General features: G+C 57.0%; 97 protein-coding genes, 2 tRNA genes and 1 pseudogene. 57 read left to right on the top strand and 43 right to left on the bottom strand.

The window, feature by feature from the left end; translation table 11 throughout:
• Positions 1–180 precede the first annotated feature (180 nt).
• Both BM316_RS15925 and BM316_RS15920 read left to right on the top strand, forming a co-directional pair.
• A tRNA-Met gene (locus tag BM316_RS15925) sits at positions 181–257 on the top strand.
• 274 nt (positions 258–531) lie between these two features.
• Positions 532–1,050 (top strand): hypothetical protein, encoded by a 519-nt coding sequence (locus BM316_RS15920; protein ID WP_090210624.1) that lies wholly within the window; start codon positions 532–534, stop codon positions 1,048–1,050.
• A gap of 126 nt (positions 1,051–1,176) precedes the next feature.
• Here the strand turns inward: BM316_RS15920 and BM316_RS15915 are convergent, their stop codons facing one another.
• From BM316_RS15915 to BM316_RS15885, 7 genes are all read right to left on the bottom strand, one after another.
• Positions 1,177–4,596, bottom strand: coding sequence for a hypothetical protein (locus BM316_RS15915; protein ID WP_090210623.1), 3,420 nt, complete (start codon positions 4,594–4,596; stop codon positions 1,177–1,179).
• A 275-nt stretch (positions 4,597–4,871) separates the two neighbouring features.
• Complete coding sequence (locus BM316_RS15910) at positions 4,872–6,023, bottom strand: hypothetical protein (RefSeq protein WP_090210621.1); 1,152 nt, start codon at positions 6,021–6,023, stop codon at positions 4,872–4,874.
• Positions 6,024–6,201: 178 nt separating this feature from the next.
• Positions 6,202–6,423, bottom strand: a complete 222-nt coding sequence (locus tag BM316_RS15905; protein ID WP_090210619.1) for a hypothetical protein — start codon at positions 6,421–6,423, stop codon at positions 6,202–6,204.
• Positions 6,424–6,544: 121 nt separating this feature from the next.
• Positions 6,545–6,790 carry a helix-turn-helix transcriptional regulator gene (locus tag BM316_RS15900; RefSeq protein WP_090210617.1) on the bottom strand — a complete coding sequence of 82 codons (246 nt, stop codon included), beginning with the start codon at positions 6,788–6,790 and terminating at the stop codon, positions 6,545–6,547.
• A gap of 90 nt (positions 6,791–6,880) precedes the next feature.
• A complete protein-coding gene (locus BM316_RS15895) occupies positions 6,881–7,612 on the bottom strand; it encodes a hypothetical protein (protein ID WP_090210615.1) in 732 nt (243 codons plus the stop codon).
• Positions 7,613–7,763: 151 nt separating this feature from the next.
• Positions 7,764–8,951: a site-specific integrase gene (locus tag BM316_RS15890; protein ID WP_090210613.1), complete on the bottom strand. Its 1,188-nt coding sequence runs from the start codon at positions 8,949–8,951 to the stop codon at positions 7,764–7,766.
• 341 nt (positions 8,952–9,292) lie between these two features.
• The gene (locus BM316_RS15885; RefSeq protein WP_090210612.1) at positions 9,293–10,666 is read right to left on the bottom strand and encodes a class I SAM-dependent methyltransferase; all 1,374 of its coding nucleotides are present in this window, start codon (positions 10,664–10,666) and stop codon (positions 9,293–9,295) included.
• A gap of 41 nt (positions 10,667–10,707) precedes the next feature.
• Here BM316_RS15885 and BM316_RS15880 point away from each other — a divergent pair, with 41 nt between their 5' ends.
• From BM316_RS15880 to BM316_RS15855, 6 genes are all read left to right on the top strand, one after another.
• Positions 10,708–13,038: a glycosyltransferase gene (locus tag BM316_RS15880; protein WP_090210610.1), complete on the top strand. Its 2,331-nt coding sequence runs from the start codon at positions 10,708–10,710 to the stop codon at positions 13,036–13,038.
• Positions 13,035–14,783 carry a glycosyltransferase gene (locus BM316_RS15875; protein WP_090210608.1) on the top strand — a complete coding sequence of 583 codons (1,749 nt, stop codon included), beginning with the start codon at positions 13,035–13,037 and terminating at the stop codon, positions 14,781–14,783. Before BM316_RS15880 ends, BM316_RS15875 begins: the two co-directional genes overlap by 4 nt.
• A 16-nt stretch (positions 14,784–14,799) precedes the next feature.
• Positions 14,800–15,378 carry a hypothetical protein gene (locus BM316_RS15870; protein WP_090210606.1) on the top strand — a complete coding sequence of 193 codons (579 nt, stop codon included), beginning with the start codon at positions 14,800–14,802 and terminating at the stop codon, positions 15,376–15,378.
• Positions 15,379–15,701: 323 nt separating this feature from the next.
• Positions 15,702–16,622, top strand: coding sequence for a hypothetical protein (locus tag BM316_RS15865; protein ID WP_131802600.1), 921 nt, complete (start codon positions 15,702–15,704; stop codon positions 16,620–16,622).
• Positions 16,623–16,630: 8 nt separating this feature from the next.
• Entirely contained in the window at positions 16,631–17,197 is a 567-nt protein-coding gene (locus BM316_RS15860; RefSeq protein ID WP_131802599.1) for a hypothetical protein, read from the top strand.
• A 104-nt stretch (positions 17,198–17,301) separates the two neighbouring features.
• Positions 17,302–17,931 carry a hypothetical protein gene (locus BM316_RS15855; RefSeq protein ID WP_090210600.1) on the top strand — a complete coding sequence of 210 codons (630 nt, stop codon included), beginning with the start codon at positions 17,302–17,304 and terminating at the stop codon, positions 17,929–17,931.
• 8 nt (positions 17,932–17,939) lie between these two features.
• Here the strand turns inward: BM316_RS15855 and BM316_RS15850 are convergent, their stop codons facing one another.
• From BM316_RS15850 to BM316_RS15840, 3 genes are all read right to left on the bottom strand, one after another.
• Positions 17,940–19,358 (bottom strand): SEL1-like repeat protein, encoded by a 1,419-nt coding sequence (locus tag BM316_RS15850; protein ID WP_090210598.1) that lies wholly within the window; start codon positions 19,356–19,358, stop codon positions 17,940–17,942.
• Between the two features lie 166 nt (positions 19,359–19,524).
• A complete protein-coding gene (locus BM316_RS15845) occupies positions 19,525–19,824 on the bottom strand; it encodes a hypothetical protein (protein ID WP_090210596.1) in 300 nt (99 codons plus the stop codon).
• Positions 19,825–20,181: 357 nt separating this feature from the next.
• Positions 20,182–21,036, bottom strand: coding sequence for a LysR family transcriptional regulator (locus BM316_RS15840; RefSeq protein WP_090210594.1), 855 nt, complete (start codon positions 21,034–21,036; stop codon positions 20,182–20,184).
• 105 nt (positions 21,037–21,141) lie between these two features.
• On the opposite strand from BM316_RS15840, the gene BM316_RS15835 reads away from it, so the two are divergent.
• Together BM316_RS15835 and BM316_RS15830 are read left to right on the top strand one after the other, a co-directional pair.
• Positions 21,142–22,680: a trimethylamine methyltransferase family protein gene (locus tag BM316_RS15835; RefSeq protein ID WP_090210592.1), complete on the top strand. Its 1,539-nt coding sequence runs from the start codon at positions 21,142–21,144 to the stop codon at positions 22,678–22,680.
• A 10-nt stretch (positions 22,681–22,690) separates the two neighbouring features.
• Entirely contained in the window at positions 22,691–23,590 is a 900-nt protein-coding gene (locus BM316_RS15830; RefSeq protein WP_090210590.1) for an NAD(P)-dependent oxidoreductase, read from the top strand.
• Here the strand turns inward: BM316_RS15830 and BM316_RS15825 are convergent.
• From BM316_RS15825 to BM316_RS15785, 9 genes are all read right to left on the bottom strand, one after another.
• Positions 23,587–24,516 (bottom strand): alpha/beta fold hydrolase, encoded by a 930-nt coding sequence (locus tag BM316_RS15825; protein WP_090210588.1) that lies wholly within the window; start codon positions 24,514–24,516, stop codon positions 23,587–23,589. The two genes, BM316_RS15830 and BM316_RS15825, sit on opposite strands and share 4 nt — an antisense overlap.
• A complete protein-coding gene (locus BM316_RS15820; RefSeq protein ID WP_090210587.1) occupies positions 24,516–25,295 on the bottom strand; it encodes a hypothetical protein in 780 nt (259 codons plus the stop codon). The genes BM316_RS15825 and BM316_RS15820 overlap by 1 nt, the downstream gene beginning before the upstream one ends.
• Before the next feature lie 30 nt (positions 25,296–25,325).
• Positions 25,326–25,685, bottom strand: a complete 360-nt coding sequence (locus BM316_RS15815) for a hypothetical protein (protein WP_090210585.1) — start codon at positions 25,683–25,685, stop codon at positions 25,326–25,328.
• Between the two features lie 73 nt (positions 25,686–25,758).
• Positions 25,759–26,622, bottom strand: coding sequence for a dynamin family protein (locus BM316_RS15810; RefSeq protein ID WP_090210583.1), 864 nt, complete (start codon positions 26,620–26,622; stop codon positions 25,759–25,761).
• Positions 26,619–28,700, bottom strand: coding sequence for a dynamin family protein (locus BM316_RS15805; protein ID WP_090210581.1), 2,082 nt, complete (start codon positions 28,698–28,700; stop codon positions 26,619–26,621). The genes BM316_RS15810 and BM316_RS15805 overlap by 4 nt, the downstream gene beginning before the upstream one ends.
• A gap of 155 nt (positions 28,701–28,855) precedes the next feature.
• On the bottom strand, positions 28,856–30,367 hold the full coding sequence (locus BM316_RS15800; RefSeq protein ID WP_090210579.1) for a putative GTPase: 1,512 nt from the start codon (positions 30,365–30,367) through the stop codon (positions 28,856–28,858).
• Positions 30,368–31,426 carry a PP2C family protein-serine/threonine phosphatase gene (locus tag BM316_RS15795; RefSeq protein ID WP_090210577.1) on the bottom strand — a complete coding sequence of 353 codons (1,059 nt, stop codon included), beginning with the start codon at positions 31,424–31,426 and terminating at the stop codon, positions 30,368–30,370.
• On the bottom strand, positions 31,410–32,243 hold the full coding sequence (locus BM316_RS15790; RefSeq protein ID WP_090210575.1) for an FHA domain-containing protein: 834 nt from the start codon (positions 32,241–32,243) through the stop codon (positions 31,410–31,412). Before BM316_RS15790 ends, BM316_RS15795 begins: the two co-directional genes overlap by 17 nt.
• 67 nt (positions 32,244–32,310) lie before the next feature.
• Entirely contained in the window at positions 32,311–34,716 is a 2,406-nt protein-coding gene (locus tag BM316_RS15785) for a serine/threonine-protein kinase (protein ID WP_090210636.1), read from the bottom strand.
• Between the two features lie 475 nt (positions 34,717–35,191).
• On the opposite strand from BM316_RS15785, the gene BM316_RS15780 reads away from it, so the two are divergent.
• The 10 genes from BM316_RS15780 to BM316_RS15740 all read left to right on the top strand — a co-directional run bounded on the left by BM316_RS15780 (position 35,192) and on the right by BM316_RS15740 (position 43,262).
• A complete protein-coding gene (locus BM316_RS15780) occupies positions 35,192–36,163 on the top strand; it encodes a type I glyceraldehyde-3-phosphate dehydrogenase (protein ID WP_090210573.1) in 972 nt (323 codons plus the stop codon).
• Positions 36,164–36,239: 76 nt separating this feature from the next.
• The gene (locus BM316_RS15775; RefSeq protein ID WP_090210572.1) at positions 36,240–37,166 is read left to right on the top strand and encodes an ABC transporter ATP-binding protein; all 927 of its coding nucleotides are present in this window, start codon (positions 36,240–36,242) and stop codon (positions 37,164–37,166) included.
• On the top strand, positions 37,163–37,924 hold the full coding sequence (locus BM316_RS15770) for an ABC transporter permease (protein WP_090210570.1): 762 nt from the start codon (positions 37,163–37,165) through the stop codon (positions 37,922–37,924). The genes BM316_RS15775 and BM316_RS15770 overlap by 4 nt, the downstream gene beginning before the upstream one ends.
• 38 nt (positions 37,925–37,962) lie before the next feature.
• The gene (locus BM316_RS15765) at positions 37,963–38,757 is read left to right on the top strand and encodes a S49 family peptidase (RefSeq protein ID WP_090210568.1); all 795 of its coding nucleotides are present in this window, start codon (positions 37,963–37,965) and stop codon (positions 38,755–38,757) included.
• A complete protein-coding gene (locus BM316_RS16765) occupies positions 38,754–38,918 on the top strand; it encodes a hypothetical protein (RefSeq protein WP_165606616.1) in 165 nt (54 codons plus the stop codon). Before BM316_RS15765 ends, BM316_RS16765 begins: the two co-directional genes overlap by 4 nt.
• A complete protein-coding gene (locus BM316_RS15760; protein WP_090210566.1) occupies positions 38,915–39,694 on the top strand; it encodes an SDR family oxidoreductase in 780 nt (259 codons plus the stop codon). The genes BM316_RS16765 and BM316_RS15760 overlap by 4 nt, the downstream gene beginning before the upstream one ends.
• Positions 39,695–39,981: 287 nt before the next feature.
• Positions 39,982–41,844 carry an excinuclease ABC subunit UvrC gene (gene uvrC, locus BM316_RS15755; RefSeq protein WP_090210565.1) on the top strand — a complete coding sequence of 621 codons (1,863 nt, stop codon included), beginning with the start codon at positions 39,982–39,984 and terminating at the stop codon, positions 41,842–41,844.
• Between the two features lie 67 nt (positions 41,845–41,911).
• Entirely contained in the window at positions 41,912–42,580 is a 669-nt protein-coding gene (pgsA, locus tag BM316_RS15750) for a CDP-diacylglycerol--glycerol-3-phosphate 3-phosphatidyltransferase (protein ID WP_090210563.1), read from the top strand.
• Positions 42,577–42,822 (top strand): molybdopterin converting factor subunit 1, encoded by a 246-nt coding sequence (gene moaD, locus BM316_RS15745; RefSeq protein ID WP_090210561.1) that lies wholly within the window; start codon positions 42,577–42,579, stop codon positions 42,820–42,822. The genes pgsA and moaD overlap by 4 nt, the downstream gene beginning before the upstream one ends.
• The gene (locus BM316_RS15740) at positions 42,822–43,262 is read left to right on the top strand and encodes a molybdenum cofactor biosynthesis protein MoaE (RefSeq protein ID WP_090210559.1); all 441 of its coding nucleotides are present in this window, start codon (positions 42,822–42,824) and stop codon (positions 43,260–43,262) included. Before moaD ends, BM316_RS15740 begins: the two co-directional genes overlap by 1 nt.
• A gap of 18 nt (positions 43,263–43,280) precedes the next feature.
• Here the strand turns inward: BM316_RS15740 and BM316_RS15735 are convergent, their stop codons facing one another.
• Both BM316_RS15735 and BM316_RS15730 read right to left on the bottom strand, forming a co-directional pair.
• On the bottom strand, positions 43,281–44,570 hold the full coding sequence (locus BM316_RS15735; RefSeq protein WP_090210557.1) for an MFS transporter: 1,290 nt from the start codon (positions 44,568–44,570) through the stop codon (positions 43,281–43,283).
• Between the two features lie 254 nt (positions 44,571–44,824).
• A complete protein-coding gene (locus BM316_RS15730) occupies positions 44,825–45,427 on the bottom strand; it encodes a DNA-3-methyladenine glycosylase I (RefSeq protein ID WP_242649936.1) in 603 nt (200 codons plus the stop codon).
• Between the two features lie 52 nt (positions 45,428–45,479).
• Between BM316_RS15730 and BM316_RS15725 the strand changes: the two genes are divergently transcribed.
• From BM316_RS15725 to BM316_RS15710, 4 genes are all read left to right on the top strand, one after another.
• Positions 45,480–46,307: an EAL domain-containing protein gene (locus BM316_RS15725; RefSeq protein WP_090210555.1), complete on the top strand. Its 828-nt coding sequence runs from the start codon at positions 45,480–45,482 to the stop codon at positions 46,305–46,307.
• A 129-nt stretch (positions 46,308–46,436) separates the two neighbouring features.
• A complete protein-coding gene (locus tag BM316_RS15720; protein WP_090210553.1) occupies positions 46,437–47,612 on the top strand; it encodes an acetyl-CoA C-acetyltransferase in 1,176 nt (391 codons plus the stop codon).
• Positions 47,613–47,682: 70 nt separating this feature from the next.
• Positions 47,683–48,408 carry an acetoacetyl-CoA reductase gene (gene phbB / locus BM316_RS15715; RefSeq protein WP_090210551.1) on the top strand — a complete coding sequence of 242 codons (726 nt, stop codon included), beginning with the start codon at positions 47,683–47,685 and terminating at the stop codon, positions 48,406–48,408.
• Between the two features lie 310 nt (positions 48,409–48,718).
• Positions 48,719–49,660, top strand: coding sequence for a transcriptional regulator GcvA (locus BM316_RS15710; protein ID WP_090210549.1), 942 nt, complete (start codon positions 48,719–48,721; stop codon positions 49,658–49,660).
• Between the two features lie 42 nt (positions 49,661–49,702).
• On the opposite strand, the gene BM316_RS15705 is transcribed toward BM316_RS15710, so the two are convergent.
• From BM316_RS15705 to BM316_RS15695, 3 genes are all read right to left on the bottom strand, one after another.
• On the bottom strand, positions 49,703–49,870 hold the full coding sequence (locus BM316_RS15705) for a DUF465 domain-containing protein (RefSeq protein ID WP_090210548.1): 168 nt from the start codon (positions 49,868–49,870) through the stop codon (positions 49,703–49,705).
• Positions 49,871–49,986: 116 nt separating this feature from the next.
• Positions 49,987–50,763, bottom strand: a complete 777-nt coding sequence (locus BM316_RS15700; protein WP_090210546.1) for a tRNA1(Val) (adenine(37)-N6)-methyltransferase — start codon at positions 50,761–50,763, stop codon at positions 49,987–49,989.
• Complete coding sequence (locus BM316_RS15695) at positions 50,735–50,953, bottom strand: putative signal transducing protein (protein ID WP_090210544.1); 219 nt, start codon at positions 50,951–50,953, stop codon at positions 50,735–50,737. Before BM316_RS15695 ends, BM316_RS15700 begins: the two co-directional genes overlap by 29 nt.
• Before the next feature lie 56 nt (positions 50,954–51,009).
• Here BM316_RS15695 and BM316_RS15690 point away from each other — a divergent pair, with 56 nt between their 5' ends.
• Positions 51,010–52,008, top strand: a complete 999-nt coding sequence (locus tag BM316_RS15690; RefSeq protein WP_090210542.1) for a polyprenyl synthetase family protein — start codon at positions 51,010–51,012, stop codon at positions 52,006–52,008.
• A gap of 100 nt (positions 52,009–52,108) precedes the next feature.
• Here BM316_RS15690 and BM316_RS15685 read toward each other — a convergent pair whose 3' ends face one another.
• The 4 genes from BM316_RS15685 to sfsA form a co-directional block, all read right to left on the bottom strand.
• Entirely contained in the window at positions 52,109–53,335 is a 1,227-nt protein-coding gene (locus BM316_RS15685; RefSeq protein ID WP_207493728.1) for an O-antigen ligase family protein, read from the bottom strand.
• Positions 53,336–53,667: 332 nt separating this feature from the next.
• Positions 53,668–54,708, bottom strand: coding sequence for a TRAP transporter substrate-binding protein (locus tag BM316_RS15680; RefSeq protein WP_375342247.1), 1,041 nt, complete (start codon positions 54,706–54,708; stop codon positions 53,668–53,670).
• 125 nt (positions 54,709–54,833) lie between these two features.
• Positions 54,834–55,646: a type I methionyl aminopeptidase gene (gene map / locus BM316_RS15675; RefSeq protein WP_375342246.1), complete on the bottom strand. Its 813-nt coding sequence runs from the start codon at positions 55,644–55,646 to the stop codon at positions 54,834–54,836.
• A 54-nt stretch (positions 55,647–55,700) separates the two neighbouring features.
• The gene (gene sfsA / locus BM316_RS15670; protein WP_090210534.1) at positions 55,701–56,402 is read right to left on the bottom strand and encodes a DNA/RNA nuclease SfsA; all 702 of its coding nucleotides are present in this window, start codon (positions 56,400–56,402) and stop codon (positions 55,701–55,703) included.
• Between the two features lie 42 nt (positions 56,403–56,444).
• Here sfsA and BM316_RS15665 point away from each other — a divergent pair, with 42 nt between their 5' ends.
• The 4 genes from BM316_RS15665 to BM316_RS15650 are packed head-to-tail and all read left to right on the top strand — an operon-like array spanning position 56,445 to position 59,392.
• Entirely contained in the window at positions 56,445–57,167 is a 723-nt protein-coding gene (locus BM316_RS15665; RefSeq protein ID WP_090210531.1) for a competence/damage-inducible protein A, read from the top strand.
• Positions 57,164–57,889, top strand: a complete 726-nt coding sequence (locus BM316_RS15660) for a GNAT family N-acetyltransferase (protein WP_090210529.1) — start codon at positions 57,164–57,166, stop codon at positions 57,887–57,889. Before BM316_RS15665 ends, BM316_RS15660 begins: the two co-directional genes overlap by 4 nt.
• Before the next feature lie 4 nt (positions 57,890–57,893).
• Positions 57,894–58,460: a peroxidase-related enzyme gene (locus tag BM316_RS15655; protein ID WP_090210527.1), complete on the top strand. Its 567-nt coding sequence runs from the start codon at positions 57,894–57,896 to the stop codon at positions 58,458–58,460.
• Positions 58,457–59,392 (top strand): OmpA family protein, encoded by a 936-nt coding sequence (locus BM316_RS15650; RefSeq protein ID WP_090210525.1) that lies wholly within the window; start codon positions 58,457–58,459, stop codon positions 59,390–59,392. The genes BM316_RS15655 and BM316_RS15650 overlap by 4 nt, the downstream gene beginning before the upstream one ends.
• A gap of 24 nt (positions 59,393–59,416) precedes the next feature.
• Here the strand turns inward: BM316_RS15650 and BM316_RS15645 are convergent, their stop codons facing one another.
• Positions 59,417–60,322, bottom strand: a complete 906-nt coding sequence (locus BM316_RS15645) for a LysR family transcriptional regulator (RefSeq protein WP_090210523.1) — start codon at positions 60,320–60,322, stop codon at positions 59,417–59,419.
• A 155-nt stretch (positions 60,323–60,477) separates the two neighbouring features.
• Complete coding sequence (locus BM316_RS15640) at positions 60,478–62,502, bottom strand: NADPH-dependent 2,4-dienoyl-CoA reductase (RefSeq protein WP_090210521.1); 2,025 nt, start codon at positions 62,500–62,502, stop codon at positions 60,478–60,480.
• 207 nt (positions 62,503–62,709) lie between these two features.
• Between BM316_RS15640 and BM316_RS15635 the strand changes: the two genes are divergently transcribed.
• The 3 genes from BM316_RS15635 to BM316_RS15625 are packed head-to-tail and all read left to right on the top strand — an operon-like array spanning position 62,710 to position 64,937.
• Entirely contained in the window at positions 62,710–63,693 is a 984-nt protein-coding gene (locus BM316_RS15635; RefSeq protein WP_090210632.1) for a fatty acid desaturase, read from the top strand.
• Positions 63,690–64,532, top strand: a complete 843-nt coding sequence (locus tag BM316_RS15630; RefSeq protein WP_242649935.1) for a sugar phosphate isomerase/epimerase family protein — start codon at positions 63,690–63,692, stop codon at positions 64,530–64,532. The genes BM316_RS15635 and BM316_RS15630 overlap by 4 nt, the downstream gene beginning before the upstream one ends.
• Positions 64,533–64,937: a VOC family protein gene (locus tag BM316_RS15625; RefSeq protein WP_090210516.1), complete on the top strand. Its 405-nt coding sequence runs from the start codon at positions 64,533–64,535 to the stop codon at positions 64,935–64,937.
• On the opposite strand, the gene BM316_RS15620 is transcribed toward BM316_RS15625, so the two are convergent.
• The 6 genes and pseudogenes from BM316_RS15620 to ilvD all read right to left on the bottom strand — a co-directional run bounded on the left by BM316_RS15620 (position 64,934) and on the right by ilvD (position 69,168).
• A complete protein-coding gene (locus tag BM316_RS15620; RefSeq protein WP_090210514.1) occupies positions 64,934–65,338 on the bottom strand; it encodes an ACT domain-containing protein in 405 nt (134 codons plus the stop codon). The genes BM316_RS15625 and BM316_RS15620 overlap by 4 nt on opposite strands.
• A gap of 114 nt (positions 65,339–65,452) precedes the next feature.
• A pseudogene (locus BM316_RS15615) lies at positions 65,453–65,548 on the bottom strand (fasciclin domain-containing protein); the annotation flags it as partial.
• Between the two features lie 95 nt (positions 65,549–65,643).
• The gene (locus tag BM316_RS15610) at positions 65,644–65,994 is read right to left on the bottom strand and encodes a hypothetical protein (protein ID WP_090210512.1); all 351 of its coding nucleotides are present in this window, start codon (positions 65,992–65,994) and stop codon (positions 65,644–65,646) included.
• A gap of 10 nt (positions 65,995–66,004) precedes the next feature.
• Positions 66,005–66,775, bottom strand: coding sequence for a DUF6478 family protein (locus tag BM316_RS15605; protein WP_090210510.1), 771 nt, complete (start codon positions 66,773–66,775; stop codon positions 66,005–66,007).
• 64 nt (positions 66,776–66,839) lie between these two features.
• On the bottom strand, positions 66,840–67,430 hold the full coding sequence (locus tag BM316_RS15600; RefSeq protein WP_090210508.1) for a hypothetical protein: 591 nt from the start codon (positions 67,428–67,430) through the stop codon (positions 66,840–66,842).
• A 4-nt stretch (positions 67,431–67,434) separates the two neighbouring features.
• Positions 67,435–69,168, bottom strand: a complete 1,734-nt coding sequence (gene ilvD, locus BM316_RS15595; RefSeq protein WP_090210506.1) for a dihydroxy-acid dehydratase — start codon at positions 69,166–69,168, stop codon at positions 67,435–67,437.
• 135 nt (positions 69,169–69,303) lie between these two features.
• Between ilvD and BM316_RS15590 the strand changes: the two genes are divergently transcribed.
• The 6 genes from BM316_RS15590 to BM316_RS15565 all read left to right on the top strand — a co-directional run bounded on the left by BM316_RS15590 (position 69,304) and on the right by BM316_RS15565 (position 75,787).
• Positions 69,304–70,212: a CPBP family intramembrane glutamic endopeptidase gene (locus BM316_RS15590; protein WP_090210504.1), complete on the top strand. Its 909-nt coding sequence runs from the start codon at positions 69,304–69,306 to the stop codon at positions 70,210–70,212.
• A gap of 58 nt (positions 70,213–70,270) precedes the next feature.
• The gene (gene accD / locus BM316_RS15585; protein WP_090210502.1) at positions 70,271–71,209 is read left to right on the top strand and encodes an acetyl-CoA carboxylase, carboxyltransferase subunit beta; all 939 of its coding nucleotides are present in this window, start codon (positions 70,271–70,273) and stop codon (positions 71,207–71,209) included.
• 29 nt (positions 71,210–71,238) lie between these two features.
• Positions 71,239–72,480 carry a bifunctional folylpolyglutamate synthase/dihydrofolate synthase gene (locus BM316_RS15580; protein WP_207493730.1) on the top strand — a complete coding sequence of 414 codons (1,242 nt, stop codon included), beginning with the start codon at positions 71,239–71,241 and terminating at the stop codon, positions 72,478–72,480.
• Positions 72,477–72,983, top strand: a complete 507-nt coding sequence (locus BM316_RS15575) for a hypothetical protein (RefSeq protein ID WP_090210498.1) — start codon at positions 72,477–72,479, stop codon at positions 72,981–72,983. Before BM316_RS15580 ends, BM316_RS15575 begins: the two co-directional genes overlap by 4 nt.
• Positions 72,984–73,245: 262 nt before the next feature.
• The gene (locus BM316_RS15570) at positions 73,246–74,943 is read left to right on the top strand and encodes a tetratricopeptide repeat protein (RefSeq protein ID WP_242649934.1); all 1,698 of its coding nucleotides are present in this window, start codon (positions 73,246–73,248) and stop codon (positions 74,941–74,943) included.
• Positions 74,930–75,787 (top strand): 4-(cytidine 5'-diphospho)-2-C-methyl-D-erythritol kinase, encoded by an 858-nt coding sequence (locus BM316_RS15565; RefSeq protein ID WP_242649933.1) that lies wholly within the window; start codon positions 74,930–74,932, stop codon positions 75,785–75,787. Before BM316_RS15570 ends, BM316_RS15565 begins: the two co-directional genes overlap by 14 nt.
• Here the strand turns inward: BM316_RS15565 and BM316_RS15560 are convergent.
• Genes BM316_RS15560 through BM316_RS15550 form a run of 3 tightly spaced genes read right to left on the bottom strand, consistent with a single transcriptional unit; the run spans position 75,784 to position 77,771 of the window.
• Complete coding sequence (locus BM316_RS15560) at positions 75,784–75,969, bottom strand: hypothetical protein (protein ID WP_090210493.1); 186 nt, start codon at positions 75,967–75,969, stop codon at positions 75,784–75,786. The two genes, BM316_RS15565 and BM316_RS15560, sit on opposite strands and share 4 nt — an antisense overlap.
• A 36-nt stretch (positions 75,970–76,005) precedes the next feature.
• Positions 76,006–76,563 carry a 16S rRNA (guanine(966)-N(2))-methyltransferase RsmD gene (gene rsmD / locus BM316_RS15555; RefSeq protein ID WP_090210491.1) on the bottom strand — a complete coding sequence of 186 codons (558 nt, stop codon included), beginning with the start codon at positions 76,561–76,563 and terminating at the stop codon, positions 76,006–76,008.
• Positions 76,560–77,771 (bottom strand): NAD(P)/FAD-dependent oxidoreductase, encoded by a 1,212-nt coding sequence (locus BM316_RS15550; protein WP_090210489.1) that lies wholly within the window; start codon positions 77,769–77,771, stop codon positions 76,560–76,562. The genes rsmD and BM316_RS15550 overlap by 4 nt, the downstream gene beginning before the upstream one ends.
• 86 nt (positions 77,772–77,857) lie before the next feature.
• On the opposite strand from BM316_RS15550, the gene BM316_RS15545 reads away from it, so the two are divergent.
• Both BM316_RS15545 and BM316_RS15540 read left to right on the top strand, forming a co-directional pair.
• Positions 77,858–78,349, top strand: a complete 492-nt coding sequence (locus tag BM316_RS15545) for a peroxiredoxin (RefSeq protein WP_090210487.1) — start codon at positions 77,858–77,860, stop codon at positions 78,347–78,349.
• A gap of 60 nt (positions 78,350–78,409) precedes the next feature.
• On the top strand, positions 78,410–78,925 hold the full coding sequence (locus BM316_RS15540; RefSeq protein ID WP_090210485.1) for a GNAT family N-acetyltransferase: 516 nt from the start codon (positions 78,410–78,412) through the stop codon (positions 78,923–78,925).
• Here BM316_RS15540 and BM316_RS15535 read toward each other — a convergent pair whose 3' ends face one another.
• Both BM316_RS15535 and BM316_RS15530 read right to left on the bottom strand, forming a co-directional pair.
• On the bottom strand, positions 78,926–79,759 hold the full coding sequence (locus tag BM316_RS15535) for a mechanosensitive ion channel family protein (protein WP_090210628.1): 834 nt from the start codon (positions 79,757–79,759) through the stop codon (positions 78,926–78,928). It lies immediately after the preceding gene.
• Between the two features lie 118 nt (positions 79,760–79,877).
• Positions 79,878–80,573: a lysophospholipid acyltransferase family protein gene (locus BM316_RS15530; protein ID WP_090210483.1), complete on the bottom strand. Its 696-nt coding sequence runs from the start codon at positions 80,571–80,573 to the stop codon at positions 79,878–79,880.
• Between the two features lie 123 nt (positions 80,574–80,696).
• Here BM316_RS15530 and BM316_RS15525 point away from each other — a divergent pair.
• The 7 genes from BM316_RS15525 to rplA all read left to right on the top strand — a co-directional run bounded on the left by BM316_RS15525 (position 80,697) and on the right by rplA (position 85,137).
• Positions 80,697–80,772, top strand: a tRNA-Trp gene (locus BM316_RS15525).
• Positions 80,773–80,813: 41 nt separating this feature from the next.
• Complete coding sequence (locus BM316_RS15520; protein ID WP_090210481.1) at positions 80,814–81,710, top strand: hypothetical protein; 897 nt, start codon at positions 80,814–80,816, stop codon at positions 81,708–81,710.
• 80 nt (positions 81,711–81,790) lie between these two features.
• The gene (gene secE / locus BM316_RS15515; RefSeq protein WP_090210479.1) at positions 81,791–81,991 is read left to right on the top strand and encodes a preprotein translocase subunit SecE; all 201 of its coding nucleotides are present in this window, start codon (positions 81,791–81,793) and stop codon (positions 81,989–81,991) included.
• 187 nt (positions 81,992–82,178) lie between these two features.
• Positions 82,179–82,709, top strand: coding sequence for a transcription termination/antitermination protein NusG (nusG, locus tag BM316_RS15510; protein WP_090210477.1), 531 nt, complete (start codon positions 82,179–82,181; stop codon positions 82,707–82,709).
• Between the two features lie 196 nt (positions 82,710–82,905).
• Positions 82,906–83,736, top strand: a complete 831-nt coding sequence (locus BM316_RS15505) for a polysaccharide lyase family 20 protein (protein WP_131802598.1) — start codon at positions 82,906–82,908, stop codon at positions 83,734–83,736.
• A 274-nt stretch (positions 83,737–84,010) separates the two neighbouring features.
• A complete protein-coding gene (gene rplK / locus BM316_RS15500) occupies positions 84,011–84,436 on the top strand; it encodes a 50S ribosomal protein L11 (RefSeq protein ID WP_090210474.1) in 426 nt (141 codons plus the stop codon).
• The gene (gene rplA, locus BM316_RS15495; protein ID WP_090210472.1) at positions 84,436–85,137 is read left to right on the top strand and encodes a 50S ribosomal protein L1; all 702 of its coding nucleotides are present in this window, start codon (positions 84,436–84,438) and stop codon (positions 85,135–85,137) included. The genes rplK and rplA overlap by 1 nt, the downstream gene beginning before the upstream one ends.
• 8 nt (positions 85,138–85,145) lie before the next feature.
• On the opposite strand, the gene BM316_RS15490 is transcribed toward rplA, so the two are convergent.
• Positions 85,146–86,942, bottom strand: coding sequence for a putative bifunctional diguanylate cyclase/phosphodiesterase (locus BM316_RS15490; RefSeq protein ID WP_090210470.1), 1,797 nt, complete (start codon positions 86,940–86,942; stop codon positions 85,146–85,148).
• 328 nt (positions 86,943–87,270) lie between these two features.
• Here BM316_RS15490 and rplJ point away from each other — a divergent pair, with 328 nt between their 5' ends.
• The 6 genes from rplJ (at position 87,271) to BM316_RS15460 (ending at position 98,538) form a co-directional block, all read left to right on the top strand.
• Positions 87,271–87,783: a 50S ribosomal protein L10 gene (rplJ, locus tag BM316_RS15485; protein WP_090210468.1), complete on the top strand. Its 513-nt coding sequence runs from the start codon at positions 87,271–87,273 to the stop codon at positions 87,781–87,783.
• Positions 87,784–87,851: 68 nt separating this feature from the next.
• Complete coding sequence (rplL, locus tag BM316_RS15480) at positions 87,852–88,229, top strand: 50S ribosomal protein L7/L12 (RefSeq protein ID WP_090210466.1); 378 nt, start codon at positions 87,852–87,854, stop codon at positions 88,227–88,229.
• 245 nt (positions 88,230–88,474) lie between these two features.
• Complete coding sequence (gene rpoB, locus BM316_RS15475) at positions 88,475–92,614, top strand: DNA-directed RNA polymerase subunit beta (RefSeq protein WP_090210464.1); 4,140 nt, start codon at positions 88,475–88,477, stop codon at positions 92,612–92,614.
• A gap of 54 nt (positions 92,615–92,668) precedes the next feature.
• Complete coding sequence (gene rpoC, locus BM316_RS15470) at positions 92,669–96,910, top strand: DNA-directed RNA polymerase subunit beta' (RefSeq protein WP_090210462.1); 4,242 nt, start codon at positions 92,669–92,671, stop codon at positions 96,908–96,910.
• Between the two features lie 188 nt (positions 96,911–97,098).
• The gene (locus BM316_RS15465) at positions 97,099–97,575 is read left to right on the top strand and encodes a universal stress protein (protein WP_311135674.1); all 477 of its coding nucleotides are present in this window, start codon (positions 97,099–97,101) and stop codon (positions 97,573–97,575) included.
• Between the two features lie 63 nt (positions 97,576–97,638).
• Positions 97,639–98,538, top strand: a complete 900-nt coding sequence (locus tag BM316_RS15460) for a DMT family transporter (protein WP_090210460.1) — start codon at positions 97,639–97,641, stop codon at positions 98,536–98,538.
• On the opposite strand, the gene BM316_RS15455 is transcribed toward BM316_RS15460, so the two are convergent.
• Positions 98,535–99,104, bottom strand: coding sequence for a hypothetical protein (locus BM316_RS15455; protein WP_090210458.1), 570 nt, complete (start codon positions 99,102–99,104; stop codon positions 98,535–98,537). The genes BM316_RS15460 and BM316_RS15455 overlap by 4 nt on opposite strands.
• Positions 99,105–99,507: 403 nt before the next feature.
• On the opposite strand from BM316_RS15455, the gene rpsL reads away from it, so the two are divergent.
• The 4 genes from rpsL to BM316_RS16575 all read left to right on the top strand — a co-directional run.
• Positions 99,508–99,879, top strand: a complete 372-nt coding sequence (gene rpsL, locus BM316_RS15450) for a 30S ribosomal protein S12 (RefSeq protein WP_090210456.1) — start codon at positions 99,508–99,510, stop codon at positions 99,877–99,879.
• Between the two features lie 87 nt (positions 99,880–99,966).
• Positions 99,967–100,437: a 30S ribosomal protein S7 gene (gene rpsG, locus BM316_RS15445; RefSeq protein ID WP_090210454.1), complete on the top strand. Its 471-nt coding sequence runs from the start codon at positions 99,967–99,969 to the stop codon at positions 100,435–100,437.
• 15 nt (positions 100,438–100,452) lie between these two features.
• Entirely contained in the window at positions 100,453–102,570 is a 2,118-nt protein-coding gene (gene fusA, locus BM316_RS15440; protein ID WP_090210452.1) for an elongation factor G, read from the top strand.
• A gap of 96 nt (positions 102,571–102,666) precedes the next feature.
• On the top strand, positions 102,667–102,761 hold a 95-nt coding region (locus BM316_RS16575), incomplete at its 3' end, for a GTP-binding protein (protein ID WP_034866829.1).

Below are 102,761 nucleotides of genomic sequence, written 5' to 3'. Positions count from 1 at the left end.
ACCTAATAAGCAGCTCAAAACATCAAATCGTATCTCTCAAACGATGCGCCTCAAATACAAATCTTGAGGCAAATGTCGCGGGATGGAGCAGCCCGCGTTTGTTACAAACTCTCCTCGAGAGTTTGCTGAACACAAACGCCTCGTCAGGCGCATAACCTGACAAGGAACTGCACACAGTGTCGCGGGATGGAGCAGCCCGGTAGCTCGTCAGGCTCATAACCTGAAGGTCGTAGGTTCAAATCCTACTCCCGCAACCAAAATTATCACATAATATCAACATACTACGCCTCGCATTCGCGGGGCTATCCGCGTTGCCGTTCCCACACTGGAAGCACTGTGGAAGCAGTTGGAGAGCAGTCACTACTGTGCTTGATCTGCAACGGTAGGCGGAAGCAAGTGTACGCAATCATTCAAAGTCCGATTGTACACTTCCCTCCTCCTCAAGAAGAGCGTCAAGGAGCTCCGAAACGTAGCTGAGCTTCGAGGCTTGCAATCTGGGGGTGTGGCTACCACGTAGGACTAGAACCAATAATGGGTTCAATTTTCGACCCGGGGGCTTCTGTGAATCTTGAGACTACTCTGAACCTTGCCGCGCAACACGCGTTCGAAATCATCTCGCTCCTGATTGCCGCTGCTGCTCTTGTATATGCGGCACTAGCGTTCAAAGCGGCCAAGCATGCTGTTCAAGCCACCAAAGACTCGGACCTGACGGCGCTTCGAGTAAAGATGCAGGACAGCATTTCTGGCGCAGAGCGAAGCTTGATTAGGTTGCAAGAGGCTTGCCAGGCAACTCGGCTACAGTGGGAAAACAAGAATGACAGGGCCTTTCCCGTTCTTGGCACCGGCTTTTTCGATCGCTCAGAGACCGATCATATACAGGAGCTTGAACACGCTGGCTTCAAATTGCTGCAAGAGTTAGCTGCAACAGCACCTAAGGCAACTTCAAGCACTACAGAGATCGAAGCGTTCATCGGGAGAGCTCGCACAGCGTCCGTTCAGATCGAGAGGCTGAAATTCAGGCTTGAATGCCCGAAGTCGGCATGGCGTTAACGGTACAAAGTGGCCGACTGCAGAACCAGCAAAATGCTGATAGTGTAGCAAGCATTGCAGGTACTCGCTGCAAGATTGGAACTCGTATTGCTTGCTTCTTGAAGGTAGTGCGTAAACAAAACCACTCTATGTCCTCTTTTTCTTGCGCTTGCCCTTTGCTTTCTCACGTCGCCGCCCAGCGCGATTTAAGCCCCCGTTCGGGTTAACTGAGCGCCTTCTCGAACGTACGCGCGCCATTGCTTTGACGACAGGCGGGTTCTGGACATCGGAAGGGATAATCGGATCATGATCAGGCTTTAGCACTACACAATCAGGATCGTGCTCGCCGATCTCCCAAGCGCTTCGAACTTTCAAGTGACGTTTCCGGAGCCCGAGCTCAGGCATGAACTTTCCATCCGAAAGATCGCTATTGGCTACAATTGGTGCAAGAATGTAGCCACCAAGTTCACCATATGCGGCGAGAAATACTGCAAGGCTCTGGGGGTTTGGATGCTCCATGAAGTTGATTCTGGAGATCATAACCGCAGACTCCTGTTCGCGCATGTCTGCATTCTCAAAGTTGCCGCCCACTGTTACTCCGTATCCATGCGGGTCACGATGGGAAAGTTGACCTACAATGGATACTCGGATGTCATCATGTACATCTTCTTTTCCAAACTTGTTTCGCCATTCTTCAAAAATGCTTAGCGCGGCCTGTTCGTTTGTGAAAATCAGTCCAAAAACTGGAGGAAAGCCTGGAGCAGACAAAAATCCACAACCGCTCCACTTTGCGCGATCCCACTTTCTAACATTGATTGGTGATACCACTCGCCTTTGTCGGTGCGCTGTATTCGTTGGTTCCAGAAGTTCTGTCGGAATCTCACCTTCACCGAATTCAATCTCTTTGCGGTCCATTTCGGCTGGAGGCATTGGCGAAACGCTTTTGGAAACAAGTTTAAACTTCGCTTTGAAGCCAGCAGACGCGGTCTTGGCGATTGGTTCGTTTGACTCAATATATGTACCGAGAGTTTCTTCGCTCTCTTCCGAAAACACATTGGTCGCCGTTGTCACCATGTCATTAAAGATCAACGCGCGCCGAAACCCTTCTTCGGAGCCGACGACACGATCCAGATAAGCTTCGGGATCGTGCGTGGTCATGTATGTTCCCACCAAGTGCGCAAAGAGCTCGACAAAGGCATCACGCATCACCGTCATATACTCACTTGAACCTTCAAATTTCTCAGGATCGACGGCAACCTCAAAGAAGTCATTGCTGTCGTCCTCTTGAAAGGAAATCATCTGGCCATTCGCGCTATGGCTCTCCTTGGCATCAACAAACTCCAATCTGATCGTGGAAGTCGTTGGCATGATGTCCGCGTTCAAACTCGTGGACAATGCCGATTCTATGAAACCCACGAAACTCTGAGCTACACGTACTACTGTTGTGCTGTTGGTGGCTTCGATTTCCCACTGAACCCCCAAACAATTGGATTTCATTGTGACCTTGGCGAGGTCCCGCAGTTCAAGAAAACCCGCCATCTCTGATCTGACGGGTTGCTTCGCCATCTGTGCGATCATTTCCCAGACATCTTCGTCAGATACGCCATCTGGCAAGAAGCCCTCTTCGCGCAAGCCCGCTTGCCCTTGATGCATAAGATAGACAATCATCGCGGAGGTTGTCAGTCCAAGTCCCTCGAAGAGCACTGGAAGATATGCAAGAGTGTCCTTTTGCTCGTCCGTGGCATCAAGCAGCAATGTGGCTAAGTATCCATCACGGTCATCTAACCTGTCCTTAGACTTCGATTCACCTTCCGAATTAGCTTCTTTTTCGATGTAGGTTTCGAATACTTTCTCAAGGTGAAAGAAGAACAAGAAGCTCGGAACATTGCCTGTCCGAAGACAGTTCAAAGTGAGTTCAACACATACCCGGTAGATGCCAGTTTTGACATCTCGATCCTTCTCAAAACGTCCCATGAGCATTGAGAGCAAAGACACGTAGGCGCAGTATGCTGCCCAATAAAGGCCTGCCTTGGAATAGGCATGTGCCAAGCCCGCCAAACATGCTTCGAGTCTGAGCTGCGATTCATGCTTGGTAAAGCGCGCCATGGCACGGCCCAGATAACGAATTGCATCATATAAATGGCCAGCTTCAATCTTCTGGACGCCGCGCCTAAAAAGTTGATCGCCAGCTGCCGTTTCACTAGATCGCTGTTCCACAATCGATAGAACAGTTTCAAAAGCAACGTCATAGGCCGGAAGTTCGCCGATGGCGTCACCCAATATCTCAAAGATTTCTCGGAACCTGTGAAACTGAAAGCCGCCTAGCCGTCTTGCGTCTTCAAACAAAGCCCTGAACTCGTTGATGTACTGCGTCAGGAGATCGTCGTCTTCTTGATCCAAAGATATTCGCATGAGCAACAACATGCCCTTCGCATTTGCTGCGTTATTGGGACGTTGTGCATCGTTCGCAACGGTTTCTAAGTGTGCAAGAAGTCTCTTAGTTCTTTCGTCAAATTCTGTATCGCGTTTAGTGCTTCCATGCCGGATTAGCGACAGCATCGTCTGCCAGATGTTAACTGCGCACTCGACATCTTCGACACGATCACTGGCGAGTGACCGTTTCTCAATCTCGTCGTAGAGCTTCGAAGATGTGTCAGGATCATCGTGCCAGTAGGCTGCTGTCCATGCGTGCTGATATATCGCAGCGAGTATTTGACGATTGTTTCCCGCTTTTGCGGCCATGCGCCTTGCTCTATCGAAACGCCCGTCTGTGAACTCTCTGGGTTCCTCTAATTCCCGACTCAAAATTGCTGCGTGCAAACAGTCATCCATCAGCTGAAAGTCGATCTCGCCTTCGCCCTTAACTGCCTGAATACGTTTCTCGAGCGCTTCAAGTTCGGTGCGCTTTTGCTGATCGCCGATACCAACCTTCTTATTCGACTGCATGGCAATGCTCAGTTGCAGCGTTTCGATGGCGAGGTCTTCATACCCTTTTTCGAACACTGCTTCGACAAGCCAGCTTCGATCTAGAACTCGAACCGAAAATCCATGTTTCTTGGTCAGCTCGTCCTCAAGTTCCGCGCGCTTGCGGTCTGGGACAAACTGATTTGATACGAAGAAAACACATTTGTAGCCTCGCTTCGTCTTAGCGATCTTCTGAACGTCGGATTTGCATTTCGGCTGCCAAGCCTTCTTTGCGCTGAAGGCGAAGCCCCAACGTTCGGACGCTGAGTCTTCGCCATAAAACCAACGCTCCGAAATATCCGAACTTACGGGAATATTCTCCGTATCGACTTTACTATCACCACCTCCGGTAGGGCCTGTTTGCGGAATAAGGTTGGGGCAAATCACTGCTTCGCAAATCTTTCGGGCAAAGTGCTCAAAGACTTTTTCTTCCCCGCGACTGGTGAGCGTTTCTAGGTGGTACTCAAAGTAGACTTGGTCCAGATATGGCTCGCTGGTTACCACGGTGTCAGAAAACTGTTCGGGACGCCGCAGGCGCATGAATTCAGACGGCTTCAAAAGCTGTTCTGTTGCCAGCTGCTTTTCTTCTTTGGTGGATGCCATTCTGCTTTCTCGCGGTGGACGTCGGCGACAAGTCGGACGTTGGGTTGATGAACTATTGTGTGGGTAGCTGCACTCTTTTCGCAAGATATAGAGGGAGCGGAGCGATGCACAGCTGCTTCCCCGGATTCGACAGAATAAACTGTCGGAAGAGTTGAAGCATTCGATGGAAATATCACCAAGCTTCTTACCGTATTTGCGCCATCCGGCATTCGAAGTGTAGCTCTACGACTGCCGGTTCGCTTCTATAGACCTGCAGCGAGCTTCTGCTTCCAGCTCTAGGTCCAGCGGTATCTTGCTACTGCTTTCGCAATTCGAGTATCCAACTCAACCGGATGTCCGTCCGATGCGCGTAGCAGAGTTAGGATGTGGTCCGCCAAGAAGTCAGGAAATCCTTCTGTCTTGATACCCGAAGCTGCTGCCCGGGATACAAATAGCCCCAAGAGCTGCCGGTCTAGCATTTCCATGTGTTCTTGCCGGTTCGCCTCTTTCACGTCCCGTGGAAGGACGCCTGCGATGCTATCTTGCAGGTTATCCGCAATCGTCTGTTCAACCGCGGTCCACAGCTCATGCGTGGGCCAGCGGGCGCGATTCTGGTCTGTGATTGGTATGCAGTAGCGAATGCTTTTGCAGAAGTGCTGGAACACGTCACCAATGGATGCTTCGAGGTCAGACCAACCGCGAATATCAAACTTGTCGCGAAGCTGCTTTCGTCCGGCCCGCAGTTCGAACCGCCAGACGCGGCTCTGATCTGGGTCTTTCATGTCGAGTGGTGGTTTGCCCATACTGGCGCGGGTCGCGTTCCAAATCTTGCCCCAAGCTCCGACTTTACCCTTCTGAATTGCTTCTGTCCGCTTGTCGTAGATCACCAGCTGGCGACTTTCCGTCTTGCCTGCCCGCAATCCTGTTACCCGGACGCCTTTCGCATGTGTTTCTGTATCTGCTGGTCCGGTGAACTCTACCGCCTTTGCCTGCGGCGGTAGGATGAGATGTGCTCGATCAGGTTCAAACCAAGGGGCAAGAAAGTCGATTGCAAAATCCACCCGTGTGGGCCTGAGTTGGTGTTCCCCCCAGCGGAGACCGAAAGCAGTCAGACAGGTGTCCAAGTGTTCTCTGGCGGCTCGCAGACCGCCAGTCGCTAATAGGAACGCCCGGAAGTCCACTGTGATGCCGGGATTATTCTTGGGCCGGTTTTCAGGGTCCAAGAAATACCACTCTGCACCAAACTCGCCAGTATGGGCAGAGAAGGCCATTCCGCCGCTGCGACGGACGCCAAGTGAGATGTCCCGGAAAGTCAGGATGACTTCTTGATTGGTTTCAATCGCTTCTGCCTTTGCTGCGAAGAGTTTCTCCCGCAGGGCAGGGGGAATGTCGGTTTCAATGGTCACGCGCAGGCCATCAAAGCCACTGTGCAGTATCTCTGCTTCCATCTGCGCTGACCTTCGCTTTTGTATTCTACGAGGGGGGTGTTACAAATCCCCCCTCTTTGCCTATCGGCTAATGATTGAGGTTCATTCTGGTGAAACCGGATAGAACTTGAGGTGATATGCGCCTCCGGCGGGGCAGCATCTGTTTTGGGGCCGGGCGCTAACGCCCGGCTTTGCTAGTTTAGCTGCGAGAGTAGAGTTGTCGGCTGATCCAGATTTCTGCGCGTTCCGCGCATTTGGCGACGTTTAGAAGGTCGCTATGGAAAAAGCCCGAAGTGTTCTTCCATTCGTTTTGGTCGTTCTTGTAGGACCGGCTCATATCGACGGAATACGACCCGTCATTGTCCCAGATGGTTGCGGTGATCAGACCAAGCTTGATCTTGTGAGCTGGTTGGTTCGACATGACTACCTCTTAGAATGTGATTGAAAGAAAGGGCGCGAGACCGCTTTGATCCCGCGCCTTTGTTGAAGCCATCCGGCCCCAAAATCCCGCGCGGCGCTGCCAACCCCTGCGCGGGCAAAACTCATGCGGCGTCATAGCTGCTAGTGCTGGCGTGGCTGCGGCTGTTGGCCCATTCCATCAGGTCGCGGCGGCGGTAGCGGACGGACCGCCCGGATTTGTAAAACCTTGGCCCGTAGCCGGTCACGCGCCACTTCTGGATGGTGCGGATGCTTTGGCAGAGAAATTCGGCTGCCTTTTCTTCATTGATGAAGCTGTCCAGATAGTCACTGGCTGGCTGGTTTGCGTTCAAATCTGTTCGCTTGTTCATTGTCTGCTCCTTGTTGTCGCTCTAGTGCGATCAACTTGGCGCAGGAGGAAAACAGCATATAGAACAGTAAATTGGCTGCGAATTTACTGTTTACTGCTGTTCCTTCAACTCATTGAAAAGGGGAGAGAAATGCGCACGAATGCCTTCGTTGCTCAACATGCGTTCTGGTGGATAAATATCCGGATACATTTTTCTGAGCTGGAGCTGCACCATTGGGAAATGTGATTTGGCAGAAGCAGAGACGTCGATTTTGTTTGCCTGATGCAATGATTTGAATGCTGCCTCTATGTGAGGTCCAATTTTGGGCCGTCCAACCGTCTTGGCTTGTTGTAAGTCCAGTTGGGAAAGTGTCGCGATTAGCTGCTCTCTTTTCAAAGACGCGATGAGCCGCACTTCAATAAACTCTAAGCCTTCCCCATTCAATGTCGCAGCAACCCAATCAATCCTCCCGTGCCAGCAATTGCGCGGTATCTCAAAAGGCTGACTATCCATCCTGCGAGGGGGCTCGAAACCATAACCGATCAATTCGCCTTGCCTTAGGCGTTGCCTGACATAGGTCCTCAAATTCTCTCGTGCCTTGGCTTTCTCGCTGGTGATCGACGAAACATTCATCAGAAGCTTTTTGAAACCCTCAGTTGGCGGAGTTCCATCCTGCCCAATTCTCTCGGCACCATCTGAGAAAGTCTCGATTGCGCTTATCTTGTCTGCTTCGTCATAGGCTTCCTTGAGTTCCTTTGGGGTGAATAACAAAGGTGCGCGAGAGAGACGCGTGGCCTGCTCCCAAATTGTCAGGGATAGTACTTTGTGGGCTTCTTTGTTCATCGCTAGTGTATGGGTACCCTGAGCTCTTTTGGTTGTCTAAAATGCTAGGTAGGAAGTACCTTCGATCTCTACCAAATATTAGCTTACCTAGCGTCCCAGGCCGCGCAACCGTTGACCGCTTGCATCAGCTGCTAGCTAGCTAGGAAGATAGCTAGGAGGCTAGCCGCCTCGAAGCACTTCTGTGTGTGGTGACGCCAACCATCAGGTTCAGCCGATCCGCATTCTCTTCTGCCGCCTTGCGGACAGGATCATCTGCTAAGTGCGCGTACCTCATTGTAGTCTGAATTTGCGAATGCCCTAACAGACGCCCGACCATCTGAATGGGCATCCCCGACGAAACCGCGTTGGACGCATATGTGTGCCGCAGGTCGTGGATACGCACGTTACGTAGGCCAGCCCGGTCGCGGATGCGTCGCCAAGGTTTCTGCAGGTCTGTCACGTACGTGGAAGGCAGCTTTCCTTCGATCACATACGGGTTGCCCCACGTACGTGGGAGAGCCGATAGAACTGCACGTGCAGCGACGGGCAGGGGGATGCGCCGAGCGCCCGTTTTGGTGTCTGGCAACTCTAGCCCCACGTCCGTGATGTGGTCCCATCTTAGCGTCTGTATCTCACGTAGGCGGCACCCGGTCAGGATCAGCAACCGGAAGGCAGCGATCACGAACGTACTTTCGGACCCGTCCCGCTCTGCGTCAGCTAATGTCTGCCCGAGACGCTGCAACTCGTCACGTGACAGGAAGCGCTCCCGCTTCTCTTCGCGATACTTCGGCACGTGGCGGCATGGGTTTGATCCATCGGGTCGCAAGCCCCAGACCTCCGCCATGTTGAACATCTTGGACAAGACTTGGAGAGTGCGGTTTGCTTGATAGGGAATGGCGCGGTGTTTGTGGTGCAATGCCGCAATGTCTTTGCGGGCGACGTCCACGACTTTGAAGCTGCCGATCTCCGGCTTGATGAAGAGGTCCAGCGCCCGCCGGTACTCGCTCTGAGTGGACGCCTTGCAGCGTTCCTGCACGTGCTCCTGAAAGAAGCGGTCACAAAGAGCCGCAACAGTCGGTGCCCGCCGTTCCTGCGCGATTTCTTCGGCAGGGTTCTCACCCATCGCCACTGACCCCATCACGTCCTTTGCCAGCCGCCGTGCTTCATCGACGGTGATCTTGCCATGCCGTCCAAGTGACACGCGCCGGGTCCGTCCACCTGCGCGGTATTGTGCCTGATAGGTCTTTGCCCCCGATGGCATGACACGGACCCCGAAACCGGCAATCTGACTGTCCCAAACGAAGAAGTCTTTGCTCTCCGCTTGCAGGCTATCGATGGTCCGCTTGGTCAGTTTGGGCATGGTCAATCCTCTCCGCTCTGCGCTTCCGTGGAAGCATTGTGGAAGCAACTGGAAGCGCTTCGTGGAGCAAGAGATAGGAATGGCGAGTCAAAGCCGTCAATGAAAAATGAGCGGAATCAATAAGATAGGGTAGATGAGCGAAAAGCGGCGAAAGCTATGCAAGTTGCCCTCAGCTATCTCATAACCTGAAGGTCGTAGGTTCAAATCCTACTCCCGCAACCAACATTGTCTTGAAATAGATGATAACCAACGATCGGTAAGGCCATCGCAGGCTCTTTGCATCGTTTTTGCTGACATCATGGTCCTCGCGATCGCGAGTAACTTCCTTGATGCGCTCTCGCTTACGTGAGCAATTGAACGATCGTTTTGCCCCGCCCCTGTTGCTTGAGGGCTTCGCGCAGAGCAACTTCAGACTCCGATGTATCCTCTGATGCCGGATGGATGATAACGACGTCAGCCGCAGCGACAGTTTCGACGGCGACGTCGTCAACATGGGCAAGCTTCACCTGTGGAAACTGTTCGAAGTTTGTGGCCTGTGCAGGGTCAATGTCACTGGTCGTGATGCCGAGATATTGCTTGGCCCCTGACAGGATCGCAGTGATCGCGCCGCCGGCCAGATCAGGACCAATTTCAAAAACAGACTTCCCAAAGAGCGACGCCTTCTGCATCTCAAGGGCCGCCGCAATGACATTGGCCCGCGGGTCTGTCAAAAGCCAAGGGTCAAGACCCGATAAAACTTCGGTGTGACCCGCATTGTTCCGCCAGAATGCCCTCAGCCGTTCAGGTGCCGTCGCGCCGAGAGGCAAGGGGAGTTTTCGGTTTTGCCGGATATCACTCCTGAGCCAAATGATCTCTGAGAGAGTTGCCAACCGTTCGTCATCAACTTCGGCATGACCGAGCAGTAATGGCTCAAGATCATCCCACGTATGGAGAGTCTCGATTGATGCGGGAAGTTCCGTCAATCGCGCGAATGCCTCGGGCCATTGTCTCGACAGGGCGAGTTGCGCCAAGCGAAACAAGGACAGTCTGTGCCCATACCACGGGTCCGTTGGTTGATCACTCATGGGTGCATTGGCAATCAATTCGTCAACATCGTCGTATTCGGCAAGGCGGCCGGCCTGATCGGTCGCCTTTATCGTCGCGATATTGCACCAAGCAGGCTGATCGACCGGGACCATGTCGAACATACTGGCGCCAATCAGCGCGTCGACCAGAGCGCCCATGCCGAAATCACGTTCATTCAGCGCATGCTTGATCAACACATGCGCCCCTGGTTTGAGAGCACCGCAAATCGCTTTCAGACACCCGTGAAGCTGCTCGGCATTTCGCGGTGCATCAATCACAACGAGGTCGAGCTTCCCACCTGACCATGTGAGATCCGGCAGGGTCGCTTCGATGCTGGCGATAGCGAGGCCCGCCCGTTCCATGTTCGCGCGGAAGAGATTATGGAAGCTTTCGTCGGCTTGCAGAAGTCCCGGATAGTTGTCCTCATTGGCCGATGTCCACACAAACCGATCAACAACCGTCACTTGACCGTATTTCGCAAGTTCAACGGTAAGACCGCCGAGGAAAGGTCCCACCTCGAGGATCTGCGCATCGGGTGGAAGTTGGGCAGCAAATTGCATGATGACGGAGACGTCAGTTTCCCCCAACATCCGCGGCGGACGCACGGTGGATGCGGCGCTGTGCTTGTCAAGTTGGGAAACGCCGCTCATACTTGCCTGAAATTTACGAATGAATTGAGCAGTAGCCTATAATGATCGAAGCGTTCGCTCAAGTACGCCGTCAAGTCGTCGAGCTTTGTGCACAAAAGCGCTTCACCACAGCGCGGCTGTTTCTTGTCGGATCGGGTTGCTCGGTCGAAACACATACATCCCTCTGGGAATACATTGCTCGCCGAAGCGATGCGCATGGCAACACAGTCGTGGCGCGTGCGCTCCGCAAGGAAATCTGGGATGCCGGCGTCGGCTCATCAGAAATTGCGCTACGCGAGGTCGATGACGCGCTGGACCGTGAAGATTTCGACGCCGCAGGTTTCCTGCTGGAATCCGTCTTTGGGTCAGAACCAGAGCATCAGGATGTGCGACGGCGCTTGGCCCAATCGTATTTCCGGCAAGCTGCCCGCGAAGCTGGAGGTGGTGGTCTGCGCCTTAGGACAGATCGGGAAAAGGCACTGCGGCTGGCAGCGGAGTTTGTTTTTCAGACACCTGATGATGCAACCGTCATTATCGACCTTTTGCGTTACGCTGGCGAACTTCACCTGGCACTGGAAAAGACCAGAGAAGCCCGCCTGCAATTTGGCGCGCTGTTGAAATTTGATACCCGTGAAGCGCGGATCAGTGAGCAGGTCAATGATCTCGATCGTGCGGCGGTCCTTTGGGAAGAGATTGCTGACAAGAGCGAAACGCAACGGGGAACGGCCCTCCTTAAACTTGCCAACCTTTATGAAAGGCTGGAGAGAGAAAGTGACCTCAAACGTGCGCAGGCGCGTCTCGCGCTGGCAGATGTGTCAGTCGCTGACCGTTTGTTGCTCGCGCTGTCATCCGGACAGGCAGGCACAGCGCATGCGCTGAGCGAATACGTTGGTCTTAGCAACGTCGGTGAAAACCAGTTGCCGACAGCTGTAAGCATCTCCTTTGCGGAACAGTTGCTTGATCATGGTGAGATCGGACTTGCCGTGTGGCTCAGGCGCCAACGTGTCCCCGTCGGTGACCGGGTTAAGCGCACCCTTGATCAGATCGGCTTCGCATCGGGTGGCGGAACACGCGATCTTCCCGATACGGTTGCCGAGGCAATCGAAATCAAAAGCCCTGACTTTATGCTTCCGTTTGAGAAAACGCTCAAACTGAAGCCAAAACCAAAAGGATGGCCAGGCGTCGGCGCGGAGCCAGAAAGCATTCTTTTGGTGAACGCGTCACTCGGGATTGGCGGGGCTGAGCGGCAGTTTGTTGCTCTTGTGGGGGCGTTGCTCGAAAACGGTTTCCCGCCAGACAAGCTGCATGTGGCACTGTTCAAACTCGAACGAGACCGCAGGCAGGACTACTTTCTTCCTGAACTGGCCAGCCACGGAGCGGTGATCCATGATCTTTCCGAGGCGCCTGCAGGACAGTTTGCACTGTCCTCGGCAGAGCTTCGGATGATAGACGCTTTGCCGCGCGCCTTGCGCAGCGACGTGCGCGTGCTGCTGCCGCTGGTGAAAGAGCTTCAGCCATCTGTTTTGCATGGCTGGCAGGATGCGTCATCGGCTGCTTGCGCCATCGCAGGAACAGCAGCAGGCGTGAAGCGCATTGTCCTGAGTATGCGGAACATGAGTCCAGCGACGCGGCGCGATAAGTCCCTTGTTCTTCACGAGGCACTTTTCAAAGACATCATGGCGCGCGAAAACGTCATGGTGACTGCCAACTCGCGGGTGGCCGCCGATGACTATGCTGACTGGTTGGACCTTCCCAAGACCAAATTCGATGTTGTGCCCAACGCGGTCGACTTTGATCGCTATCCGGCATTGCCAAAGGTCATGGAGAATGAGGTGCCCGACAGACCGATCCACATAGGTGGTGTATTCCGGCTCGCGATTAATAAGCGACCGATCCTGTGGCTGCGGACGATCCACGCACTGCGACATCAGGAAGGCATCTCGTTGAAACCGTTCTTGTTCGGGAGCGGCCCCTTGGAGAAAGATATCGTAGCAGAAGCCGAGGCGCTTGGCTTGTCTGATCTCGTCATGCAGCAGGGCATCGTGGACCCCGAGGCGATTTATGGCGAGCTTGATGTGGTGCTGCTGATGTCTCAGGTCGAAGGCTTGCCGAATGTCTTGCTTGAGGCGCAGGCGATGGGCAAACCGGTGGTGGCTTGTGAAGTGGGTGGTGTCAGAGAAGCTGTGAAGCTGGCGGGCAAGGGGGCCGGTTTGTTGCTTTCGGCCCATGTCTCGCCGCAAGAGGCAGCAAAGCAAATTGCGGCTTGGCTTCCTGAAGCGCGAAAAGCACCACCCTACCTGATCCAACGCCATATTCGGGAAACATATGCGCCCAAACGATTGGCAGAGCGGTCAATGCAGATTTATCGTGGCTACCGGTTGGATCAAGCATGACCATGATCGCGACCTCTAAACGCCGTTTGGGCTTGCTTGGTGCCAGTTTTGATCCTGTAGGGCAGTTGCTCGAAGACCTGCCCGAAGACGCGCACACCGAATACTTCACGATTACGGAACCGCTTTCTGAGCGCGCAGATGTCGACGAATTTTTGGTGCTATCTCAAAGTTATGCTCTTGCGCATCTGCCTGCGCTCATCGCAGCGGGGCATCCTTGCCGCGTTTTGTTGCGACGCGCGCAATCCAGTTCAGATCAGGCAAGCTGGGTTGAAGGGCTGAACCTGCTTTGCAATGCCCTGGCGATTGCGCAGGCTGACCATATCACCCTTCATGCGCTGACCGCAGAAGCAGCTGCAGCGCTTTCGGATGTTACGAACCAGACTGTTACAGTGTTGGCGCAGCTCAAAGCGATATCAGGCGAACGCCCGGTCGTACCCATCAACCGAAAAGAAGAGCTGATCACCTTCAGCTATACAGAAAAAGACGGAACACGCAGCACCAGACAAGCGCGGCTTGATGGTTTCAGTTGGGTTCGCCTGAGACGATTGGGGAAGCTTTTTGCGGCTGATCCGAATGATCTGGACATGGCCGATGTCGTAGCTTTTGCCGAAGGCGTTGACGATGCTCCATCACCGATTGCGCGCAAGGGGCCAGCGACAATGGTGGTCGTTGTCCCGAACGGCGTTGGTCTTGGCCATGTCACGCGGATGATGGCGATCGGAAAGGCGCTTAACAAAGCGCAGAATTTCCGTGTCGTGTTCTGGTGTTTCTCCAGAGCAGCCGCAATCGTCCAGGCTGCGGGATTTGAAGTGATTTTGCGCCAAACTGGTGTTCATCTCGACGCACACCCCCCTGACTGGCGTCGCTGGGAAACCGTCGAATTTGCCAAAGCGTTGCGCCATATCAAACCAGATGTGGTTGCCTATGACGGCGCCGCCTTTGACCGGTTTGTCATCAACGCCTTGCGCACACCGGGGTGTGGGCGCAGCGGTGTGCTGTGGGTCAGGCGTGGTATGATGCGTGCCGATACCAACCGATCCGTCCTCGATCCCGAGCAGTTCAGCGATCTGGTGCTGGAGCCGGGCGATCTTGCAGTCGCTGCCGATCAGGGCCCAACACGCACGGCAAAGGCTGAGTTTCAGGGTTTCTGCGAGGGTCATGTCGCCCCGCCTGTTACGTTGAAACCGTATCTGCCGGCCTACACGCGGCGAGAGGCACAAAAGCGATTGGGGCTGCGGCGCGGAAAATATTGTCTCGTCTCGCTCGGCGGTGCGTTTGGAAACTGGGACGAACTATTGTGGACGATCAAGGAACAGGCGCGCCTGCACCGGATCACACTGATCTGGGCGCAATCGCCTCTTTCTCCGCCGCCCGATGATTCAGGTGATACAATCATCCGTCAGTTTTATCCTCTCAGCCCTTACCTTGAGGCGTTCAATGGGGTGATCACGGCAACCGGTTATAACAGCTTTCACGAGTTGGTCATGGGGTATCAGGGTCCGGTCATCCTTGCCCCGACCAACCTCGAACGACTGGATGATCAGGAAGCGCGCGCCACCTACGCTGCGGAACAAGGATGGGCCGATGTGATTTATGCATCGCGACCAGAAGAACATCGCCAGATTATCGCCGATTTCATGAGGCGGCTGCGGAAAGGTGAACAGGTCAAGAGCCGGCCGTCGAGTTTTGCCGAACAGGATGAGATGTGCAAAGCCATCGACGGTATACGTCAGACTTACGCATAGGTGCAGGGAGCGTTTCATGGCCAGTAAGCAAGAGAACCTGAATGTCTCCCCGGGGCTGGTCCGACGCCTACTCCGCGAAAACCGCACAATGGGCACGCAACTGGCCCAATATGAATTCAGACGGATGTCGGGTGAGCTTTCGAACCCGACGCTTTTCATGCTTGAGCTCGATTTTCCGGGCGAAACGCCTGTGGCGTCACCAGTTTTGCCATCGGTCGTAGGCGATCCGGTCTCGCGCAAGCTTCCTTTGCTGAACGTCAACACGGGAAGCGTTCTGGTCGTCGAGAACCCCGAGGCTTTGCCGCCGATGGGCATTCACATCCCTGACCTGCCTCCCGAAGAGCTGCGACCAGCGTTGCGTGCTTTGATGACCGCGCATGTGAGTGATCCGTTCGCGCGCTTCGTCTTCCTTTGTGACACCTTCAAGCCAATCCCGTTCCTCGGGCGATACAAGTTTGTCTACGAGTATCTTGGCGAAACGGCCCTGGCTGCTGCGGCAGAGCGTGCAAGCGTTCGTTTTGGCATTTCCGAAGTCAGGTCACTGGTTGGAACACAGGTTTTGTGGCGGAAAAACGCCGCAGAGACCGCAGAGTAAGTCACGCATCACAATGAGATGCCGAAAGTAGGCCGATTCTCGCTCAAATGGCCGATTCTGTCGTCGTACCCAGAAAATCGACTGTCCCCACTTTGTGTCCAATTGATAGAATTTTCCTTAAATGTATGAAAAACGTGGCTAAATTTGCCTGAATTCGGCTGAATTCGGGCATTTGCCTTGACGAATCGTGGGGTAACGCGAGAACATTGAGGCAATATTTGGGCCTGTTTCTGGCAGAATTCTTTTCAAAGAAAGTAGGTAAAATGCCCAAGACGAGTAATTTGTTTAATGTATTCAGTGCTTTGACGGCTTCAGCCCTTGTCTTGAGCACATCCGCGTATGCGCAAGAAACCGCCCAGATTGATCAGGAACTTGCTCAGGGGATCGACTTCCGGTCGGTCGCTTACTCTGGGTGTCTGGATCAATTCGAATGCACCGTTGGCGATATCACCATCGTGGGCCAGCGTCGCCTGAATGAAAATTCGGCATGGGTGTCTGCGCCGCTCTACTGGGATCCGATCGACGGATTTGGTATTCAGGACGGTGCACAGAACGATGAGATCGATATCGACGAACGGCTGCTTGTCCGCTTCGCCGATCCCGTCGCGCTTGATCGTATCTGGCTCAGTGACCTCTTCGTGAGCGAAGACCGGCGTTACGGGTCCAGTCAGACTGACCTCGTCGTTGGTGAGCCTGAAGACGCTGAGATTGCTGGCCTGACGTTTTTGATCGATGGTGCTGAGTTGGCAAATATCACCGTAGCGGGCGAGTCACGTCTGCCGTGGGCCCAGTTCAACCAAGAAGTCGACACGCGCTTTCAAGAAAACGGCGACCTGCGTCGCCGCATCGTCGTGAACGATGACATTGTCACCGTCGTGATCCCTGGTGCGGATATTACCTTGCAGACGCCGGTTACGGAAAACGACCGCGCCAAACAGGGTCTGTTTGACGGGCTTGAGACTGTCGAACTGGATATTTCCGATCTTCTGGCCGAGTTCAATAATGCCGCCTTGTTCGAGGTGGGAACAAATAATTTTGAATTGATCAACGCGATTGCGGCAAACCCGGAGAGCCTGTCGACGTTGATCCGTATTGCACAAGAAAAGCGCACGACAATCCAATTATCAAATGGTGAGGTTGGGTTTGATGTCGATCCAACCATGATGTTGAACGAAATCGCATTCTTCTCACCTTTTGACGCCAGCAACGATTTCTCGATCGCCGGCGTGATCCTCGGAGAGTGAGTGGTATTATGACGAAAAAGAGTAAACTCCGTTCAGGTCTGTGGCTGGTTGTAAAATCAGTCGTCGTTGGCTCCGCCGTATTCTCGCGGACGTTCGCAGCACCTACACCGGCAACACCGGATCATATTGGTCTTGTTGATAACTGGCGGTCCTTGGGGCAGCAAATGGGTGCGACACCGTCTGCACTCCCTCCGCTGGACGAGAGCCTGAAGGACATGATCGCACTTGCTGATCTGGAAAACAATCTCACCGATGTTGTAATGGCGTCTTATGAGATGGTCTTGCGTGATCAGCGGCGCGCGCTGGATGCGCATTGGGCCGAAATCCTGACAGAGACCGGCAGTGCAGAACTTGTCGCGGAATTCCTGAACCTACGTTCTGGTATCAACTTTGACAGTGCCGAAGCCGCCGAAGCGGACGCTCTGGTCTGGCTTGCGTCACGACGTGGTGGTGCAGGCTGTGACGGGTGTAACTCCGGCAACGGTAACGGGTCTGAGCCACGCGGCGGCGGTGGCGGCGGCGGGAACGACTGTGACCCCGGTAACTCCGGCAACGTCAACAACGGCCGTGACTAGGCCCAAGACCGGCAAACATGAAGTGTCGTAAGATCGAAAACGGAATGGCAGTCACGGTGTGACTGCCATTTTGCTTTTCATGTCGCCCCGGTAAGGTCCCATCCATGCCCGTTTTTGAGGAAATCGAAAATTTGACAGACATTCCACGCAAGCTGCGTGCGAGTGAAGCTGCCTTGCTTCGCCAAAAACTGATTGGTGAGGCACCGGAGTCTGTGCTGGAGGTGTGTCAGGATATCAGTCAGTTGACGCTCTACCTCGCGGCGATCCTTGACGATCGCGGTGGTGGATCGCTGACGACGTTCCACAGTGTGAAGCAGAACACGCGGGCCACCACCGCAATCAGGGAACTCGGGCTGCAAGAGCGCATCGCCTCGATCCCTTCGGGCCGGTCCTATACCTGGGCGATGCAACGATTACTCTCAGCGCAACCACCATTGTCATTTGATGTATGTGTGCTCAACGGCCACAAGACATGGGATGCCAGCGGGTTTGGTATTGTACTCGCTGACCTTTTGCTACGTCCCGGGGGGCTGATGGTGTTTTTGGACACCCAGTGGTCAATGTCCACATCGCCATATTTTCGTGAACGCCCGCACCTCACGCAGAAGTTTGATGCTGATGAGCTGGCGTCCAAGCCGGTTGCCTTGGCCATCGAACGCATCTTGCCGCGCTTGAATTACGATGTGAGCGAGGTACCAGAGGTGCCATCAATGAGTTTTGCACGCAAAAAGTAGCAAGCCGCTTACACCCCACGGCGTTCCGTCAGCTGTTCTATGATATCCATTGAGGCGGGGTACGTCAGCGGCCCGTGAATGCAGGTGTCGCTGATCCCCGTATCGTTGCAGAACCTCAACGTTGCCCGCAGTGTATTGCGGTTGAATGTTCCTGATGCAGACCCGCGATAGTACCCCAGCTCTGCCAATTCGCGTTGAAGCATATAAACAAAAGCTGTCATTTCCGTTGCGCGTAAAGCGCGGGCGGCCTGCGCGAATGCGTCGCCAGACAGAGTCTTGGTAAAGTCGTAGGCCTCGCGCCGCGATTGTCTGTGACGAGCTGGGTCATACGTGGCGTGGAAATACTCGCGCATCTCTGATTGGCCCAACTGATCGCTGTAGTTTGCGACGATTTCGGCATGACGTGCGCGTGCATTGGGTATCCGCCACTGAAGCCGGCGATATGCGCGTGCCAATGCACGGGTGGCACGCTGATTTCCGTTGCGCATTTCGGCATCGAGGCTAGCGAGCACACCTTCGAGATCCAGTGAATTGATGCGTCGCGAACGGCGTTCCCAAAGTTGTACTGCTGCCGCAGCTGCATGCACATCGCCGGCCTCGGCCTCGGTCTCCAGGATGCGTGCGCCGAAATTACGATTGGAAAGGTTACCGAATTCTCCAAGGAAGTGCCTGCGGGCATATTCCGCCTCGGCTCCTGCGGCATCGGCGTCGATTGCTGCCTCATATGCATCAATCGCGTCTTGGGTACGGCCCAATTCCAGATTGAGCCGCGCAAGCAAAATCCAGGAATACCCGAAACCTGCTTCTGCCGCCGACCGGTAATAGTCCGCTGCGGCGACAAGGTCAGGATTATCGAAGGTCCCGTCACGTTCAAAGTCGCCGAGTTTGCGCAAGGCCAGCGAGAAACCTTCTTCTGCGACGTCTTCGTAGATTTCGCGCGCTTTCTCGATCTGAACCTCGGTTCCGATCCCGTTCTCATATGCGGTTCCCAGCACATATCGCGCAAACGGGTTGTCGGACGTTTGGGTGAAGGCCAACAACATGTTGAAACCCAACTCAGGATCGGAAAGATCGCCAAAGGTCTCTCTGACATGGCCGATGGCCAAGCGCATCTCAGCAAGCCGACTTCCCGCGTCGCGACCGGTGCGAAGAGCGGTCAGGGCCTCTTCAAGCCGATTTTGCGACAACAGTATTGCCGACATACGTTCGTACGATTGGGCGCGGCCGCCCTCTGCGAGTTGGCGATGAAGTTCCAGCGCGAGATCGGGATTGCTTTCAATACCATCGCCAAGCCGCAGATCCTCTGCATACTCGAAAAGTTCCTGCGTCGTCATATTCGCCGTGTCGGTCTGCGCAAATACCATCGGGGCCGGAACCGAGAGGCAGATCGCTGAAATGAATGAAAGACGCAGAACAGAGCGACGCATAACAATATCTCCAACAATGGTTCGACCGGGACCAGCCCAGCCTGATACTATGAATTGGAGAACGATAACATGAACTTGGCGTGAATCGCCAATAAACTTAAGAGCAGGTGAGCGTTTCACCTGCTCTTAGAAACAGTCACGACTGTCGGGAGTTACTGTCCCGTGATCAGAGCGTTTCGAGGTATGCCTGCAGCTCTGTTGTGCCGCTGCCTGAGCTGACGAGGCAGGTCAGGTTCCGCTCCGGAAGTGTCAGGAGAATTGTCCAGGTCTGCGCTTCTTCTGCCGCGAAGACTTCAAGAATGTTGTTGGAAGGGCTGATTGCGTTTGCAATTGCCGTTTCGCCAAAGCGATTTTCAAGGCGATCAACCACCGCTGTCCGGTTTGCGCATGTCGCGGCCGATGCTGAAGTGGCTGCTGCCATACCAGCGACGAGGACGCCGATTGCGAGAGATGTACCCAATTTCATCTGTCTGTTCCTATCTCGGTCTGTTCTTGCCAGCACCACGACTTGTTGTAGGTGGCTACGTGAAAAATTTTGACGGACTACTCTCCGCCTTGACCTGATGTATCGCGGCTGATTCGGACCTCAGAAGGGAGGGCCAGCGGCGATTTGCGATCAACAATGTGGCGAAAGCGTGTTGTGATGCGCGCTATAGGGTCAATGGTTTCGCTAATTTTCGCGCTATGATTGCCGAATGCACTGCTCGGCTACTGCTGCGAAGTCTTGGCCGAAGGGGCGAGAATTTCACCTAAACATCTGTTTCAGATAGGAAAAAGACTTTGCACCAGTGTCAGCATGCATTGATGCTTTGGCGTCGTTGCCTCAGGAAACGGGGGAAAACTGCGCCTTCAGGATCGAAACAAGTCGTCTAAAACTTGTTCTATGGCGATTCCGCATGTTCAGGCCGATATAGACAGGCTGCGAGATCACCGGTGCGCCGATAACACGGTGACACTGGCCTGCCTTGATCATCGGAACGGCTGAGTTCTCTAATACATAGGCCGTCCCTGACAGAGATGTCAGCAGGGCGACCATCGCTGCATTCTGTCCGATAGACAACGAAACCGCGCTAAGTTCCGGTAGCAGTGAGGCATGCGCCTGTGAGAATGCCGGTGCATAGTTTCCCAAGATGTAACGGTCCTGCTTTACGTCCTGGATTGTTGCGCACTCAGTCGAGACCATGACGTAGCTCACCTCCCCCACGGTTTCGAAATGCAGGTCAGGCTGCATCTGGGGCGTATAAAGCAATGCGATGTCCTGCACGCCAGACACGAGGTCCGCGCACATCTGGCCCGAGTAATCTGCCTCAAAAAGAAAGGCGGTCTGGGAAAAGGTTTCCCTCAATTCTTGAATCAAGGTGCGGATTTCGGGCGAGACGAGATCATGCTGCAAGCCGATCCGCATCGTAACGCCACCCAGCGTGGCATCGCGTGTCGCATTCCGCGCGACCGACCAGCTATGACGCAGCCCCCTCGCATGAGGTTCGAAACGCAGTCCCGCAGTCGTCAACTCTGTCCCGGATCGCGAGCGTTTGAAAAGCGCAGCCCCGACTGACCCTTCCAATGATTTAATGCGCGACGACACGGTTGACTGCGTGATCCCGAGCCGGTCAGCCGTCTGGTTGAAACTCTTCGTCTTGCAAAGGTCGAGGAATGTATCAATCAGATCGATCTGCATGGTGGAGCCGCTAATCGGAAATTTCGATCAAATATGACCGAAATACTAGATTGATCAAGACGGGTCGCGGGCTGATACTTTTTTCACGATTGGGGAGGATCAGCCATGACCGAGATGAGGCGCCGTTCGGCAAGAAGCGGTGGACGCGCCGCAAGGGTGGCTTTGCGGAATGCACCCTTGGCCGAGAATTTGCGGCCCGTCAGGGCTGGACTTGAGGGTGGGCAGTACAAACCTCTAACAGACGTGCAGGTTCAACGTCTGCATGGCGCGGCCTTGGACGCGTTGGAACAGATCGGCCTGTCGCAGGCACCCGCCTCGGGAATCGAGATCATGACACAGGCTGGGGCGGTCTTGGGCGACGATGGGCGTATCCGTTTTCCGCGCGCCTTGGTCGAAGATATGCTCGCCAAGGCAGCGCGTGATATCACGCTCTGTGGCCGTGATCCGAAACACGACCTGCATTTATCCGGAAATAAGGTGCATTTCGGAACGGCAGGTGCCGCCGTTCATGTCGTTGATCTTGAGACGAACACCTACCGCGACAGCACGACACAAGACCTGCACAACGCTGCAAAACTTACGCAGGCGCTCGACAATGTGCATTTCTTTCAGCGCGCGATGGTGTGCCGTGATATCGCAGACAATCTCGAGATGGACCTCAACACGATCTATGCGGCTTGCGCCGGAACGACCAAACATATCGGGACGTCATTCAGTGAACCTGCGCATGTCGCCCCTGGGATCGCATTGTTGCACAAGATCGCTGGTGGTGAAGATGCGTGGCGGGCCAGGCCGTTTGTGTCCAACAGTAACTGTTTTGTCGTCCCTCCGATGAAATTTGCAGAAGAAAGCTGCCAAGCCATGGAAGCCTGTATTCATGCAGGCATGCCGGTTCTTTTGCTGTCCGCAGGCCAGGCGGGTGCCACGGCACCGGCGCCCATTGCCTTGGCCATTGTGCAAGCGGTGGCCGAATGTCTCGCGGGTGTGGTCTACGTCAATGCGTTGGCTTCTGGCCATCCGGCTGTTTTTGGCACCTGGCCATTTGTGTCTGATCTGCGCACGGGGGCAATGTCGGGTGGCTCGGCAGAGCAAGCGTTGCTGACCTCTGGCTGCGCCCAGATGCATAAATTCTACGGGCTGCCAGGTGGCGCGGCAGCGGGCATTTCAGATAGCAAATTGCCCGATATGCAAGCCGGTTGGGAACAAGGGATCACAAACGTTCTGGCCGGACTGTCCGGTCTGAACATGGTCTACGAAGCGGCAGGCATGCACGCGTCTCTCTTGGGCTTTTGCCTGGAGTCACTCGTTCTCGGCGATGATATTCTGGGCCAGGTCCTGCGCTGTGTTCGGGGGATCGACGTCACCGAGGACAACACATCGATCGAAGCGATGAAGGCCGTCTGCCTTGGAGGTCCGGGCCACTATCTGGGCTCAGAACAAACACTGCAACTGATGCAGACGGAATACATCTACCCCGCCCTCGGCAATCGCATGAGCCCGAAGGAATGGAATGAGGCGGACCGGCCGATGCTGATTGATCAGGCGATCAAGCGAAAGAACGAGATCCTCGCCAAGGCACAGATCCAGATTTCGCCTGAACTCGATGCGGCTATTCGCAAAGACTACAACATCTACTTCCACTAAGGGGATCAGCATGCACTACGGCTACATCGGTCAGGGCAACCTTGGCGCAAATTGTGCGTGTTGCCTGTTGCGCGATGGCTTTGAGGTGACGGTGACCGACATCAGTCAGGAGGCCTGTCAAAAAGCCTTGGCGGAAGGTGCGACGTGGGCTGATGATCCGGCCTCGCTGGCCTCACAGGTTGATCATGTCATCACCTGTCTGCCGTCCCCGGCTGTATCAGAAGTGGTCGCCACCCAGATGCTGCCTGCAATGAAAGACGGTGCGCATTGGATCGAGATGTCGACACTGGGCCGCGACGAGGTTCTGACGTTTGCCCGGAAAGCGGCAGCACACAACGTCAGACTGATGGAGCTCCCTGTGACAGGTGGCGTGCATCTGGCTGCACAAGGCGAAATCACCATGCTTGCCGGTGGCGACAAGGATATGTTCGACACCCATCTCCCGGCGCTGAAGGCGATGGGCAATCAGGTCTTCCACATGGGGCCACTTGGTTCGGCTAGCATCATCAAGGTCATTACGAACATGCTGGCCTTTATCCATCTGAAGGCCTGCGGCGAAGCGCTGATGCTCGCCAAGCGCGGCGGCCTCGATCTTGCGCAGGCTTGGCATGCCATCAAGGCCTCATCTGGGACCTCTTTTGTGCACGAAACGGAAGGTGCGCTTGTTCTTAATGGATCTTATGACATTGCGTTCAACATCGACCTCGCGCTCAAGGATCTTGGCTTTGCAATGGAATTCGGTCGCGAGTTCGAGGTGCCACTCGATCTTGCGTCGATGACAGAGCAAACCTACGTTGCAGCGCGGGCCGCATATGGTGGCGAGGCACAATCCCCCATGATCGTGAAGCTCCTTGAGGATATGCTCAAGACCGATCTGCGTGCTGACGGATTTCCCGCAAAGCTCGTCTAGCCTTCGTCCTTCATGGCTTGCGCAAAGAACAGCTGCCAGGCTGCAAGAACGTCATCGGGGCTTTGCTCTGCCAGATAGTGACCGCCGGGCAATGTATGACCGTCCACCTGTTCGACACGTTCCCGCCACAGCGCGAGGCAATCAAAATGCGCCTCAATCACACCGTCAGCACCCCAAAGCGCCAATAGCGGCACAGTGACTTTGCCTGTTTCGGCGTCGTCGTGTGCAATGTCGATGGTGGCTGCCGCGCGGTAGTCCTCGCAGGCCCCGTGGATCGCTGCAGGGTCGCGGAAACAGGTTAGGTATTCCTCAAGCGCCTGGGCTGCAAAATGATCCATGCTGTTGTTGCCCATCGCACCGCATTTCTTGATCACGTAGAAATCGGAGTCAGCCCCGATCAGCGTCTCGGGAAACGGCGCGTCAAGTGTCAGCCAGAACCAATGCCAGTATGCATGTGCAAAACTGCTGTCGGCGTCGCGATACATTTCGCGGGTGGGCGCAATATCAAGCACCGACCAAGCAATGACCTTCTCGGGGTGGTCGGCAGCCAATCTATGGGCCACCCGTCCACCGCGGTCGTGCGACCCGATCAAGAAGCGCGTGTGACCCAACGAGGCCATCAGCGCCATCACATCGCCCGCCATAGCACGTTTCGAATAGGTCGCATGGTCATCGACGGTGGGCGGCTTGTGCGACCGTCCGTAACCGCGCAGATCGGGGCAAATGACCTGATATGTTTCGGCCAGCGTCGGGGCAACGCGATGCCACATCGCTGAGGTCTGCGGATAGCCGTGCAACAGCACCAATGGCGGCCCGTCGCCCTTGATCCGGTAGAAGACAGGGCCTTCGGGGCCGTCAAATATCCGTTCCTCAAAACCTTCAAAGAAGGTTTCTGCAGGTTTGGCTGCTGCCAGCGCCGGATGCATCAGGAAAAAATCGCCTGCCAGGATGCATGCATCTGGCCCAGACCCGAAGAGTCGTAGATCATCAGCAAAACATCGTCTCCCGCTAGCCCCAGCGCGATGGACTGCTTGCCATCAAGCGCGCCCTCGAGGCTGATCAACTGCGGGCCATCGGTATGCCCGGAGAGTTTCTTTTGTGTCGTCAGGAACGCGTCGATCTGGTCTTCCCAGATCTGCTGCAACGTGCCGGCATCGCCAGAAGTTGCGACAACCTCACCGTTGTTGACATGCAGATGTGCAGTGAAGAGGCCACTATTGCTGCGCAGAAAACGATCCACTTTCGGCAGGGGTTCTGCATCAAGGTCGACATCCCACAGCCGCGCCAATTCAGACGCAGCCACACCGCGATCACCTGATTTACCGAAGGGCTCAGCTGGCAGATTGCGAATGGTCAGCTTCGGGGCTGGCGAGAAGAGGTCGGAAAGCAATGTTCCTACAGATTCCAGCATCCGGCGATCGTCCCGCGACAAGGGTTCACCGACGAGCCGTGCACTTTTCCCCTTTGGCGGAATGACATTCACAATTCCGCGCAAACGGCGTCCTGCGGCCACGACTGTCACGATGTGCGAGCCTGTCATGATTTCGAGATGTCTCTCAAGCACCGTGCCATCAATCGCATCAATAAACGCCGCCATCCCATCAGGGACACCACCTTGTGAAATCACACGGGCGCCATTCTCGTAAACATCATCATCTGCGCGCAATGCTGCAATTTTTTCTGCAATCGCGGAAAGGTCGGTCATGTTGTTTGTCCGGGCTCGATCCTGTTTTTGCTAGCCATTGCTGATGCGGTCGAGGCATGCAGAGGCTTTGGCCACAAGTCTACCAACGTTCACATTTGGCGCGCAGACACAACACAATACATCGTTCGGCTCCCCAGGTGCGCGCAGAAATACGCGCAGTGATGCCTGAGTGGCCCAGACGGCGGTGTTGCTGGGTGTTTCACCAAGGGCAGGAACACCGCGCCGGCCCAGCAGGGTCGCGGCTTCGTCGCAGAGGTCATCGAGTACCTCGCGCGGGTGGCTTGTCTTGCTGTCGGTCACAAGGATCATATGTGCGGAAAGGTCGGCAAAGGCGACCATCTGGCAGCCGGATACGGAGTCGCGCAAAGTGTTTAACTCGTCAACAACCATGGGTCGCTTACCTTCTCATCACAACTCACACTACACCAGACAGGCCCATCAGTCGACCTGACACGATGCTCACCTAACTGCGCCTCATTGGACGGGCTGGCACGACGCGCTCGCTTTCGTGGTCTTGTCCCTCATCCAAGGCCGTGGGGCGCTCGGTGCGACGCTGTACCCGGCGCGGAATGACTGGCGTCACGACAGGTTCAGGAATGTCAGCAGGATCCGCATAGTTATAAAGCGGCACCTCTGATCTGGCCGTAAGTTCAGTCAGCTTTTCGATTGTATCAATCAGGTGCTCTGTAAAAGGACCGGCACCGCTGGCGTCCCACAGGTCCTGATCCTCACCAGCGCGGATCGCCATCAGCAACGAAATAGGAAAGGTTCCGCCAAACATTCCGCGTGTTTCGCGCGCAACCCGCTTGAAGACACGGACTCTGTCCCGTTCGGTCGTCAGCTTGTCATAGCGCGTGATCAGCAGCGTCGAATTCTCTTTGACAGCCTGCGGCATGGTTTCCCAGACGGCTGCCTCGGACTGACGCCAGGCCTGATTTGCATGTGTGCACCAGATGACAGCATCAACCTCTGTCAGCATCCGTTCCCAGACATCGGACGACATATTCGGGTCAGAGATCCCGGGAAAGTCGATCAGATCGCAGACCTCAAGGATATCAGCCTCGATCGACAGATGAACGTATCGCGTTTCCTCGACCGGCACCTCTTCCAGCTTGGCAATCTCGATGGGTTCACGATTGCCATGCAGATCAACGCGGTAAGGATCAGCGTCGCCAAATGTGATCCAGACCGGAGAAAGACGTGTCGCAGTCACCTTTTCGGGCAGGGGCCGCACGCCCATGAGCAGATTGGACAACGTGCTCTTTCCGGCACTGAACTCACCCATCAAGGCAATGCGTGGTTTTCGCCCGAGGCCGCCAGAGGTCATTCGTCTGCTCCTGCACCAGCGTTATGGGTCAACTCTTCAAAGATATAGTCGAAAAGCTCTTCGCGTTCCTGCTGCGCCTTGATGCCGAAGACATCTTCCAGGTCAGCAAAATCAAGCTCCGACTTACTGCAGATATCCTCAAGCAGCGCGCGCTGTTCTGCAAGAAAATCGCGCAGTTCTTTTTCAGCGTCGCTCCGGATTTCTGCGGCCTGCCGGTCTTTCAGTTCGGCAACAATTGGTGCGGTTTCCGCCTCGATCAGGTCATAAAACCCGCTTGCGAAAGCACGGTAGCCCTTGCGCCTCTGCCACCAGCCCTTCCACCAGGAGGTCTGCAGGTCCAGCGCGATTGTCTGACCCAAGGTGACCGGCGGCGGGACCTCAGGTGGGACGGGCGGCGTGATCGTAAAGTTGGTGACATCGACACCAAAAGCGGATCGGTAAGTATCTTCCAGATCGTGGGCCGCGGCCGCGTAAACCTCTTGGCAGGCCGCGCCGACATTGCGCCGCATCACCTGATAGCTTGTCCGCAAGAGCATCCGCAGACCATCAGGGCTGTATTGCCAGATTTCTTCTTCGCCCTTTGTTTCCAGATGCTGCAGCAAAGATTCCAGCGCCCGGTCAAGGAAACGTTTGTGGGATTGGTCAACGCGTGATCCGAATTGCTGGAAAACGATATCCAGCTTGTCGTTGAGGCGTTTGAGGTTGTCAGCTTCAAGTTTGTCGAGATGTGACGAAAGCGCCTCACGCGACATCACCGAAACTTCGTCGCCCTCCAGACGCATCGAGATCATCTCATTTGATGCCCTGACACCGGAAACGAGGTTGAGCGCCTTCTTTCTTGCGGCTGCCAGTGTTTCCGCACCCGGCCCTTCGGCGATCCGTTCGGACAGAGCTGCATAAAGTTGCGGCATCCCTGACAGATGCCAGACAAGTTCATGGGTGCCCATTTCGGCCGCTTCTGCGCTCAACGCGGCTTCGGCCCAATTGTAGAGCGCCTCGGCACTGTCAGAGACGATTTCATCAAGCTCGGGGCTCAGCGCGACATTCGCCCAATAGGCGCTGCCAAAAATGACCTCAGGGTTTTCCGGTCCGCTGTTGTCAGCCAGCGTTTGCATGATGCTGTCGCGGATCTCGGGCACCTGATTGGCAGGGTCGGACAGTTCGTCAATCCGGTTTACGAAGATGATGACTTCGCGCGCTTTCACGTTCGAGATCAGGCGGATCAGCCCCATGTCCATCGAACTCAGCGCTTGATGGGCAGACAAGACAACCACGCAGATCCGGCTGTCACGCAGTGCATTGATCGTGATCTGCTCACGCATCATGAAGGTATCGTTGACGCCCGGTGTATCGCGGATGCAGATCGGCATCGGAAGCGCGTCGGTATCAAGATAAAGGTCAGCCGACTTCGTGATATCGGCAAAGCGGCCCTGCTGATCTTCTTCTTCAAGATCCTCAAAGTCATCGCCCATGCAGACGTAGCGCTGCATCAGGTCGTCATTCAGCTCTGCGTAATTATGCTTCTGCCCCAAGAGCAGTTCAAATTTGCGGCCAAGGCGTGCCTTTGTTTTTTCACGCATTTCCGCAATCTGCTTGCGGACTTTCTCAAGCTCTTCGTCAGCGCCGGCGCGCGATGACAATTCCCCGATTCGACCGCCGTTTTCGACCAGATGATCCCATTCATCCTGCGAAAAGAACTGGAAGGACGCGGTCGGTGCATCCTCTGCAATTGGTGCGTTCAGGTGCAATGAGGTGACAACAGAGGTCCACGGGTTCACGTCCGCTGGCAGCAAGTCTGGGCGGCCGACCATTGCGTTGACCAACGACGTCTTACCCGCCTTGATCTGCCCGATCATCGTGATGCTGGGCTCAAACGCATTCAACTGTTTGATAAGGCGCGATGATTTCTTTTCGACATCAGGCCCGCCTAATTTCACGACATCCGCGAGCGTTGCCTCCAGGTCAGCGACCTCGTCACGGAACGCGTCAAGCTTCTCAAGGCCGAGCCGCATGAAATCCGGTTGAGCAGCGTGAGTCGTCGCCGCTTCCCCCTCATTGGCAAGCTCTTCCATCTTCATTCAGGTCCGTCCTTCGCGCGTTTCGATATGGACACTCATCGACGGTTCGCGCAGCCGCCAACTCAAATTAATAAATAGATTTTATTGGGATAATGGAAACGATGCCAGAGCGCAAATCGCCCAAAAGCTCCAGGTGCGGCGATCCGCTATGGTCGCTAGGCTGCCAAATCGGCCTCAAGCTCACGCTTGAGCTGAAGCAGCAGTGAAAGTGCCTCAACAGCAGCGCTGTCGCGTTTCTCCATCTGCATCAATTGCACCAGATCTGCGGCATCAAATGCGGCGTCTCTTGCGCGTTGCAACGCAGCGTCTCCATCATCCCCGTGGTCGTTCAAGTAATCGCAAAGCCAGTTCAGATCAGTCACAGCGTGATCAATGGCCGCAGCCGGTGCCTTTTCACCCATGTCCTCGATTTGTCCGGCAAGGTCGTTCGCCCGTTCGGCCACATGCGCGACAACCGTCTTATAGGCATCGCGTGTTGCCGGTTGCAGCTCGACCTGTGGCGCAGGTTGCATCCCTTCTTCGGCGCGGCGCGCGGCAATCCCTTTCAGCCTGGCAATCCCGACGGAGACCCGCTCTGACTCGGCTTGCTCAAGCAGGGCTTGTGACGCATTTTCGCGGCGGCGTGCCTGAGGCGGCGCGATGTCTTCCGCATCGAGGTCATCGTCGTCAGCGAGGTGGTCTTCAACCAGCGCGTCATCTTCGTCGTCCTCTGATGCAGCGAATGCCTCCAAGGCTCCGGCATTATCGGCAAGCGACAGGCTTTCATCGTTTTCGTCGCCAACCTCAGACAGGCTGGCGTCCGGCATCTGGTCGTCGCTCAGGATGAGTGTGTCCAAATCCGCGAGCGCATCTTCATTCTGGAGGAGCAGCACTTCAGCCATATCCAAGGCAGAGCGCTTGCCCTGATCAACTTGCTTCAGAACGGCAGAAATCAGCGCCATACCGCCACTTTCGCGCAGCATGTCCTTGTCGACAGAACCATCGGGGCCGCGGGCGGCAATCGCGTCTGTGGTCGCAATCGGCAGGATTTTGTTGAATTCACCCGTTGCCGCGACCTGCACCGTGGCCATCACATCGTCCACCGTGCCTTGTGCACGCAAACGGTCAAGTCGCGTCACCATCAGCAAGGCGTGATCCTTGATCGTGTCTGGCATCTGGCTCCAGACACGTTGTTCGTCAGCCAGAAATCCGCCGGTGCACCACAGGGCGATATCACACCGCTTGGCGGCCCATTGACTGGCGCGATGCAGCGCGTTCGGGTCGGCGGGTGCGACCACTTCAAGCACCGAAATCTTTTTCAGTGCAGGCAGCGGCATATAGAGTTGCACGAAAACAGGTGACAGGGCAGCAATCGCGTTCGGGCTTACACCGTTCAGCGTGGACTTGGTGCCGTCTGGCAGCGTGCAGATCGCCTGTTCTTTTTCACCGTAAAGCAGTTCAAGCGTTGGCAAACGCACCGATTGATCCAGGACCTCGCGTCCGACCAACAGGTTCAGGATTGTCGATTTTCCCGATTGCGGCATCCCCATCAAGCCAAGCCTGACAGGGGTTTCCAAACGGTTCAGAAGCCTTTCGGCCTGTTCGTGAACACGGTCAGGAAGAAGGCCGCTGATCACGGCCCTCGCAAGTTTTTCATGGACCCGAGAGTCGGGCGATTGATTCGACATTTATTTGCCTCCGGCGGCAATCTTAGCCGGCGGCTCTGCCGCATCAACCTCCTCTTGAGTTTCGCTGGTGTTGTTGTGGACCTTGACCCTGCGAACCGGCTTGACCTCTTTGATCTTTGCCGACTCCTTGATGTTGATGGGTTCAGGTGCCTTCTCAACCACTTTGGCCACCTTTTCGACCTCTTCGAGCTCGACCATGCGGGTCACCGTTGCTGTCTCGCGATCAACATGGCCGACAGGCTTGGCGCGGATGGCGCGGATGACAGGCTTGTTGTGGTTCAGCTTGATGACCGAAAACGTGCAGTTGTCCTGATCGGGGTCCGCAAGCGCTTCAATCGCTTCCAGCAGATAGCCTGCAATTTCCGCAGCTTTCTTGCGACGGTAGCGGTGCAGGATTTTTTGGATCTTTGCATCTTCAAGATATTGCAGACCGTCACTCGATACGACGACAATATCGCCGACCTGAAGCTCGAAAGGTGTCTTCGGGCAGTCGGACTTGGCCACGCGATCACCCAGGATCACCGATGTCAGGCAGTTCCGGTCAGGGTGGTTCTTGCCGGCTTCTGGGTCCAGCAAGCCAGATTGCACCATGAAGTCGATCTGAGGCGCCATCGAATGGTCCTCGTTCAACTGCTGCATCTTGCCGGCGCGATAATGATAGAGCGGGCTGTCACCAATCGACATCCAGTACATGCGGTTCTCGATCAGAACACATGAGACCAGCGTCGCCCCCATGCCGCGTGTTTCAGGGTGCGCGGTGACGTGTTCGCGCACAACCTCGTTTGCATTCACTGCAGCACGGGTCAGGTAATCAGGGATTTCGATTTCGTAATCAGAAAAGTTCGCGCTTTCGAACTTCAGCTCGCTAAAGACCTCGGTGACAACAATCTTGCTGGCGACGTCACCGGCAGCATGACCGCCCATTCCGTCTGCAAGAACGACGACACCGCTGTCAGAACCGAATGGAAAATCGGTGACGATCGCGTCTTCTTGATAGTCACGTCCGCCTTGGCAAATCGCTGATGCGACGTCAAAGCGTGGTTCAGGCGATCGCCACATCTTCGTCCTCCTCGGTCGCACCGTCGGCCCAGTTGAATGTCTTGTCGCAAAGCGCCACGAAGCGCAGGATCGTTTCCCCGATCTTGATCAGGTCGCCTGTCTTGATCGTTTCGTTGCTGATGACGGGCTTATCGTTCAGGCGGACAATGTTCGACTTGCCGCCGTGACCAAGCAGGAATTCCTTGGATTCAGGATCATAGACGATGGCCGCATGGTTGGTGCGCGAAATCGAGTTATCGCCGAAATCAAGCTGGATCGCCTGATCCTCACCGCGACCAATCTGTGACATGCCCGAGAGCAACGAGAAGCTCTCGCCACGACCGGGGCCATCGACAACGACGATCCATCCCACTGGGAACTTCACGCTTTTGGCAGCAGGTGCCGGGGTCGGCGCATCGTTGAAGAGGTCAACAACGGCACCGTCGGATTTTTCAAAACCGATCAGACGGGTTTTGGTGCGCCGCGCGCGTGCCGGTGACCGGGTTGCAGCAGCGCTTGCAGCAGCCGGGGCAGGTGGCAATTCGGACGTCTTTTCAGGTAGTTCAGCCGCAGGCGGCAATTCGCTTGCCGATGCGTTTTCTTCCAGATCCCAGATGTTAACCGGTGCGGCTGGCACCGCCTCTTGTGGGGGTTCAACCGAAGTGGTTTCGGGTTGCGTCATCGCGTCAACATCCGGTTCGGCGTTGAGTGCGTTGGCCTCTTCGACAATCGAACCGATCGTGTCACGGTAGGATTGTTCAAGCGTTTCAACGGGTTGTGGTCCGCGTTCGGCCGCTTCCTTGCGCTTCTTTCCGAGGAGATCACGAATAAACTTCATTTTTCCTACCTTCCCAATTAGTCAGCCGGGGCGTCGGTAAAACCGTGTGTTGCCCCATGTTAGCGTATTATTCCGCACCACCATAGGTGTAAGATGCCACCCAAAGGCTACCATCACGTTGCACTGCGAATGTGTATTGCTCGACACCGTTAGCGGTCTCGCGCGCGAAGATGTCATAGAGTGTTGTACGACCCTCAACTGCTTCGGACGTCGCGATATAGCTTGAGATCACGTCGCCAACGCGCAAGCCGCCGGGCTGTTCAGCCGAAAGCTCGGTGACCACTGTGCGCCAGCTCGACCCTGCGTAAGCAGCTTCAAAGCTTGTGCCGTTGCCAAGCGAGATTGTCTGCACCACTGGCAGCACCCAAGGCAGGGTCGCAATCGTTCCTGTGGACGGATCAGCTGTCCCGAACAGCACCGGCATTGTCGGCGCGAGTGCGCTTTCCGGCGTTGTTGCACGCAGAACGTCAGGAATTTCGTTGATCGTCGCAACGGAGTTGCCGTTGACCGCTGTGATCACCAGACCGGGCTGCACCCAGATTGGCGAAATTGGCGCAGCCTGAGCGACAATGTTCGAGCTGTCGCCGGCTGGCGTAAATGGCAGGCGCACAGTCCAGCTTGTTGCAAGCGCATCTGCTGCGGCCAAAGCCGTCTCGACAACTTCCGGTTCCTCAATAATCTCATTGCCCGGCGTGACGGCCAGAATATCAACCTCAGGACCATTGCCGATGGCCGCGATCTGATCGGGCGCACCTGGCAGGGCAACATCGCCAACCTCAGTGTCCTGAGAAGGCGCATTCGCAGCCAACTGCGGCAGGCTGTCAGCGACAGGCGCCTCAGATGCAAGCTCTGGTGTGATTTCGGGCTCAGGCAAAGGTGCAGGTGCCGGGACATCCAACTGGATGGTTTCCGGGCGGACTTCCGGGCGAACCGCAGGAATGGCCACGTCATTGATGACAGGGCCAGCAACCACCACCGAAGTATCGTTGCTTGTGCCCAGCAGTGCCGGATCTTCTGTAATCGCGGGGGTCGCGACAGCGGCTGGTGCCTCTGGCGCTGCAGCCTCTTGCTGTGATGCAAGGGCTTCTTCCAACGCGGCTGTAACCTCGGGCTGTTCTGCAGGTGCGGCACCGGCAGCGACGGGTGCAAGGTCGGTCGCGACGGGCGTTTCTTCTGTCACCGAAGGCGCGCTCACTGGCGCGTCGTCCTGCGCAACGACAGTTTCTTCGGTCGCGGCAGGTTCGACTGGGACAGACGGTGCCTCAACTACTTCAGCAGGGGCCGGCGCTTCAACGACAGGTGCCGGCGTTTCGACAACCGCAGCCGGAGCTTCGGCAACGGTTTCCGCAACAGGGGCCGGTGCTTCAACCGCGGCATCATCGCCACCGGTCATGGTCATGACGCCAACGCCGACAAGCAGTGCGACCGCCGCAGCAGAGCCAAGCAGCACAGGCATCTTGGATGATCCGCCAGAGGCTTTTGCGGCGGCTGGTGCCGCTTTCTCGGAAGCAGCATTCGGCACGTTCAGTGGCGTGACGTTGCTTGCAAGGCCGTCCATCATGTTCAGCCATTCTTTGGCTGACTGCACACGATCTTTCGGCAGAACCGCAAGCGCCTTGTCTATGGCGGCCAGGAAATTGTCGTCGTAATCCGGGAAACGCCCGGCAATCGGCTGGTACGGGTCCGCTTCACCTGAGGCAATCGCAGCAAGGCGCGCCTGAGAGTTCGGAGGCACGTCGCCAACGATCAGATGATGGAACGAGGCCGCCAATGCATAAAGGTCACTGCTCGGGCTCTGGTCGGAACCGGCAATATAGAATTCCTGCGGGGAATAGCCGTCTTTGACCACGCGCAATGCAGAAAGCACACGGCTTTGCTTGGTAGCCTCTTCGCGCGCTGCGCCAAAGTCGATCAGGACAGGGTGGTAGTCCTTGTTGATCAGAATGTTGTCGGGCGAGATATCACGGTGCAAGATCTGCTGGTCGTGGATAAAGCCGACCGCATTCAGGACTTCTTTCAGGATATTCTTCGTCTGGGCGGGTGACAGCGAGGTATTCGGGTCTTCGATGATGTCGAGAAGGTCCCTGCCGCGTACGAAATCCAGCGCCATATAGGCGGTGTCGTTGTCTTCAAAAACCTGATGAACGCCCACGATATTCGGGTGATCCAGCTTGGCGAGGCTGCGCGCTTCCTGCACGAAAAGGCGGACAATCGACTTCAGTTCATTCTGGTGTGCGCGTGAGCGGGCCTGAACAATAGCACGGCTGCGGCGGCAGAATGCGCCGGGAAAACATTCCTTGATGACGACTTTCCGGTCCAGGCTGTCGCGAGCCAGATAAGTAATCCCGAAACCGCCTGCATTGAGGAAGCTTTCGATCGTGTACTGGCCGTGCATCAATTTGGTGCCCGGCTTGAGTTCATCGACGAATGTCTCTTTCTCTTCCACGGTGTCTTTCGGTTGCGCCTTAGCCATATCTACAATCCAGTTTTCAACTGATGAACGCCGCATAAACTACGCTGCGGCTTGCTCAATAAATCCCATTGAATTTGGGCTAAAAAGTGACGCTAACTTGTTGTTTAAGGGTTCTTAATCGCCGGTTTTTGGCGGCATTGTATCGCGTTTTCGAAACAGTCATTGGCGGAAAATTGCCGAATAATCCCGTTTTCTCCTAAAAATACATGGATTTGGGGCGAGTTCGTGCCGCGTTGCCGAAATGAGGCCAAATGGGGCACTGTTTCCCGAAAGTCAGCCGTTAAATTCCCGTTAATATTGGTAAGGCTGCGATTCTTAATGGTTTTTTAGTCCGATTCTCTTTACGCCGTCCGGGCCCGCTTCCGCTGTAAAGGCGCTTGTCATTGGCGGGCCATTTTTCGGCGGTCTTTTGCAAAGCTTGCTTGTGCGTAGCGGGGCAAAGATGCAGCATCCTTCCTGACGCGGGAGGGCGCAGATGAAGGTCTATATTAACGGGTTCGGTCGGATCGGTCGGACAATGCTGCGCGCCTACGCGAAAGGCGACTGGCCCGAGATCGACGTTGTGGGGATCAATGACATCGCAGCCCCCGACCTTTGTGCCCATCTATTTGCCTATGATAGTGTCTTTGGCCCCTATCCCGGGCAGGCAGAGTTTGCAGACGGGGCATTGATCCTTGACGGGCGGGCGATCCCTTTCACCACGACCAACGACATCAGCACGGTCGATCTGGCAGATGTGGACGTCCTCCTGGAATGCACAGGCAAGGCAAACACACCAGAGATTGCCGCGCGCGGCCTGAAAGCAGGCGCGAAGCGTGTGCTCATCTCCGGTCCGTCCGACGCTGCCGAACTAACGATGGTCCTTGGTGCGAATGAGCAGGCGTTGCGCCAACAGCTGATCGTTTCCAACGCGTCTTGCACGACAAATGCGCTGGCGCCGCTGGTCAAGCTCATTGATGACACCTGGGGTCTTGTGACGGGATGGATGACAACGATCCACTGCTACACCGGAAGCCAGCCAAGCATTGACGCCCCGCGCGGCGATTTCCTGCGCAGCCGTGCTGCGGCTTTGTCGATGGTGCCAACCACAACATCGGCCGAACGGTTGCTTGATCAGGTCCTGCCGACCCTCGCCGGACGGATCGAGGCAGGGGCCGTGCGTGTTCCTGCAGCCTCTGTATCAGCCATTGATCTGGCTGTGACGGTCAAATCCCCGGCGAACCTTGAAGAGGTACATGATGTGTTGCGTGCACAATCGGGCATTATCGGCTGGACCGAAAAGCCTCTCGTCTCATCAGACTTACGGGCGCGTCCTGAAAGCCTGATTGTGTCGCTGCCTGAAACACGTGTCACGCAAGGTGGTTTGCTGCGCGTCTTTGGTTGGTATGACAACGAGTGGGGCTTCTCTTGTCGGATGCTCGATGTGGCCCGCAAGATGATGGCGTGACAGCTTTCTTGCATAGCCCCCTTTCCCTGACCTGCCCATCACACTAGGTTCGGCGGACCAAGAAGAAAGCCATCCCATGTCACCCATCGTTTCGGTCAAAAACCTGCGCAAATCCTACGCAGGCGGATTTGAGGCATTGAAATCCGTCAACCTCGATATCGAGGAAGGGGAGATCCTAGCATTGCTTGGCCCCAATGGCGCAGGAAAGACGACGTTGATTTCCACAATCTGCGGGATCACCGTCCCGACCAGCGGCACAGTCACCGTTGGCGGGCATGACACCCAGACCGCTTTTCGCGCGGCCCGCAACCTCATCGGATTGGTGCCACAGGAAATCAATCTCGAACCGTTTGAGACTGTGATGAACACCGTCAGTTTCTCGCGCGGGCTTTTCGGCAAGAAGAAAGACGATGCTTTCGTCGAGGACATCCTGCGCAAGCTTTCGCTGCATGACAAGAAAGACAACAAGATCATGATGCTGTCAGGCGGGATGAAGCGTCGGGTCCTGATCGCCAAGGCCTTGAGCCATGAACCCAAGGTGTTGTTTCTCGATGAACCGACGGCAGGGGTCGATGTCGAATTGCGCAAAGACATGTGGGATGTCGTGGCAGACCTGAAAGCCTCGGGCGTCACAATCATCCTGACAACCCACTACATTGAAGAGGCAGAAGCGATCGCTGATCGGGTCGGTGTGATCAACAAAGGCGAGATCCTGCTGGTGCAGGACAAATCTGACCTGATGCGCCAACTGGGGCAGAAGCAGCTCAAGATCGAACTGAACGAGGCCACCAGCCGGATCCCCGACGCACTCTCCGCATACGACCTGTCACTCAGCGATGATGGTTTGATGCTCACCTACAGCTACGACACAAAGGCGGAGCGCACAGGCATCACCACGTTGCTGAACGAGCTTCAGGCAGCGGGCCTGCAACTCAAAGACCTGCAAACAGCACAAAGCAGCCTCGAAGATATCTTCGTCGGTCTGGTGAAGGAAAAGGCATGAACTTCAACGCGATCTGGACAATCTACATCTTCGAGATGCGGCGGTTCTTCCGCACTATGACGCAAAGCCTCGTTTCACCCGTTCTGTCGACCTCGCTTTATTTTGTGGTCTTCGGGGCGGCAATCGGCAGCCGCATCGACGAGGTCGAGGGCGTCAGCTATGGCGCATTCATCGTGCCGGGACTGATCATGCTTTCGGTGATGACGCAGGCCACATCCAACGCGAGCTTCGGGATCTATTTCCCGAAGTTCATCGGCACGATCTACGAACTTCTCTCTGCGCCGGTGAACTTTCTCGAAGTGGTCGCAGGCTACGTCGGCGCAGCGGCGACTAAGGCGCTGTTCATCGGCCTTGTGATCCTCGTCACGGCCTTTTTCTTTGTGGATATCGAAATCGCGCATCCCATCGCGATGCTCGCCTTTCTTGTCCTGACCTGTGTCAGCTTCGCCTTGCTCGGCTTTATCATTGGCATCTGGGCCGGCAACTTCGAGCAACTCCAGCTGATCCCGCTTCTGGTCATCACGCCGCTGGTCTTTCTGGGCGGGTCTTTCTATTCGATTTCGATGCTGCCACCGGTCTGGCAGGCGATCACGCTCTTTAATCCGGTGGTCTATCTGATCAGCGGCTTCCGCTGGTCGTTCTTCGGGACCGCAGATGTGGGGATCGGCCTGTCTCTCTTTGCGATCGCCTTCTTCACGGCCTTGTGCATCGGGTTCATCTGGTGGATCTTCAAAACCGGCTGGCGGATCAGGCAGTAAGGCTTGTGTGCGGGGGGCTGAGGCCTAAGTAAAGCAATATGAAACGCTATATCCCATTCCTGCAATCAGACCCGTTTGTGGCCGTCATCCGGCTGCAGGGGACAATCGCAAATTCGGGCCGTGGTCTGGACAATCCCAGCCTCGCGCCTGTCATCGAAAAAGCCTTTTCCAAAGGCAAGCCAGCCGCCGTTGCGCTTGAAATCAACAGCCCCGGCGGTTCACCCGTCCAGTCGTCACTCATCGCCGGTCGCATCCGGCGCCTGGCTGACGAGAAAAAAGTGCCGGTCTTTGCTTTCGTCGAAGATGTCGCGGCCTCGGGTGGCTATTGGCTGGCCTCTGCGGCGGACGAAATTTTTATCGATGACTGCTCCATCGTCGGCTCTATCGGTGTGATCAGCGCAGGCTTCGGCCTGCAGGACGCCATCGGCAAGATCGGCGTTGAACGGCGCGTGCATACCGCTGGCAAGTCGAAATCCATGCTCGATCCCTTCAAGGCGGCAAAACCGGCCGATGTGAAAAAGCTCAAGGGCTGGCTGGAAGACCTGCATGAAAAGTTCATTGCGCAGGTCAAGGACCGCCGCGGCCCCAAGCTTTCAGACGATCCCGATCTTTTCACCGGTGAGGTGTTTATCGGCCAAAAGGGGATCGACGTGGGCCTGGCTGACGGGATTGGCCATCTTGCCCCCGTCATGAAGGAACGCTTTGGCGATAAGGTCAAATTCCGGCGCTATGGCCAGAAGAAACCTCTGCTTGCCCGTTTTGGTGCACAGATCGTTGACGACACCATCACCGGCATCGAAGAACGTGCAGCTTACGCAAGGTTCGGCCTGTGATCATCAAAGCCATCTTTGTCTTTCTGGCTTTCATGCTGGTACTTGCGATCTTTGGAAAGCTCAGGTTTCCGGGGCAGGCGCGGCTGGCAGCCGCGAAATGCCCTAAGTGTCTGCGCTACAAGATCGGCAAGGGCCCCTGCCAGTGCGAGAAAGCCAGATGAACCGTGCCTTGGTCACTGGCGCAGGTGCACGGCTGGGGCAGGCGATGGCGCTTTACCTTGGCAAGCGCGGGTATGATGTCGCCGTCCATTATGCAGGCTCTGAGCAGGGCGCGCATGAAACCGTAGATGCGCTTGAGGCGATGGGCCGCAAAGCTGTCGCGTTGCAGGCAAACCTTCTCGACGAGGGGCAGACACAAGAACTGGTCGCGCATGCCGCTGATGCCTTGGGCGGACCGCTGGACTGCCTGATCAACAATGCCTCGATTTTTGAATATGACAATTTCGACACCGCGACGCGGGAAAGCTGGGACAGACATCTGGAATCCAACCTGCGCGCGCCGTTTGTCCTGACGCAGAATTTTGCGGCGCAAGCTCCTGCTGCGCAAACTGATGAAAGAGGCGAGCCGCTCGCCCAAGGGCTTGTGATCAACATGCTTGACCAACGCGTGCACAAGCTCACGCCTGAGTTTGCATCCTACACAATCGCCAAGATGGGCCTATGGGCCATGACGCGCACCGCTGCACAGGCGCTGGCCCCGAACATCCGTGTCAATGGCATTGGTCCCGGCCCGACACTTCAGGGGCATAACCAGAGCAAAACGCACTTTGAACGGCAGCGAAACGCAACAATTCTCAAGCGCGGCGCGAACCCTGCCGACATCACTGCGGCACTTGGATATTTTCTTGATGCGCCGGCTGTAACAGGCCAGATGATCTCGGTTGACGGGGGCCAGCACCTCGCTTGGGAAACGCCGGATGTGCTCGGTGTTGAGTGACCTCGCAAAAGTTGTGCACGTCCTTACGTCAGCCTTCACGAAACTGTCATAAATGGCAGGATTATCAATGCGTTAAGAATACTGAATAAAAATCACCAATGATTTCAAGGGGTTGAAAAGGTGCCTATTTTTTAGGCAAATACACGAAAGCCCCCTAAAACAACGGAAAATCCTCGGTCGCAAAGTTTTTCCCACGGACTTATCCACAGAAACAGTGGATGCCTTTCCTCTTGCCCTCGCTGCCTTACCATTGCAGCAAGTCCAGAATCAGGAGAATTAGAGCAAAATTGGCGCAGGACCAGAAAAATCTGACAGGCTACGGTGTCATCCAAAGCTACCTGCGCACGCTGGACGGCTCTCCCGGTGTATACAGGATGCTCGATTCCGAAAGCCGCGTTCTCTACGTGGGCAAGGCGCGCAACCTCAAAAACCGCGTGTCAAATTACAGCCGCCCGGGCAACCATTCACCGCGGATCGAACGGATGATCCGCGAGACAGCCAGCATGATGTTTCTGACGACACGGACGGAAACAGAAGCGCTCTTGCTTGAGCAAAACCTGATCAAGCAACTCAAGCCGCGCTACAACGTCTTGCTGCGGGACGATAAGTCATTCCCGAATATCATCGTCACAAAAGACCATGCTTTTCCGATGATCAAAAAGCATCGGGGCGCAAAAAAACAGAAAGGCGATTACTACGGGCCTTTCGCCGGTGCTGGTGCGGTGAACCGGACACTGAACCAGTTGCAGCGCGTTTTTCTGCTGCGGAACTGCTCTGACAGCGACTTTGAAACGCGCACGCGCCCCTGCCTGCAATACCAGATCAAACGCTGCTCTGGCCCCTGTTGCGGTCTGATTTCCGAAGAAGACTATGCCGCGTCGGTCAAGGACGCTGAGAAGTTTTTGCAAGGCCGCACCAAGGGCATACAGGAAGCCCTCGCCAAACAGATGCAAGCCGCAAGTGCGGAGATGGAATTCGAACGCGCCGCCGCCTTGCGCGACCGGATCAAGGCGCTGACGCAGGTCCAGACCGCCCAGGGCATCAATCCGCAGAACACGCCAGAGGCCGACGTCATTGCGCTGCACCGCGATGGCGGGCAGGCCTGCGTGCAGGTCTTCTTCATTCGCGCCAACCAGAACTGGGGCAACCACGACTATTATCCGCGCGTCAGCGGTGACGAAGACCCCTCAGAGGTGATGGAGGCCTTCGTCGGCCAGTTCTATTCCAACCGCGAGCCACCGCGCATGGTCATCCTGTCCCACGGGCTTGATAACGATGACCTGATGGCAGAGGCGCTTTGCGAAAAGGCAGGCCGCAAGGTCGAAGTGATCGTCCCGCAACGCGGCGAGAAAGCCGAGCTGGTGCAATCCGCCCTGCGCAACGCCCGCGAAAGCCTTGCCCGCAAGATGTCGGAAACCGCCACGCAGGCCAAACTGCTCAAAGGGTTGGCGGAGGCGTTTGACCTGCCCAACATCCCCCAACGGATCGAGGTCTACGACAACTCTCACATCCAAGGCGCCCATGCGGTCGGCGCGATGGTCGTGGCGGGCCCCGACGGCTTCGACAAGAACCAGTACCGCAAATTCAACATCAAGAACGAAAACCTCACCCCCGGCGACGACTTCGGCATGATGAAAGAGGTGCTGACACGCCGTTTCAAGCGCCTCCTGAAAGAGGACCCGGACCGCACCCAAGGCACATGGCCTGATCTGTTGCTCATCGACGGAGGGCAGGGCCAGGTGTCTGCGGTCCGCGAAATCATGGAGGACCTCGGCGTCGGCGACGTGCCGATGGTGGGCGTGGCCAAAGGCGAGGACCGCGACGCAGGCAAGGAAGAATTCCACCGCACCGGCAAGCCCGTCATGGCACTGCGCCACAACGACCCTGTGCTCTATTTCATCCAGCGGATGCGGGACGAGGTGCACCGCTTTGCCATCGGCACCCACCGCGCGAAACGGTCCAAGGCGATTGGCGCGACACCGCTCGACGACGTGCCGGGTGTCGGTGCCACACGCAAACGCGCGCTGCTGGCGCATTTCGGATCAGCCAAGGCCGTCGCCCGCGCGAACCTTGCCGATCTCAAGGCCGTAGACGGCGTGTCGGAAAAACTGGCGCAGACGGTCTATGACTACTTCCATGAGAATGGCTGACGGTCGCGCCGCAGCGATGATGACGATCCCGCTTCCATCGCCCCGCGCAAGGCGGTAAACCCGTCGCATGACGCTGAACCTGCCAAATATCCTGACGATCCTGCGGCTTGCCGCGGCCCCTGGTGTGGCTGTGATGTTTCTTTATTTCGCACGGCCCTGGGCGGACTGGTTTGCGCTTGTCCTTTTTGTGCTGGCGGCCTTTACCGATTTCCTTGACGGCTACCTTGCCCGCGCATGGAAGCAGGAAAGCAAGCTTGGCGCGATGCTCGATCCGATTGCCGACAAGGCAATGGTGATTATCGCGCTTGTCGTGATCACCGGCTTTTCCGGCATGAACCCCTGGATCCTGCTGCCTGCCACCATCATCATCTTCCGCGAAGTCTTTGTCTCTGGTCTGCGCGAGTTTCTTGGCGACACGGCTGGCACGCTGAAAGTCACCAACCTCGCCAAATGGAAGACCACCGTGCAGATGGTCGCCATTGCCATGCTTTTCGCCACTGGCGCGTTCGAGCATTACTTCGGGATGCAGTCGCTTGCCATGACGCAGGAAATGGTCACGCAGGCACTTGACGGCACCGGCCCGGATGAACTGGGACTGCGCTGGAAATACAACGGCATGATGATCAGCTGGTGGGGTGGGATCATCACGCTCTGGATCGCTGCGATCCTGACGCTCATCACCGGATGGGATTACTTCCGCAAGGCGCTGCCATTCCTCAAAGAGGGTGACACATGAACGTCGTATATTTTGCATGGGTGCGTGAACGGATCGGCCTTCCACAGGAAACCGTCGAAACTTCAGCCGCGACCGTCAATGATCTGATTGCCGAATTGAAGCAGCGCGAAGAACGCTATGCGGCAGCCTTTGCTGATACCTCTGCCCTGCGTGTGGCACTCGATCAGGAGCTTTCTGATTTCGACGCCCCGCTTGCTGGCGTGAAAGAGGTCGCCTTCTTCCCACCGATGACGGGCGGCTGATGCGCGTCCTTGTGCAGTCAGAGGCTTTTGATGCAGGGGCCGAACTCAACCGGTTCTCAGCAGGCCATTCCGGCGTCGGGGCCGTTGTCAGCTTTACAGGTGTCGTGCGCGACAGCGACGGCGACCTGCAGGAAATGGTGATCGAGCATTACCCCGGCATGACCGAAAAAGCGATTACCAAGATCTTGGAAGAGGCCATGTCGCGCTGGGCCCTGGCAGATGCCTTGGTGATCCACCGCCACGGCCCGCTCAAAACCGGTGACCAGATTATGATGGTCGCCACCGCCAGCGCACACCGGGCTGCTGCATTCGAAGCGGCAGACTTTCTGATGGACTACCTCAAATCCCGCGCACCCTTCTGGAAGAAAGAGGTGACGGACGCTGGATCTGCATGGGTCGAGGCGAAAGACGCAGATGAGGATGCGCTCAAACGGTGGTAGTTCAGGGTGAGGCCAGCGTCACCGCGCGTCATCTGCCATCCGTTTCGCCAAAATCAGGCAAAGCGCGACCGCGATCAGCAAAAAGCCCGCGCCGATGATCCAAGCCACAGATGTCGTGTAAGCCTCCGCCAGAGCGCCCACCATCACGAGACCGCTTGCACCGCCCAACTGCTGGATCAGTGACCGCAGCGACAACATGGTCGATCTTTGGCGATCTTCAACGCAGCGATGCAGGATACTGCTTGCCGGTGTCTCGCTTGCGCCAAGCACGATGGAAAACACGACAAAGACGACAGCAAATCCGATGATGCCCTCTTGCAGGGCCAGCGTGATCTGCGCGGCAGCAAGTGCGGCAAACACGGCCGCAAGCGTCACCGCGTGCCGCCGTTTGAAGATGCGGCTGATATGTGGCGACAGTGACGCGCCAAAGGCAATCGCAAGGAAATAGGTGGCAGTCAAAAGACCAATCGCAGTGCTGGCAAAGTCTGCATCCAGCATCGGTCTGGCAAATGTCGGCCAGATCACTTCAACCGGATTTGTCGCCAACAGGAACAGGGCAAGCGCCGCCAAAAGGATGGAAAGCGTCGGATGCCTCAATGCAAGCATGCCGGCATCTGCGATTACTGACGGGACGCTGGCAAACCCTTGCCGCAGCGCGCTGGGGTTCAACGGGCGCGGTTCTTCTTTGACGGCGACAACGGTAAAGATCAGCACGCCCAACATGGCGACAAAGCCTGCGGCGTAGGACACATCGTAAATCGTGATGCCAAAGCGCAGTCCGAGCGCACCGAAGACATCCGGCAGCAGCCCGCCGACAACCGCGCCAATCGCAAGGCCCATGGCATTTGCCCATTGCGCCTTGGCAAGGGCGGGCTGCACATCGACATTTGGCGCGTTGACCCTGAAGGTCTCCAGAAACCACGCATCCAGCGTGCCTGATCGCAGCGCCCGCCCGAAACCGATGAAGGCAAAGGAAACTGCAAGGGCTCCGAAATTGCTCGATGACAGGAAGAGGGCGAGGGAAATCAGACTGGCGACGACCGCAACCAGAAAGACAGGCTTGCGCCCGATGGCATCTGCCAGCCCACCGAAGGGCAGTTCCATCGTCATTGTCGTCAGTGAATAGACCCCGAACAGAAGCGAGATCTGGAACAGGTCCAACCCACGGTCGGTCAGCGCCAGCGCGACAACCGCAACCGTCAGACCCATCGCAAACCGGTCAAGAAACTGGTGAACCTGGAACAGACGGATATGCCGTCGCGCCGCCTCGCTCAGTGCAGTGTAAGAGAAGGCGATCTCGGTTGCCATTTGGGCAGCATCTGCGTTTCTCAACCTGCGTGCAATACCGCATTCTGAGGTGACTGTGGTCGGATTGGCAGGATCACATTGGAATGCTGCTAAGGCGTGCCAATGCCGCACGATACGTCAGCAGCCGCTTCCACCGCCGCGCTGCGCGGTTTGGCGGCTGTATGCACAGCCGGTGCACAGCCTGTGTACAGGTTGTGTACGGCCAGTGTACGTCTGGTGTACGCCCTGCGTGCCGCCTTTTGCCTGTGCAGCAGCTAGCCCAAAACCTCTGCCCGATCCCGTGCCATCGCGGCACATGGGGCATGGCGAAAACAGCCCGTCAGGTGGTTATTGATAAGGCCGGTCGCCTCCATAAATGCATAGACAATCGTCGGGCCGCAGAACCTGAAACCGTTTCTTTTCAAGTCCTTACTGATCTGCGCCGACAGCGGCGACTGCGTCGGCATCAAAGCACGATCACTCAGTGTCGTCCTCAGCGGCACGCCATCGACATAGCTCCACAAAAAGCGGTCAAAACCCTCGCGCGCTTCGACTTCCAGATAGGCCCGCGCATTCCCGATGGTCGCTTCGATCTTGCCACGGTGCCGGATTATCCCCGCATCACACAGCAATCGCCGCACGTCCGCCTCGCCCCATTCGGCGATGATCTCTGGCTGGAATCCTTCAAAGGCTGCGCGGAAATTATCCCGTTTTTTCAATATGGTAATCCATGACAGGCCAGCCTGAAATCCGTCAAGGATCAGCTTCTCCCACAAGGCGCGGCTGTCGTACTCCGGCACGCCCCATTCGGTATCGTGGTAGTCGATGTAGATCTGCTCTGGCCCAGCCCAGCCGCATCTCTCGTGATGATTAATCACTTGTTAGGCCCTCCGGCATACGCATGTTTTCAGACGACTATGAAGGCGCGACATGGAAAAGGCCACGCTCTCCAGATACGACATGAATGACCGGGGGCTGGGCGACCCGTTCTCATATGCATCCGCCAGTCGCGATCAGGATCTTGTGACGCTGGTGGGCGCGGCGCTTGACGCGGGACGCGCAAGGCTTGCCTTCCAGCCGATCATCCGGGCCGAGGCTGACGGTTCAGTCGCCTTTTATGAGGGGTTGATCAGATTATGCGACGCCAAGGGCCGCGTGATCCCCGCCGGACACTTCATGCCCTTGGTCGAAGAAACCGTGCTGGGGCGCCGCATCGACTGCGCGACACTCCGCCTTGCGCTGCGAGCGTTGGCGATCCAACCGGATTTATGCTTATCAATCAACGTCTCAGCGCGATCGTTGGGTGATGGCGAATGGCGGCGGACACTGGATCAGGGTCTCGCCGGACGGTTCAATATCGGCCCACGCCTGATCCTCGAGATCAATGAAACGTCGGCCATGTTGCTGGCAGAAAGCGTGATCCGTTTCATGCACGAAATGCAGCCGCGCGGCGTCAGCTTTGCGCTCGACGGTTTCGGTGCGGGTTTCACAGCCTTCCGTCATTTGAAGGATTTCTTCTTCGATCTGGTCAAGATCGACAAAGGATTTGTGCGCGGAATCGACGCAGACGCCGACAATCAGGTTCTGGCCGAGGCACTGATCACCGTCGCCCATCAGTTTGAGATGTTTGCCGTTGCTGATGGTGTCGAAACCATTGGAGAGGCAGGATTTCTTCGGAAGATAGGGGTTGATTGCCTGCAGGGATATCTGTTCGGTGTCCCGACATTCGCGTCGGAGGGCGATGCACTGGACGCATAGGGGAATTGAGTTGCCTCACGTCAGTTAACGACGTATGAGGCCGAGAAAGCGGCAGATTGGGCTGTCTTGCACCTCATAAGTGTAAATGGCACCGTCCTGTCGGGAACGTAGCCTGAAGGGAACTCAATAATGACCAATGTCGTAATCGCATCGGCCGCCCGTACTGCTGTTGGCAGCTTCGGCGGGTCTTTTGCAAACACCCCTGCGCATGACCTCGGCGCAGCTGTGTTGGAAGAAGTCGTCGCACGCGCTGGCGTCGACAAATCCGAAGTCAGCGAAACAATTCTCGGACAGGTTCTGACAGCCGCACAAGGCCAGAACCCTGCCCGTCAAGCACACATCAATGCAGGGCTTCCAAAAGAAGCGGCCGCCTGGGGTATTAACCAGGTCTGCGGTTCCGGTCTGCGTGCCGTTGCCCTTGGCGCACAGCACATCATGCTGGGCGATGCGGCGATTGTTGCCGCCGGCGGTCAGGAAAACATGACTCTCAGCCCACATGCTGCCGCGCTGCGCGCCGGTCACAAAATGGGCGACATGAAGTACATTGACACCATGATCCGCGACGGTCTGTGGGATGCTTTCAACAACTATCACATGGGCCAAACGGCAGAGAATGTTGCCGAGCAGTGGCAGATCAGCCGCGACCAGCAGGATGAATTCGCTGTGGCATCGCAGAACAAGGCGGAAGCAGCCCAGAAGGCTGGCAAATTCGCTGACGAGATCATGCCGTTTACCATCAAGACGCGCAAAGGCGATATCGTCGTCGATCAGGACGAGTACATTCGCCACGGTGCGACTATCGAAGCCATGCAGAAACTGCGTCCGGCCTTCACAAAGGACGGTTCGGTGACTGCGGCAAACGCATCAGGTCTGAACGACGGTGCTGCTGCGACGCTGTTGATGTCGGCTGACGAAGCTGAAAAGCGCGGCATTGAACCGCTCGCCCGTATCGCTTCTTACGCGACTGCCGGTCTGGACCCATCCGTCATGGGTGTTGGCCCGATCTATGCGTCACGCAAAGCGCTTGAGAAGGCTGGCTGGTCTGTTGATGACCTTGACCTCGTTGAAGCCAACGAAGCTTTCGCCGCGCAGGCTTGCGCTGTGAACAAGGACATGGGTTGGGACCCGTCCATCGTGAACGTCAACGGCGGCGCGATTGCGATCGGCCACCCCATTGGTGCTTCCGGCTGCCGTGTGCTGAACACGCTGCTGTTCGAGATGAAGCGCCGCGATGCCAAGAAAGGCCTTGCCACGCTCTGCATCGGTGGCGGCATGGGTGTTGCTCTCTGCGTTGAGCGCCCCTGATCTAGATCAAGGCGGCGCATGTTTGCGCCGCCTATTCACCTCACAACGAAATTCTTAGGAGAAGATAACTATGGGACGTGTTGCACTCGTCACCGGTGGTTCGCGCGGTATCGGCGCAGCCATCTCGACAGCACTCAAAGACGCAGGCTACACCGTTGCCGCGACTTATGCAGGCAACGATGAAAAGGCAGCCGCCTTTACCGAAGAAACAGGCATCAAGACTTACAAGTGGGACGTTGGCAACTACGAGGCCTGCGCCGAAGGTATCGCCAAAGTCGAAGCCGATCTTGGCCCTGTTGATGTTCTGGTGAACAACGCCGGTATCACACGCGATGCACCTTTCCACAAAATGTCGCCACAGCAGTGGAAGGAAGTCATCGACACAAACCTGTCCGGTGTTTTCAACATGACTCATCCAGTCTGGCCAGGTATGCGCGAGCGCAAGTTCGGGCGCATCATCACGATCAGTTCGATCAATGGTCAGAAGGGTCAGTTTGCGCAAGCCAACTACGCTGCAGCCAAAGCCGGTGACATCGGTTTCACCAAAGCTCTGGCACAGGAAGGTGCACGCGCTGGTATCACCGTGAACGTTGTCGCCCCTGGCTACATCAACACAGAGATGATGAGCACGATCCCAGAAAAAGTGATGAACGAAGTCATCCTGCCGCAGATTCCAGTCGGTCGCCTTGGCGAAGCCTCTGAAATCGCGCGCGCTGTTCTGTTCTTGGCGTCCGACGAAGCCGGTTTCGTCACAGGTTCGACCATCTCGGCGAACGGTGGACAGTATATGTCCTAAGCCTTTCGGCTTATCGAAATGAGAAAGGGCCGCGCCGTTCTGGCGTGGCCCTTTTCTTTTGTGCGGATTTCCGCGGCTTAGACGTGGCGGAAGATCATCCAGCGAAATGCCTTGCGGACGGCTTCGGCACGTTCCTTGTGAGCGCGTTCGATACCTTCGCGGATGCGGGGGCTGGTGGTTGTCTCGTACATTTGTCTGTTCCTTCGATTGAGGTGTCTCTCGGTTCGTTCTGCATCCTATATGGGCGTTTCTGGTGCACCCGACAAACGAGACTTTCTATTGCTTCAGTTAAGCTGTATTAAACTGATCTATGTCTGATCGCCTTCCTCCACTGACCGCGTTGCGCGCCTTCGAAGCGGCTGCGCGCCATATGTCATTTGCACAAGCTGCTGCCGAACTGAACGTGACGCCTGCGGCATTATCATATCAAATCAAGGCTTTAGAGGCTGACCTCGGTATGCCGGTCTTTCGGCGGCTGAACCGCGCTGTTGAGTTGACAGAAGCGGGACGCAGCCTTGCACCAGGCGCAAGGGACGCCTTTGCCACGCTACAGGCCGCATGGCGCACAACAAAAAGATTGAACGATAGTGGTGTTCTGACCGTGACTGCAGGGCCTGCCTTTACCTCAAAATGGCTTGCGCCAAGGATGTATGAATTTGCGCAGGCGCATCCTGAAATCGAGCTTCGGTTTCTGGCGACCTTGCGTCTGATCGACTTTGACCGCGACGAGGTGGATGTCGCGATCCGTTTCGGCATCGATCACGACAAGGGCCTCTACGCGCGCCCGCTTATCGAAGAGTGGATGACGCCGATGATGACACCTGCCATGGCGGAAAAGATCAACACACCCGAAAAACTGGCTGATGCGGTTCTGGTCCATGACGATTCCATCGCCCCGTTCAAGATCCCGATGGGTTGGGGGGCGTGGGCGCAAGCGGCGGGCATGGAGCTGGATGACACGCACGGGCCACGGTTTTCGCAGGCAGATCACGCGTTGGATGCGGCTATCGCCGGGGCGGGCGTTGTTTTGGGGCGGGTATCGCTGGCGACCCGCGCGCTAGAGGCGGGACGCCTCGTCGCGCCATTCGAGGTCGGTCTGATATCAGAGGCTCAGTTTCGCTTCATTTGTCCGCCGGGCAACGAAAAACGCCCCCATATCGCGGCTTTCGAGGCGTGGGTGATGGATGAAATCAAAGCGTCCCGCAAATTTGCGGACGGGCGTCGCTTGATTCGCGCAAGCGATCTGCTTTGACAGCGCCCCCTGTGATCGCGCTGTCAAAGCGTCAGTTTCAGATCAGTGCGCGCTGAGGCGTGTGATCTCTTCTTTCAGCATCAGCTTTTGTTTCTTGAGTTTGGCGAGTTCAAGGTCGTCGGACGCAGGGCTCCGCTGGAGGCTTTCAACATGCTCCGAGAGGTGTTGGTGTTTCTTCTTCAGTTCCTGCAGGTGCGAACTCAAGCTCATAATAAGACTCCTCTGGTTGGTTGAGGCTCAAGTGCAGCACATCGTCTGCGTGAAGTCACGCCGCACGGCAGCAATTTCGCCATGCTAGATCGTCGCAGCGAAATCTTGCCGAAGTCTTAATCGAAGAGGGGCAGCGCATCTCCGTCCCGCAAAATCCCCGAGACTTGCGCGGTGTAATCCTCGCGGTCACTTTCATGCCGGTCGCCGCGCTGCATGACCAATGGTCTGGCAAGGCGAAAGGGGGTCTTGCCCGAATGTCGCCCCTGCAAGATAAAATTCTCGGGCGCCTTGGTGGCGCGTCCGGCGATTGGTTCCACAACAATTGCGCCAATCCGCCCTTCAATATGCGCCAGAACCTCAGGCAGTCTGTCAATGCGTTGAATGACAGTCAGATAACCCTGCGGAGCAAGTCGTTTGATGCCAATATCAAGCCAATCGGCCAGGCTCGTCTGCCCGCCCAAAGCCATATCGCGTCCGGGGTCCTGCGCCGCTGTGCCCCGTGTTCGGTCGAAAAAAGGGGGGTTCATGATCACGTGGGTGAATTGTTGCTGTCGCACTTCGTACGGCAAAGCACGGAGGTCCGCCTGCACGACGTCGAACGGCAAGTCATTCTCACCAGCATTGCGCAGGGCAAGTGCTGCATAATCCGCCTGTACTTCGACACCGGTCACGTTCACGCCTGCCACCCGCGTCATCACGCACAGTGAGGCCACACCGACGCCGCACCCCAGTTCGAGGACGGTGTCACCGGCCTGCGCAGGGACGGCTGCAGCCAACAGCACCGGATCAACACCTGCGCGATAGCCAGAGCGCGGTTGCCAGATGCGCAGCTTGCCCCCCAGAAAGTCATCGCATGTCAGATTTTCAGTCACGGCCAAGGTCGATCTCTGCATCGCGCATCACGGCCTCGGCCATGAACAGGTCGCGGTCCATGACCATCAATCGGCGCGGCATTATGCCGATGCTGCCTTCAAGGACGCTCATATTTACGTCGAAGGTGAACCAGTCTATACCCTCGCTGTCCAAAAGGGCGGTTGCAAAGGCGATGACTGTCGGGTCGTTGGTGCGCAAGAGCTCTTTCATAAATCCAGACCTAAGATGACGTTGACCTGTTGTCTATTCACTTGACGGAAACTTGCATGAGCCTAGACGCTGCCGCCACCAAACCGCACGAACAACTCGCCGCGGCGCTGGCCGATGATCTGGCTTCGGTCAACGCGCTGATCCGCGAACGCATGGCCTCGGAACATGCCCCTCGCATTCCCGAAGTGACCGCTCATCTGGTCGAGGCAGGCGGTAAGCGTTTGCGCCCGATGCTGACCCTCGCGGCGGCGCGGATGTGTGGCTATGACGGCCCCTACCATGTGCATTTGGCAGCAACGGTGGAGTTCATTCATACCGCGACTTTGCTGCACGATGATGTTGTGGACGAAAGCAAACAGCGACGCGGTCGGCCAACGGCAAACCTGCTGTGGGATAATACCTCAAGCGTTCTGGTGGGTGACTATCTGTTTGCGCGGTCGTTCCAGTTGATGGTCGAAACCGGCTCATTGCGGATTCTCGACATTCTGGCAAATGCGGCCGCGACGATTGCCGAAGGCGAGGTTTTGCAGCTGACCGCCGCCAGCGATCTGGCAACCACTGAAGAGACCTACATCAAGGTCGTGCGTGGCAAGACGGCTGCACTTTTCTCTGCAGCGATGGAAGTCGGCGGCGAGATTGCGGGTCAGGATACCGCGACCAAACAGGCGCTTTTTGATTATGGCGACGCGCTTGGTATCTCTTTCCAGATCGTTGATGACCTGCTCGACTACGGTGGTTCCAACGCGATTGGCAAAAACGTCGGCGATGATTTCCGTGAACGCAAGCTGACGATGCCAGTCATTCGCGCCGTAGCTCAAGCGGATGCCGACGAGCGTGCCTTTTGGGAACGGACAATCCAGAAAGGGCGTCAGGAAGACGGCGATCTTGAGCATGCAATGTCCATTCTGGCAAAACACGGCACGATGGAGAGCACACGCGTTGACGCATTGGCGTGGGCCGACAAAGCCAAAGCAGCGCTCGATCACGTGCCGGATCATGCACTGAAGCAAATGTTGGTCGATTTGGCGGATTATGTGGTGGCGCGGATTAGCTGATCCGCGCAGATCAACGCGCAAACGACTGGTGAGCTGATTTCCTCATCAGGCGATTTCAAGTCAAGGATGCAGAAGAACGGTTTCTGGCTGCGAAAGCGTCTCAACTTGATTGTGTTGAGGGGATTGCACTTTTCGCGTCTTCGATAGCTTCTGTTGGCTTCCTGGCCCCGTATCCCAGAATTGTACCCACGGAAATACCGACGAACAAAAGCGGTAGCGTACGCGCATAGGGGCCTGAGTAGAGGCAATAAACGGCAAACGTTGTGGTAAGGGCGAAAAGCGCTCTGATGTGAGGGTTGCTCGTTGCCAGCGCAATCCGGAGCAATGCAATCCAGAGCCAGATGAGCGCGAGCAGCACGGCACTGCCAAGAAGAATGCCAAACCAGAGCCATAGCTCTATGATAATGTTGTGCGCGCTGCCCCCAGACAAACCAGGCAGATATTTGTGAGGCAGCAATCCGTACCCAGTCAGTGGTTGATCGAAAATGTAGCTGAGGTTGTTTTTCCAAAGTGTCATGCGACTAGAGCTCAATCCATCGACTCCTTCCGCATCTAAGGAGCTGGAAACGCGCGCGAAAAAACCAAATGAGCGCGACGGCAGGTGCATGAATAGAGAAAGTATCAGACCGGAAAAGACGCAGGCGATCACATGGGCCAGTCTCCACCGTGTTGCATTGCGGGACATCACGAGGAAAACGCCGAGTGACATTAGAAAAGCGAGAATTCCTCCACGAGACCCGCTCCAGAAAAGTGTCGCCGCAGCTATCGTCGCAACGAACGATAGAAGCAAAATAAAGCGTTCCTCCCCGCGTCGTTCGAGCAGAAGTACGCTGGTCAAGATAAGCGAGAATGTCGCAATCCATCCGACCGCTCTTGGGTTTTCATACCCATAAAGGATGTAGCTGGTGCCAAAAGCATCTCGCAGGGCCGTAAATTTGGCGACATTCGCAGTGACTTGGAGCATCGGGATCGCGACGAGGCACGATGAGAGGGCCAGCACGTAAAACACCTTGGTTGGAGCCAAGTTTCCATCACGCAGGCAGCAATAGAAAATCATTGCGACAAACACTGCTCCCAGTAGGGAAACAAAGCCGAAAACAGGATACGAAAGCTCTTGAGCAGATGTGTAGGTCAACCAAATCGTGTAGCCAAAGACCAGGAACATAGCGCGCATAAGGCGCTTTTCTGTTTTGGATCTCATCGCATTCACGACGATGGCAAATAGTGGCATTGCCATTACCAAAAAGAAGTACAGCGTCTTCGTAACAGTCCAATTCTCGTCCAGTCCCTCAATGATCGCATAGTCCACGAATGGCGTGACGAGCATGCTGACGGGTATGACGATCAAAACGAGGACGCACAGATACCGGATCAGTTTTATGCTTCTTAGTGATTTCTCTGATGACATCCGGGGCTCAATAATTCAGGCGCGATGATATATTTTCGACTACATCTCGCATCGTAATGTGAGCAAACTGAGACCGCCATGCGTTTTAGGTGCGGAGTGAATTAGTCATTGAAGTGCTGCGTATTGTGCAGCACCTAGGAGTTCAGCTTGCATTAGTCACTTGGTCTTCGCGCTAGAGGCTCTTCCAAAATAAAAAGACCGCTGCGCCAGTGGGGCGCAACGGTCGCATTTTTTCAGTTCGTGTTTGCTGTCTAGTCGAGCAGGTTCTCAGCCACAGCGGTTTGCGCAGAGCGGACCAGTGCTGCTCCGTCAAAGCCCTTGGCATCCATTTCGGTGATCCAGTTCGATGTGACCTCGGCACCGAGGGCCATAATCCGCGCGGTTTCTTCTTCTGACAGCTCGGCGATTTCGTTGCCGTCAGCCGCCATGACATCACGACCGATCACGTCGCCGGTGTCGTGTGCGCGACCGGCCCACTGGCTGGCCATCATGCCGGAATTGGCGTCGATGATCGCACGGAGGTCATCGGGCATGCCCTCATACACATCCTTGTTCATCGCCCAGATGAAGTAGAGGTTATAGAGCGCACGGTCCCCCGCCACATCCGTGTGGCTGTCTGTCAGCTCGTTGAGCTTCAGCGAAGGCGACATTTCCCATGTGATCACGCCGCCATCGACAACACCTTTGGACAGGGCCTCAGGAAAGGCAGGCACAGGCATCCCGATAGGTGTCGCACCCAGTTCCTCAAGCAGCAGGGTTGCAGGGCGCGACGGGCCGCGCAGTTTCAGACCGGCGAAGTCTTCGACCGTCTCAATCGCTTCACCACGCTTATGCACAATACCAGGGCCGTGCATATGGGCGGCGATGACGTGTACGTCGGCAAAATCATCCATCAGATATTCTTGCGTGAACTGCCACGCAGCGGCGGATGCCTCTTCACCGGATTTGGTGGTCATAAAGGGCAGTTCCATCGCCTCGGCCTCAGGAAAGCGGTTTGGCTGATAGCCGGGGATCACCCAGCCGCCATCAATCGCACCATCGCGGATCAGGTCGTACTGGTTCGGCGCAGAGCCGCCAAGCTGCATGAAGGGATAAAGCTCAACCTTGATGCGGCCTTCGGACTGTTCTTCGATCGCATCAGCCCAAGGCTGCATGAAATAGGTGGGATTGGCGCTGGCAGGTGAAACAAAGTGCTGAAAGCGCAATGTCACTTCCTGCGCGGTAAGGGTCGTGGCGCTCAGGCCAATGGCGGCCGCAACAGCGGCAGGTTTGAAGATATGCATGTGGTGCATCCTTTGCGTCGTCAATTTTTGGGGAAAGGCGTCACCGCTAGCGACAGCACTGATATAGGGGTGCGAAAGTCTAGTTGCAAGTCATTCGCAAGAGGGGAAATCCCGCTGAGATTTCCCCTGCAAACTCAGCTTTCGTAGGTCGGATGGAACTTGCCTGCAGGCGAGATCGTGAAGATCTCGCATCCGTCAGCAGTGATCCCGATGGAGTGTTCGAACTGCGCGGACAGCGATTTGTCGCGGGTGACAGCCGTCCAGTCGTCCGCCAGTACTTTCGTCTCAGGCCGGCCAAGGTTGATCATCGGCTCAATCGTAAAAAACATGCCTTCTTCCAGCCGCGCACCTGTGCCGGGGCGACCGTAGTGCAGGACGTTCGGCGGGGCGTGGAACACGCGTCCCAGACCATGGCCGCAGAAATCGCGGACCACCGACATGCGGTGGCTTTCGGCATAAAGCTGGATCGCATGGCCGATATCGCCAAAGGTGTTGCCGGGTTTCGCAGCTTCGATCCCTTTCATCAGGGCGTCATGGGTCACCTGGATCAGACGCTCGGCTTTGCGGCTGGGCTTGCCTGCCACATACATGCGGCTGGTGTCACCGAACCAACCATCCACGATCACTGTGACGTCGATGTTCAGAATATCGCCGTCCTTGAGCACCTTGTCGCCCGGAATACCGTGGCAAACGACATGGTTTACCGAGATACAGCTTGCATGCTGATAGCCCTTGTAGCCGATCGTGGCAGAGGTTGCTTCTGCTTCTTCCACCCATTGCGTGATCAAACGATCAATCTCACCAGTCGTCTGTCCCGGAAAGACATGGGCTGCAATATCGTCCAGTATCTTTGCGGCCAGCGCACCGGCCTTGGCCATGCCGACATGATCGGCAGGGTCATAGATGCGGATACCATCTTTGGTCAGGCGGGCTTTGTTCGTTTCCACAATCGCGGTCCTTCGTCTGCTTGCACGCCACATAAGGGATCGGATCGCAGAGTTCTAGGGTTGGAAGGGAAGCGGTTTCCCAAGGTCAATCGCGTCCGGGCTGATCTGACAGTCCATCGCCAGAACTTGCACACCAGCCGCATGGGCGCGGTCAAAGGCGGCGTGGTAGGCGGGATCAATATCCGCAGCGAGCGTAACGCGCGTGCAATCAGTGCGTTGGACCAGATAGAACATGATGGCCCGGTGGCCCTCAGCCACCATGGCGGCCAGTTCTTCAAGGTGCTTGGCGCCGCGCGCAGTCACACTATCGGGAAACTCGGCCAGTCCTGACCGGCGTGACAGGGTGACGCTTTTCACTTCGACATATGTGTCAGGTCCATCGCCAGCGAGCAGGAAATCGATCCGGCTGTTCTGCCCGTATTTCACCTCTGCCCGCACAAGATCATAGGGCGGCAGGCCAGGCACCTGATGCGCCATGAGGGCGGTCTTCAAGGCGCGGTTCGGAATGCTGGTGTCGACCCCAGTGAAATGCCCGTTTTCGTGATCCACCAGACGCCACCCGAACTTGAGCTTCTTTTTTGGGTCATCATTCGGCTCAAGCCAGACTTTCGTGCCGGGTTTGGCCAGCCCCATCATTGAGCCCGGGTTTGCACAATGGGCGGTCACTTCGCGCCTGTCCTCAAGCAAAACGTCAGCCAGAAACCGTTTGTAGCGTTTGATCAGGCGGGCAGGGACAAGAGGCGTGGCAAATTCCATATGCGGCCTATAACCATTTGTAGCACCAAGGAGAACCTCGCAATGACCAACCCAACCGCTGCAATGCTTGTGATCGGAGACGAGATCCTGTCAGGGCGGACGCGTGATGCGAACATGCATTATCTGGCGGGTCAACTGACCGAGCGCGGGATTGACCTTAAAGAGGTGCGGGTGGTCAGCGACGACCGCGAGGCCATTATCGCTGCGGTCAAGGCCTTGAGCGAGACCTATGACCATGTCTTCACCAGCGGTGGTATCGGTCCCACCCATGACGACATCACGGCAGACTGCATCGCAGCAGCCTTTGACGACCATATCGATGTGCGCGACGATGCCCGTGCGCTGCTGCAGGCGCACTATGACCGATCCGGCCAGGACTTGAATGAGGCGCGTTTGCGCATGGCCCGCATCCCCGACAGCGCCACCCTGATTGAAAACCCGGTCAGCACAGCCCCCGGTTTTACCCTGCGCAACGTCCATGTCATGGCGGGCGTGCCATCTGTGTTTCAGGCGATGGTGGCCAGTATCCTGCCAACACTCACAGGTGGCGCGCCGCTTTTGTCGCGGACCCTGCCCCTGATGCGGGGGGAGGGGGATCTTGCAGGGCCATTGGGTAAATTTGCGCAAGAACACCCGACGCTTTCTGTCGGGTCGTATCCGTTTCAAAAAGACGGTATCTATGGGTCCAATATTGTCGTTCGCGGCACAGATGCAGAAGAGCTGGATGCGGCGATGGCTACTTTGGAAAGACTTTATTCTGAATGACACTTCCCAGTGTTGAAAAGCTCTACGCTGTTATTGATGGGACCTGGCCTGCGTTTGCCAAACGCGCCGTTGGCCCTTGGGTGATCAGGATCGACGGCAAGGGCGGAAGCCGTGTTTCTGCAGCGACAGTTGAGGCGGACTTTACCAACTTTGACATCTCCGACGCGGAGGCCGCCATGCGCGAGGTCGGACAGGTCCCTCTTTTCATGATCAGAGAGGCAGACGCCGATCTTGATGAGATGCTCGCAGCACGCGGTTATCAGATCAAGGATCCGGTTAACCTCTATGCCGCGCCGGTCGCGCGTATCGCCACGGAGCGTCCGCCACCGGTTACCGCCTTTACGGTCTGGCCACCGCTTGCTGTGCAGGCAGAAGTCTGGGCCGCAGGCGGGATCGAGCAAGGGCGTCTTGATGTCATGGATCGGGCCAGACACCCCAAAACCACGATCCTCGGACGACTGAACGACCGGCCTGCAGGCACCGTGTTTGCAGGCATCGCTGCAGATTGTGCCATGATCCATGCCCTCGAAATCGCTGCAGATCACCGCCGTCAGGGTCTGGCGCGGCATCTGACGCGGGCGGTTGCGTTCTGGGCGCAGGAACACGGGGCAGACTATCTGACCTTGGTGACGACGCAGGCGAACGAAGGTGCCAACGCGCTCTACACTTCCCTCGGCATGACGCTTGTGGGACAGTATCACTATCGGATTTTGCCGGAGTAAGAGATTGACTGACCAACCCACCGCCCTCGATCTGCCGATGGTGGATCCGCTGCCTGAGGCAACGCAGAAATACTTTGATATCTGTCAGGAAAAGCTGGGGATGGTGCCGAATGTGTTGCGCGCCTACGCCTTTGATATCGACAAGCTGAACGCGTTTACGGCGCTCTACAATGACGTGATGCTGGCCGACAGTGGTCTGTCAAAACTTGAACGCGAGATGATCGCGGTGACTGTCTCGTCAATCAACAAATGCTACTATTGTCTGACAGCACATGGCGCGGCCGTCCGGCAGCTTTCCGGTGATCCCAAACTTGGCGAAATGCTGGTTATGAACTGGCGGGTTGCGGCACTTGATGCGCGGCAGCGGGCGATGCTGGAATTTGCCGAGATGATGACGGTGGCCAGCGCCAAGATCGAAGAGGCACACCGTCAGGCCCTGCGCGATGTCGGTTTCAGCGACCGCGATATCTGGGACATTGCGGCAACCGCAGGCTTTTACAACATGAGCAACCGCATCGCCTCAGCCACCGATATGCGGCCCAACGACGACTACCACGCGCAGGCCAGATGATCGTCAGGACGGCTCTTGTCTTTGCGGCACTTGCGGGCATGGCCACGGCAGAGGGCCTGCAATTCCCCAGCAATGCGGACCTTATGCGTGATGAGGTGCAGGCGGTTGATAGCTACGCTTTGCCGATGGGCATCTGGGAAAACGGTGCGCTCCCCATGCAGACGGTCGAGGGTCGTGTCGTGCGACAGGCCTGGCGTATCTCTGCCCAATCCCTGACCACGCTCCAGATCTTGCGTCCGTTGCGCGAGCAGCTTCGCAATGACAGATTCCGCATCCTCTTTGAATGCCAGACCGAAGCCTGCGGCGGTTTCGACTTCCGCTTCGCTGTTGATACTTTCCCGCCGCCTGAAATGCGGATCAACATCGGCGACTTCCGCTTTCTGACAGCCGTTCGCACGACCGCTGAAGGAGAGGAATATGTGACCCTCTTTGTCAGCCGGACAGCAGAAGCAGGGTTTGTGGAAGTGACGTCAATCTCTCCGGCAGCGATGCCATCCATCGTGCAGGGTGCTGATGCTGCGCCACTGCGGTCCTTTGAAACCGGACAGGACGTTGATCTGGCGGCCCAACTTGAAGAGGTGGGGCGCAGCATCCTGTCTGATCTGACCTTTGAAACCGGATCGGCGCAACTGGGCGAGGGCCCGTATGCGTCGTTGCAGGAACTTGCAGATTACCTCTTCCGGTTTCCGCAACGCACCGTTGCATTGGTCGGGCATACGGATGCGGAAGGTGGGCTAGAGGCAAACATCGCCCTGTCCAAACGGCGCGCTGCGTCGGTGCTGGAAAGACTGGTCAGCGTCTACGGCGTGCCAAGACGACAGCTTGAAGCCGAAGGTATGGGGTATCTTGCGCCAATCGGGAACAATCTGACCGAAGAAGGGCGAGAGGCAAACCGCAGGGTCGAGGTGATTGTCACCAGTATCAAAGAGTAGTGGTTGAGAAACCTGCTAGCCGGTCTACCAGCGATCAGGGCCTTTTTCCGCGAACGCGTGAACGAGGAAGTCAATAAAGGCGCGGACCTTTGGCTGGGTGAAACGGCCTGGTGGATAAACCGCGTAGATGCCTTTGGTTTCTTTTGGCAGGTCGGGGATCACGTCCTCGACAAGGCCGCTTTCCATGGCCTCGGCGAAAAGAAAGCTTGGCAGATATGCAATTCCAAGACCGCTGATGCAGGCATTCAGCAACGACTGGCCGTCATTCACGGTCAGCCAGCCTGCTGTGCGCACCTGCCGTTTTTCACCGGATGGCGCTGTCAGTTTCCAGACCGCGGAGTTGGCCTGATTGGAATAGTGCAGCAACTTGTGTTCGTTGAGATCATCAATCTTTTCAGGGCGCCCGTAGCGCTCGAAATAGGCAGGGCTTGCGATCATGCGGATGGTCGTTTCGGTCAGCTTGCGTGCGCGAAGGGTGTTGTCCTCAAGCTCACCAATGCGCACTGCCATGTCGAAGCCTTCGGAAATCAGCTCAACAAAGCGGTTGTTCAAGACCATGTTGACGGTGATTTCTGGAAACTCATTGAGGAAGTCACCCAGAACCGGTGACATGTGATTGACGCCGAAGTCGGTTGCAACGCTGATCCGAAGTAGTCCCGAAGGGGCCGATTGCATGGAAGAGACCAAGGCATCAGCTTCGCCTGCGTCATTGAGCACGCGACGTGCGCGGTCATAATAGGCGAGACCGATCTCGGTTGGGCTGACGCGCCGTGTGGTGCGGTTCAGAAGGCGCGCGCCAAGGCGTGCTTCAAGTGAGGAAACGTGCTTGGAAACGGCCGACTTTGAAATGCCCATCTTCTTGGCTGCATCGGTGAACCCCCCTTGATCAACAACGGTGGCGAAGGCTTCCATTTCGGTCAGGCGGTCCATGCAAACATCCGTACAAACAAAATTTCTTTTGTTTTCGTCGCACTGAAATCAGGCAGGAATGGGACAAATGCCTGACAATACGGGGGTAACAATCCGTTTGATGAACAAGTGGAAACAGCCCGCTGCCGGGCTGCGCCTGTCATTTCTGCTATGATTTAGAGGCTTGCGGCCAGTCTTGTGCCTTGGTCAATGGCGCGCTTGGCGTCGAGTTCTGCCGCAACATCTGCACCGCCGATGATATGCACCGACTTGCCGTTTGATACCAAGGCGTCGGCCAAATCCCTCAGCGGAAGCTGCCCTGCGCAAAGCACAATGGTATCAGCCGCGATCAGGGTCGGCTTTTCGCGGGTCTCGCCAAAGCTGATGTGCAGACCGTCTGCATCAATGCGCTCGTAGTTGACGCCGCCAATCATCTTGACGTCTTTCATCTGGAGCCCTGCGCGGTGAATCCAGCCTGTTGTTTTGCCAAGCCGTCTGCCCAGTTTCTCGGCTTTGCGCTGTAAAAGCGTCACCTCGCGGATCGGCGCGTCCGGCTGTGGGCCTTCCGGGCGCAGGCCGCCACGCACGTTGGAGGGATCACCGACGCCCCACTCTTCCAGCCATTCCGCAAGGTTTTCGGTCGGGCTTTCGCCAGTGACCAGATATTCAGACACATCAAATCCGATGCCGCCCGCACCCACAACGGCGACGCGTTTGCCGACCTCAGCCTTGCCACGCAGCACATCTATGTAAGACAGGACATTCGGCCCGTCCTGACCGGGGATCTGCGGATCGCGCGGGATGACGCCTGTCGCGATGATGACGTCGTCGTAATCGGCAAGCAGATCTGCTGTTGCTTCTGTTTCTAGACGAAGATCAATACCGGAGCCTTGCACCATCGTACGGTAGTAATCGACCAGCCCCCAGAATTCCTCTTTGCCGGGCACCTGTTTGGCCATGTTGAGCTGGCCGCCGATTTCATCGGACTTGTCAAAAAGGGTGACGTGGTGCCCGCGCTCGGCAGCGGTCAGGGCGGCAGAAAGGCCCGCAGGCCCCGCGCCTACAACGGCAATGCGTTTGGGTGTTTGCGTTGGCGTGATCGTGATTTCGGTCTCGTGGCAGGCGCGCGGGTTCACAAGGCAAGAGGAGAGCTTGCCACTGAACGTGTGATCCAGACACGCCTGATTGCAGGCAATGCAGGGCGCGATTGTGGCAGACTTGCCAGCCATCGCTTTGGCCACAAAATGGCTGTCGGCAAGGAAGGGACGCGCCATGCTGACCATATCGGCACAGCCATCAGCCAGAACCGTTTCGCCCACCTCTGGCGTGTTGATCCGGTTGGAGGTGATGACAGGGATGCCGACCTCGCCCATCAGCTTTTTGGTGACCCACGTAAAGGCGCGGCGGGGGACCGAGGTGGCGATGGTGGGGATACGCGCCTCGTGCCAGCCGATACCGGTGTTGAGGATTGTAGCCCCTGCGGCCTCAACGGCTTTGGCCAGTTGCACGACCTCGTCCCAGGTCGAGCCATTCGGCACCAGATCAATCATCGAAAGGCGGTAAATCACAATGAAATCAGGGCCAACGGCCTCGCGCACACGGCGCACGATCTCGACCGGCAGGCGCATCCGGTTCTCGTATGAGCCACCCCAACGGTCGGTGCGTTTGTTGGTGTGGGTGACGAGGAACTGGTTGATGAAATAGCCTTCGGAGCCCATCACCTCGACCCCGTCATAGCCCGCCTGCTGCGCACGGGCGGCGGCGGTGACGATGTCGGAAATCTGCTTCTCGATCCCGTCCTCGTCCAACTCGGCTGGCGGGAAAGGAGAGATGGGTGATTTGATGGCAGAGGGGGCCACGCACTTGGGCGAATAGGCATAGCGGCCTGCGTGCAGGATCTGCATGGCGATCTTGCCGCCAGCGTCGTGGACGCGGGTCGTGACGATCTTGTGGTTGGCAATATCCTGATCATTGAAGAGGCCAGCAGCGCCAGGAAAGACGCCGCCTTCGGCGTTGGGCGCCATGCCGCCGGTGACCATCAGACCAACCTCGCCGCGTGCGCGTTCGGCGTAGAATTCAGCCACGCGGTTCCAGTCTTTCGTTTCTTCCAGACCGGTGTGCATTGACCCCATGAGCACGCGGTTCTTCAGCGTCGTAAAGCCCAGATCAAGTGGCGCAAGAAGGTGGGGATAATCGGTCATGGGGTCCTCCGGTTTGACGTGACAATGGCCAAAGTTGACGTGCGCGTCACCCCTGAACGTCGCGTCAGAAAGCTGCCCATTTGGTATGCACCAGACGTACACTGGCTGTACACAACCTGTACACAGGCTGTGCATACAGATCATCTGCACGGGATTTGTTTGCGTCGCGCCAGCTTCCGGCTAAGGTTTTGCGGCAAGGAGATCACCATGGAAGCCAGTTTTTCCCGCCGCAAGCTGCTGACGCCTGTCGAGTTGAAAGACCTCTCGGCCCGTTCTGATCTGAGGGGCGCGATCCAGATGGGCAGCCATCTTGGTGCGATCCTTTTGGTGGGGCTCTTGCACTGGCAGGCGATGGGGACGGGTTGGGTCTGGGTGACAGGTGCGGCGCTGGGTGTGCTCTTGAACTTTCTCTATGCGGCACAGCATGAGCTGTCGCACGCCACTGTCTTCAAGACCCGCAAGCTGAACGAGGTCTTTGGCCGCATCATCGGCTTTATCCAGATTTTCCCGCGCGACTTTGACCAGATCATGCATTTTGCCCATCACCAGTACACGCAGAACTGGGAGCGTGACGGCGAGTTGGTCCGCGAGCCCTACACGATACGGACCTATCTTCTCTGGCTGACCGGCATCACCTATTGGCGCAACCGTGTGTTCGGTGTCGTGCGGCGCGCGTCCGGCGTGATCATCGAGCCGTTCATCCGCAAGGAAGAAGAGGCCAAGGTCATTCTCGAAAGCCGGTTGCATCTGGCAGGCTATGCGCTGATCGCATTCGCTTCGGTTATTGCAGGGTCGTGGTTTGCGGTGACCTTTTGGTTGCTTCCGATGATCCTGACCAAGCCTGTTCATCAGTTGCAGAACACGATCGAACATCTGGGTCTCAGCCATGAGAACGACATCATGGAAAACACCCGCTCGACCCGCGCCAATGCCTTCCAGAACTGGCTGTGCTGGCAGATGCCCTATCACACCGCGCATCATACGTTTCCTGCGGTGCCCTTCTGGAAGCTGAAGGAACTCAACGACAAGATCGAGGACAAGGCGGGCGAGGTGCATCGCATGGGCTGGATCGAATTCCAGATCGAGGTGATCGGGAAGCTCATGGCCAAGGATGAAAGCCAGTACCCGATGGATGAGGTCTGGGTCATCCCGCGTTCCGGTGGTCGCACAGTGCGGATGCCAGCCGAGTGAGGCGGCTACAGGTCTACACCTCGCTTTGGGCGATGCAGCCCCATGATCAGACGGGCGTGAAGCTGCCTTATGATCAGGTCTGTGAAATGGTGGCGAGCGCCGGGTTCGACGGCATGGCGATTGATCTGGGTGCCTCTGATGTGGCGACGGCCCACGCCGTCCGCCCGCATATGCAGGCGAATGGGCTGACGCCACTGATCGTGGCGTTTCCCAAAACGATTGAGAGCCTTGAGGACACGCTGCATATGGCGGCCGATTTTGGCGCGCCGTTCGTCGATGTGATCGGGCAGGTGATGCCGATTGCCTTGGACGACATGGTGCCGGTGATTGAAACCTGGATGGCCATGGCCGAGCGCATCGGTGTGCCGGTGCAGTTCGAGACGCACCGCAACTGCATCACCAATGATCTTTATACGACGCTGCAATTGCTCGACCGCATCCCGGACATGCGGATTTGCGCGGACCTGTCGCATTATGTGGTGGATCGCGAGTTCTGGTTTCCGCTGTCAGAGCATGACCTTGGCCTGATCAGCCGCATCCTGCAGCGCTCGGACAGTTTTCAGGGCCGTGTGGCGTCGCGCCAGCAGATCCAGCTGCAACTGGATTTCCCTCAGCATCAGAAATGGGTCGAGCTGTTCAAGGGCTGGTGGCGCGAGGGGCTGGCCGACTGGCGGGCGCGGAATGCGTCGGGGGATTGCATTTTTGTCTGCGAGTTGGGGCCGCCGGAATATGCGATGACAGGCCCCGACGGGCGCGAGATGTCGAACCGCTGGGAAGAGGCGCAGGTGATCAAAGCTTGGGTCGAGGAGATTTGGGAGGACTTGGGGGGTGATGCCTAGATGATCGCCTATATCACCGTCGGTGCCGACGACATGGAGGCGGCGGAGCGGTTCTATTCTGCTTTCCTGCCCGCGCTGGGCTACAGCTTTGAACGCTATCATGGTGACCTGAGTTACATCCCGGCCAGTGCTCCGGCATCTCCCGATTTCTATGTGAAGCGCCCATTCAATGGTCAGCCCGCGAGCGCCGGGAATGGCAATATGGTGGCGTTCGAGGCGCAGAGCCAAGCGCAGGTGCGTGGTTTGCATGCGGCGGCGGTCGCGGCAGGTGGATCTGATGAGGGGCAACCGGGGTTTCGGGCAGACTACGGCCCGCGCTTTTATGTGGGCTATCTGCGCGATCCGCAGGGCAACAAGATCGCGCTCTTTTCCAGCAATCCCGACGAGCCGGGGCGCGACGACTAGGCTTTCGCCTCTTCCGCAATCTGTTCGAGGACGGCCAGCGCGTCATCCTCGCGCCCTTCGGGGATGAACAGGTGATCGTGGAAGTATCCCGCAACCGGGTTCACGCCCATGCCTGCGGCAGCAAGGCGCGTGGCGATATGGGCGATGAAACCGACAGCCTCCAAAGCCGAATGCACGTTGCAGGTGATCATCCGGCAGGGAAACGTGAAGGCGATGCCTGCCGCCTCGGCCTGATCACGGGCGCAGATAAGCGTGGTGCCCTCGTCCTCGACAAAAACCAGACGCGGCGTGATCGCCGGCGGGATACTCCCGTCTTTCAGCGTCGCGAAAACATAGGTTTCAGGGTGCAGTTTGGCTGTCAGGGTCCTGAACAGCACATCAAGATCATGTTCGCCCGACATTCACGCCTCCGCCCAGAACAGCACCTCAAAGATGGCTGATGCATATCGGTTCGTAAAGTGTGGCCCCGCGACAAGAGGAGAGAGGGGAGGATCGCCGCGGGGCCTGTCTGATCCTTACGCAAGCAGGACTGTGTCAATCACGTGGATCACACCATTAGATGCGATGATATCACTGGTGGTGACAGTGGCGTCATTGACCATGAGACCGTTGACGCTGTCGTTACGGCGGTCGCATTGCGGCAGATGAAGGAATGACAATAAGTTGAGGCTGCTGAAACGCGTGATCTGATCGGTGACGCGGAGGGCTAACCTTCTGCGCAATGCCGACGGAAGGCTTTCTTGAGCAGATCAAGTTCCGCCCTGAGCAGATCAACCTCTGCGCGCAGATCATGGGCCAGCACATCACCGGCCAGAATACTGAAACTTGTGATCTCCTCGCCCGAGGCTGTCTTGACCACAAAAGTCTGGACGCCATCGCTGATTGCGCTGGGCGGAATGGGCACACGGATCGTCCGGGTTTCAGGATCAGAGGCGGGGCTGATGTCGACACCGGTCACCTCTTCACCCTGGTAGAGCACCTTGATGCCGTCGCCGTTGCCTTCAACAAGCTCTGCTGTCCAGATGCCTTCGCGCAGGGATGCGTTGATGATCTTCATCGTGGGAACCTCAGATTTCGGCGCGTGGATACCGCGACAGTGTCAGGTCGCGCACCAGTATTTTGTTCATCGCGGGTGCGCCGATCATCAGATCGATCCACATCCGTTCAGCGCGTTCTGCGATGAGTTGCGAGTAGGCCAGATCAAACTCCACCATTGCCTCGTCGTCGTCGGGGAGGGTCAGAAGGATCTGTTCGGTATTGGGGCCGTGCTTGATATTAAGCCGCGCGTAGATTGGCGTCGGACGTTCGCGTTCGATCGTCGTTTGAAGTCTGATCAGGTGCGATTTCTTGAGGCCCTCACAAGAGGATGCCGGAATCTCGATCACCAAGGAGAGGTAACTTCCCGCAAAATGGAATACCTCAAGGGCTATAATATGCGCAGAAAGATCAATATTACGCATATTTGGCGATTGCGTCAGGCTCACTTCGCCCAGAGGGCAATCATGAAAGATGACCAGTTCGTTTGTGATGCTGTCCTTGGCGCGCGCCGGAGCAAGGCTGAGATCACGGCATTCAAAGGCCCAGGGTTTGGGCCGCCATTGCCAGTCTGTGCCGGTCGGTGTCGGGAAATTTTTCTGCCCTCTGCGCGGTGCCGAGAGGCGCGATGATGCGGCTGCGCGGAAATCGCGGATGCGCCGCGATGTCTGTTTTGCCATGGCGACCTGTTGTTCCAGATCGGTAAGCCGGGTTGTTTCGGCATCACGGGTCGCCGCGCGCCACCGCGCAACCGAGCGGCGCTGCAAGAAACGTCCAATCATTCCGTGTGGTGGAAAGAGCATTTTGAACCTTGCGTGTAACCCGAAAGCAGTCTGTCAGGCCAGTGACCGATTGAGAAGCCTTCGCCTAGCTGTCTGGTGTCTCAGTGCTTCTGACACCTGCCAGCACCAGTTTCAGAAGGCTCGCGCCAGGGCCATCCTGCAGCGGGGCTGCTGATGCGCCTCTGACACCTACGGTGACCAGTCGTCCGCCGACACTGCGAAACGCCCGCCATTCTTCGTTCTGAAGGCCTGCAACAGGCGGCGGGCCGTTGTCGGCGAAGTGGACCATCACCTGATCACTGAAGGCCTGTGTTGAAAGCACATTGATGCTTGCAGCATTGCCGGTCTGGCTGAGAAGCGCGTTGCCGGTATCTGTAATCAGGAAATCACGCAGCGCGATTTCATCCAGTGCGATCGCGCCGCTGTCGGCCGCTCCGGCCTGCACGGTGACAAGCCCCACGACATCAGGTGCATCGGTCACAACGCCCATCACATTGCATGGGGCCAGCACGGCAAAATCACGGGATGGGCGGCTTGCGACCATATCAACACAGTAACCTGCAGGCGCCTGCAGAAAGATCTCACCATCGGCCAAGGTCGTTGACCGCTCAGGAGCGGCCAACGTGCAGGCTGTCAGCATCGTCAGGCTGAGAAAGCCGATGAGACGGTGAAACATCCGATCAGAGATCCATGTAGATGTGTTCTTCGCCTTTGGCACCAGGATGTGTCACAGCGCCGAGACGTGCGCCGCCGACCAGTTGCGCATATTTGTAGAGCGCGCCGGAGGCATAGATCGTCTTGCGTGGACCTTTCCAGCTATCCTTGCGGGCTTGCAGGTCCTCATCGGAAAGATCGACGGACAACTCGCCTGTCTTGGCGTTGATCGTGATCATGTCACCGTTTTGCAGCATTCCGATTGGTCCGCCATGCGCAGCCTCAGGGCCGACGTGACCGACGCAGAAGCCGCGTGTCGCGCCAGAGAAGCGTCCATCAGTGATCAGCGCCACCTTCTTGCCCATTCCCTGACCGGAGAGGGCGGCGGTGGTTGCCAGCATCTCGCGCATACCGGGGCCGCCAGCGGGACCTTCGTTGCGGATGACGATGACTTCGCCTTCTTCATACTGACGGGCCTTTACGGCCTCAAAGGCGTCTTCTTCACATTCGAACACGCGGGCAGGGCCGGTGAATTCCTGTTCTTCGGCGCTCATGCCTGCGACCTTCACGATAGCCCCTTCAGGGGCGAGGTTGCCTTTCAGGCCGACAACACCGCCAGTTGGCGTGATCGGGGTTTCGACAGGGTAGACGACTTTGCCGTCAGCTTCGCCACGGATCATGTCGAGTTCTTCGCCGATGCTGCGCCCTGAGGCGGTCATGCAATCCTCGTGGATCAGACCGGCCTTGCGCAGTTCCTTCATTACGATTGGCACGCCGCCCGCCTCGTAAAGATCCTTGGCGACGTATTGGCCGCCGGGCTTCAGGTCCACGAAGTAAGGCGTGTCGCGGAAGATGTCGCAGACATCCATCAGGTCAAAGTCGATGCCAGCCTCGTGGGCGATGGCGGGCAGGTGCAGACCGGCGTTGGTGGAGCCGCCCGTGCAGGCCACGATGCGCGCTGCGTTTTCAAGCGATTTGCGTGTGACGATGTCGCGGGCGCGGATGTTCTTCTCGATCAGGTTCATCACCGCCTCGCCGGAGGCCACGCCGTACTGGTCGCGCGACTCGTACGGGGCGGGTGCACCTGAGGAGTTCATCAGCGCAAGACCGATGGCCTCTGACACGCAGGCCATTGTGTTGGCGGTAAACTGACCGCCGCAGGCACCGGCGGAAGGACAGGCGACGCGTTCAAGCACTTCGAGTTCGGCATCGGACATATTGCCTGCCTGATGCTTGCCGACAGCCTCGAACACGTCCTGAACCGTGACGTCCTTGCCCTGAAGACGTCCTGGCAGGATCGAGCCGCCGTAGATGAACACGGACGGGGTGTTCAGACGGACCATTGCCATCATCATGCCCGGCAGGGATTTGTCGCAGCCTGCAAGCCCGACGATTGCGTCATAGCAGTGGCCGCGCATGGTCAGTTCGACTGTATCAGCAATCGCCTCGCGAGAGGCGAGCGAGGACCGCATCCCCTCGTGGCCCATGGCGATCCCGTCGGTGACGGTGATCGTGGTGAATTCACGCGGAGTGCCGTTGCCCTTTTTGACACCGAGTTTGACAGCCTGCGCCTGCCGGTTGAGCGAGATGTTACAAGGGGCCGCTTCGTTCCAGCAGGTGGCAACGCCAACCCAAGGCTGGTGAATGGCTTTTTCGTCCAGGCCCATCGCATAAAAATACGACCGATGCGGTGCACGGGCCGGACCTTCGGTCACGTGGCGGCTGGGCAGGCGGGATTTGTCGACCTTACCTTGGGACATTTGAAGCACTCCTCCGGGAAAACTGTTGAAAAGGGTCTAATTAGAGGGCTGGCAAGGCGCAAGCCCCAGTACGCATTCACCTGATGCGACACCACGGTGGTTGCAGTGGCCGAGACGACGTGAATAGGGTCCGGGATGAAAGACGACTACGCAGCACATGACGCCTTTGTGCGCCCGGCACGCGGGGCCACGGAGCTGTGGCGCATCATTGTGATGATCCTTGCTTTTGAGGCGGTCTTCATGCTGTCGCCGGTTGTTTTCGCAACGCTCTTGCCAAGCGAGCGTCTGCGCGATGAATTCTACGACGGCATCACGGCCTTTGGCACGTTGACCCAGTTCTTGTCCTTCGGGATTACGCTTGCGGGTTTTCTGGTGTTGTTGCGTTTGCTGCATGGACGCGGGTTTGCCAGTCTGATCGGCGCTTACGCGCAGGCAAAGCAGGACCTTGTGCGGGTGTTCGTGGGGGTAAGCTTCTGGCTTATCCTGATTGAGCTTCTGCCACCGCGCATTGATCCCGACCAGATCGAGGTGTTTCGCAACTTCGGTGTTTGGCTGGCACTGATCCCTGTCACACTTGCGGTGCTTTTGGTGCAGGTGGGCACCGAGGAGCTGTTTTTCAGAGGCTATCTGCAGCAGCAGTTTGCCTGCCTGTCGCGCAGTCGTTGGGCGTGGATGGTGGTGCCGTCCGTCATGTTTGGCAGTCTCCATTTCTGGAATGGCGAAGGCGCTGCAGAGGGGATCGTCTGGGCGGTTTGGGCGACGGGATTAGGCATGGCTTGTGCTGATCTGACCGCACGGACGGGAAATATCGGGGCCGCCATCGGTTTGCATATGGCCAATAATGCCTTCGCCCTGCTGATTGTGCATATTGCGGGGTGGCCGACCTCGGGTGTCGCACTCTTTCTTTATCCCTACCAAGATCCGGCGCTTTACAGCGGCGGTGTCGAAACCTTGCTGGAACCCTGGGTCATCTTCGAGGCAATCGTTCTGGCGTTGACCACCTATATCATGTGGCTGGCCGCGAGGATCACCTTGCGCTGTTGATTGCAATTCGTTTGCGAGCGGCATATCTCAATCGACAAGAAGTCATAAAGGCGCGCCGATGAACTGGATCACCAATTACGTCCGACCCAAGATCAACTCGCTGTTTTCGCGCCGCGAGGTGCCTGACAATCTTTGGACCAAGTGCGACGACTGCGGCACGATGCTGTTTCACCGCGAATTGGCAGAGAACCTGAATGTCTGCACCAACTGCGAACATCACATGCCGATCGGTGCGCGGGCGCGTCTTGCGTCGATCTTTGATGGCGGCGTTTTTGTCGAGGTTGACGTGCCAGAGCCAGTGGCCGACCCGCTGCATTTCCGCGACCAGAAACGCTATACCGACCGGATCAAGGAAGCGCGTAAGAAAACCGGCGAAAAAGACGCGATGCTTGTCGCTGAAGGTGAGATGGGCCGGACCGGCGTTGTTGTTGCGGTGCAGGACTTTTCCTTCATGGGTGGTTCGATGTCGATGTATGTCGGCAATGCCATTGTCGCCGCGGCCCAGCGTGCGGTTGAGACTAAGCGCCCTTTGATCCTGTTTTCCGCTGCAGGTGGCGCGCGGATGCAAGAGGGCATTCTGGGTCTGATGCAGATGCCGCGCACCACGATTGCCGTGCAGATGCTGAAAGAGGCGGGCCTGCCCTACATCGTTGTCCTGACCCACCCGACGACCGGCGGGGTCACGGCGTCTTACGCGATGCTTGGCGACGTGCAGATCGCCGAGCCTAACGCGCTGATTGGTTTTGCCGGGGCGCGGGTCATCGAACAGACGATCGGCGAAAAGCTTCCGGAAGGGTTCCAGCGGGCCGAGTATCTGCTTGATCACGGAATGCTGGACCGCGTGACGAAGCGGACCGACCTGAAAGAAGAGCTGGTCACAATCGTGCGGATGCTGATGAAAGAGCCTGCGCCTGTCAAAGGCGACTTGCCGAAGCCCGAAGATGACAAGATGCCTGATCCGGCTGAAATGATCGCTGCGGCGGACGCGGAAAAGTGACATCATCCTCTGACGTGATCCTTGACCGGATGATGGCCTTGCACCCCAAGGTCATTGATCTGACGCTTGACCGTGTCTGGCGCTTGCTTGATGCCGTGGGCAACCCGCAGGATCGTCTGCCACCTGTCATCCATATCGCAGGCACTAACGGCAAAGGGTCCACCCAAGCCATGATCCGTGCCGGTCTGGAAGCCGACGGCGCTGCGGTCCATGCCTATACCTCACCGCATCTGGCGCGGTTTCATGAGCGTATCCGTCTGGCTGGCACCCTGATCAGTGAAGAGGCGCTGACCGAGGTGCTTGACCGCTGCTATCAGGCAAATGGCAGCGATCCGATCACCTATTTCGAAATTACCACTGTCGCGGCCTTGCTGGCGTTTGCTGAAACACCTGCCGACTACGCCCTGCTTGAGGTTGGGCTTGGCGGCAGGCTTGACGCGACAAACGTGATTGCCAAGCCGGAGGTCACGATCATCACGCCTGTCGATATGGATCATCAGCAGTTTCTGGGTGACACCATCGCGAAAATTGCGGGTGAAAAGGCCGGGATCATCAAGCGGGGCGTGCCTTGCGTGGTCGGGCCACAACACGAGGATGGTCTGGAGGTGATCGAAAGCGTGGCCGCACGGGCCGGTGCACCGGTGATCGCCTTTGGGCAGCATTGGCATGTCGGAACCGAAAACGGGCGGCTGGTCTATCAAGACGAGCGCGGTTTGCTGGACTTGCCGATGCCGAACCTGCCGGGGCCGCATCAGATCATGAATGCTGGCGCGGCAATCGCGGCACTCCGCGTGCTTGGCAAAAGCGAAGCTGCCTGCGAGGCGGCTGTGACGCAGGCCTATTGGCCTGCACGGATGGAACGGCTCACGCAAGGCAAATTGGTTGAGCTGGCCAAGCCCGCCGAGCTTTGGCTGGATGGAGGGCATAATCCCGCCGCAGGTATTGCTTTGGCCGAGACACTGCGCCAGCAGCCGCCGCGCCCCACACATCTGATCTGCGGGATGCTGAACACCAAGGATATTGCAGGCTATCTGCGCCCGCTTGGCACGGTGGCCGCCTCACTGACGGCAGTGTCCATCCCCGGTGAGGCCAACACGATCCCGGCCGCGCGCACCGCGGAAGCGGCGGCAGCAGTCGATCTTCCTGCAACCGTGGCCGAGAACGTGAGGGACGCGATCAAATCCATCACGGCCAAGGATCCGGCGGCACGCATCCTGATTTGCGGCTCGCTTTATCTGGCAGGGCACGTCATGCGCGAGAATGCGGCATGACAAGGGCTTTCGCATTTCTCCTTGCGCTGACTGCGACAAAAGCCGATGCGGCTGCGTTCTATTTCTGCTGGGAAGGTGAGAACGGCTACACCATGACGGGTCAGATGACGCTGCAACAAGGCGCGCTGGATCTGCCACTTGTGACCGAAGACGACGTCAGCGCATTCCGGATTGCCGGATACAAGGACGGCATTCTGATTGGCAAATGGGATCAAGCGACGCGTGCGCCCGACGACCCGTGGTTTCTGACCTTTGATCCTGAGCGGCTGGCTTTTTTCACGCCCGACGAACTAGGCGTGGGTGTCAGTCAGGCATGGAACGCGGGGGGGATGGCTGATGACTGCGGTGACCCGGGCTTTGGTTTCAACCTTGGCAACTATGCACAGGACTTTTGTCTGAATGGCGAATGGATCGAGGAAAGCGGGATGCCGCCAGAGACGCCATTTCTTGTCAGCACAGTGCCGGTGGACCCCGAATGCCGACTTTACAGCCCTTTGAGCTAACGATTCGCGAATCAGTCTCTTGACGGCGAATCATTCCTTCGCGTAGTTTCCTTCTCAACGCGAAGCGCCATAAAAAACAGGCGCGGACGGGCAGTCTTGGCAGGGCGAGTTGGCGGGTCTTATGGCCTGTCTTCTTGTGTTTGTGATTGCGCTAACGCCACACCACCCGCAACATTTTGCCGCCTCTGGGATGTCGTGATTTGCATCTGGGAAAAAGGTCTGCCTAGGTTGCCTAAAGACTTTGTCCAGAGCAGGTAGGCCCGTGCGGAAATACGTTACAACAATTCTCACTCTGACTGCGCTTGCAGTGGCATCAGCACCAGCGGTGGCTGAGGTTGATACCGGTGCCTATCTTGCAGGAAAGCAGGCAGAGACCGCGCATGATTTCGGCACCGCCGCCCGCTATTTCGCGGATGGTCTGGTGCAGGACCCGACCAATGCCGACCTGCTGGATCGCTTGCAACGCGCCTATGTGGCGCAAGGCGACTTTGCACGCGCGGTGCCTGTGGCGCGGACCATGGCTGACGCCGGCGTGGGCAACCCTGTAACGCATCTGATCTTGCGCACTGATGATTTCGCGGCGGGACGCTGGAACGAGGTGCTGAACGCGCTCGAAGCAGGCCAGCAGATCGGCCCGTTGGTTGATCAGCTTTCTGCAGCATGGGCGCTGGTGGGTGCAGGTGACACAAGTGCTGCCATGGATGCGTTTGACGCCGTCATTCAGGGCGAAGGGATGGGCGTTTATGGTTTGACCCACAAAGCTTACGCCCTTGCGGCCTTTGGCGATTTCGAAGGGGCGCAGCGGCTATTCACCAACAACGGTCATGGCGGAATGCGGTATAGCCGCCAGAGCGCGATTGCCCACGCCCAGATCATGAGCCAGTTGGGCCAGAATACCGAGGCGCTGGAACTGATCTCTGCGGTCTTTGGCACGCAGCTTGATCCGGGTCTGATTGCCCTGCGCGATGCGCTCTCGGACGGTGAGGCGGTGGCTTACAGTGCTGTACGGACCCCGGCAGAGGCGATGGGTGATCTGGCGCATGTGATCGCAGGTCTTGTGCAGGCCGATGCCCCTGCAAACTTTACGTTGCTCTACACACGTGCCGCCAACCACCTCTGGCCACAGAACGCGACGGCCCAGTTGATGACGGCCCGTTTGCTTGAAGAGCTGGAGAACTACGACCTTGCAAACGCGGCCTATAGCGCGGTTTCGCCGGATGATCCCTCTTATCACGCAGCCGAGCTTGGCCGGGCTGAGGCTTTGCGCGCTGCAGGCCGCGAAGAGGCCGCTGTGGAAGTGCTTGAAGGGCTGACGCGCCTTTATCCGGCTCTGCCGGAAGTGCACGCCACCAAAGGTGACACGCTGCGTATGGCGGAACGCTATGCTGAGGCCGACCGCGCCTACACCCGCGCGCTTGATCTTTATGATAACCTCGACCGGTCCAAGTGGTTTGTCTACTACACGCGCGCGATCACGCGGCACAGGCTGGACGACTGGACCGGGGCCGAAGCCGATTTCCGCTCGGCCCTCGCCTTGCGGCCAGAGCAGCCGCAGGTCCTGAACTATCTGGGATACTCGCTGGTCGAGCGCGGCGAGAAGCTGTCAGAGGCCCTCGATATGATCGAGACCGCCGCTGCTGCCCGTCCTGATCACGGTGCCATCATCGACAGTCTTGGCTGGGTCTATTTCCAGTTGGGCCGCTATGACGAAGCCGTCGTGCATCTAGAACACGCGGCCTCTCTTGAGCCTGTGGATGCGGTGATCAACGACCACCTTGGCGATGCTTTCTGGGCGGTCGGGCGCGAAATCGAAGCACGCTTCCAGTGGCAACGCGCCTTGTCGTTTTCGCCCAGCGAGGAGGATGCAACGCGCATCCGCGCCAAGCTTGATCGCGGGCTGGACGCTGTTCTGGAAGAAGAAGGTGCTGAGCCGCTGCAGGTCGCACGTGACGACAGCTAGGATCGCCGCGCCAGCCAAGGTCAATCTCACCCTTCATGTGACAGGGCAGCGTGCAGATGGCTATCATCTGCTGGATAGTCTTGTGGTCTTTGCTGATGTGGGTGACGTGATCACCGTCGAAGCGGCGGATGATCTGACGCTGACGGTGGACGGCCCCTTCGGAGCGGGCGTGCCGACCGATCAAAGCAACCTGATTTTGCGCGCGGCGCAGGTGCTGGCTGAGGCCAGAGGCGTGTCGCAGGGTGCGCGCCTGCATCTGGAAAAGAACCTGCCGCATGCGGCAGGTATTGGCAGCGGCTCATCGGATGCTGCGGCGACGTTGTCGCTTCTGGCTGATCTGTGGCAGGTTGACCCGCTGAAAGCAGACGATCCGCGCGTCCTTGAACTTGGGGCTGACGTGCCGGTTTGTGCGGCAGGACCGAAACCGCAACGGATGCGTGGCATTGGCGAGGTTCTTTCGTCTGTTCCGCCGTTGCCGGAGGTTGCACTTGTGCTTGTGCGTCCGCCTGTCGCCGTGCCGACCGGCCCTGTCTTTCAGGGGCTGGCAACCAAGACCGGCGAACCAATGACGGGTGTGCCGGAGGCGCTCGATTTTCCGAAGTTCGTCAATTGGCTGTCGCGGCAGCGCAACGACCTTCAGACACCTGCAATCGGCATTGCCCCTGTGATCGGACAGGTCATTGATGTTCTGCAGATGCAGGACGGTGCAGCACTGGCGGCCATGTCAGGGTCGGGGGCCACGTGTTTTGGTGCCTTCGCCACGCTCTCGCAGGCGCAGGACGCGGCCAGCCAGATCAGGTCCGCACATCCGGATTGGTGGGTAGAAGCGGCCAGGATGCTTTAGCCCTCGTCAGACGCCGCCATTCGTTTCCACAAAAGACTGAGCAACGTCTCACCGGCGAGCGGATTCACACAGTCCGAGATCAACACCGGCGCACCGAAAGGCACCGGCCGGGGCAACGGCACAGTCTCGGCTGGTTCGCGCCGGACATGTGGCACCAAGGAAATGTCGGTCGCATCGGTCATGTGCGCAATCTAGCAAGGTGGCCCTGCACGCGCAAATCAGGCGCTATGGCGCAGGAAGGTGATCCACGTCTCGCCATAGCGGCGCTGGTCGAGGGTGGTGAAACCGGCGGGGGCGATCTGGGCGGCGGATTCTTCCCAGACGATCAGCGCCTCGGCAGCGATCCAGCCTTTGGCTTTCGCTGCCTCCAACGCCTTGGCCCCCAGACCTTTTCCGTAGGGCGGGTCGAGAAAGATCAGGTTGCATCCTTCACCCTCTGGCAGACGTGTCGCATCTGTGGCGATCAGTTGCGTATCCGCCTCGCGTCTGAGTTTGGCGATATTGGCGCGGATCAGCTTTTGCGCCATTCGACCGCTGTCAACAAAAGTGACATGTGATGCCCCGCGCGAAAGCGCCTCCAAACCGAGCGCCCCTGTGCCTGCAAATAGGTCCAGCACGCGGACTTTCGTAATCGGGTCGCCAAAGCGGCCCCCCATCAGCACATTGAACAGGCTTTCACGCACGCGATCGGTCGTCGGGCGCAGATGTGCGCCAGTGTCGCCTTTGCCTACCGGCGTCAGCGCCGTGCCGCGATGCGTGCCGCCAATGATCCTCACCCTTTCAACAGCCCCTTCATGTCAGTGGCCGGATCAGTGATCAGCGCGGGCGCTGGCGATTTGCCGGCTTCGATCAGCCGCTTGCCGATCATGTAGTTGCGCGCATCATTCATCGCATCAACCGCGATCAGGCGATCTTTGTTGTAATACCAATGCGAGACAACATCGCCGTCACCCTTGCGGACATAAACGTCGGTGTAACCAAGGTTCAGCCCCGCAATCTGCAGCTTGCAGTCGTATTGATCAGACCAGAACCACGGTTTGGGCACGTAAGGTTGTTCGCCGCCAGCGATATTCACGGCTACGACTTCGGCCTGATCAATGGCGTTGCCGACGCTTTCCAGTCGGATGGTCTGGCCCTCGAAGTTACAGGTTGCGCAATCCCCTGCCGCCCAGATGTGAGGGTCAGAGGTGCGACCATAGTCGTCAGTGATGATGCCGTTGTCGCCAGATAGCCCTACCATATCGGCCAGACCTGTTGCGGGAATGATGCCGACGCCAACAACGGCAAAGTCGATGTCCAGCCTTGTCCCATCGGTCAGTTCAGCGCCAGCGACATGGTCTTCGCCTGTGAGGCGCACCAGCCCCACACCTTCGCGGATGTCGACGCCATGTGATCTATGCAGTTCGCGAAAATAGTCAGAGGTTTCTGGCGCCGCGACACGTTGCAGGATGCGGTCTGCCATTTCCACCACGGCGACTTGCAGGCCCAGCTTGGTGGCGACGGCAGCTGCCTCCAGCCCGATGTAGCCACCACCAATCACCAGTAGCCGCTTGCCAGCCGTGAAGGCTGGTGCCATCGCGTCGGCATCGGCCAGATCGCGGACGGTGAAGACGCCCTTCAGATTGCCACCGATATTGTTTGGCAGGCTGCGTGGGTAGGAACCGGTCGTCAGCACCAGCTCGTCGTAATTGAGGATTTCGCCACCTGACAGGACGATGGCCTTTTCGCCGCGGGCGATTTCGAAAACCCGGGTGTTCAGCCGCAGCGTGATGTCATGCTCTGCATAGAAGGCTTCGGGTCGCAGATAGAGTCGTTCCTCGGCCATGTCTCCCAGAAGGTAGGCCTTTGACAGCGGCGGGCGCTGGTATGGCGGCACAGGCTCGGCCCCGATCAGGGTGATCTGCCCGTCAAACCCTTCGGCCCGCAGCTTGGCCACGCAGGACGCGCCCGCTTGGCCGGCCCCGATCACAACGACATGGGTCATGGTAATGCACTTTCCTTTTGGCGTTTGGCGTGGTGCACACTACATCTGCCAAAACCACAGGCGCAATGCGAACAGGAGCAACATTTATGACAATCGCGGTAGGGGATACATTGCCGGAAGCGACATTTCTGGTCTTTGGCGACGAAGGCCCGGGATCAGTCGATCTTGGCCCCAAGCTGAAAGGCCGCAAGGTCGTCATTTTCGGCCTGCCGGGGGCCTACACGCGCACTTGCACGGCCGCGCATCTTCCAAGCTTCATCGCCGCGATGGACGATCTGAAAGCCAAAGGTGTGGATGAAGTCATCTGCGTGTCCGTGAATGATCCTTTCGTGATGAAAGCCTGGGGCGATGCGACAGGTGCCAGCGACGCAGGCATCACGATGTTGGGCGATGCTGACAGCAGCTTCTCCAAGGCGCTGGGCCTGACGTTCACTGTGCCGGACCTTGGCTTCTTTGACCGGTCGCAGCGCTATTCGATGCTGGTTGAGGACGGCAAGGTCACGATCTTCAACCCTGAACCTCCGGGCGGACAGTGTGAGATTTCTGCAGGGCAGACGCTTGTGTCCCAGATGGGCTGACATGCCGCGCGCAGACGCAAGGGTTTTGCGCCGCGCGTTTGCTGCTAGTCTGGGCGGGTCATGACCCGCCCGCCCAAATATTCGTTCAGACAAGCCACGCCAGCCGATTTGCTCTTACTGGCAGACTGGCGCAAAGCGGCACATGTGGCGCGATGGTGGGGCGAGGGCGAGAGCTACTCGCAAGAAGACCTCGCCGAGCCGCGTGTCACGATGATGATCGTCAGTCTGGATGATCGCCCGTTTGCCTATATGCAAGACTATACGGTGCATGGCTGGGATGATCACCATTTCGCGGGTTTGCCACATGGCTCACGCGGGATTGACCAGTTTATCGGTCCCTCAGACATGATCGGCAAAGGTCACGGACCGGCCTTCATCGCCCAGCGTGTCCACAGTTTGTTTGAGGCCGGTGCACCGGTCGTGGCAACAGACCCGCACCCTGACAATGCCAGTGCGATCCGTGCTTATGAAAAGGCAGGCTTTGCGATTTCAGGACAGCCGCAGGACACGGCTTGGGGCAGGATCGTGCCCATGCTGGCGCATCGCCTTGAAGCAATGCGCCAGTCCACGCCGTGACTAATTCCCGGCCTGCAGAACGGTTCGTGTCGGGAACGGAATATCGATACCCTTGGCATCCAATGCTTCTTTGACCTTGCGGGTCATGTCCGTTTTGAAAGCAAAGAAGTCGGCGCTGTCACACCATACGCGCACAAGAAAATCGACAGAGAAGTCGCCCAGGGTGTTGACCTGAATGAAAGGCTCTGGGTCGGATTTCGCGCGGGGGTCTGCCATGATCGCTTCGCGGATCGTCTCTTCGGCAAGTTTCAGGTCCGCCCCGTAGCTGACGCCGAATATCCATTCGACGCGGCGGGTGTTGTAGACCGAATAGTTGATGATCGTATTGCCCCAGACCTGACTGTTGGGGATGATGATCTGGACGTTACTCAAGTCGGCCAATTCGGTGTAATTGAGGGTGATATCCTTTACCGTCCCCATCTCGCCGCTGATCTGGACAAAATCGCCGATTTTGATCGGTCTGAAGAAGACAATCATCACGCCAGCCGCAACATTCGACAATGTCCCCTGCAAGGCCAGACCAATCGCCAGACCCGCTGCACCGATGACAGCGACAACTGATGTCGTCTGCACCCCAAAGGTGTTGAGAACAAAGAGAAAGGCAAAACCGACAACGACGTAACGCGCGATATTGCCCAGAAAGTTGAAGAGGGTCACATCGAGATGCGCATGGCGCCCGCCGATGCTGGTGATGCGGTTGCGCACCCAACTGCCGACCATAAAGCCGATGATCAGGATAAAGATGGCACCGACAACACTGCCGACGGCAGAGGCCAGAAATTCAATCGTCAGGAAATCGGCCAACGTCTGACCATTCCAGATTTCGGTTGTCATCAAGGTTTCCAAGGCGTCCTCCGACACGGTAACACGTTACAATTGGCGCGCTTAGGCCATGAGCCTGCACCGTCGTCAAGTTGCAGACGGTTTTGGTGTCTCTGTCTGTGATTTTTTGTCAGGGGTTCTTGAGCAACTGACTGACGTGCTGATCGGCAATTTCATTGGTTTCTGTCAGAAACGTTGAAAGCTTGCTGCGGACCTCTTCGCGACTTGCCTCGTCCATGCGACGCGGAACAGTTGTCTCGAAGCGTCGAAAGACGATGGCGCCAAGGCCAAAAGGTTTGGGCACGATCATTTTGTCCCAGGCATCAAGCCTGCGAAAACGGGACGTGGCAAATGCATAGGTAAAGACCGGAACACCTGTTACCCGCGCCCACTCAAGCGGCGCATCTTTCAGCACCAAGGCCGGGCCAAGTGGCCCGTCACCCGTCAGGCCGATGCTGACACCGTCTTTGACGCGTTTGAGGATCTGGCGCGAGGCGACAACATTCGACGTCTTGTCGGACATCTGCATCGGTTGCAAACCAACAGAGCGTTGCAGCGCACCGGAAACCCGCCCTATCGGACTGTTGGCATAAAGGCTCGAAAGCGGACCAGCGGCCACAGGCCAATGCAATGCGCCCATAATCGACCGCTCGTGCCACATCACCAGAATAACGGGACCGCTTGAGAGCGCATCTTTTAGCGTATCGAGACCCGTGGTCTGCCATTTGGTTGTTCGGTCACAAAACGCCAGATATCTGCCAGCCAGCCCTGCCACTCCGGCGGCCAGTCTCTCTGACTTTTCCAATCTGCGACGCACGGATTTCATCAAAGCTCTGTGGCCCTCTGCTCAATGGCCGCTGTTGTTACATTTCTTGGTCAGAACAGGAAGTGTCATGCACCTTCCCTCTTGATCCTGCTGTGATTCCCGACTAACCCGACATCCGGTCGTAGGGGTATAGCTCAGTTGGTAGAGCGGCGGTCTCCAAAACCGTAGGTCCCGGGTTCAAGTCCTGGTGCCCCTGCCAGACCGGATCACATGGCACTGTGCCAAAGGATCATTGCCCCCATGACACGCCAGCCGATGACGATTGCGTTTCATGTCGGTGCACACAAAACCGCAACGACACATCTGCAAAAAACGATCAAACGGGCCATCGCGCCTTTGGCTGATGATGGCGTGCGGTTTTACGGGCCCGAAAACTTCAGGATGCCGGGGCGCACGATCCCGGCACTGTTTGGTTTTCAGTCCGGCAAGGGACCACAAACCACCGACAGAGACCCGCGGGATCAGCTCACACGTCTTGCCAAGGGCGCATCCCGCCTGGTCCTGAGCGAGGAAAACTTCATCGGTCCGCTCAACAGCGCCAAAGGGCTCGGCCTGCGCAAGCGCTACAAGGCCGCCGGGACTCGATTGTCGCAACTCGCTGCGGCGACAGGGCATGAAATCGAGGTCTTTCTCGCCATCAGGCGACCGACCGGGTTTCTGAACTCCGCCTACTGCCAGATGTTGCTGGCCGGTGATGTCCGGCCACTTGGTGTCTACCTGCGGCGCAATCCGCTGTCCGGCGTTGACTGGGTTGATCTTGTGGATCGCATCAGGCAAGCCCCTGGCGTGGGTGCGGTGACGGTCTGGAAGTACGAGGATTACAACGCCGTCTTTCCACGGATCACCGCCGGGCTTTTGGGTGAAGGTCCGGCGCGCCATGTCCCCACAGTCGCGCGCCAGATCAATCCGGGTCTTTCGGCCTCGGCCGTTGCGGAAATCCTGCATCGCGAAGGGGCCGAGGACATGCGTGCGGTGGCAAAGGACGCGCGCGCCCTTCTGTCAGTTCTTGACGGCTATCCGCCGTTCGATGCCTTTGATGCCGAAGAGCACGCCATCAGCGATGCGATATACCGCCAGCAAGTCGCGCAAATTGCCCAGATGCCGGGCGTCACACTTTTGCAGCCTGAAAAGAGTTGATGAACTGGCCGTGCAGTCAGGCTTGAATTCACTGGCCAGACTCCGTATGTCGCGCCTGTTGAGATCAAGGACGAAAAGAGATGGCAATGGCCAACCCCGTTAAGTTCATTCAGGAAGTCCGCGCTGAGGTGGCGAAAGTCGTCTGGCCGACCCGCCGTGAGACAGTGATGACGACCATCATGGTTTTCATCATGGCCACGCTGACTGCGATCTTTTTCTTTCTGATTGATCTGCTGCTGCGGACCGGCCTCAACGGTGTCTTGAGCTACTTCGGCGGCTGACACCGCCATAGCGGTTGCGCCCTCTTGAAAAGAGAGATTTGCAGCGGTATGAGCCTCACCAAGTTATCCGGAAATGGCGTGCGGCGAATCGAGTTGCACGCCGCTTTTATTTTCGGGACTCGCGCAATCGCGCTGATGCAATGACAACGCGCCCGCAAGGGCAGATGATGACAAGGTGCTCTGACAGATGGCCAAACGCTGGTATTCGGTAAGTGTTCTCTCGAACTTCGAGAAGAAGATCGCGGAAGCGATCCGTCAGAAGGCGGCAGACCAAGGTCTTGACGACCAGATCGATGAAGTGCTGGTGCCGACAGAAGAAGTCATCGAAATCCGCCGCAACAAAAAGGTCACCGCCGAGCGCCGCTTCATGCCGGGCTACGTGCTTGTCCACATGGAAATGTCCGACGAGGGCTATCACCTGATCAACTCCATCAACCGCGTCACAGGCTTCCTTGGTCCGCAAGGCCGCCCGATGCCAATGCGCGATGCAGAGGTGCAGGCGATCCTTGGCCGCGTGCAGGAAGGTGAAGAGGCGCCTCGCACGCTCATCAACTTCGAGATTGGCGAGAAGGTCAAAGTCAACGATGGTCCGTTCGAGGATTTCGACGGTCTGGTCGAAGAGGTGGACGAAGAAAACCAGCGCCTGAAGGTGACGGTCTCGATCTTCGGCCGCGCAACCCCGGTCGAGCTGGAATATACGCAGGTGACCAAGCAGTAAGGCTTGGGATCAGCGATGGAACGGGAAGGGGGCCGAGTGGTCCCCTTTTTTTTCGAGGAAGTGTTGGCCATCAGTCTTCGTTTGGAGAGCACTGGAGGGGGTCGGCTCACGATGGGTCTGGTTGAACGCTGGCGGTGCTTAGTTTTTCTGATCGTCGCTCTTGACGTGCTACGGATACGTATGGTCCCATCGTGCATTGGGACAGTTATACATCAAACATTTTCTGAAGGTATTTCGCATGAGGTTGTTAGCTGCCGTCATATTGTCGCTTTCATTTGCATTTCATCCCTTTTTAGCTTCTGCTCAGTCGCTCTCGCCAGACGACAGTGGCACATTCGGGCGCTTTGATGCCCATACGCGCGCGGCACAAACAGCACATGGATTCAATATAATCTCTGGACCTCCAGCTTTGTTGCGCGAGGGCCAAAGAGCATTTCTTTTCGACGTCAGACCAGGAGACTGCGGAGGAAACGATTGCCGTGAAGACCGGGAACGTGTCGAACGTGTAGACAGGTCCGGCTCCAGACCTCGTGATGAACATTGGTATGCTTGGTCGCTTCGTTTGGCTGACGATTTCCCGTTCATCCGCCCAACGAATACTACCCTTGGACAGTTCAAACAGGAACCCCAGGGCTGTGAAGTGGCCGGCATAGGAATCGAAAGCCGTGGCTTGTTTTTCTACAACAAACTCTGTGCTGCCAACGGCGAGGCAACCTATATGATCGACAAGCCCTTCATTTCGCTTGCGGCGGCGCGTGGTCGATGGATTGATTTTATGGTGCACTCAAATTGGAGTGCAGATTCAGATGGGTTTCTTGATTTCTATGTCGATGGACGGCTGATCGCATCACACAGAGGGCGTGTCGTTTACAACAATCGAGACGAGGTGACATTTCGATTTGGTATCTACCGGTCTTTTGTTTCTCGCTATACCGGCAACACAGGAAATCCGGTGCCGCGACAATGGGCCATTTATGACAACGTACGTCGGGGTGACACACGCGGGTCCGTGGAAATCCAGCGATAATTCTCAGGCGAGAGCGAGTTCTGCTTGTCAGTCAAAGCATGCGGGTGTCGAACGGCTAGGATCTGCGTGGTTGGGAACCAGTCCAGTTTGAGGCGTCTTGCCGACAACCCCCTTGCCATCACCGCGATTCACCCCTAAACGCCGCCTTTGTCACCCCGCCCCCGTGGGGTGATCCCTCGTGGGAGGCTTTGGCGCGCGCGCGTGACCGGCCGGACCACACAACATCAAAGCCTGACGGTCGCGACCTGAAGGCGTTGGAAAAAGGAGAGGCCCCATGGCCAAGAAAGTAGTGGGTACGCTCAAGCTGCAGGTTCCTGCAGGTTCCGCAAACCCTTCCCCACCCGTCGGTCCTGCGTTGGGTCAGCGCGGTATCAACATCATGGAATTCTGTAAGGCTTTCAACGCCAAGACAGAAGACATGGAAAAGGGCGCACCATGCCCGACTGTCATCACCTACTATCAGGACAAGTCGTTCTCGATGGAAATCAAGACGCCACCTGCGTCTTACTACATCAAGAAAGCGGCCAAACTGAAGTCCGGCAGCCAGACACCTGGTAAAGCCGTCGCAGGCTCCATCACAGGCAAGCAGGTCCGCGAGATCGCTGAAGCCAAGATGAAGGACCTCAACGCCAACGACATCGAAGGCGCAATGCAGATCATCATGGGCTCCGCCCGTTCTATGGGCATCGAGGTGAAGTAATGGCGAAACTTGGTAAGCGCACAGCGGCCGCTCGCGCCGCTTTTGAAGGCAAGCACAACGTTTCTGTTGATGAAGCCGCATCTCTGGTCAAAGAGAACGCGACCGCGAAATTCGATGAATCCATCGAGATCGCAATGCAGCTCGGTGTTGACCCACGTCACGCAGACCAGATGGTCCGTGGCACCGTCACACTGCCACACGGCACCGGCAAGACTGTCCGCGTTGCTGTATTTGCACGTGGCGAGAAGGCCGAAGAAGCCAAGGCTGCTGGTGCAGACATCGTTGGCGCTGAAGACCTGATGGAAACCATCCAAGGTGGCACGATTGACTTCGACCGTTGCATCGCGACACCCGATATGATGGCCATCGTCGGTCGTCTGGGTAAGGTCCTGGGTCCACGCAACCTGATGCCAAACCCGCGCGTTGGCACCGTGACCATGGACGTCAAGGAAGCTGTTGAAGCGGCCAAAGGCGGACAGGTTCAGTTCAAGGCTGAAAAGGCAGGGGTCGTCCATGCCGGTATCGGCAAAGCGTCATTCAGCGCGGAACAGATTGCCGACAACATGAAGGCATTTGTCGATGCGGTCAGCAAGGCCAAGCCATCGGGTGCAAAGGGCACATACATGAAAAAGATCGCCGTCAGTTCCACAATGGGGCCAGGCGTGACCGTTGATGTCGTGTCCGCGACAGGCAACGACTAAGCCCAGCCTCAAGGCAATGTAGATTGACGTGGCAGACCCTCCGGGTCTGCCATTTTTGTTTTCAGCCCTTCTGCAAGCAGTCTGCAAAATGCCTCTTCCGGTAACGGTCGTGCATAGTAGAAGCCTTGAAACACCTCACAGCCGAGCTTGCGGATCACCGCGACATCCTCAGCCGTTTCGACGCCTTCGGCCATGGCTTGCAGACCTAAAGCGCGCGCCATGTCAAAAATTGCGGCAACCACGCTTTGCTGCATCGGGTCGCGCGCGGCGGCCTGTATGAGGTTGCGGTCGATTTTGATCCTGTCGGGACGAACGCGCAAAAGACCGGTCAGCGAGGCGCGTCCGCTGCCGAAATCGTCGATCTCAATCCGCACACCGAGATCGCGGAGTTGGCGCAGCTGTTCTGTGACCGGTGAGGACTCGTGCATGTCATCGAAATGAAGCGTCTCAAGCAGCTCAATCGATAGCTGGCAATCGCGGTTCAGCCACCATTGTCGGATATCTGACAGAAGGTCATGGCGGATCAGCCGGCCCGCGCTTGTATTGACCGCAATCGAGTCAAGCGACAGCCCCATCTTTGGCAGACGGTCAGCAAGGCGCAAAGTTTGCCTCAGGACCGCGCGATCGAGTTGCGCACTCAGCCCAAGTGTTGCCGCGATATCGAGAAAGCGACCCGGTTTGAGAATTCCAAAGCGAGGATGCTTCCACCGTACGAGGGCTTCCGCTCCCACAATCCGACCGGTCAGTGCGTTGACCTGTGGTTGGAAAAACGGGACGATGGCGCCTTTCTCAATGGCCTTTGGCAGCTCGGACGAGAGTTGCCGCCTGAAGCTGCGTTCCTGTCGAGTCTCATAGGCTGCACAAGACAGGGTATCACGACCCGACCTTTTGGACTGGTAGAGCGCCCCGTCTGCCAGATCGATGAGGTCCCGCGGTGAGGTGATCGTTTCATCAACCAGTGCGATCCCGACACTGGCGCCAATCGTCATGCGATGCCCGTCATAGAAGAAGGGCGCCCGCATACATTCCACGATATGTTCGCCGAACCACCTGACGTTTTCATGTGCGCGTTGCGCAATCAAAAGGATCTGGAACTCGTCGCCGCCCACGCGATAGATTTTGCCCGCCTCACCGACAATCTGGCTGAGCCTTTTTGCTGCCGTTACAAGAACAGCATCACCAGCCGCATGGCCAAGCGTATCGTTCACCCATTTGAAACGATCCAGATCGACATGAAGCAAACCAAGGTTAGATCCGCAGCCATCAAAAAACTGCTGTAAATCCCGTTCAAACGCACGCCGGTTCAGCAGACCTGTCAACGCATCTTCGTTCGCGCTGCGCTCCAGGGCCTTGCGGGTCTCCGCCAGTTCTGTGTTGCGTTCGGCCAGTGCCCGATTTGACGCTTCGAGCTTCTGCATCGCGATTTTCTCCGGGGTGATATCGTGCCCCGTCCCGCGATAACCACAGAACGTCCCGTCAGCATCGAACAGCGGCTGCCCCGCAATGCGCAGCCACATAAGCGACCCATCAAAAGGCCGCCGGATCGCGTAGTCGAAGTTACGGAAGGGGCGATGTGAGTAGAGATCGTCAAGATGCGCCTGCCACTTCGGATCGTTGTAATCGACCATTGCGACATCTGTGCGCCGCTGACCCAGAATTTGCTTGGAGTCCAGTTTGGTCACATCTTCCATGCGGCTTGAAAAATAGGTGAAGCGGTGATCGGCGTTGGTTTCCCAGAACCAATCGGAGGCGATCCCGGCAAAATCTTCAAGATCTCGCACGATATGGTGGTCCATTGCAGTCATAGAAGCCTTCTAGTCCGATGACCTTGAACAACTGGTTAGCAGCACCTATTTCCTGCGTTGAAAATTCCCAACATACCCTTGGCTTTTCATAACTGAGCAAGTAATCAACAGCCCTGGCCCGAAAGATTGATTCGTTCGGGCCTTTGTTCGTCCGAGACGGTGGGTTGGCAGATTGCCGATAATTCCTGCCTGAGACGGGATAGACCAGAATTCTAGGGCTCTTTTGAGGCTTATCTGGCGCGCCCCGTTTGCATGGACTGTAGATGTTGGGCGGCCAAGCCGTTTGACAAAATTGAGCCGGGGGAAACCCCAAACTTGGAGTGAAACTGTGGATAGAGCACAAAAAGAACAGCTGGTCGAAGATCTCGGCCAGATCTTTGAAAGCTCTGGCGTCGTAGTGGTTGCCCACTACGAAGGCATGACAGTTGCTGAAATGCAGGACCTGCGCGCCAACATGCGTGAAGCGGGCGGTTCTGTACGCGTTGCCAAGAACAGACTCGCCAAAATCGCCTTGGAAGGTAAGCCATGCGAAAGCATCGCTCAGTACCTGACAGGCATGACTGTACTCGCTTACTCTGAAGACCCCGTTGCTGCGGCAAAGGTTGTCGACAAGTTTGCCAAAGATAACGACAAGCTCGTCGTTCTCGGCGGCGCTATGGGCGAGACAGCGCTGGATCCAGCTGGTGTGAAAGCTGTTGCCGGTATGCCATCCCGTGAGGAGCTTATTGCTTCCATCGTGGGCTGCATCGGTGCACCTGCTTCCAACATTGCCGGGGCCATTGGCGCACCTGCTTCGAACATCGCCAGCATTCTCTCAACCATCGAAGAGAAAGCTGCATAAAGCATCTGAATTGACTTGGGGGCGCGCCCTCACGTTGGAACACACTTAAAACGAACGGAAAGCATAAAATGGCTGATCTGAAGAAACTTGCTGAAGAGATCGTTGGTCTGACCCTTCTCGAAGCACAAGAACTGAAAACCATCCTCAAGGACGAGTATGGTATCGAACCTGCTGCTGGTGGCGCTGTCATGATGGCTGGCCCTGCTGGTGGCGACGCTGGCGCAGCTGCTGAAGAGAAGACAGAATTCGACGTCGTTCTCAAGAACGCTGGCGCACAGAAAATCAACGTCATCAAAGAAGTTCGCGGCATCACCGGTCTTGGCCTGAAAGAAGCCAAGGACCTGGTCGAAGCTGGCGGCAAGATCAAAGAAGGCGTGGACAAGGCAGAAGCAGAAGACATCAAAGCCAAGCTGGAAGCAGCTGGCGCAGAGGTCGAACTGGCCTAAGCCAAAGCTACTGGCAGACAAGATCTGCCAAAAAATTCGGCTGGGCCCGCAGAAATGCGGGTCCAGCCAAACCTGTCTTAGAGGTCGGCCAACGCTGACCGACCCCTTGGGTAGGTTTGAGATGTCGGGAGGAGGCCGGTGGGACGGCCGCCACGAATTGACATCAAGCCCCCGGTCAAATGGGTGATGCAGCGCGACCCCGGCGGTGCATGGCTCGAGAGACAAAGCAAAAGGTGACATCGCACATGGCTTCTACGTTCCTTGGACAGAAACGCCTGCGTAAGTACTACGGCAAAATCCGTGAAGTGCTTGAAATGCCGAACCTCATCGAGGTTCAGAAATCCTCATACGACTTGTTCCTGCGCTCAGGCGATGGCGATCAGCCTGCTGATGGCGAAGGCATCAAGGGCGTGTTCCAGTCGGTCTTCCCGATCAAGGATTTCAACGAGACTGCTGTTCTCGAATTCGTCAAATACGAGCTGGAAAAGCCGAAGTATGACGTTGAGGAATGCCAGCAGCGTGACATGACATACAGCGCACCTTTGAAGGTGACGCTCCGCCTGATCGTCTTTGATGTCGATGAAGATACAGGCGCGAAGTCCGTCAAGGACATCAAGGAACAGGACGTCTTTATGGGCGATATGCCTTTGATGACGCCAAACGGCACATTTGTCGTCAACGGCACCGAGCGTGTGATCGTCTCCCAGATGCACCGTTCGCCGGGCGTGTTCTTTGACCACGACAAGGGCAAAACCCATTCTTCCGGCAAACTGCTGTTTGCCTGCCGCATCATCCCATACCGCGGTAGCTGGCTCGACTTTGAGTTTGACGCCAAAGATCTGGTGTTCTGCCGTATCGACCGTCGTCGTAAGTTGCCTGTGACCACCCTGCTTTATGCACTGGGCATGGACCAGGAAAGCATCATGAATGCTTACTACAACACCGTTGATTACAAGTTCGACAAGAAGGCAAAGGCATGGGTCACCAAGTTCTTCCCTGAGCGTGTGCGCGGCACACGTCCGACCTTTGATCTGGTCGACGCGAAGACTGGCGAAGTGATCGCCAAAGCCGGTGAGAAAGTCACGCCGCGTTCGGTCAAGAAATTGATCGATGCTGGCGAAGTCACAGACCTGCTCGTCCCATACGAGAACATCGTGGGCAAGTTTGTTGCTGAGGACATCATCAACGAGGAAAACGGCGCAATCTATGTTGAAGCCGGTGATGAGCTGACGCTTGAGCGTGACAAGGACGGCGAGGTTATCGGCGGCACGCTGAAGGACCTGCTTGACGCTGGTATCACCACGATCCCAGTGCTTGACATCGATAACGTGACCGTGGGCGCCTACATGCGCAACACCATGGCGCAGGACAAGAACATGAACCGCGAAACCGCGCTCATGGATATCTACCGTGTCATGCGCCCAGGTGAGCCACCGACCGTTGAGTCCGCGTCGGCCCTGTTCGACACGCTGTTCTTCGATAGCGAGCGCTATGATCTTTCGGCTGTTGGTCGCGTAAAGATGAACATGCGTCTGGACCTCGATGCAGAAGACACCATGCGCACTCTGCGCAAGGAAGACATCGTGGCCTGCATCAAGGCGCTGGTCGAACTGCGTGATGGCAACGGCGATGTGGACGATATCGACCACCTCGGCAACCGCCGCGTTCGTTCCGTTGGCGAGTTGATGGAAAACCAGTACCGCGTTGGTCTGCTGCGGATGGAGCGCGCGATCAAAGAGCGTATGTCTAGCGTCGAGATCGACACTGTGATGCCGCAGGACCTGATCAACGCGAAGCCTGCTGCGGCTGCCGTGCGTGAATTCTTCGGCTCTTCGCAGCTGTCGCAGTTCATGGACCAGACAAACCCGCTTTCTGAAGTCACTCACAAGCGCCGTCTGTCGGCCCTTGGGCCTGGTGGTCTGACACGTGAACGCGCGGGCTTTGAGGTGCGCGACGTGCACCCGACCCACTACGGTCGCATGTGCCCGATTGAAACACGGGAAGGTCCGAACATCGGTCTGATCAACTCACTGGCGACATTTGCCCGCGTGAACAAGTACGGCTTTATCGAAACACCTTACCGCAAGGTTGTAGACGGTCAGGTGACGGATGACGTCAGCTACATGTCCGCTACGGAAGAAATGCGTCACACAGTGGCGCAGGCCAATGCGAATGTTGACGGCGAAGGCCGTTTCAACAACGAGTTGGTGTCGACCCGTAAGAATGGTGATTACACGCTGTCTCCACGCGAGAGTGTCGATCTGATCGACGTGTCGCCAAAGCAGCTGGTCTCTGTTGCGGCCTCGCTTATCCCGTTCCTTGAAAACGACGACGCGAACCGCGCGCTGATGGGTTCGAACATGCAACGTCAGGCTGTGCCGCTGCTGCAGGCAGAGGCACCGCTGGTTGGTACAGGTATCGAAGAGGTTGTGGCCCGCGATTCCGGTGCTGCGATCATGGCAAAGCGTGCAGGGATCATCGACCAGGTCGATGCCCAGCGTATCGTTATCCGTGCCACCGAAGATCTCGAACTGGGCGACGCAGGCGTTGACATCTACCGGATGCGCAAGTTTCAGCGGTCCAACCAGAACACCTGCATCAACCAGCGTCCGCTTGTGAAGGTGGGTGACATGGTCCAGAAGGGCCAGGTGATCGCAGACGGACCATCGACCGATCTGGGTGAACTGGCGCTGGGTAAGAACGTGGTCGTCGCGTTCATGCCGTGGAACGGTTACAACTACGAAGACTCCATCCTGATCTCCGAGCGTATCGTGCGCGACGACGTGTTCACATCGATCCATATCGAAGAATTCGAAGTTGCCGCCCGTGACACCAAGCTCGGGCCAGAAGAAATCACCCGCGACATTCCGAACGTCGGTGAAGAAGCGCTGCGCAACCTCGACGAGGCTGGCATCGTCTACATCGGTGCCGAGGTCGGGCCCGCGGACATTCTGGTCGGCAAGATCACACCAAAGGGCGAAAGCCCGATGACGCCAGAAGAAAAGCTGCTGCGCGCCATCTTTGGTGAGAAAGCCTCCGACGTGCGTGATACATCACTGCGTCTGCCGCCAGGCGACTTCGGCACGGTTGTTGAAGTGCGTGTCTTTAACCGCCACGGCGTAGAAAAAGACGAGCGTGCGCTGCAGATCGAGCGTGAAGAGGTCGAGCGCCTCGCACGTGACCGTGACGATGAGTTGGCGATCCTTGATCGCAACATCTACGCGCGTCTGTGGGACATCATCAACGGCAAGAAAGCTGTCAAAGGGCCGAAAGGCTTCAAGGCAGGGTCGGTTGTGTCTGAGGAAAGCGTTGCCGATCTGTCCCGCGGACAGTGGTGGCAGCTTGCCATGGAAGACGAAGATGATGCCAAGATCGTCGAAGCACTGAACGAACAGTACGAAATCCAGAAGAAGGCAATGGATGCCCGCTTCGAGGATAAGGTCGAGAAAGTGCGTCGCGGTGACGATCTTCCACCGGGTGTGATGAAGATGGTCAAGGTCTTCGTGGCTGTGAAGCGCAAGCTGCAGCCCGGCGACAAGATGGCCGGTCGTCACGGGAACAAGGGTGTTATTTCCAAGGTTGTGCCGATGGAAGACATGCCGTTCCTTGCCGATGGTACACCTGTCGACTTCTGTCTGAACCCGCTGGGCGTGCCGTCGCGTATGAACGTCGGTCAGATCCTCGAAACACACATGGGCTGGGCCGCACGCGGTCTTGGTCTGCAGATTGACGAAGCGCTGGACGAGTACCGCCGCTCTGGTGATCTGACACCTGTGCGTGACGCGATGAAGATCGTCTATGGCGACGATGTCTACGATGAAGGCATCGCCGGTATGGGCGAGGATGACCTGATCGAGGCTGCCGGCAACGTCACACGCGGTGTGCCGATTGCGACACCTGTCTTCGACGGTGCGAAAGAGGCTGATGTTAACGACGCGCTGGTGCGCGCCGGTTTCAGCACCTCCGGTCAGTCAGTGCTTTACGATGGCCGCACAGGCGAGCAGTTCAGCCGCCCTGTTACGGTCGGTGTGAAGTATCTGCTCAAGCTGCATCACCTTGTCGACGACAAGATCCACGCGCGTTCCACCGGGCCTTACAGCCTTGTCACGCAGCAGCCTCTGGGCGGTAAAGCCCAGTTCGGCGGCCAGCGTTTCGGGGAAATGGAAGTCTGGGCACTGGAAGCCTACGGCGCTGCTTACACCCTGCAGGAAATGCTGACTGTGAAGTCGGATGACGTGGCAGGCCGGACGAAAGTCTACGAGAGCATCGTCAAAGGCGAGGACAACTTCGAGGCCGGTGTGCCAGAGTCGTTCAACGTGCTGGTGAAAGAAGTGCGGGGCCTCGGCCTCAACATGGAACTCCTGGATGCGGAGGATGAGGAGTAAGGCGCGAGCCTTGCTCCCCCACCTCTCAACGCACCCCAATTCAAGGAATTGAAGATGAACCAGGAACTGACAAATAACCCGTTTAACCCGCTGACACCGGCGAAAACGTTTGACGAAATCAAGGTCTCGCTGGCCTCGCCTGAACGGATCCTGTCTTGGTCCTTTGGCGAGATCAAAAAGCCCGAAACAATCAACTACCGGACGTTCAAGCCAGAGCGCGACGGCCTGTTTTGTGCGCGTATCTTTGGCCCGATCAAGGATTACGAGTGCCTGTGCGGCAAATATAAGCGCATGAAGTATCGCGGCGTTGTCTGCGAGAAATGCGGTGTGGAAGTCACGCTGCAAAAGGTTCGTCGCGAGCGTATGGGCCACATCGAACTGGCCGCGCCTGTTGCGCACATCTGGTTCCTCAAGTCGCTGCCATCCCGCATCGGCCTGATGCTGGACATGACGCTGCGTGATCTTGAGCGTATCCTCTACTTCGAAAACTACGTTGTGATCGAACCTGGTCTGACGGACCTCACCTATGGTCAGCTGATGACCGAGGAAGAGTTCCTTGATGCGCAGGATCTTTACGGCATGGACGCCTTCACCGCCAACATCGGTGCCGAAGCGATCCGCGAAATGCTGGCGCAGATCGACCTTGAGTCCGAAGCAGAACAGCTGCGCGCTGATCTGAAAGAGGCGACAGGTGAACTGAAGCCCAAGAAGATCATCAAGCGTCTGAAAATCGTCGAGAACTTCATCGAATCCGGCAACCGTCCTGAGTGGATGGTGATGACCGTCATTCCTGTGATCCCGCCAGAGCTGCGCCCGCTGGTGCCGCTTGATGGTGGCCGTTTCGCGACATCTGATCTGAATGATCTCTATCGTCGTGTGATCAACCGGAACAACCGTCTGAAGCGCCTGATCGAGCTGCGCGCACCTGACATCATCGTCCGCAACGAAAAGCGGATGCTTCAGGAATCTGTTGACGCTCTGTTTGACAACGGCCGTCGCGGTCGCGTCATTACCGGTGCCAACAAGCGTCCGCTGAAGTCGCTGTCCGATATGCTGAAAGGCAAGCAGGGCCGTTTCCGCCAGAACCTTCTGGGTAAGCGCGTCGACTTCTCTGGCCGTTCGGTCATCGTGACCGGTCCTGAACTCAAGCTGCATCAGTGCGGTCTGCCCAAGAAGATGGCGCTCGAACTTTTCAAGCCGTTCATCTACTCGCGCCTTGAAGCCAAGGGCCTTTCCTCAACGGTCAAGCAAGCCAAGAAACTGGTCGAGAAAGAGCGCCCCGAAGTCTGGGATATCCTTGATGAGGTGATCCGCGAACACCCTGTCATGCTCAACCGCGCGCCAACGCTGCACCGTTTGGGTATTCAGGCATTCGAACCTGTGCTGATCGAAGGGAAAGCCATCCAGCTTCACCCGCTCGTCTGTTCCGCGTTTAACGCTGACTTCGACGGTGACCAGATGGCCGTTCACGTGCCGCTGAGCCTTGAGGCGCAGCTGGAAGCCCGCGTTCTGATGATGTCCACGAACAACGTGCTGTCGCCTGCAAACGGCAGCCCGATCATCGTGCCGTCACAGGACATGATCCTGGGTCTCTACTACACCACCATCATGCGTGAAGGCATGAAGGGTGAGGGCATGTCGTTTGCCAACATCGAAGAAGTCGAGCACGCGCTGACCGCAGGTGAGGTGCACCTGCACGCCAAGATCACCGCGCGCCTGACCCAGATTGATGATGAAGGCAACGAAGTGATGAAGCGGTTTGAAACGACACCAGGGCGCTTGCGCCTCGGTGCGCTTCTGCCACTGAATGCCAAGGCACCTTTTGATCTCGTCAACCGTCTGCTGCGCAAGAAAGAAGTGCAGCAGGTCATCGACACCGTCTACCGCTACTGTGGTCAGAAAGAGTCTGTCATCTTCTGTGACCAGATCATGACGATGGGCTTCCGCGAAGCGTTCAAGGCAGGCATTTCGTTCGGTAAGGACGACATGGTTGTGCCTGACACCAAGTGGGAACTGGTCGATGAAACACGCGAGCAGGTCAAGGACTTTGAACAGCAGTACATGGACGGCCTGATCACACAGGGCGAAAAGTACAACAAAGTGGTCGATGCTTGGTCGAAAGCCAACGACAAAGTCACTGACGCGATGATGGGTACGATCTCCACTACGCCAAAAGGCGAGGATGGCTCTGAAGGTGAACCAAACTCGGTTTACATGATGGCCCACTCCGGTGCGCGTGGTTCGGTCACACAGATGAAGCAGCTCGGCGGGATGCGCGGCCTGATGGCCAAGCCGAACGGCGAGATCATCGAAACACCGATCATCTCGAACTTTAAGGAAGGTCTGACCGTTCTTGAGTACTTCAACTCGACCCACGGCGCCCGTAAGGGTCTGTCGGATACGGCGTTGAAGACCGCGAACTCAGGCTACCTGACACGTCGTCTGGTTGACGTGGCGCAGGACTGCATCGTGCGTGAGCTTGATTGCGGAACAGAACGCGCCATCACAGCCGAAGCTGCCGTCAACGACGGTGAAGTCGTGGCATCGCTGGCAGAGCGTGTTCTGGGTCGTGTCTCGGCTGATGATGTGCTCAAGCCTGGCACTGATGAGGTGCTGGTCGAAGCCGGTGAACTGATCGACGAACGCAAGGCGGACCTTCTGGATGCGGCCAACATCGGCAAGATGCGCATCCGCAGCCCGCTGACCTGTGAGTCCGAAGATGGCGTTTGTGCCATGTGCTATGGCCGTGACCTTGCACGCGGTACACGCGTGAACATCGGCGAAGCTGTCGGTATCATCGCAGCACAGTCCATCGGTGAACCGGGCACGCAGCTTACGATGCGGACATTCCACATCGGTGGTGTTGCCCAAGGTGGTCAGCAATCCTTCCAGGAGGCGTCGCAGCCAGGCAAGATCGCGTTCAAGAACGCGCAACTGCTTGAAAACGCCGCTGGCGAGATGGTCGTGATGGGCCGCAACATGGTCCTGTCCATCCTCGACGAGGAAGGTGAAGAACGCGCAACGCATAAGGTTGGCTATGGCTCCAAGGTGTTTGTCAAAGAGGGCGCTGATGTGGCCCGTGGCGACAAGCTCTTTGAATGGGACCCATATACACTGCCAATCATTGCCGAGCAGTCCGGTACAGCCAAATATGTTGATCTGGTCAATGGTATCGCCGTACGCGAGGAAACCGACGATGCAACGGGTATGACCCAGCGCATCGTGGCCGACTGGCGTGCTGCACCAAAGGGCAACGAGCTTGCACCAAAGATCATCGTGGTTGGCGAGAACGGTGAACCAGCAGTCAAGGAAGACGGCAACCCTGTCGCCTATCCGATGTCTGTGGACGCCATTCTGTCGGTCGAAGACGGTCAGGAAATCAAAGCGGGTGACGTCATCGCACGTATTCCGCGCGAAGGTGCCAAGACCAAGGACATCACCGGTGGTCTGCCACGTGTGGCCGAACTCTTTGAAGCCCGCCGTCCGAAGGATCACGCGATCATTGCCGAAATCGATGGTTATGTGCGCTTCGGCAAGGACTACAAGAACAAGCGCCGCATCGCGATTGAAAGCTCCGAAGATCCGGACGTGAAGGTCGAATACATGGTGCCCAAGGGCAAGCACATTCCGGTTGCGGAAGGTGACTTCGTCCAGAAGGGTGACTACATCATGGACGGTAACCCTGCACCGCATGACATTCTTGCGGTTCTGGGGGTCGAGGCCCTTGCGGACTACATGATCGACGAGGTGCAGGACGTCTATCGCCTGCAGGGTGTGAAGATCAACGACAAGCACATCGAAGTCATCGTGCGACAGATGCTCCAGAAGTGGGAGATTCAGGACAGCGGTGACACGGTTCTGCTGAAAGGCGAAACTGTCGATAAGGCTGAATTTGATGAAGCCAACGAAAAGGCTCTGGCGCGCGGCGATCGCCCTGCGACAGGCGAGCCAATTCTGCTTGGTATCACCAAAGCATCGTTGCAGACACGCTCGTTCATCTCTGCGGCATCGTTCCAGGAAACCACGCGCGTGCTGACCGAAGCTTCGGTTCAGGGCAAGCGTGACAAGCTGATCGGTCTGAAAGAGAACGTCATTGTTGGTCGTCTGATCCCTGCCGGTACCGGCGGTGCGACACAGCGCGTACGCCGTATCGCGGCTGACCGCGACAACGTCGTGATCGAAGCCCGCCGCGAAGAGGCCGAGGCCGCTGCTGCACTCGCCGCACCTATGGAAATGGGTGGTGATGTGTCCGAAGATCAGGTCTTCGCCGATGCTCCAAAGGGCGACGACGAATAAGCGTCGATACACGTGAAAATTGGAACGGCCCTTGCGAAAGCAGGGGCCGTTTTTCTTAGGGGGTTCTGTTTCGTGGGCCTCGACCAATAGGACGGGCCACAGACGATTAAGTGCCATTCTGCGGATCCATGAAAATGCGGTCTGGCCAGCGATCAATCTACGAACGGGCATACCAATCAGGCCGTCCCATGACGCAGATCAAGGCGGTTTCAGCGCTGTCGCGCTATGATGGATCAACCAATTCAAAGGAGACCGTCATGTACAAAAACATCCTTGTTCCCGTCTCATTCGAGGCCGACCGCAACGCCAAGGGCGCAATGGAGATTGCAAAGAGCCTCCGTGCAGAAGGCGGACAGATTACCTGCCTGCACGTCATGGAACAGCTACCGCAATATGCAACTGAATACCTGCCAGCCGGCCACCTTGACGCCGCGAAGGCCGACATCGTTGAAAGCCTGAAGGAACTGACCGAAGGCGTGGAGGGCGCGACAACACTGGTCGTCGATGGCCATTCGTCCCGCACCATTCTTGCGCATGCAAACAACAATGACGTGGACCTGATCATTATCGCAAGTCATCAGCCGGGAATGCAGGATTACCTTCTCGGCTCGACCGCCGCGAAGGTCGTGCGCCATGCCCATTGCGCCGTGCACGTGCTGAGATAGCAGGCGACATCATCTGACGGTTTCTGACTAGAAGGTGAAAGGGCCTGCTGATACGGCAGGCCCATGACAGTCTCCGACAACATTCGCGGCGCGTTGATTATGGCGGGCGCGATGTGCGCCTATACGTTCAACGACGCCTTTATGAAGGCCCTGTCGGACGAGATCCCTCTGTTTCAGGCAATCCTCTTTCGCGGCATGGGGGCAATCGTCTTTCTGACACTGATGTGCCGGATGCTCGGCCAACTGAAGTTCAACCTCGGCCGGCGGGACTGGGGATTGGTGATCCTGCGGTCGGCTGGCGAAGTCGGCGGTACGTTCTTTTTTCTGACCGCACTTTTCAACATGCCTATCGCTAACGTCAGCGCGATTTTGCAGGCGTTGCCGCTCTCGGTCAGTCTGGCAGCAGCGGTCATTCTACGTGAACCATTAGGCTGGCGACGCCTGACTGCAATCGCCATCGGTTTTGCAGGGGTCCTGCTGATCATCCAGCCAGGGGGCGCGGACTTCAGCGCATACAGCCTCTATGCCCTGGGGGCGGTGGCTTGCGTCACTTTGCGCGACATTGCGGTGCGCCGCATGTCACGTGACGTTCCTTCGGTGTTTGTGGCATTGGTCGCGGCGGTGGGTGTGACAGGCTTGGGCGCGGTCGGTGCGATGTTCACACCATGGGCTGCTTTCTCTACCACATCCGCACTCCAGCTTTCAGGCGCGACCCTTTGCTTGATCTTTGGCTATATCGCATCAGTCAACGCGATGCGCTTTGGCGAGATCGCCTTCGTCGCGCCGTTTCGCTACAGCAGCTTGCTTGTTGCACTGGTGCTGGGCGTGGTCATTTTTGACGAATGGCCGAATGCACTGGCCTTGGTCGGCGCAGGGGTCGTTGTGGCGACGGGGCTTTTCACGCTTTACCGTGAAACGCGCCTGCGGCGCACGCCCCGCATGATCCCCGACCGTATCCGCTAGTTTCGGGTGCCGAAAAACACACCATCAACCTCGATTTCAAGATCGCCGATCCCGTTGCCCTGCGCCGAACCAAACACGGCGTCACCACGGCTGCGATCGTCAAAGACATCACCGTCAAGCGTCAGCAGCACATCGCTTTCACGGATGAAACCACCATCATCAATGGCCTCAAGGCGGCCGGAAGCAAAGGCGTCAATACGACCGGCACTCTCGAAGCCGTCGATCCCGAGGCTTCCATCGAGGCGCTGGTCTGGCCGTCCGTCAGTGTCGATCAGGTTGATGTTGCTGACGTCGCCGGACACGTCGTTTGAGGCAAATCCCACGTTCATGGTCATATCGCCAAGAATGCTGCCTTCCACATCACCGGTCACTGTTGCCCCCAGTTGCCCCTCATAGGTTACGGTTCCAGTCGGCAAATCACCTGTGGCGGTGAAAGGCAGCCCGCTGATATAGCGCGCTTCTGCGTAAGCGCGGTCGACGTCCGCGGCAGAAACAGTGGGTGGATTTGGGCTCGCGCAGGCGGCGGCGGTCAGCAAGGTCAGAGCGGGGATCGTCACACGAAACATCTATAGGTTCTCCGGCAAATAATATCTGGAGGCTATGTGTGCCCGTCGCCTGTGCTAGGCAATAAAATCTGGCTGTTATGCGATATCAGTCCGGTCTGGGCCAATCATTCAGCGCCAGAACGCCCAGCCACCGGATTGCCCCCGTGCGGGCTGTTGACACCCCATTCGACTCCCCCTATACGCCGCACATCCGGGCTGGGGGCGATCCCTCCGTCGTCCCGATATCAAAACTGTAGTGGCCAAGAACCGGACAATTTTGTCGTCCTGTTCCTCTGGAACTCACCGCACCGAACCTCCGGTAAGGGTTCGACTGCGGAATTTTTGTGCTTTCAACAGATGAAGGCACGCTTATGAAACCCGCGTTTGCCGGACGCAATATGTGAATAGATGGGAACATCAAACGATGCCAACGATTCAGCAGCTGATCCGCAAGCCGCGCCAGCCGAAAGTTACACGATCCAAGTCGCTCCACATGGAGGGATGCCCACAAAAGCGCGGTGTTTGCACACGCGTTTACACAACGACACCGAAGAAGCCGAACTCCGCGATGCGGAAAGTTGCCAAGGTGCGTTTGACCAACGGCTACGAAGTCATTTCCTACATCCCTGGTGAAAGCCACAACCTTCAGGAACACTCCGTTGTTCTGATCCGCGGCGGCCGTGTGAAAGACCTTCCAGGTGTGCGTTACCACATCCTGCGCGGTGTTCTGGATACCCAGGGTGTCAAAGACCGTAAGCAGCGTCGTTCGAAGTACGGCGCGAAGCGTCCGAAGTAATTGGGCCGGCGGGATCAATCCCGCCCTACCCGCTAACCGTAGGCCGGGGTCCGCCCTGGCGTCCCAGAAACGAAGAGAGAGAAGCGCATGTCACGTCGTCACGCCGCTGAAAAACGCCAAGTTCTGCCAGACGCAAAGTTTGGCGATGTTGTTCTGACAAAGTTCATGAACAACCTGATGATCGACGGAAAGAAATCCGTCGCTGAAAAGATCGTCTACAACGCATTCGATCGCGTTGAAGAGAAACTGAAGAAGTCTCCTGTGGAAGTTTTCCACGAGGGTCTCGACAACATCAAACCAGCTGTCGAAGTCCGCTCCCGCCGTGTTGGTGGTGCGACTTATCAGGTGCCTGTTGAAGTCCGCCCTGAGCGCCGCGAAGCACTTGCCATCCGCTGGCTGATTGCTGCTGCGAAAAAGCGCAACGAAAACACCATGGAAGAGCGCCTCGCAGGCGAGCTGATCGATGCGGTCAACGGCCGCGGCACAGCCGTCAAGAAGCGTGAAGACACCCACAAGATGGCCGACGCCAACAAAGCGTTCAGCCACTACCGCTGGTAAGAGGAAAGCATACCAATGGCACGCGACTATCCCCTCGAACTATACCGTAACTTCGGCATCATGGCCCACATCGACGCAGGGAAAACAACCTGCTCTGAGCGGATCCTGTATTACACCGGCAAATCCCACAACATCGGCGAAGTCCACGACGGCGCAGCAACGATGGACTGGATGGAGCAGGAGCAGGAACGCGGGATCACGATTACCTCCGCTGCGACAACCACATTCTGGGAACGCACCGAAAACGGAACCGAAGCAGACAGCCCAAAGCACCGTCTGAACATCATCGACACACCCGGCCACGTTGACTTCACAATCGAAGTCGAGCGTTCGCTGGCCGTTCTCGATGGTGCTGTTTGCGTTCTGGACGCCAACGCTGGCGTTGAACCTCAGACAGAAACCGTCTGGCGTCAGGCTGACCGTTACAAAGTTCCACGCATGGTCTTCGTCAACAAGATGGACAAGATCGGCGCTGACTTCTTCAACTGCGTTCGCATGATCGAAAGCCGCACCGGCGCAAAAGCTGTGCCAGTCGGTATTCCGATCGGTGCCGAGAACGAGCTGGAGGGCCTTATTGATCTGGTGACCATGGAAGAATGGCTGTGGCAGGGCGAAGACCTTGGCGCATCATGGGTCAAGGCACCTATTCGTGACAGCCTCAAAGACATGGCTGACGAATGGCGCAACAAAATGGTCGAAGCCGCCGTCGAAATGGACGACGACGCCATGATGGAATACCTCGAAGGAAACGAGCCAGACGTTCCAACACTGCGCAAACTGCTGCGCAAAGGGACATTGTCGATGGCATTCGTGCCTGTTCTTGGCGGTTCTGCGTTCAAGAACAAAGGCGTTCAGCCATTGCTCAACGCTGTGATCGACTACCTGCCGAGCCCGCTCGACGTTGTTGACTACATGGGCTTCAAGCCCGGCGACGAGGAAGAAGTCCGCAATATCGCCCGCCGTGCGGACGACAACATGGCTTTCTCCGGTCTGGCATTCAAAATCATGAACGACCCATTTGTGGGCTCGCTGACCTTCACGCGCATCTACTCCGGTGTGCTCAAGAAAGGCGACACCATGCTCAACTCCACCAAGGGGAACAAAGAGCGTGTTGGCCGTATGATGATGATGCACTCCAACAACCGCGAAGAGATCGATGAGGCATTTGCCGGCGACATCATCGCGCTGGGTGGTCTGAAGAACACCACAACCGGTGACACACTCTGCGATCAGCAGGATCCGGTGGTTCTGGAAACAATGACATTCCCCGATCCAGTGATCGAGATTGCCGTTGAGCCAAAGACCAAAGGCGACCAGGAAAAGATGGGTATCGCTCTGCAGCGTCTGGCTGCGGAAGATCCATCCTTCCGTGTTGAGACTGACCTGGAATCAGGTCAGACCATCATGAAGGGTATGGGCGAATTGCACCTCGACATCCTCGTTGACCGCATGAAGCGTGAATTCAAGGTTGAAGCCAACATCGGTGCGCCACAGGTGGCTTATCGTGAAACCATCGGCCACCCGGTTGAGCACAGCTACACCCACAAGAAACAGTCCGGTGGTTCCGGTCAGTTTGCTGAAGTGAAGCTGAACATCATCCCGACAGAGCCAGGCGAAGGCTATTCGTTTGAATCGCTGATCGTTGGTGGTGCTGTTCCGAAGGAATACATCCCAGGTGTTGAAAAAGGCATCCAATCCGTCATGGACAGCGGTCCTCTGGCAGGCTTCCCCGTGATCGACTTCAAGGTGCAACTCCTGGACGGTAAGTTCCACGATGTTGACTCCTCGGTTCTGGCGTTCGAAATCGCAGCCCGTATGTGTATGCGTGAAGGCATGCGCAAAGCTGGCGCGAAACTGCTTGAGCCAGTAATGAAGGTCGAGGTGATCACACCAGAAGAGTATACCGGTGGTATCATCGGTGACCTGACATCACGTCGCGGTCAGGTTTCTGGTCAGGATACACGCGGTAACGCGATTGCCATCGACGCGATGGTGCCGCTTGCCAACATGTTCGGCTACATCAACACATTGCGCTCCATGTCTTCGGGCCGTGCGCAGTTTACGATGCAGTTCGACCACTACGATCCGGTGCCAAACAACATCTCCGAAGAGATCCAGGCCAAATACGCATAAACGGGACGGCGGGGCCTGCCCCGCCACCCCGATCCAACACATGTCGGACGGGCGCTGCCCGTTCCCTGCAAAAAATCAAATTCAAGGAGGCCTTCCATGGCTAAGGAAAAGTTTGAACGTAATAAGCCGCACGTGAACATCGGCACGATTGGTCACGTTGACCACGGCAAGACGACACTGACAGCGGCGAT

The organism is Yoonia litorea, from assembly GCF_900114675.1.
GTDB lineage: Bacteria > Pseudomonadota > Alphaproteobacteria > Rhodobacterales > Rhodobacteraceae > Yoonia > Yoonia litorea.
Note: the sequence above shows the minus strand (reverse complement) of the source record. Positions and strands in the feature narration are given on the sequence as shown.

Bases quoted from the DNA above. Each gene is read 5' to 3' on its own strand.
- BM316_RS15920 (WP_090210624.1), top strand. From the start codon at position 532: ATGGGTTCAATTTTCGACCCGGGGGCTTCTGTGAATCTTGAGACTACT.
- BM316_RS15915 (WP_090210623.1), bottom strand. From the start codon at position 4,596: ATGGCATCCACCAAAGAAGAAAAGCAGCTGGCAACAGAACAGCTTTTG.
- BM316_RS15910 (WP_090210621.1), bottom strand. From the start codon at position 6,023: ATGGAAGCAGAGATACTGCACAGTGGCTTTGATGGCCTGCGCGTGACC.
- BM316_RS15905 (WP_090210619.1), bottom strand. From the start codon at position 6,423: ATGTCGAACCAACCAGCTCACAAGATCAAGCTTGGTCTGATCACCGCA.
- BM316_RS15900 (WP_090210617.1), bottom strand. From the start codon at position 6,790: ATGAACAAGCGAACAGATTTGAACGCAAACCAGCCAGCCAGTGACTAT.
- BM316_RS15895 (WP_090210615.1), bottom strand. From the start codon at position 7,612: ATGAACAAAGAAGCCCACAAAGTACTATCCCTGACAATTTGGGAGCAG.
- BM316_RS15890 (WP_090210613.1), bottom strand. From the start codon at position 8,951: ATGCCCAAACTGACCAAGCGGACCATCGATAGCCTGCAAGCGGAGAGC.
- BM316_RS15885 (WP_090210612.1), bottom strand. From the start codon at position 10,666: ATGAGCGGCGTTTCCCAACTTGACAAGCACAGCGCCGCATCCACCGTG.
- BM316_RS15880 (WP_090210610.1), top strand. From the start codon at position 10,708: ATGATCGAAGCGTTCGCTCAAGTACGCCGTCAAGTCGTCGAGCTTTGT.
- BM316_RS15875 (WP_090210608.1), top strand. From the start codon at position 13,035: ATGACCATGATCGCGACCTCTAAACGCCGTTTGGGCTTGCTTGGTGCC.
- BM316_RS15870 (WP_090210606.1), top strand. From the start codon at position 14,800: ATGGCCAGTAAGCAAGAGAACCTGAATGTCTCCCCGGGGCTGGTCCGA.
- BM316_RS15860 (WP_131802599.1), top strand. From the start codon at position 16,631: ATGACGAAAAAGAGTAAACTCCGTTCAGGTCTGTGGCTGGTTGTAAAA.
- BM316_RS15855 (WP_090210600.1), top strand. From the start codon at position 17,302: ATGCCCGTTTTTGAGGAAATCGAAAATTTGACAGACATTCCACGCAAG.
- BM316_RS15850 (WP_090210598.1), bottom strand. From the start codon at position 19,358: ATGCGTCGCTCTGTTCTGCGTCTTTCATTCATTTCAGCGATCTGCCTC.
- BM316_RS15845 (WP_090210596.1), bottom strand. From the start codon at position 19,824: ATGAAATTGGGTACATCTCTCGCAATCGGCGTCCTCGTCGCTGGTATG.
- BM316_RS15840 (WP_090210594.1), bottom strand. From the start codon at position 21,036: ATGCAGATCGATCTGATTGATACATTCCTCGACCTTTGCAAGACGAAG.
- BM316_RS15835 (WP_090210592.1), top strand. From the start codon at position 21,142: ATGACCGAGATGAGGCGCCGTTCGGCAAGAAGCGGTGGACGCGCCGCA.
- BM316_RS15830 (WP_090210590.1), top strand. From the start codon at position 22,691: ATGCACTACGGCTACATCGGTCAGGGCAACCTTGGCGCAAATTGTGCG.
- BM316_RS15825 (WP_090210588.1), bottom strand. From the start codon at position 24,516: ATGCATCCGGCGCTGGCAGCAGCCAAACCTGCAGAAACCTTCTTTGAA.
- BM316_RS15820 (WP_090210587.1), bottom strand. From the start codon at position 25,295: ATGACCGACCTTTCCGCGATTGCAGAAAAAATTGCAGCATTGCGCGCA.
- BM316_RS15815 (WP_090210585.1), bottom strand. From the start codon at position 25,685: ATGGTTGTTGACGAGTTAAACACTTTGCGCGACTCCGTATCCGGCTGC.
- BM316_RS15810 (WP_090210583.1), bottom strand. From the start codon at position 26,622: ATGACCTCTGGCGGCCTCGGGCGAAAACCACGCATTGCCTTGATGGGT.
- BM316_RS15805 (WP_090210581.1), bottom strand. From the start codon at position 28,700: ATGAAGATGGAAGAGCTTGCCAATGAGGGGGAAGCGGCGACGACTCAC.
- BM316_RS15800 (WP_090210579.1), bottom strand. From the start codon at position 30,367: ATGTCGAATCAATCGCCCGACTCTCGGGTCCATGAAAAACTTGCGAGG.
- BM316_RS15795 (WP_090210577.1), bottom strand. From the start codon at position 31,426: ATGTGGCGATCGCCTGAACCACGCTTTGACGTCGCATCAGCGATTTGC.
- BM316_RS15790 (WP_090210575.1), bottom strand. From the start codon at position 32,243: ATGAAGTTTATTCGTGATCTCCTCGGAAAGAAGCGCAAGGAAGCGGCC.
- BM316_RS15785 (WP_090210636.1), bottom strand. From the start codon at position 34,716: ATGGCTAAGGCGCAACCGAAAGACACCGTGGAAGAGAAAGAGACATTC.
- BM316_RS15780 (WP_090210573.1), top strand. From the start codon at position 35,192: ATGAAGGTCTATATTAACGGGTTCGGTCGGATCGGTCGGACAATGCTG.
- BM316_RS15775 (WP_090210572.1), top strand. From the start codon at position 36,240: ATGTCACCCATCGTTTCGGTCAAAAACCTGCGCAAATCCTACGCAGGC.
- BM316_RS15770 (WP_090210570.1), top strand. From the start codon at position 37,163: ATGAACTTCAACGCGATCTGGACAATCTACATCTTCGAGATGCGGCGG.
- BM316_RS15765 (WP_090210568.1), top strand. From the start codon at position 37,963: ATGAAACGCTATATCCCATTCCTGCAATCAGACCCGTTTGTGGCCGTC.
- BM316_RS15760 (WP_090210566.1), top strand. From the start codon at position 38,915: ATGAACCGTGCCTTGGTCACTGGCGCAGGTGCACGGCTGGGGCAGGCG.
- pgsA (WP_090210563.1), top strand. From the start codon at position 41,912: ATGACGCTGAACCTGCCAAATATCCTGACGATCCTGCGGCTTGCCGCG.
- moaD (WP_090210561.1), top strand. From the start codon at position 42,577: ATGAACGTCGTATATTTTGCATGGGTGCGTGAACGGATCGGCCTTCCA.
- BM316_RS15740 (WP_090210559.1), top strand. From the start codon at position 42,822: ATGCGCGTCCTTGTGCAGTCAGAGGCTTTTGATGCAGGGGCCGAACTC.
- BM316_RS15735 (WP_090210557.1), bottom strand. From the start codon at position 44,570: ATGGCAACCGAGATCGCCTTCTCTTACACTGCACTGAGCGAGGCGGCG.
- BM316_RS15725 (WP_090210555.1), top strand. From the start codon at position 45,480: ATGGAAAAGGCCACGCTCTCCAGATACGACATGAATGACCGGGGGCTG.
- BM316_RS15720 (WP_090210553.1), top strand. From the start codon at position 46,437: ATGACCAATGTCGTAATCGCATCGGCCGCCCGTACTGCTGTTGGCAGC.
- phbB (WP_090210551.1), top strand. From the start codon at position 47,683: ATGGGACGTGTTGCACTCGTCACCGGTGGTTCGCGCGGTATCGGCGCA.
- BM316_RS15710 (WP_090210549.1), top strand. From the start codon at position 48,719: ATGTCTGATCGCCTTCCTCCACTGACCGCGTTGCGCGCCTTCGAAGCG.
- BM316_RS15705 (WP_090210548.1), bottom strand. From the start codon at position 49,870: ATGAGCTTGAGTTCGCACCTGCAGGAACTGAAGAAGAAACACCAACAC.
- BM316_RS15700 (WP_090210546.1), bottom strand. From the start codon at position 50,763: ATGCAGAGATCGACCTTGGCCGTGACTGAAAATCTGACATGCGATGAC.
- BM316_RS15695 (WP_090210544.1), bottom strand. From the start codon at position 50,953: ATGAAAGAGCTCTTGCGCACCAACGACCCGACAGTCATCGCCTTTGCA.
- BM316_RS15690 (WP_090210542.1), top strand. From the start codon at position 51,010: ATGAGCCTAGACGCTGCCGCCACCAAACCGCACGAACAACTCGCCGCG.
- BM316_RS15685 (WP_207493728.1), bottom strand. From the start codon at position 53,335: ATGCTCGTCACGCCATTCGTGGACTATGCGATCATTGAGGGACTGGAC.
- BM316_RS15680 (WP_375342247.1), bottom strand. From the start codon at position 54,708: ATGCACCACATGCATATCTTCAAACCTGCCGCTGTTGCGGCCGCCATT.
- sfsA (WP_090210534.1), bottom strand. From the start codon at position 56,402: ATGGAATTTGCCACGCCTCTTGTCCCTGCCCGCCTGATCAAACGCTAC.
- BM316_RS15665 (WP_090210531.1), top strand. From the start codon at position 56,445: ATGACCAACCCAACCGCTGCAATGCTTGTGATCGGAGACGAGATCCTG.
- BM316_RS15660 (WP_090210529.1), top strand. From the start codon at position 57,164: ATGACACTTCCCAGTGTTGAAAAGCTCTACGCTGTTATTGATGGGACC.
- BM316_RS15650 (WP_090210525.1), top strand. From the start codon at position 58,457: ATGATCGTCAGGACGGCTCTTGTCTTTGCGGCACTTGCGGGCATGGCC.
- BM316_RS15645 (WP_090210523.1), bottom strand. From the start codon at position 60,322: ATGGACCGCCTGACCGAAATGGAAGCCTTCGCCACCGTTGTTGATCAA.
- BM316_RS15640 (WP_090210521.1), bottom strand. From the start codon at position 62,502: ATGACCGATTATCCCCACCTTCTTGCGCCACTTGATCTGGGCTTTACG.
- BM316_RS15635 (WP_090210632.1), top strand. From the start codon at position 62,710: ATGGAAGCCAGTTTTTCCCGCCGCAAGCTGCTGACGCCTGTCGAGTTG.
- BM316_RS15625 (WP_090210516.1), top strand. From the start codon at position 64,533: ATGATCGCCTATATCACCGTCGGTGCCGACGACATGGAGGCGGCGGAG.
- BM316_RS15620 (WP_090210514.1), bottom strand. From the start codon at position 65,338: ATGTCGGGCGAACATGATCTTGATGTGCTGTTCAGGACCCTGACAGCC.
- BM316_RS15610 (WP_090210512.1), bottom strand. From the start codon at position 65,994: ATGAAGATCATCAACGCATCCCTGCGCGAAGGCATCTGGACAGCAGAG.
- BM316_RS15605 (WP_090210510.1), bottom strand. From the start codon at position 66,775: ATGCTCTTTCCACCACACGGAATGATTGGACGTTTCTTGCAGCGCCGC.
- BM316_RS15600 (WP_090210508.1), bottom strand. From the start codon at position 67,430: ATGTTTCACCGTCTCATCGGCTTTCTCAGCCTGACGATGCTGACAGCC.
- ilvD (WP_090210506.1), bottom strand. From the start codon at position 69,168: ATGTCCCAAGGTAAGGTCGACAAATCCCGCCTGCCCAGCCGCCACGTG.
- BM316_RS15590 (WP_090210504.1), top strand. From the start codon at position 69,304: ATGAAAGACGACTACGCAGCACATGACGCCTTTGTGCGCCCGGCACGC.
- accD (WP_090210502.1), top strand. From the start codon at position 70,271: ATGAACTGGATCACCAATTACGTCCGACCCAAGATCAACTCGCTGTTT.
- BM316_RS15580 (WP_207493730.1), top strand. From the start codon at position 71,239: ATGATGGCCTTGCACCCCAAGGTCATTGATCTGACGCTTGACCGTGTC.
- BM316_RS15575 (WP_090210498.1), top strand. From the start codon at position 72,477: ATGACAAGGGCTTTCGCATTTCTCCTTGCGCTGACTGCGACAAAAGCC.
- BM316_RS15560 (WP_090210493.1), bottom strand. From the start codon at position 75,969: ATGACCGATGCGACCGACATTTCCTTGGTGCCACATGTCCGGCGCGAA.
- BM316_RS15550 (WP_090210489.1), bottom strand. From the start codon at position 77,771: ATGACCCATGTCGTTGTGATCGGGGCCGGCCAAGCGGGCGCGTCCTGC.
- BM316_RS15545 (WP_090210487.1), top strand. From the start codon at position 77,858: ATGACAATCGCGGTAGGGGATACATTGCCGGAAGCGACATTTCTGGTC.
- BM316_RS15540 (WP_090210485.1), top strand. From the start codon at position 78,410: ATGACCCGCCCGCCCAAATATTCGTTCAGACAAGCCACGCCAGCCGAT.
- BM316_RS15535 (WP_090210628.1), bottom strand. From the start codon at position 79,759: ATGACAACCGAAATCTGGAATGGTCAGACGTTGGCCGATTTCCTGACG.
- BM316_RS15530 (WP_090210483.1), bottom strand. From the start codon at position 80,573: ATGAAATCCGTGCGTCGCAGATTGGAAAAGTCAGAGAGACTGGCCGCC.
- BM316_RS15520 (WP_090210481.1), top strand. From the start codon at position 80,814: ATGACACGCCAGCCGATGACGATTGCGTTTCATGTCGGTGCACACAAA.
- secE (WP_090210479.1), top strand. From the start codon at position 81,791: ATGGCAATGGCCAACCCCGTTAAGTTCATTCAGGAAGTCCGCGCTGAG.
- nusG (WP_090210477.1), top strand. From the start codon at position 82,179: ATGGCCAAACGCTGGTATTCGGTAAGTGTTCTCTCGAACTTCGAGAAG.
- rplK (WP_090210474.1), top strand. From the start codon at position 84,011: ATGGCCAAGAAAGTAGTGGGTACGCTCAAGCTGCAGGTTCCTGCAGGT.
- rplA (WP_090210472.1), top strand. From the start codon at position 84,436: ATGGCGAAACTTGGTAAGCGCACAGCGGCCGCTCGCGCCGCTTTTGAA.
- BM316_RS15490 (WP_090210470.1), bottom strand. From the start codon at position 86,942: ATGACTGCAATGGACCACCATATCGTGCGAGATCTTGAAGATTTTGCC.
- rplL (WP_090210466.1), top strand. From the start codon at position 87,852: ATGGCTGATCTGAAGAAACTTGCTGAAGAGATCGTTGGTCTGACCCTT.
- rpoB (WP_090210464.1), top strand. From the start codon at position 88,475: ATGGCTTCTACGTTCCTTGGACAGAAACGCCTGCGTAAGTACTACGGC.
- rpoC (WP_090210462.1), top strand. From the start codon at position 92,669: ATGAACCAGGAACTGACAAATAACCCGTTTAACCCGCTGACACCGGCG.
- BM316_RS15465 (WP_311135674.1), top strand. From the start codon at position 97,099: ATGACGCAGATCAAGGCGGTTTCAGCGCTGTCGCGCTATGATGGATCA.
- BM316_RS15460 (WP_090210460.1), top strand. From the start codon at position 97,639: ATGACAGTCTCCGACAACATTCGCGGCGCGTTGATTATGGCGGGCGCG.
- BM316_RS15455 (WP_090210458.1), bottom strand. From the start codon at position 99,104: ATGTTTCGTGTGACGATCCCCGCTCTGACCTTGCTGACCGCCGCCGCC.
- rpsL (WP_090210456.1), top strand. From the start codon at position 99,508: ATGCCAACGATTCAGCAGCTGATCCGCAAGCCGCGCCAGCCGAAAGTT.
- rpsG (WP_090210454.1), top strand. From the start codon at position 99,967: ATGTCACGTCGTCACGCCGCTGAAAAACGCCAAGTTCTGCCAGACGCA.
- fusA (WP_090210452.1), top strand. From the start codon at position 100,453: ATGGCACGCGACTATCCCCTCGAACTATACCGTAACTTCGGCATCATG.